Source organism: Fibrella aquatilis (genome assembly GCF_017353255.1).
GTDB classification, from domain to species: domain Bacteria; phylum Bacteroidota; class Bacteroidia; order Cytophagales; family Spirosomataceae; genus Fibrella; species Fibrella aquatilis.
Map to the genome: position 1 here is coordinate 1 of NZ_JAFMYU010000023.1, position 115,343 is coordinate 115,343.

79 protein-coding genes and 1 pseudogene (1 of these 80 running past the window's edge) are annotated in these 115,343 nt (G+C 56.5%); 47 read left to right on the forward strand and 33 right to left on the reverse strand.

The window, feature by feature from the left end; genetic code table 11:
• Positions 1–99 precede the first annotated feature (99 nt).
• From J2I48_RS22525 to J2I48_RS22560, 8 genes are all read right to left on the reverse strand, one after another.
• Positions 100–519, reverse strand: coding sequence for a c-type cytochrome (locus J2I48_RS22525; RefSeq protein WP_310587301.1), 420 nt, complete (start codon positions 517–519; stop codon positions 100–102).
• 154 nt (positions 520–673) lie between these two features.
• The gene (locus J2I48_RS22530) at positions 674–1,363 is read right to left on the reverse strand and encodes an SCO family protein (RefSeq protein WP_207337768.1); all 690 of its coding nucleotides are present in this window, start codon (positions 1,361–1,363) and stop codon (positions 674–676) included.
• Positions 1,305–1,766 (reverse strand): viral A-type inclusion protein, encoded by a 462-nt coding sequence (locus J2I48_RS22535; RefSeq protein WP_207337769.1) that lies wholly within the window; start codon positions 1,764–1,766, stop codon positions 1,305–1,307. The genes J2I48_RS22530 and J2I48_RS22535 overlap by 59 nt, the downstream gene beginning before the upstream one ends.
• A gap of 67 nt (positions 1,767–1,833) precedes the next feature.
• Complete coding sequence (gene recN / locus J2I48_RS22540; RefSeq protein WP_207337770.1) at positions 1,834–3,498, reverse strand: DNA repair protein RecN; 1,665 nt, start codon at positions 3,496–3,498, stop codon at positions 1,834–1,836.
• Positions 3,499–3,636: 138 nt separating this feature from the next.
• Entirely contained in the window at positions 3,637–4,548 is a 912-nt protein-coding gene (gene porD, locus J2I48_RS22545) for a type IX secretion system protein PorD (protein WP_207337771.1), read from the reverse strand.
• A 4-nt stretch (positions 4,549–4,552) separates the two neighbouring features.
• A complete protein-coding gene (coaBC, locus tag J2I48_RS22550) occupies positions 4,553–5,770 on the reverse strand; it encodes a bifunctional phosphopantothenoylcysteine decarboxylase/phosphopantothenate--cysteine ligase CoaBC (RefSeq protein ID WP_207337772.1) in 1,218 nt (405 codons plus the stop codon).
• Positions 5,771–5,851: 81 nt separating this feature from the next.
• On the reverse strand, positions 5,852–6,169 hold the full coding sequence (locus J2I48_RS22555; protein WP_207337773.1) for a DNA-directed RNA polymerase subunit omega: 318 nt from the start codon (positions 6,167–6,169) through the stop codon (positions 5,852–5,854).
• A 15-nt stretch (positions 6,170–6,184) separates the two neighbouring features.
• A complete protein-coding gene (locus tag J2I48_RS22560) occupies positions 6,185–7,084 on the reverse strand; it encodes an outer membrane protein assembly factor BamD (RefSeq protein ID WP_207337774.1) in 900 nt (299 codons plus the stop codon).
• A gap of 260 nt (positions 7,085–7,344) precedes the next feature.
• On the opposite strand from J2I48_RS22560, the gene J2I48_RS22565 reads away from it, so the two are divergent.
• The 3 genes from J2I48_RS22565 to dinB all read left to right on the forward strand — a co-directional run bounded on the left by J2I48_RS22565 (position 7,345) and on the right by dinB (position 11,854).
• Complete coding sequence (locus J2I48_RS22565) at positions 7,345–9,042, forward strand: DUF1800 domain-containing protein (protein WP_207337775.1); 1,698 nt, start codon at positions 7,345–7,347, stop codon at positions 9,040–9,042.
• 153 nt (positions 9,043–9,195) lie between these two features.
• Positions 9,196–10,722: a DUF1501 domain-containing protein gene (locus J2I48_RS22570; protein ID WP_207337776.1), complete on the forward strand. Its 1,527-nt coding sequence runs from the start codon at positions 9,196–9,198 to the stop codon at positions 10,720–10,722.
• A 37-nt stretch (positions 10,723–10,759) separates the two neighbouring features.
• Complete coding sequence (gene dinB, locus J2I48_RS22575) at positions 10,760–11,854, forward strand: DNA polymerase IV (RefSeq protein WP_207337844.1); 1,095 nt, start codon at positions 10,760–10,762, stop codon at positions 11,852–11,854.
• Here dinB and J2I48_RS22580 read toward each other — a convergent pair whose 3' ends face one another.
• The 4 genes from J2I48_RS22580 to J2I48_RS22595 all read right to left on the reverse strand — a co-directional run bounded on the left by J2I48_RS22580 (position 11,855) and on the right by J2I48_RS22595 (position 14,961).
• A complete protein-coding gene (locus J2I48_RS22580) occupies positions 11,855–12,283 on the reverse strand; it encodes a DUF3244 domain-containing protein (protein WP_207337777.1) in 429 nt (142 codons plus the stop codon). It abuts the gene before it with no gap.
• Between the two features lie 154 nt (positions 12,284–12,437).
• Positions 12,438–13,112, reverse strand: coding sequence for a DUF4405 domain-containing protein (locus tag J2I48_RS22585; protein WP_207337778.1), 675 nt, complete (start codon positions 13,110–13,112; stop codon positions 12,438–12,440).
• A gap of 182 nt (positions 13,113–13,294) precedes the next feature.
• The gene (locus J2I48_RS22590) at positions 13,295–14,119 is read right to left on the reverse strand and encodes a hypothetical protein (RefSeq protein ID WP_207337779.1); all 825 of its coding nucleotides are present in this window, start codon (positions 14,117–14,119) and stop codon (positions 13,295–13,297) included.
• A 35-nt stretch (positions 14,120–14,154) separates the two neighbouring features.
• Positions 14,155–14,961, reverse strand: coding sequence for a hypothetical protein (locus tag J2I48_RS22595; RefSeq protein WP_207337780.1), 807 nt, complete (start codon positions 14,959–14,961; stop codon positions 14,155–14,157).
• 342 nt (positions 14,962–15,303) lie between these two features.
• Here J2I48_RS22595 and J2I48_RS22600 point away from each other — a divergent pair, with 342 nt between their 5' ends.
• The 3 genes from J2I48_RS22600 (at position 15,304) to J2I48_RS22610 (ending at position 19,070) form a co-directional block, all read left to right on the forward strand.
• Positions 15,304–15,456: a hypothetical protein gene (locus tag J2I48_RS22600; RefSeq protein WP_207337781.1), complete on the forward strand. Its 153-nt coding sequence runs from the start codon at positions 15,304–15,306 to the stop codon at positions 15,454–15,456.
• Between the two features lie 110 nt (positions 15,457–15,566).
• Positions 15,567–18,611: a T9SS type A sorting domain-containing protein gene (locus J2I48_RS22605; protein WP_207337782.1), complete on the forward strand. Its 3,045-nt coding sequence runs from the start codon at positions 15,567–15,569 to the stop codon at positions 18,609–18,611.
• Positions 18,612–18,632: 21 nt separating this feature from the next.
• Positions 18,633–19,070: a hypothetical protein gene (locus tag J2I48_RS22610; RefSeq protein WP_207337783.1), complete on the forward strand. Its 438-nt coding sequence runs from the start codon at positions 18,633–18,635 to the stop codon at positions 19,068–19,070.
• A 53-nt stretch (positions 19,071–19,123) separates the two neighbouring features.
• On the opposite strand, the gene J2I48_RS22615 is transcribed toward J2I48_RS22610, so the two are convergent.
• Positions 19,124–20,005 (reverse strand): caspase family protein, encoded by an 882-nt coding sequence (locus J2I48_RS22615; protein WP_207337784.1) that lies wholly within the window; start codon positions 20,003–20,005, stop codon positions 19,124–19,126.
• A 12-nt stretch (positions 20,006–20,017) separates the two neighbouring features.
• Complete coding sequence (locus J2I48_RS28375) at positions 20,018–21,187, reverse strand: CHAT domain-containing protein (RefSeq protein WP_310587302.1); 1,170 nt, start codon at positions 21,185–21,187, stop codon at positions 20,018–20,020.
• A 41-nt stretch (positions 21,188–21,228) separates the two neighbouring features.
• On the opposite strand from J2I48_RS28375, the gene J2I48_RS28380 reads away from it, so the two are divergent.
• On the forward strand, positions 21,229–21,501 hold the full coding sequence (locus J2I48_RS28380) for a hypothetical protein (protein WP_229376698.1): 273 nt from the start codon (positions 21,229–21,231) through the stop codon (positions 21,499–21,501).
• Between the two features lie 250 nt (positions 21,502–21,751).
• On the opposite strand, the pseudogene J2I48_RS28690 reads toward J2I48_RS28380, so the two are convergent.
• From J2I48_RS28690 to J2I48_RS22630, 3 genes and pseudogenes are all read right to left on the reverse strand, one after another.
• Positions 21,752–22,900: pseudogene (locus tag J2I48_RS28690) on the reverse strand (tetratricopeptide repeat protein); the annotation flags it as partial.
• 26 nt (positions 22,901–22,926) lie between these two features.
• Positions 22,927–23,718, reverse strand: coding sequence for a tetratricopeptide repeat protein (locus J2I48_RS22625; RefSeq protein WP_207337786.1), 792 nt, complete (start codon positions 23,716–23,718; stop codon positions 22,927–22,929).
• The gene (locus J2I48_RS22630) at positions 23,715–24,299 is read right to left on the reverse strand and encodes an RNA polymerase sigma factor (protein ID WP_207337787.1); all 585 of its coding nucleotides are present in this window, start codon (positions 24,297–24,299) and stop codon (positions 23,715–23,717) included. Before J2I48_RS22630 ends, J2I48_RS22625 begins: the two co-directional genes overlap by 4 nt.
• Before the next feature lie 252 nt (positions 24,300–24,551).
• Between J2I48_RS22630 and J2I48_RS22635 the strand changes: the two genes are divergently transcribed.
• A complete protein-coding gene (locus J2I48_RS22635) occupies positions 24,552–25,244 on the forward strand; it encodes a hypothetical protein (RefSeq protein ID WP_207337788.1) in 693 nt (230 codons plus the stop codon).
• Here the strand turns inward: J2I48_RS22635 and J2I48_RS22640 are convergent.
• Positions 25,187–26,035: a hypothetical protein gene (locus tag J2I48_RS22640; protein WP_207337789.1), complete on the reverse strand. Its 849-nt coding sequence runs from the start codon at positions 26,033–26,035 to the stop codon at positions 25,187–25,189. The genes J2I48_RS22635 and J2I48_RS22640 overlap by 58 nt on opposite strands.
• 134 nt (positions 26,036–26,169) lie before the next feature.
• On the opposite strand from J2I48_RS22640, the gene J2I48_RS22645 reads away from it, so the two are divergent.
• The 13 genes from J2I48_RS22645 to J2I48_RS22705 all read left to right on the forward strand — a co-directional run bounded on the left by J2I48_RS22645 (position 26,170) and on the right by J2I48_RS22705 (position 39,614).
• Positions 26,170–26,562, forward strand: coding sequence for a LytR/AlgR family response regulator transcription factor (locus tag J2I48_RS22645; RefSeq protein WP_207337790.1), 393 nt, complete (start codon positions 26,170–26,172; stop codon positions 26,560–26,562).
• A 35-nt stretch (positions 26,563–26,597) separates the two neighbouring features.
• Positions 26,598–27,947, forward strand: coding sequence for a hypothetical protein (locus J2I48_RS22650; RefSeq protein WP_207337791.1), 1,350 nt, complete (start codon positions 26,598–26,600; stop codon positions 27,945–27,947).
• A gap of 151 nt (positions 27,948–28,098) precedes the next feature.
• On the forward strand, positions 28,099–28,572 hold the full coding sequence (locus J2I48_RS22655) for a hypothetical protein (RefSeq protein WP_207337792.1): 474 nt from the start codon (positions 28,099–28,101) through the stop codon (positions 28,570–28,572).
• A 146-nt stretch (positions 28,573–28,718) separates the two neighbouring features.
• Complete coding sequence (locus J2I48_RS22660) at positions 28,719–29,171, forward strand: hypothetical protein (protein ID WP_207337793.1); 453 nt, start codon at positions 28,719–28,721, stop codon at positions 29,169–29,171.
• A gap of 11 nt (positions 29,172–29,182) precedes the next feature.
• Positions 29,183–29,725 (forward strand): hypothetical protein, encoded by a 543-nt coding sequence (locus tag J2I48_RS22665; RefSeq protein ID WP_207337794.1) that lies wholly within the window; start codon positions 29,183–29,185, stop codon positions 29,723–29,725.
• Between the two features lie 25 nt (positions 29,726–29,750).
• Complete coding sequence (locus J2I48_RS22670; RefSeq protein WP_207337795.1) at positions 29,751–33,047, forward strand: T9SS type A sorting domain-containing protein; 3,297 nt, start codon at positions 29,751–29,753, stop codon at positions 33,045–33,047.
• Between the two features lie 21 nt (positions 33,048–33,068).
• Positions 33,069–33,509: a hypothetical protein gene (locus J2I48_RS22675; protein WP_229376696.1), complete on the forward strand. Its 441-nt coding sequence runs from the start codon at positions 33,069–33,071 to the stop codon at positions 33,507–33,509.
• Positions 33,510–33,619: 110 nt separating this feature from the next.
• On the forward strand, positions 33,620–34,630 hold the full coding sequence (locus J2I48_RS22680) for a hypothetical protein (RefSeq protein WP_207337796.1): 1,011 nt from the start codon (positions 33,620–33,622) through the stop codon (positions 34,628–34,630).
• A 12-nt stretch (positions 34,631–34,642) separates the two neighbouring features.
• Positions 34,643–35,296 (forward strand): hypothetical protein, encoded by a 654-nt coding sequence (locus J2I48_RS22685; protein WP_207337797.1) that lies wholly within the window; start codon positions 34,643–34,645, stop codon positions 35,294–35,296.
• Positions 35,277–36,749: a M48 family metalloprotease gene (locus J2I48_RS22690; protein WP_207337798.1), complete on the forward strand. Its 1,473-nt coding sequence runs from the start codon at positions 35,277–35,279 to the stop codon at positions 36,747–36,749. Before J2I48_RS22685 ends, J2I48_RS22690 begins: the two co-directional genes overlap by 20 nt.
• Positions 36,750–36,751: 2 nt before the next feature.
• Entirely contained in the window at positions 36,752–38,191 is a 1,440-nt protein-coding gene (locus J2I48_RS22695; RefSeq protein ID WP_207337799.1) for a matrixin family metalloprotease, read from the forward strand.
• Between the two features lie 63 nt (positions 38,192–38,254).
• A complete protein-coding gene (locus tag J2I48_RS22700) occupies positions 38,255–38,857 on the forward strand; it encodes a hypothetical protein (RefSeq protein ID WP_207337800.1) in 603 nt (200 codons plus the stop codon).
• 100 nt (positions 38,858–38,957) lie between these two features.
• Positions 38,958–39,614: a response regulator gene (locus J2I48_RS22705; RefSeq protein WP_207337801.1), complete on the forward strand. Its 657-nt coding sequence runs from the start codon at positions 38,958–38,960 to the stop codon at positions 39,612–39,614.
• On the opposite strand, the gene J2I48_RS22710 is transcribed toward J2I48_RS22705, so the two are convergent.
• Positions 39,592–41,463 (reverse strand): sensor histidine kinase, encoded by a 1,872-nt coding sequence (locus tag J2I48_RS22710; protein ID WP_207337802.1) that lies wholly within the window; start codon positions 41,461–41,463, stop codon positions 39,592–39,594. The genes J2I48_RS22705 and J2I48_RS22710 overlap by 23 nt on opposite strands.
• 266 nt (positions 41,464–41,729) lie before the next feature.
• Between J2I48_RS22710 and J2I48_RS22715 the strand changes: the two genes are divergently transcribed.
• The 6 genes from J2I48_RS22715 to J2I48_RS22740 all read left to right on the forward strand — a co-directional run bounded on the left by J2I48_RS22715 (position 41,730) and on the right by J2I48_RS22740 (position 47,857).
• A complete protein-coding gene (locus J2I48_RS22715) occupies positions 41,730–42,641 on the forward strand; it encodes a hypothetical protein (RefSeq protein WP_207337803.1) in 912 nt (303 codons plus the stop codon).
• 46 nt (positions 42,642–42,687) lie between these two features.
• On the forward strand, positions 42,688–43,437 hold the full coding sequence (locus J2I48_RS22720) for a hypothetical protein (RefSeq protein ID WP_207337804.1): 750 nt from the start codon (positions 42,688–42,690) through the stop codon (positions 43,435–43,437).
• Positions 43,438–43,505: 68 nt separating this feature from the next.
• Positions 43,506–45,167 carry a C1 family peptidase gene (locus J2I48_RS22725; RefSeq protein WP_207337805.1) on the forward strand — a complete coding sequence of 554 codons (1,662 nt, stop codon included), beginning with the start codon at positions 43,506–43,508 and terminating at the stop codon, positions 45,165–45,167.
• On the forward strand, positions 45,142–46,089 hold the full coding sequence (locus J2I48_RS22730) for a pentapeptide repeat-containing protein (RefSeq protein WP_207337806.1): 948 nt from the start codon (positions 45,142–45,144) through the stop codon (positions 46,087–46,089). Before J2I48_RS22725 ends, J2I48_RS22730 begins: the two co-directional genes overlap by 26 nt.
• A gap of 56 nt (positions 46,090–46,145) precedes the next feature.
• A complete protein-coding gene (locus J2I48_RS22735) occupies positions 46,146–47,135 on the forward strand; it encodes a M48 family metallopeptidase (RefSeq protein WP_310587303.1) in 990 nt (329 codons plus the stop codon).
• A gap of 47 nt (positions 47,136–47,182) precedes the next feature.
• Positions 47,183–47,857 (forward strand): tetratricopeptide repeat protein, encoded by a 675-nt coding sequence (locus tag J2I48_RS22740; protein WP_207337808.1) that lies wholly within the window; start codon positions 47,183–47,185, stop codon positions 47,855–47,857.
• 58 nt (positions 47,858–47,915) lie between these two features.
• Here the strand turns inward: J2I48_RS22740 and J2I48_RS22745 are convergent, their stop codons facing one another.
• From J2I48_RS22745 to J2I48_RS22755, 3 genes are all read right to left on the reverse strand, one after another.
• A complete protein-coding gene (locus J2I48_RS22745; protein WP_207337809.1) occupies positions 47,916–48,755 on the reverse strand; it encodes a TIGR01459 family HAD-type hydrolase in 840 nt (279 codons plus the stop codon).
• A 139-nt stretch (positions 48,756–48,894) separates the two neighbouring features.
• On the reverse strand, positions 48,895–51,720 hold the full coding sequence (locus J2I48_RS22750) for a M16 family metallopeptidase (protein WP_207337810.1): 2,826 nt from the start codon (positions 51,718–51,720) through the stop codon (positions 48,895–48,897).
• Between the two features lie 79 nt (positions 51,721–51,799).
• Positions 51,800–53,134 (reverse strand): Gfo/Idh/MocA family protein, encoded by a 1,335-nt coding sequence (locus J2I48_RS22755; RefSeq protein WP_207337811.1) that lies wholly within the window; start codon positions 53,132–53,134, stop codon positions 51,800–51,802.
• Between the two features lie 214 nt (positions 53,135–53,348).
• Between J2I48_RS22755 and J2I48_RS22760 the strand changes: the two genes are divergently transcribed.
• The 11 genes from J2I48_RS22760 to J2I48_RS22810 all read left to right on the forward strand — a co-directional run bounded on the left by J2I48_RS22760 (position 53,349) and on the right by J2I48_RS22810 (position 69,855).
• A complete protein-coding gene (locus tag J2I48_RS22760; RefSeq protein ID WP_207337812.1) occupies positions 53,349–54,788 on the forward strand; it encodes a leucyl aminopeptidase family protein in 1,440 nt (479 codons plus the stop codon).
• Positions 54,789–54,887: 99 nt separating this feature from the next.
• A complete protein-coding gene (locus tag J2I48_RS22765) occupies positions 54,888–55,472 on the forward strand; it encodes an RNA polymerase sigma-70 factor (RefSeq protein ID WP_207337813.1) in 585 nt (194 codons plus the stop codon).
• A gap of 75 nt (positions 55,473–55,547) precedes the next feature.
• Positions 55,548–56,609 (forward strand): FecR family protein, encoded by a 1,062-nt coding sequence (locus J2I48_RS22770; protein WP_207337814.1) that lies wholly within the window; start codon positions 55,548–55,550, stop codon positions 56,607–56,609.
• A 122-nt stretch (positions 56,610–56,731) separates the two neighbouring features.
• Positions 56,732–60,124, forward strand: coding sequence for a SusC/RagA family TonB-linked outer membrane protein (locus tag J2I48_RS22775; protein ID WP_207337815.1), 3,393 nt, complete (start codon positions 56,732–56,734; stop codon positions 60,122–60,124).
• Between the two features lie 14 nt (positions 60,125–60,138).
• Positions 60,139–61,698 carry a RagB/SusD family nutrient uptake outer membrane protein gene (locus tag J2I48_RS22780; RefSeq protein ID WP_207337816.1) on the forward strand — a complete coding sequence of 520 codons (1,560 nt, stop codon included), beginning with the start codon at positions 60,139–60,141 and terminating at the stop codon, positions 61,696–61,698.
• A gap of 11 nt (positions 61,699–61,709) precedes the next feature.
• Complete coding sequence (locus J2I48_RS22785; RefSeq protein WP_207337817.1) at positions 61,710–65,366, forward strand: VCBS repeat-containing protein; 3,657 nt, start codon at positions 61,710–61,712, stop codon at positions 65,364–65,366.
• Positions 65,367–65,373: 7 nt separating this feature from the next.
• Positions 65,374–66,813, forward strand: a complete 1,440-nt coding sequence (locus J2I48_RS22790; protein WP_207337818.1) for an alpha-L-fucosidase — start codon at positions 65,374–65,376, stop codon at positions 66,811–66,813.
• 175 nt (positions 66,814–66,988) lie between these two features.
• Positions 66,989–67,891 (forward strand): alpha/beta fold hydrolase, encoded by a 903-nt coding sequence (locus J2I48_RS22795; RefSeq protein WP_207337819.1) that lies wholly within the window; start codon positions 66,989–66,991, stop codon positions 67,889–67,891.
• Between the two features lie 83 nt (positions 67,892–67,974).
• Positions 67,975–68,865, forward strand: coding sequence for an NmrA family NAD(P)-binding protein (locus tag J2I48_RS22800; RefSeq protein ID WP_207337820.1), 891 nt, complete (start codon positions 67,975–67,977; stop codon positions 68,863–68,865).
• A gap of 16 nt (positions 68,866–68,881) precedes the next feature.
• Complete coding sequence (locus J2I48_RS22805) at positions 68,882–69,295, forward strand: hypothetical protein (protein WP_207337821.1); 414 nt, start codon at positions 68,882–68,884, stop codon at positions 69,293–69,295.
• A 194-nt stretch (positions 69,296–69,489) separates the two neighbouring features.
• Entirely contained in the window at positions 69,490–69,855 is a 366-nt protein-coding gene (locus tag J2I48_RS22810) for a helix-turn-helix transcriptional regulator (RefSeq protein ID WP_207337822.1), read from the forward strand.
• A gap of 224 nt (positions 69,856–70,079) precedes the next feature.
• Here J2I48_RS22810 and J2I48_RS22815 read toward each other — a convergent pair whose 3' ends face one another.
• The 5 genes from J2I48_RS22815 to J2I48_RS22835 form a co-directional block, all read right to left on the reverse strand.
• Positions 70,080–71,471 (reverse strand): DUF1501 domain-containing protein, encoded by a 1,392-nt coding sequence (locus J2I48_RS22815; RefSeq protein ID WP_207337823.1) that lies wholly within the window; start codon positions 71,469–71,471, stop codon positions 70,080–70,082.
• 7 nt (positions 71,472–71,478) lie between these two features.
• The gene (locus J2I48_RS22820) at positions 71,479–73,494 is read right to left on the reverse strand and encodes a DUF1800 family protein (RefSeq protein ID WP_207337824.1); all 2,016 of its coding nucleotides are present in this window, start codon (positions 73,492–73,494) and stop codon (positions 71,479–71,481) included.
• A gap of 30 nt (positions 73,495–73,524) precedes the next feature.
• Entirely contained in the window at positions 73,525–76,599 is a 3,075-nt protein-coding gene (locus J2I48_RS22825; protein WP_207337825.1) for an NIDO-like domain-containing protein, read from the reverse strand.
• 424 nt (positions 76,600–77,023) lie between these two features.
• On the reverse strand, positions 77,024–77,932 hold the full coding sequence (locus J2I48_RS22830; RefSeq protein WP_207337826.1) for a hydroxypyruvate isomerase family protein: 909 nt from the start codon (positions 77,930–77,932) through the stop codon (positions 77,024–77,026).
• Between the two features lie 85 nt (positions 77,933–78,017).
• The gene (locus tag J2I48_RS22835) at positions 78,018–81,164 is read right to left on the reverse strand and encodes a PVC-type heme-binding CxxCH protein (protein WP_207337827.1); all 3,147 of its coding nucleotides are present in this window, start codon (positions 81,162–81,164) and stop codon (positions 78,018–78,020) included.
• 134 nt (positions 81,165–81,298) lie between these two features.
• Between J2I48_RS22835 and J2I48_RS22840 the strand changes: the two genes are divergently transcribed.
• Together J2I48_RS22840 and J2I48_RS22845 are read left to right on the forward strand one after the other, a co-directional pair.
• Positions 81,299–82,744: a glycoside hydrolase gene (locus tag J2I48_RS22840; protein ID WP_207337828.1), complete on the forward strand. Its 1,446-nt coding sequence runs from the start codon at positions 81,299–81,301 to the stop codon at positions 82,742–82,744.
• A gap of 61 nt (positions 82,745–82,805) precedes the next feature.
• The gene (locus tag J2I48_RS22845) at positions 82,806–86,777 is read left to right on the forward strand and encodes a PVC-type heme-binding CxxCH protein (protein ID WP_207337829.1); all 3,972 of its coding nucleotides are present in this window, start codon (positions 82,806–82,808) and stop codon (positions 86,775–86,777) included.
• A 6-nt stretch (positions 86,778–86,783) separates the two neighbouring features.
• On the opposite strand, the gene J2I48_RS22850 is transcribed toward J2I48_RS22845, so the two are convergent.
• The 4 genes from J2I48_RS22850 to J2I48_RS22865 form a co-directional block, all read right to left on the reverse strand.
• The gene (locus J2I48_RS22850) at positions 86,784–87,296 is read right to left on the reverse strand and encodes a hypothetical protein (RefSeq protein ID WP_207337830.1); all 513 of its coding nucleotides are present in this window, start codon (positions 87,294–87,296) and stop codon (positions 86,784–86,786) included.
• Positions 87,274–87,450 carry a hypothetical protein gene (locus J2I48_RS22855; RefSeq protein WP_207337831.1) on the reverse strand — a complete coding sequence of 59 codons (177 nt, stop codon included), beginning with the start codon at positions 87,448–87,450 and terminating at the stop codon, positions 87,274–87,276. The genes J2I48_RS22850 and J2I48_RS22855 overlap by 23 nt, the downstream gene beginning before the upstream one ends.
• Positions 87,451–87,621: 171 nt before the next feature.
• The gene (locus J2I48_RS22860; RefSeq protein WP_207337832.1) at positions 87,622–89,202 is read right to left on the reverse strand and encodes a glycoside hydrolase family 28 protein; all 1,581 of its coding nucleotides are present in this window, start codon (positions 89,200–89,202) and stop codon (positions 87,622–87,624) included.
• A 32-nt stretch (positions 89,203–89,234) separates the two neighbouring features.
• Positions 89,235–91,673, reverse strand: coding sequence for an ankyrin repeat domain-containing protein (locus J2I48_RS22865; protein WP_207337833.1), 2,439 nt, complete (start codon positions 91,671–91,673; stop codon positions 89,235–89,237).
• Positions 91,674–91,782: 109 nt separating this feature from the next.
• Here J2I48_RS22865 and J2I48_RS22870 point away from each other — a divergent pair, with 109 nt between their 5' ends.
• From J2I48_RS22870 to J2I48_RS22890, 5 genes are all read left to right on the forward strand, one after another.
• Positions 91,783–94,980 (forward strand): SusC/RagA family TonB-linked outer membrane protein, encoded by a 3,198-nt coding sequence (locus J2I48_RS22870; protein WP_207337834.1) that lies wholly within the window; start codon positions 91,783–91,785, stop codon positions 94,978–94,980.
• 24 nt (positions 94,981–95,004) lie between these two features.
• The gene (locus tag J2I48_RS22875; RefSeq protein ID WP_207337835.1) at positions 95,005–96,612 is read left to right on the forward strand and encodes a RagB/SusD family nutrient uptake outer membrane protein; all 1,608 of its coding nucleotides are present in this window, start codon (positions 95,005–95,007) and stop codon (positions 96,610–96,612) included.
• 306 nt (positions 96,613–96,918) lie between these two features.
• The gene (locus J2I48_RS22880) at positions 96,919–97,944 is read left to right on the forward strand and encodes a GntR family transcriptional regulator (RefSeq protein ID WP_207337836.1); all 1,026 of its coding nucleotides are present in this window, start codon (positions 96,919–96,921) and stop codon (positions 97,942–97,944) included.
• 134 nt (positions 97,945–98,078) lie between these two features.
• On the forward strand, positions 98,079–101,519 hold the full coding sequence (locus J2I48_RS22885) for a VCBS repeat-containing protein (RefSeq protein ID WP_207337837.1): 3,441 nt from the start codon (positions 98,079–98,081) through the stop codon (positions 101,517–101,519).
• Positions 101,516–102,955 (forward strand): glycosyl hydrolase family 28 protein, encoded by a 1,440-nt coding sequence (locus J2I48_RS22890; RefSeq protein WP_207337838.1) that lies wholly within the window; start codon positions 101,516–101,518, stop codon positions 102,953–102,955. The genes J2I48_RS22885 and J2I48_RS22890 overlap by 4 nt, the downstream gene beginning before the upstream one ends.
• A 93-nt stretch (positions 102,956–103,048) precedes the next feature.
• Here the strand turns inward: J2I48_RS22890 and J2I48_RS22895 are convergent, their stop codons facing one another.
• A complete protein-coding gene (locus J2I48_RS22895; protein ID WP_207337839.1) occupies positions 103,049–107,185 on the reverse strand; it encodes a hybrid sensor histidine kinase/response regulator transcription factor in 4,137 nt (1,378 codons plus the stop codon).
• Between the two features lie 62 nt (positions 107,186–107,247).
• Positions 107,248–108,219 (reverse strand): glycosyltransferase family 2 protein, encoded by a 972-nt coding sequence (locus tag J2I48_RS22900; RefSeq protein ID WP_207337840.1) that lies wholly within the window; start codon positions 108,217–108,219, stop codon positions 107,248–107,250.
• Between the two features lie 293 nt (positions 108,220–108,512).
• Between J2I48_RS22900 and J2I48_RS22905 the strand changes: the two genes are divergently transcribed.
• The gene (locus J2I48_RS22905) at positions 108,513–109,742 is read left to right on the forward strand and encodes an ATP-grasp domain-containing protein (RefSeq protein ID WP_207337841.1); all 1,230 of its coding nucleotides are present in this window, start codon (positions 108,513–108,515) and stop codon (positions 109,740–109,742) included.
• 235 nt (positions 109,743–109,977) lie between these two features.
• Positions 109,978–115,343, forward strand: partial view of an Ig-like domain-containing protein gene (locus tag J2I48_RS22910; RefSeq protein ID WP_207337842.1) — the 5' portion only. It continues 2,287 nt past the right edge of the window; the window shows 5,366 of its 7,653 coding nt (coding positions 1–5,366); it begins with the start codon at positions 109,978–109,980; its stop codon lies off the right edge, out of view.

A 115,343-nucleotide genomic window follows, 5' to 3' on the forward strand; every position in this document is an offset into this window, starting at 1 on the left:
GTCACCCTGAGCCTGTCGGGGACGCCTAGTCGAAGGGCCAGGCCGCACCGGCGGACCGGTCAGCAATACGCTCACTCAATCTATATGCTCCCCGTTAATCTACTGTGTTTTTTGCTCATTGCTCCCTGCTCCCTGCTTTTCGCACTCATCCAAAATAGGCTGTACTTCTTTGGCGGTGATCATGCCATCTTCGTTGCCCCATTTGTGGTAGATATAAGTCGTGATCTCGGCCACTTCCAGGGTGCTTAGGCCTAGTTGGGCGGGCATCACGCGGTTGTAATGCTTGCCATTGACCACAATCGGTCCCTGCTGCCCGTACTTGATCGAGCAGATCACGGCGTTTTTGTTGGCCTTCAAATAATCAGATCCGGCCAGGGGAGGATACAGACCCGCCAGCCCGGCGCCGTCGGCCTGATGGCAGTTGGCGCAGTTATTTTTATACAGCGCAATCCCCTCCGAAATATATTTTTGCCGATCCGTTTCTTCTTTCGATTGGCAGGAAAAAAAAGAAATGTACAATGTACAATGTATAATGAACAATGCGTATCCAGTACGTTTAAGTACAAAGTTTCTGTTAGTCAATTTTCTACGTAAACAATTCTTATTTTCAATAGCCAGCATCGCATTATTAATTTATTCAGAGCCAAGACCAAACTTACGTCTCATTGTACATTCATTTTTCTTCCCCTAGCAATTTCGTCAGATCGACCATGAGTTTATCCACGGCGTCGGGTTGGGTGCCATCGTAGATGCCGCGAATGTGGCGGTTGGTATCGACCAGGATAAACGCGCCGCTGTGGACAACGCCGCCGGGTGCTGAGGCATCCTGAGCCGCCGTGACCATGTAGCTGTTCTGGCCAATGTCGTAGATCTTGTCGCGGTCGCCGGTTACGAAGAGCCAGTTGCGGCCCGTCACGCCTAGTTGGTCGGCAAAGGCCTTCAGCACGGGCACGGTGTCGTGGCTGGGGTCTATCGTGTGCGAGAGCAGCATCACCCGATTGTCCTTGCCGAATTTTTCATAAACGCGCTTCAACTGCGTCTTCATCTTCGGGCAGATGGTGGGGCACGACGTGAAGAAAAAGTCGGCCACATACACTTTGCCCGCCAGCGTCTTGGCCGTAACCGTATCGCCATACTGACTCACAAACGCAAAGTCGGGAATAGTGTGGTAGACCGAATCGGTCACGATTTTGCCATCTACCTGCTTTGTCACGGCCTCGCGCTGACCCAAAATGGGTAGCTTGTCGTTGCCCCCACCGGCGCAGCCAGCCAGGAGCAATAAGGCAAAGGCAACAAACCAACCGCTACTGATTAAGGTAGGCTTTGGCTTGTTGAATACTCTGATTGATTTTCGATTTAACATCGTCTACTTTTTTCTGTTGCCCGTCGAGGTAGCGAAGTGCTTCGGCTTCGGGCAGTTTTTTTAACGTATCGCCATTATAGCCATTCATCCAGGCAAACATCAGGCTGTCGGCTTCGGTGAGGCGACGCACAATAAGCCGTCCCTGCGCTTGTTCTTCGTCGGCCCGCACCCGCTCAGTAGGGGTGGCCTCGAGGCTGTCGAGTTTGGCTATGCGGGTGCTTATCTGCTTCTTCAGCTTCATCATATCGTCCACACGCGGCATCACTTCGTCGTGAACGGCCATCACCGCCATTTCGGCTTTATCGAGGGGGCTACCCGGCGTTTTTGTTTCGTCGGTTTTAGGGGCCGGACCACAGGCAAAAACCGAAAATGCCACCGCAGCGGCGTAGAGTGTGTTTTTCATGGAGGGGGGGAGGGGGTTTGTAGTTGGTGGTTGCTTCGCGACAGCAACCACCAACTACAAACCTCATTTATGCCACTGCGTTTTGTTCTAAGATTTCGCGGGCGCTGCTGATAGCGCTCGGCGTGGGGTTCTTGCCGCCAATCATCTGGGCAATTTCCTGCACCCGCTCGTCGACGGTTAGTTTCTTCACCCGGCTTACGGTTTTGGCCGCAGAATGATCTTTGTACACAAAATAATGGGCCGTACCCTGCGCAGCAATCTGCGGCAGGTGGGTGATGGCAATAAGTTGGTGACTCCCCGCCATGTCGCGCATCATATGGCCCATCTTGATCGCAATCTCGCCCGAAACCCCCGTATCGATCTCATCGAAAATGATGGTGGGCAACGACCGCCGACTGGCCAGGATGTATTTGATGGCCATCATCAGGCGGGAGAATTCGCCGCCAGAGGCCACGTTTTTCAGTTGCTGTGGCTTAATGCCTTTGTTGGCGCTAAACAAAAACGTCACCGTGTCGATGCCCGTTGGGGTGGGTTTGCCATGTTCGGCCTGAATCTGCAACGAGGCGTTGGGCATACCCAGATCGTTGAGCAAACCGCCAATTTCTTTCTCGATGGGTTTGAGCACCGCCCGCCGCGCCTTGGAGAGGGCTTCGGCGCTGGCCATCATCTTTTTGTGGGCAGCCTCGGCTTTGGTCTTCGCCTTCGCTAGCTCATCGTCGAGGTTCAGTACCTTGCTTACCTTCGTTTCCAGGTCATTGCGAATGGCAATGAGCGTGGCCACGTCGGTAGTCTGGTGCTTGGTCTGTAGCTGGTAGATCAGGTTCAGCCGCTGACGGATGGTATCGGCACGGCCCCCGTCAATATCCACGTTTTCTTCCTCCGTGCTGATTTCGCCCGCCAGATCGCGGAGTTCAATCAGGGCGCTCTGGGCGCGTTCCTGCATGGGCTTGTATTGGTCGGCCACTTTGGCTACCTGGTTCAGGCAACCCACCGCGCTTTTCAGCAACGCCACCACCGACTGCTCCGGGTTGTCGATGTACTCATACGCCATCAGCAGCCGCTCTTTGATCTCACCCGCGTTATCGAGCACGTTCAGTTCCTGCTCCAGGCTCTCCTGTTCGTCGGCAACCAAGTTGGCTTTGGCCAGTTCTTCATACAGAAAATTGTTAAAATCAAACTCGCGGCGCATGGCCCCGGCTTCGTTCAGCAGGTTATCATATACCGACTGTCGGTGGCGATAGACTTGGTAATCAGCACGGTACGTACGCAATCGGTCATCGTCCTGGGCGTAGGTGTCTACCAGTTGAAGCTGGTATTCGTTAGAACCCAGCAGCACCGAGTCGTGCTGCGAGTGGATGTCCATCAATTGACTCGTGACACGGCGGAGGGTGTCCAGGTTAACGGGGGTATCATTGACAAACGCCCGCGACTTGCCGCTGGCACTGATCTCGCGCCGCACAATGCAGGTAGGGGCGTAGTCGAGTTCTTCCTCCTCAAAAATGGTTTCAATCACATAGCCCGCCACTTCATACGAGCCTTCAATGACGCACTTAACGGTTGGATCGTACAAAACGCGGGTGTCGGCGCGGTTGCCTAGTAGCAGGCCAATGGCCCCCAGCATGATCGATTTACCCGCTCCCGTCTCACCCGTGATGATATTCAGGGCTTTGTCGGGTACCATTTCCAACTGCTCAATCAGCGCGTAGTTTTTTATCAACAGGTGCGATAGCATACGTAAAAAGAACAATCAAGGAGGGGGAAAGAGTTTTAATGTACAATGAATAATCGGTCCGCCGATGCGGTACAATGAACAATGGCTCCGCACTGAAGCATTCGGAACGCGGAGCCATTATACATTGTACATCATTCACTAATTTAATAACCTTCTATAACTCTCAGTTTTGGTGGGGTCGAGGAAGGAGAGCAGGTCGTAGGCGCGTTTGCGTTCGTCGCGGGTGCCCTCGGCCAGAATGTTCAGCAGTTCGTCAGATTTGGCGTCGAAAAAGGCGTTGAGCAGCACGGCACCGGGTTTTTGGAGGGTGATCTGCCGCATATTGGTGAGCAAATCCATAGTATATTTTCGGGCCTGGATGGGGTTCTGCGCAAAGGCATCCAGCCCCAGCCGGTGGTAGGTATAGAACCCGTCGCGGAAGGTGAGCACCTGCTGACTTTGCAGGTTTTCGATAAGCCAGTACCGGTTGCGGCGGTCGCCCTGCGCGGTCCAGGCGGGATTTCCCGAGGCGGGGGGCTGGGCCAAATTCATGATCTGATAGGCCCGCTGAATGTAGGGGTTGCCACCCTGCTTGCCAAACGAGTCGTAATCGACGGCCAGGGCAATATTGGCATAAAAAGCCAGTGTCTGCGTAAGATCGTCGGCGAACTGATTTTCGCGATAGAACACGGGCGTGGTTGGCAACCACGAAAAGTTAAACGCCTTGTCGACGTAGCTAAGCGTGGTGGTCTGGTAGTTGCTGCCATACACCGGCCGCGTCACGATCAGTTGCGCCGTACCTTCAAATACGCCCTGCGTCACCGACTTCAACAGGTTGATATTCAGCGTACAATTGATCTTTTCGGCAGGAGCAAACTGGTCATTCGTCCAGCGGCGGGTGTTCATAAACTCCGTAATCAGGCCTTTCAGCTGACTGAAATACGAAAAGTCGGTTTTCTGCTGGGCAAAAAGCTGGTCGGTATTCAGGTTTACGGTGCAGTTCAGTTCCTGCGCCAGCGCCGCCACCGACAGGCCCAGGAACACAAGCAGCGTACTGAGTAATTGTTTCATAGGTTTACTGGTCAATGTTTCCCCACTTCTCTGCCACGAGCGCCAGCAAATCAGCGGCCACGTCGGCTTTGGTTTTCAGGTCGAACACCTGCGCGGTGCCACCCTTACTCATAACGGTTATCTTGTTGGTATCGTGTCCGAAACCAGCCCCGGCGTCGCGGAGGGAGTTGAGCACGATCCAGTCCAAATGCTTGCGTTCCAGCTTGTCAAGGGCATTTTGCTGTTCATTATCGGTCTCCAGCGCGAAGCCCATGAGCAGTTGGCCGGGCTTTTTTTGTGCCCCCAGCGTGGCGGCAATATCGACGGTTTTACCCAGTTCAATGGTGAACTGCGCCTCTTTTTTCTTGATCTTTTTGTCGGCGGGGTGTAGCGGTGTGTAGTCGGCCACGGCGGCGTTCAAAATCACCAGATCGGCAGTGGGAAACGCCCCGGCGGCGGCTTCATACATCTGCTGCGCCGACCGCACGTCGATGCGCCGGATGCTGGCGTCGGACGTGGGCAGGTGCGTAGGGCCGCACACGAGCGTGACCTCGGCCCCGGCCTGGGCAAAGGCGTTCGCAATGGCGAGGCCCATCTTGCCCGTGGAGTGGTTGCTGATGTAGCGCACCGGGTCGATGGGTTCCTGCGTAGGACCGGCCGTGATGAGTACGCGCTTACCGGCCACGGCCGGATTTTTGGCAAAATGCCGCACCAACGCCTGCACGATGGTTTCGGGTTCAGCTAGCCGCCCCTCGCCTACCAGACCACTGGCCAGCTCTCCATACTCAGCATCAATAAGCTGATTACCAAACGATTGTAGCCGGGCCAGGTTGTCTCGATTAGCGGGGTGACGATACATGTCGAGGTCCATGGCGGGCGCAAAAAACACCGGACACTTCGCCGACAGGTACACCGCCGACAGCAGGTCGTCGCAGAGCGCGGTGGCGCAGCGGGCCAGGGTCCGGGCGGTGGCGGGAGCAATCACAAGAGCATCGGCCCACAGGCCAAGTTCCACGTGGTTGGTCCATTCGCCAGTGGTGGGGTTGCTTACGAAGGCAGATAAAGCCGGGCGTTTCGAGAGCGTGGCCAGGGTGAGCGGCGTAATGAAGGCCTTGGCTCCCTCGGTCATCACCACCTGCACCTCGGCCCCGGCTTTCACCAGCAGCCGCACCAGCAACGCCGATTTGTAGGCCGCAATGCTGCCCGATACCCCCACCAAAATGCGTTTTCCCTGAAGTGTCATGGGCAACTTCACAAAAAAACATCTCACGCCCCAGTATGAAAACAGGACGTGAGATGCGTTGAGGTTCGTTAAACGAAAGGACTATTTCTCGGCTTCGCCTTCTTCCGGGTAGCGGAAGTACACTTTTCCTGCCAGAAATTCGTCGGTAGCCAGCGTGGTTGGCTTGGGCATGCGCTCGTAGAACTTCGAGATTTCGATTTGCTCGCGGTTCTCGAACACCTCTTCCAGGTTATCAACCGCCGACACAAACTCCGACAGTTTGTTGCTTAGCTCTTCTTTGTTCTTGGTCGAAATCTGACGGGCGCGTTTCGAGATGATCGAAACCGACTCGTACATATTGCCCGTAAAGGCCGCGATCTTGTCTGTGTCGCGCGTGATAATCGATGGATTGGAAGCCATAAGTTTGGTTTACTATTAATTAGCTGATGTCACCTTTGCCGGGGCGTTGGGGTTGGTCTGCTGTTGTTTTTTAAGGTCTTCGCGGGCCTTTTCTTCTTTGGCAATGCGCTCGAGTTGTTTCTGACTACCCTCCTGCATTTTCTCCGCCTGCTTCAGAAACTTGCTGTTCGGGTATTTTTCAGCAAAGGCTTTGTAATAAGCTACTGCTTCCTGAAAACGTTCCTTCTGCTTCTCTTCCAGCGAATTGAGTGCCAGATTATACTCAGCATCTACCTTCAGGTACGACAGTTCTTCGTTGTATTCCGAGTCGGGAAATTCGCGCTGAAAATTATTGATCGCCACCACCGACGATTTGTAGTTGGCAATGCTAAAACCGCTGACCTTATAGTATTGCTTGGCGCGTTCGTAGGCTTTGCGTTCCAGGCGGCGGCGCAGCGTGGCAATCATGTCGGTGCATTCCTGCACGTGCTCATTGTCAGGATTCGAGTTCACGAAATCCTGCATGGCGGCCATTGCCCCAATAGTACCCGATTGATCGAGGTTAAAGTTGGGCGTGCTTTTAAACAGCGACAGCGCGTACATGTACATCGCCTCGGGGGCCGATTCGCTCCGGGCGAAGGTTTCGTAGAAGCGCTTGAACGAAGCCGCGCTGGTCTCGTATAGTTTCTGGTTGTATTGGGTGTGAGCAAAGTAGAGTTGCGATAACTCCTGCTCCGAACCACCTTTCAGGCGGGGGATGACCTCTTCAAACAGGACGCCGGCCCGGTACCAGTCTTTGTTTTTATAGTACTTCAGGGCCGCCTGGTATTTCACGTCGGCCGAGGTGCTTTTCATCACCTTGTTGAAGTCGGTACACGCACTAAGCCCCAGCACCAACAGGCCAACCAACACAACAACTCTCTGGAGGTTTCGCATAAGCTGCAAAGATACAAATTTTTGGGCGTTCATGCCCGTAAAACGCCAACATAGCCCGTCTCGTGCGTCGTCTTAACAGAGTTTAAGAAAGAGGGGAGGAAAGGTGTAGGGAGAATGGAGGAGGAAGAATGGAGTAAGCGGATTGCTGGCATAGCGAGGCAAAACGGCAGACATGGATTAACTTGCCGTAATTACTACTCATACAGATTGAGTAGTAACCCTTACGCTCACCGTCGACGACCCACTAGCAAGGTCTGTTTATGCCTTATCTGGACCCCTACACCCCCACCCTAACGGCCCGGACGGCGGCGCACCTGCTACGGCGGGCCACGTTCGGCCCCACGCCGCCCGAAATTGCCGCCTTTACCGGGCGCACCGCAGCGCAGGCCGTGCAGACGCTACTCGCCAACGTTAATCTCAGCCCGCCGCAACCCGTTGACCTGGACGATGCACAGGCCACGGTGGGGCAGCCTTTTCTGCAAAACGCCACCACCCCCGCCGGTGATTACATTGCCTATGTGGGCCTCAGAAACAGTGATTTTGGCAATTATATCAAGTACTGGTGGCTGAACCTGATGATTCAGCCGGGGCCTGTAAACCTGCTCGACAAGCTGACGCTCTTTTGGCAGAATCATTTCGTCACCACCCGCGAAATCACCAACGACTACCGCTTTGTGTGGAGCTACCTTACCCTGCTGCGTACCAATGCGCTGGGTAACTTCCGCGACCTGGTGACGAAGATGACCAAAGAACCCGCCATGCTCCGCTACCTCAACGGCGACATGAACGAGGTGGGCACGGGCAAAGCCAACGAAAACTACGCCCGCGAGTTGCAGGAACTGTTTACGGTAGGCACCGTGGATGCGGCAGGCAACGCCAATTACACCGAAGACGACGTTCGGAACGCCGCCCGCGTGCTAACCGGCTGGAAGTACACCAACTACACCAAGGAGGCCTCGACCAACTTTGCCACCACCTTCACCAGCACCAAGCACGACAGCACAGCCAAGACGTTTTCGGGCAAGTACAATAACACAGTCATTGCGGGCCGCACAGGGGCTACGGCAGGCGATCTGGAACTGACCGACCTGGTGACCATGCTGCTGAATCACCCCCAGACGGCCCGGTTCATTTGCCGGAAACTCTACCGCTGGTACGTGAACGACACCGTCACGGCCGACATTGAAACCAACGTCATTGTGCCTTTGGCCCAGTTTTTTGTAGCGGGCAACTACCAGATTCAGCCCATCGTGCAAAAGCTACTGACGAGCCAGATCTTCTACGATGAGGCTAACATCGGGGCCATGATCAAGTCGCCGACGGAGTTTGTGGTGGGCACGGTGCGCTTTTTTCAGCTGCCCATTGCCCCCCTCACCGCGCCCTATGCCCCGTTCAGAAAAACGATGGAGTACCTCTACGGCAAAATCCGCGACCTGCAACTCGACCTGCTCGATCAGCCGACCGTCTTTGGCTACGACCCGTATTACCAGACGGGCTACTCGAAACTCTGGAGCAACACTAACACCATGGCCGTGCGCAGCGACATCAGCGACCGCCTCACCAACGGGCAGCTGATCTACCTCACTACCTACCTCGATATTGCCCCGTTGACCCGCGCTGTGGCCCTGCAGCCCAATTTCGGCGACATTTCGGTGAGTAATTCGGTCCCGCCCGGCACGGCGCCCATCACCTGCGTACAGGTACTCGACAGCTTCCTGACTAACCTGCTGGCTACCGACCTGGTGCAGGTGCAGAAAGATTTTTTAATCGACACGATCATGATGCAGGCAATTCCGCGCTCCACCTGGGAGTTCGAGTGGAACACCTACCGCCGCACCGTCACCTACCCCGGCAGCTACACCACGTCGGCCATTGCCAACGCCAAAACGGCTGTCAACAACCGCCTCAAGAACCTTCTGAAATTCCTCCTCCGCCTGGCGGAGTACCATGTTTTTTAATGGTGAAAGAGTGAATGGCGAAAGAGTGAAAGGGTGGTCGTCGTCACTCAATATGAGCCGGGGGCGCCCAGCCAAGAGACAACGACCACTCTTTCACTCTTTCGCCATTCACTCTTTCACCATCTACTCTTTCAGGCTTTCACTCTTTCACTCATGAATCGCCGTAACTTCCTCAAATCCACGTCGTCGCTGGCGTTGCCGATTGCTTTGAATGGGTACAGCCTGAATGCGCTGGCCCGAAACTCGACGCTGGTGCAGTCGCTGCTAATGACCAATGCAGCCGTGGCCGACCGGATTTTGGTGGTTATCAACGTCAGCGGGGGCAACGATGGACTGAACATGGTCATTCCGCTCGACCAGTACTCGGCCTATAACAGCCTGCGGAGCAACATTGCCATTCCGCAAAACAAGGTGCTGGCCCTGACCGGAAACGACGCCACCGGCCTGCACCCCGCCATGACGGGCCTGCAAAGCCTGTATAACGACGGCAAGCTGACCGTGATTCACTCCGTAGGCTACCCCAACCCCGATCAGTCGCACCAACGGTCGTCGGATATCTGGATGACGGGGGTTTCGTCGAACCAATACGCCGACACGGGCTGGGCGGGGCGCTACCTGGACGACCGCTATCCCGGTTACCCCGACGCCTATCCGACTGCCGCCATGGAAGACCCGCTGGCGCTGCAAATTGGCTACCTCACCTCTACCACCCTGCTCGGCCCGGTGCAGTCGATGGGCATTGCCATCAACGACCCCAACAGCTTTTACACCCTGGTGGGCAGTGCCACCGCCACCCCACCCGACTACCTGCCCTGCTGCGATGCGGGCGACAAAATTGCCCATATCAGGCAGCAGCAGGCGCTTTCGGTGGGCTATGCAGCGCAGATCAAGGCGGCGTTCGACGCGGGCACCACGCGGGCAACCTACCCCACCGCCGGGCAAAACTCCCTGGCCGATCAGCTTAAGATTGTGGCCCGGCTCATTCACGGGGGCCTGAAAACAAAGATCTATTTTGTCTCGCTTGGCGGGTTCGACACCCATTCGGCGCAGGTCGATACGGCCGATAACTCGCTGGGGGCACATGCGTCGTTGCTGGGCAAACTGGCGGGCGGGATCAAGGTGTTTCAGGACGATCTGGCCCTGCAAGGCACCGCCGACAAAGTGATTGGCATGACGTTTTCGGAGTTTGGGCGGCGGGCCACCTCCAACGTCTCGAAGGGCACCGACCACGGTATTGCCGCGCCTATGTTTGTGTTTGGTCAGAACGTGCAGCACCCCACCATCGGCCTCAACCCCGACCTGAGCAACCTAACTGTCAATAGCGACGGCACCAAAAACATCCCGATGCAGATCGACTTCCGCCGCGTCTACACCGACCTGCTCAACGACTGGTTTGGGGTAGACGTGGCCAAGGCTAATACGCTGCTGTTCAAGACGTCGACCACGGCACTCGAATTCCCCACGGTGTCGTTGTTTTCTAAGGTGGTCGAGACGGTTAAGACCGGCAACTGGGCCGACAAAACGGTGTGGTCGGTGGGGCGCAAGCCGTTTGCTACCGAATTTGTACGGGTCAACGCCGGCCACACGCTTACCGTAGATACCCCGCTGGTGGTGCGCAACATCAGCCTGCTGGGCAAGATTCGTTATACCGGCCCGTTCAGCATCCGGGTAACGGGGTAGCGCGTTTTCCGCCTTTCGCCTATATTCGTGTTGTATTATACGCGACCCGGTGCAGCGAAAAATTATCCATATCGACATGGACGCCTTCTATGCGTCGGTAGAGCAGCGCGACGACCCAACCTTGCGTGGAAAGCCCGTGGCCGTGGGGGGTTCGCGGGAGCGGGGTGTGGTGGCGGCGGCGAGTTATGAAGCCCGCGTATTTGGCGTACGGTCGGCCATGCCATCGAGCACGGCGCGGCGGCTCTGCCCCGATCTGGTGTTCGTAAAACCCCGTTTCGAGGTCTATAAGGCCGTTTCGGGCCAGATCAGGGCCGTTTTTGCCGAATATACGCCGCTGATTGAACCCCTCTCGCTCGACGAAGCCTACCTCGACGTGACGGAGAATATTCCGGGCATCTCGTCGGCCACGCAGATTGCGCAGGAGATCAAGCTCAAGATCCGCGAAGCCACCGGGCTGACGGCCTCGGCGGGGGTGTCGTACAATAAATTCCTGGCCAAGCTCGCCTCTGACTACGACAAGCCCGACGGCCTGTATGTGATTAAACCCCAACATGGGCTGGCCTTTGTAGAGCCGCTCACGGTGGGGCAGTTTCACGGAATTGGCAAGGTGACGGCGGCAAAAATGAACAGCCTGGGTATCTTCACCGGCCTCGATTTACGGCAGCAGACGGAGGCTTTTCTGGTACAAAAGTTCGGCAAGGCGGGCCGGTTCTACCACGCCATTGCCAACGCCGTTGACGACCGCCCCGTGCAGCCCGACCGCATCCGCAAATCGACCGGCTCCGAAACCACCTTTGCTACCGACCTCACCGACTGGGACGACCTGATCGACGGTCTCACCGGCCCCATCAACGACCTCTGGCACGACTGCGAACGCATTCGCAGCACCGGCCGCACGTTGACATTGAAGGTAAAATACGCTGATTTTCAAATAATTACCCGCAGCCGCAGTTTTGGCTCACCCATTGCCAGCCACGCCCAGCTCACCCAATGCACCCACGATATGCTGCAAACGCTGATGCCCCTGCCCAAAGGCGTCCGGCTGCTGGGCGTGTCGCTCTCCAACCTCGAATCGACCGACGGAGCGACGGACCGAAACGAGGTTGGGAAGCAGCTGGCACTTGGGTTTTAGTCATTGGTTGACAATGGCAACGGTGCCCTGCCGAGTTGGCAGTTCGGGCGTGGTGAGCGAAACAAGCTTGGTAACCTTTTCCTGACTACCAATGACCTCTACGCGGTAGTCGCCGTTGGGTAAATCGTGTAGGCTAAACCGGATTGCGTGCGACTGCGGTTTGCTATAGAGTGGATGATTAACTACCTCCTTTCCCTCCTGATCGACAATACGGATCGAGAGGCGTTGGGGTTTGTTGTTACTCACCCAGACCGTGAGGTTGTCTTCCTGGCTGTACATCGTTTTCACAATAAATGATTTACAGGCAGACGGTATCCAGCCGGTGCGCGTGGTAGTTTTCTTTTCATTGTCGTTGCCGAGCGCAGGTATGGCAGTGGCAAAGAGACCCAGGAGGCAAAGACTAGCGGCAAAAATCTGAAGCGTTTTCATGACAGATGGTCGTTTATGATTGATGAGCCAAAGGTCTATGAGCCAGATTGGAGCGCAATTAGTGTGTTATTAAAAAACCGTTAGAGCGTATGTACCCCAGCTTACCCGCCCCCCGCCACCACATCCTGTAATCGCCAATATCACCATTCACCCATCATAGCGGTGCTGTTTGCTTAGCGGCTACTTTCCATTGGTGGTCGGCGAGGGTTATGACCTGGGTGAAGCGGAATTTGGCGCTGCCGGGTTTGGCGGGGGTGGCTGTTCCCTGCGCCAGGATCACGTTGTGGCCAAGGGCGGCGGTGGTATCGAACCGGATGGTCTGGGCATTGGCAGCCAAGTGTTGCGCTACCATCTGCCGGGCAATGGAATCGATGGCCGTTTTGGTCAGTACAGCTTGCTCAGCACCCATGCCGCGTTCACCGTCGGGACCCTCAGGACCTTCGCCCCGTTGACCATTGGGTGGACCGGGCCGACCTTCAGGGCCACCAGGACCGCGTTTTTTACCAAAAAGAGCCTTCCCACCATTGGGAAGAGCTTTGAAACCAGGTAAATCGGCGGCGATACCGCCCAAAAACAACAGCGCCACCACCGAGGCTACGATCAGTTCGCGTCGGATGCCACCCGTTTTTTTGTCAGTCGAATACCCTTTTATAGAAGCCCAGTTATTGACAATGTGGAAAATAGCCGCCGCCACAAACAGCACCCCAAACCAGGCGTGGGTGTGTTCGACAAGGTGGCTTCCCTGACCAAAATAGATGAGCAGACCCGTGATAGACAGCACGGCAAATACGGTGGCAACCGACAGGCTGACCAGATTCTTCGATTTCATAATTCCGATTGTTAAGGAGGTACGGCACAAAGTAAAACCACAATCGGTTCCGTCGCCGCCGTGTGTAGACGTAGGTGGCGTCATGTGTCGATGTATACGCACTTTACGCCGCTGTCTGGGCTTCAATAGTGGCCGTACAACCGATTCGTGAGTCTACGTCTTCGAGGGCGACCAGCTACTGCTCATTGTTGATTGCCCCGAACCACAGTAATGGGTTCGGTTGCACACTCGGCCTTTTCAGGCCACGAATCGTATTCGTATCGTCCTTCTTCCCATTGCGTTTTGTATAAACCACTAATACGGACAAAAGCCCGTATGTCGAAACGAACGCCATCAGACCGATGGTCGAGGGCACCCACAAGGACGTGCCCTTCCCAGGTACCATCCGCTTTGACGGGAATTGGGTCCTGTAAGTAATATGGCTCATCGACTTTGCCCGGATGGATGACCACCCACACGGTATCGGCATTGCTAACCCGACCCGCCACGTGGAGTAGGCGGGGTACGATCTTTCCAGTAGGTGGGTCCTGTATAACCAGTCCACTCGCTTTATTCCCTGTGAACCAATGCCTGCCCCAAACAAACCCCAGCGCAACAAGCCCGGTTATACCTACTATCAACGCTGGAAATTGTCTTCGGCTACCGCTACTGTTGGCTACCCTAACTACCTCACTGGTAGCAAGCGGCGGGTTTTCGAACAGTGCGTACGAGCGGCACGTGTTTACGATCTTCCGGCTCGGCAGGTACTCGTCGTTGGTGAAAAGTTGAACCAGCGTATTCAGGCTGGGTATGTGTAGGTGATTGTTAATCCGGTCAATCTGCCGCCGTTCAAAGAACTCTTCTTCAAACGAGTCTTTAAGCGGCTGATAGTTAATCCGATTGGAATTGAAGTCAAACTTGGGGTATTTGTCCCGGTTGGCAGCATGGTATTGCGCGTAGCGGCGTTTGATTCCTTTCCGCAGCGTACTTATATCGGCGTTATTGGTCGACTTGTCTACGTGTTCCATACAGTCGAATGCTGAAAATAGTGAGTTGCTTAGGTTCAGTAGAGGTTTTTTGTCCTTACTACGTCAACAACATTGGTAGCCAGTTCAGCTTGGGGCCAGGTAGTGAGCTTATCCCCCCAGTGTAATTCGTCTTTTGGATTAACGAACGCCCGAATTTGGTACCCATACCCTTGGTCTGTTTCTGAGTTGCTGCCCACATATACTACTCCGACCCATCCACCAGTGTCATTTACCTGAATAGGCTTCTGCACCCAACACAGATTGTTAACCTTGGATCGAACAACGATCCATACCGTTTTTGCGTGATCTACTTTGCCTTCAATAATCAAATTACGCGGCACACTGCTCCCTGCGGTTGGACGCTTAATGACTAATCCACCAGGGGTAGGCTTAACCCGTTGCCATACAACGAATAGTATAACGCCAACAACAAGTACGCCCAACATACCCCCTCCTATCCACACGCTGGTTGCTTTCACTGCTGGCACTTGAGTGCGCTCCGTATTTGGCGCGGTAGTAGCCTGTGCGTACCCTTCAGCATAGGAATAGCAGGTATTTAACATCTTTTTTCCCGGCAGATAGCTATTATCGGTGAAGAGCTGAGCCAGTGTATTGGTGCTGGGTATGTTAATGGTAGGGGTCTTTTTGTCGTACCCTCTTACGCGGTAAAACTCTTCTTCAAACGAGTCACGGAGCGGGATATAATTGGCTCGATTGGTATTGAACTCAAGTATAGGGAACCGATCAGGATCGGCTTGGTGGTAGGTGCGGTACCGGGAACGAATGCCCTCGCGCAGGGCCTGCATATCGTTTTTAGTAGTCGAAGGAACGGGTGTATCCATACGGCTGAAAAACGGGAAAGAAACAGAATGATTTGTGGACAGATTCAGAAACAGTCAGAAAGATAAACGCAGAGATTGAGAAAGGTCTCCTACCTGAGGAGAAATACTTTTGTGTTGTTAGACTACCCAGCCAAGTGGTACTGTCAGCAACTTGGAAGAACTCGACCGGGTCAATCCGCTGAGCGAGGATATGGCTTTCGAAAAGTGCCTCTGATTACCCCAAACCGCCTTTTATATCCACACCATAATCAATCTTACCCATGACTTACCCAATCATGTCGAGCCAACAGTGGCGTTCACTTAGTAAGCGACCTGTTTGCCACTAACACCTAGTCCCGGTATATGGCTGTGACCGGCATTGAGTTGACATTGCGCAATGGGTTGGCCACGGCCAGTAACGTGGGCTATTTCACCGTGCGGTTGAGTGGCAACACCCTGAACTGGACCATGCCGTTCGCAGCACCACCGATTCAAACGGGTTCTCATCAGCCCTGAACGGGGGCACCGTCGATTTCGATAGACTTCAGGAATTAACCATGACTATCACTTTCACTATACTGTAGAGGTATGGTCTATCCCATTCACAACTACTTTTATTTAAGTCAATGAAAACGTCCCAACCAATCATTTTTTGCTGGTTTATTACCTTTTATCTTTATCAGTCTTTTACATATGGGCAGGTGATACCTGCTCAATCACTTGTAAAAGATATTAATCCGGGAATAAAGTCTAGCGTACTTTCAGGCAATAAATTTGAGTCATCTCAATATAAATTCTTAAATAATATATTGTATTTTTCAGCTAACGACGGAGTGAATGGTGAACAGCTCTGGCGGAGCGATGGCACAACAAATGGAACGTATTTAGTTAAAAAGATTACCACAAATTTAACAAAACCTAACAGTGAAATAAGTTATTATTTTACGGATCTAAAGAATCAACAGCTGTACTTCATAGCTGACGATAATGGCGATGGCAGTTCTGACCTATGGCGTACTGATGGCACCACAGTAGGCACTATATTAGTGGCGAGACTAAATAAGTATGATGGTAAAGACATAATACGCAGAAGCGTACGTAAAGTTGGTTTTATAAATGGACAATTGCAATTCATCGTTGAGAGAACATCAGATTTCAAATTTGAAATTTGGCAAACAGATGGTACTGATATGGGTACAGTAAGGATATATGAGCTAAAGGATTTCAATTTGGCAGGTATTGGAGCCAACATCAATCTGGTGAATAATGTCTGGTGTTTCACTGCGACTGATAAACTGGGTCTGTGGCGAACTGACGGCACAACGGCTGGGACGTTTTTAATTAACGATTCAGGTGCAGAAAATGCACAGTATGTTATGAATGGGTATTCATACTACTGGGGATACAAAGGTTTATGGCGTACAGACGGCACAAAGGCTGGCACAGGATTATTTGTACCTTTTGCAGAGCAGTATGATGTCAATGGAACTCCTTTTGTCCAAACGTTTAGGAACAGTGACTACGGCAGCAACGTATTTACAATGAATAATGCGCTACTTTTCTTTGGTGCCAACGCACTCTATTCGCTTGATGAAAAGGGAAAGAAAATAAATTCAGTTAGTGATTTTAGAGATATGGATAAATTAATTGTTTATCCTGCAAATACAACTAAAGCGTTTCGAAGTGACGTAAAGGGATATAACGTGGGTAACTACATATATATCGAAGCTTATTATACATTTTTAAATTCGGCAAATCAGAAGATAGGGGAGAAAAATTACCTTTTCAGAACAAACGAGAGCGGCAGAATAGAAAAGATAGTTGTTCCACCATATACAAGTTATGGCTATTATGCACGGATAACCAACCAGGCGTATCCAGATATTATGCCTAACTATACGTTTGTTCATCAAGGTAATCTTTATTTTTTCACAACAACTCAACTAGATATTTTAGATTATTCATATTCAGGGGACATCCTGAATGCTTGCAAAATAAGTAACAACCAAACAAGCGCAACCAGTTTAGGTTATTATGATTTTACTTATTTTAAATTTTACAAAAATGACAGGCCTATTATAAACAATAAGAAAATGTATTTTTTCTTCGATGCGCTTACATATCCAGACCAAAACGGTAGCGAATTATACGCATTCAACATCTGTGGTTTCAGTTCCACTATTCAATCAACAGCACTCAGTTGTACTGACAGTAAAGTTACATTACGGGCTGAACTCAAGGACACGCAGGGGGCATATCGCTACGAATGGTTTTACAGAGATTTGACACCTAAATATCCTGAAGATGTCTCCATTTCTACCCTCGATAGTGCAAGCGTAACTAAAACAGGAACGTATGCGGTTAGAGTAACGGACAACAGTGGTTGTATCAATACTAATGTCACCTCGGTTACCAGCTTAACAAAGAAAATAGCCATCGATGTAGTTGGCTCAGCGTCTTTTTGCCAAGGCACCAGTAGCGTGCTTTCAGCTACCATAACTGACTCTACCCCTCAATACATATATAGATGGTTCAAGGATGGCCTGCCCATAAGCGGCGTGGCTTCCTCGTCACTGGTAGCTAGTGTGTCAGGAAATTATAGTCTGTCGGTAACTGACAGTAAAGGTTGCACGGGTACATCGCAGAGCTTGTTTGTCACCCAAAAACCCGGTCCGTCGGCCATTGTCAGTACTACCGGGCTAACTACCGTTCCTACCGGAACGAGCCTGTCGGTAGTGATGAGCACATCGGCCATAGTAGGCCAGACCTACCAGTGGTTTCGTGACGGCACGGCCATTGCCGGGGCTACCAACAACACGTACCTAGCAACGGTGGCGGGGGGATATACAGTCATGGTTAGTCGGGATGGCTGCACGGCTACGTCGTCGGTGACGCGCCTGGCTGTGGGAAGCCTGGTGCTGAGTGCAGCGGGCAACACCACGTTTTGTGCGGGCAGTAGCTCCACGGTCGTTACAACCGTTAGCGGTGGCACGGCCCCGTTCACTTTCCGCACCCAGCTTGCCAACTCGTCACCGCTAACCACCACTGCCGCCACAGGCAGGCACACGGTTATTTCATCAGCGCCGGGTTTATATAGCCTGACGGCCACAGATGGACAGGGGCTTACGGGAACAATCTCATTTATCTTCACCAGCCAGCCTATTCCAACGGCCACCATTATCCCCACCGGGCCACTGCCGCTGCAACCGGGTACATCTGTGGTGCTGAGCACCCCCACGGCTACGGGACAAACGTACCAGTGGTTACGTGATGGTACGGTCATTACCGGGGCAACAACCAGCACTTACACCGCCACACAGGCAGGTAGCTATGTCGTCGTGGTGACGGGCGGTGGGTGCGTGGCCACTTCTACAGCCACGGTCGTGAGCATCATCCTGGCTACCGAGCCTACTCTGGCGGGCCTGACGCTAGAAGCTTCGCCCAACCCAACAAGTCACCTGCTGCGCGTCCGGCTCATGCTGGACGAACCCGCCCCGGCCATGCTTCGGCTGTTCAATACGATGGGGCGGCAGATTCAGACGCACAGCTTCGGCCAGCCGCAAAAAACGCACGAGCATCAGTTCGACGTGAGCAACCTACCCGCTGGCATGCTCCTTTTGCGGGCAGAAGTGGGCCATAAGCATTTGACACGCAAGCTGTTGAAGGAATAAATACCCCAAACTACAATCACCATGAAAACGAACTTCCTGTTTCTGTTCCTCATAGCCCTGCTCACGGCCTGCGGCGGGGGCACCAAAGTGGTCCCCGTGGCCGAGCGTATCCAGAAAAGCTGGTCGGCGCAGTCGGTGAAGGAGGGTACAACGCCCGTCTTCACCAAAGGCGGCAGCAGCACCAAGCCGGGCTACGGCAGCTTCCGGCTCGAACTCGCCAGCGGCGGCGTGGCCCGCTTCACCGACTTCGATGGCATCACCTGCATAGGTACATGGGCTATTTCGTCCGACGAAAAAACGTTGACCCTGACCGGTCTCACCCCGCCGCCTACCGGTACCAACGGCACTATCTCGTTCACCATCAGCAGCCTGACCGATAATTCGCTGACGATCACCCGCACCACGGCGAGCCTAAAAACGGGCGGCACCATCAACGAATACCAGTTGGTCAACCCATAGTATATAGAACACCTTTGGCCATAGTACCGCGCTAGCCCCCCGCCCCGGCGGTGTCAGTAACCCAGAAAAGGGGCGTCGGCGTTGCCTTCCAGGGTGGGAAGCTGGTAGGGCGCCAAGCGGCTCATTTGCTGCTGAACAGCCCCGAAAAAAGCCCGGTACGACCCCGGATTGGGCATCGCCGACCAGGCCTGGCATGCCGCCAGCGTCAGCGGACCATAGGCTTTTCCGCCCGCGTCGGTGCATTCAAAACTCGACTGCCCGTCGGTGGTGGCGGCCAGCAGGACGTAACGGCCCAGCTTGGTTTCGGCACTGGGGCTGGTGGCTGTTTCAAACCAGCCCGATGTGCCCGCCGGGGCTTCTACGGCACTTCTGGACAACTGCATGGCCACGCCCCGACCCACCTGCTGGCCCGGCTTGTTGCGCAGAATACTGCCCGAATGGCACGAATCGAACAGCAGCAGCAGGTGCCCCGCTGGGCCAAGGCGCAGCCGGAGTCGGCCGAGCCAGCGACCCAGTTCATCGTCGCGGATGAGGGTGGCGGGCTGGTTCGCCTGACCGTCGTAGGGCAGGATGGCTTCGTCGAGGCCGTCGGCTTCGTCGTGGTTATCGTCGGCTAGCTGAAGGCCATGCCCGCTAAAATGAATCACCACCCGACTGCCCACGGGCAGGCACCGGGCCAGCGAGTCGAATGCCTGCACAATGCCCCGCCTCGTGGCCTGTGCATCGGCCAGCACGCGGCTGTTTTTGATGTCAAATCCCTGTTTAACAAGAAGTTGACTCATTAGCCGACTGTCATTAGTGGCATGAATTGGTTCGGCACCACTGCGGGCGGGGTAGTTGCCAATGGCAATCAGCAGCGCAAAGCGGTTGGCTGGTGGTGCTGATTGAAAGCCAGCTAAACACAGCAACACGAAACAGGACAGGGGTCGGAGCATAGCACACATGAGTTATTCAACCAGCACAAACGCGGCCCAAACGGCGGGTGGGTACCGCTGCCGGAACGCTCGCTGCGTGTTGGCAAACGCCTGGGCCAGGGTGGTGTTGGGTATTTTCCAGTTTCGGTAAAAGGCAATCATAAACTGACTGGTTGGCTCGTCGGGTACGGGCCAGAGGCTCATGAGCAGGTTTTTGGCCCCCGCCATTTTCACCGCCCGCTGCAACCCAAACACCCCCTCGCTACCCCGAATGTCGCCCAGCCCCGTCTCGCAACCCGACAGCACCACCAACTCAGTATTGGTCAGGTTGAGGTTGGCCAGTTCCAGCCCCGACAAGATGCCGTTGTCGGGGTTGAGTGAATCGGTGCCGGGTACGTTGGCCCTGGCCATCACTACGCCCGAACGCAGCAAAACGGGGTCAGAGGCGGGCCGGATAAAATCGGTGCGCTGTTCGGTTAGTGCCCGGAAGAAGCTGTGTGTGGCCAGATGCAGTACATCGGGCGAGGTGGTGGCCAGGGCTTGCTGAAGCTGCGTTTTGGTGGCCCGTTGGCCCGTCACGACCGTTGCCGACGCCCCCCACAAGGCCGCAATTGTGTTTACTTCCTGCTGCGTACCAGGCAGAGCGGGCCACGCCTCAGCTGCGGGTTTAGCCGAATCGACCCCGTAGTAGGCGCCGCCAATCAGTAGGGCCGTTCGGGGTGATTTGGCGGTTCGGCTCGCTGAGGTAGCCACGATGCGGGTGCTGCCCACCACCCGGACGCTGTACCTGTCGGCCAGGAAGCCGGGTACCTTACCAGATAGGGGCAGGGCAGCAAACGCCACCTTGTGTAATAACCCCGACGGCGACACCCACACCTGTTTCACCCCCTTCAAGAGGCTATCGAGAGGTTGCCAGATGGTCCGGTAAAGCGCTTCTCCCTGCGCAAGTTGCCCCGTATTGGTTACGGTTTGCGTACGTGCCCGCAACAAACCCAACTGCGAGGTAGTGAGCAGGCTGGGGCCATCTTTCAGCAGGGAGGCAAGTGCTTTTTCATGCGTGAGCGGCACCAGCTTTGGGGCCAGCCAGCCAGGCCGAAGCACCAGGGCAATATACAGTACTGAATCGGTCAGCTTATAGCCATCGTGAAAGCGAAAATGAGCATAGTCAATTGTTGCCTCGGCGGGTTTTAGTGCTTTTTGCACATCTCGCCAGCCAAGTTGAGCAACCTGTTTCGCTGCCCTAAATGATGCAGACTGCCGGGATAGCTCGCGCGCTACCTGTTCCATTTGTGTCTGTAGCGAATCGAGCGCAGTGCGTTTCGAAATGGGTAAGCTATATTGTTTTTCAATGGCAATACGAAGCGACTTCAGCGTTTTATAAACTTCACTTGTATACCCTAAAAGAAATTTTTCGTGAAACCGATATTCATCAAGCAAAAAGTTCTTTAAGTATAAACTTACTCGCTGTGCCAGAACAGGGCTATCAGTATACTGCTTGTTTTGCTGGGCTAACCTGAGATAATTACTATATTCGTTATTCCAAGTGAGCAGAAAAGATTCTTTCTGCTGGGAAGACCAGTACAGAAAATTTCGGTTAATAAATTGTTCTAATACTTGCTCAGATTTTGACATATAGCTGAATGAATCAACTATATTTCCCTGAAGCATTAGACTTTGCCCATATTTATACAAATAACTGGCATAGCGTGACGTTTTATCACCGAAGTTTTTAGCAATTAATGAGCTTGATAGGACAAATAACGAGTCGGCCATTTTATAATCACCGATATAACGGTAGCCTTCCCCAAGATTGTTGCAATATGAAGCGTATTCAAAACTATCTGCTGCAACCCGGGCTGTTATCTGCACGGCACGCCGGTAAAGCTGAATCGCCTCCTGATACCGTCCTGCCTGTATGTTGAACAAGGCAAAATTGTTTAACGTACCTGCGTAGTCGAGGTGTTCCTGACCCACTTTCGATTCAATAATAGCCAGTGCCTTTTTGAATAAGGTATCGACCGGCTGTTGAGAATAGCGGCCTGAAAAACGATACGATTCGGCTAAATTGCCCAAAGCAACCGCATGAGGTATCGAATTTGGTGCCGTAAGCTCTCGGATACGGACAACTTCCCGACAAAGTGATATAGCTTTATCAAACTCGCCTGTTACCAAGTAAAGCGTAGATAGATTACCAATACTATTTCCGTAGGATGGGTGGTCAGGACCAAGTACTTCCCGGCGAATTTTTACTACGTCAGTCAGAATAGACTCAGCCTGTGCGTAATCCTCCATTTGTCGATACAGAAATCCCAGATTATTGAGAACCGACAAATAACGTGTGTCTGTTTTTTTTAGATTTTTTTTATTCAATTCAGCTGCTTTAACCAGTAATTGTTCTGCTTTTTCATAATCTCCTTTCATCATATGCAAATTACCTAGACTATTTAGCACATCTGCGTACTCTGGCGTGTCAGGACCGGCTACTTTTTCGACTACTGCGACCGCCTCCTGCAAAACAGCAAAACCGTTGACAAACTTATTTTGAAGCCGATAAACCGTCCCCAGGCTTTTCAGCGTCATTAGGTTCTCCTCAGTATATCGTTCCGATAAGGCAGTCCACCGTTCACGGGCCTGTAGCAGCCACCGTTCAGCCTCTGTGTAATTACCTAAAGCAGAGGTAACTACGCCAGTTTGCAACAGCGAGTAGGCGTAGGCATGGTGAAGATTTCCACTGTCTTGTTCTGCCAGTTGCAACGCCTGCATGGATGCAGCCAGTGCGGCGGCATAATTACCCCGATAATAGAGTGAGTCAACACGGTCGGTGAGGGCGTTGAGCGATTGAGCCGTTGCCGACAAGCTCATAAATAATCCTGCTAGTCCAGCCATTAGCCAGGTTAGGAACATACGAATTAGCATATCGGTAACTGATGAGTGACCACTTTTTAGTTGCTCAATTGCCCTAACACCTGCCCGGCTACTGGCCCGAACGGATGACCCGACTGGTCTAGAATCTGCTTTAGCTCGTGTTGGGCGTGGGGGGCATCGTTAGCCTGGAGGTAGGCCAGAGCCAGGTACCACTCGGCACGCTGCCGGAGCGTGCCGTTGCGCTGTTGTTTAGCTGCCTGCAATGCTACAGTGGCTTTTTTCGGCTCATCGAGCGCTAGTAGGCAAAGGCCCTGGTAGTAAAAACTACAGGCATCGGCGGCGGGCACACGGGGCAGTAGGTCCAACGCGGCCTGATAGTGACCCTGCCGGTACTGCGCCAACACGGCTGCGTGGGTAATGGCGCAATCGTCGTGGCCGCGCATGGCGGTTTCGGGGCGATAGAAAGTAGTATAGAGGGATCGGGTATTGGCCCCCAATTCTTTTTGGCTATACCATAGGTAGCCCAGCACCAGGCCAGCTAATCCTGCTGCTGCCAGCCAGGCCCAGCGTTTGCCCCCACCCTGCCAGCGCGGGCGGGTCGTGGGCAAGGTTGCCTGTTGAGATTGCCCGTTAGCCTCCGCAGGCTGCACCAGCACACCCGCAGTGTCGAGCCGGTCGTGGATAGCGTTGAGCCGCTGTTTGATGTTGACCGCTTCAATACTATGGCGAAAGCGTTGGTAGTCGGTGTGGGCAGCGCGAAGAGCCGGGTCGGTTTGGCGTTGCTGCTCAAACTGCCGCCGCTCGTCGGGCTGGAGGCGATCTTCTTCGTAGGCTTCGATGGCTTCCAGAAATTCGGCGGGGTCGATCATAGCTGTGGGGGGAGTTTGGCGCGTAATTTTTTCAGGCAAAGGCTCTTTTCTTTCCGGGCCACGGCCTCGTTGGCCCAGCCCAGCAACAGGGCGATCTCCTGCATCGGGCGTTTTTGCCAGTAATAGAGTTCTATGGCCCGGCGGCACTTTTCGCCCAGTTGGGCCAGCCCCTGTTCAACGGCCTCGCGCCGACTGGCAAACGACACCTCGTCGGCATCGGGCGGGTCATCCGTGTCAGGCAGGGTGTCGGGCGGCGTGTTAAACAGGGTAAGCAGGCGTTGCCGTTTGCGCTGCTGCTCGCGCCAGAGGTTGCGACCAATCCCGATGGCATAGGTGGTAAGCTGCGCATCGTTGTGCCACTGATACTGCCCCGTTTTTAACGCAAACAAAAAAGCGATGACCGTTTCTTGAACCAGATCGCGGATGTCGTGGGTGAGTTCGGGGCCGGATGCGTAGCCAGTCCACTCTCTGACGTAGCCGGTGAGTGGGTTATAGAGCAGCCGGTAGAGGTGTTCAAAGGCCGCTTCGTCATAGCGAAGCAGGGCTTCGTACAGGGTGCGTTGCGAACTAAAGCTGGCCATCCTGGGCGTGTTGGAGTGGATTGGTTAAAGCTACTCGCCACGGCCCTGTGTGTCAAGTAGGAGGCTATTTTAATTCGCTGGTTATCAAACTCAGTTAACCGAATTGACAACGTTCGTTTAGTCAAAGTCCTTATTCGTTGGTTAAAAAAGCAGCTTCGTCGGCTGAACAGGGAGAAACGTATCGGCCAAAAAAAAATAACCTGGTAACGTATGGCTGACTAAGTCATCAACGCCTGAACCAAAACAGGAACGATGATGACTTGGCCTCTCTACCTACTCTGCCGCCTGACCCACCAGGCCTACGTACCCTTTCGGAAGGTACTGATCGACCCCAGCGACGAAGCTGCTCTGCTCAGCTACCAGCAAGCCTATAAACTCAGGGCTGGCATGGAGGTCTCGCTCGACTACCTGCGCCATGCCCGCGTCACGCTTTGCTATGCGGGCAATAAGTGCGTGGCAGGCTACGTGCTGAACGTACCTGAATGGACCACCCTGCGCTACCTTTCTATTTTTCCGCCCGATTTGGCCCACCATCTACTGGCTGAGCGCGATATGCCCGAACAGAGCCTGATTGAGCTAACCTGCCTCTGGAAACACAGCAAACTCTCGCCAATGCTGTCGGCGGTATATTTTCTGTCGTCGATCTGGGATGCCTGGCAGGTGGGCCGCCGGTTGGGCAAACGCTACCTGCTGGGTGGGGCAGTAGAAGCCAGTGTACGGCAGTTTCAGCGTCGCCTGCTTAGCACCGATCTGTTTATCGGTTTCTTGCCCGGCCAACAGGTCATTACGAAGGCCAACCAGTTGGTGGCGGTCTATGCGGGTCGGGTAAGCCAGATCCCAACGCGGGGTACGTGGGTGGTACTCAACCGGTTTATCTGGCGGTTTGGCTATGCGCTGCCGGGCAAAAGAAGGCCTGTTTTGAGCAGAAACATGGCCACATCATAGGCCGTCGTTACGGGCAGGTCGTCGCCAAACAGGCCCTTTGCTTTCACCAGCACCGACTTGTTGTATTCCTTCACCATCAACTCGCTGATGCCCATTTTTTTGGCGAGTTGCCGGGCCGAAGGGCGTTGGGGACCGGCCAGACTCAGGTACGTTCTGAGCAACACCAATTCGCGCGGGGTGAAGGGATTTTTTTTAGCCGACAGGCTAGCAAACAACCTATAAACGGCTTCATAGAACCGCTCGCGAACGGCTTCGGGGACATCGTAGAAACGGGGAGAAAGCGGTTCGCCTTCGTAGGGTTTGATGATATGGAACTCCGACAGGTAAGCGGTGATTTGCCCGGTCGTGGTGAGTTGCCAAGGCGATAGGATACGCTTCACCAGCAACACCTCGCCATTGGCGTGGCGCAGGGGCAGGTTCACCATAAACCGGGGCCGCAGGAAATAGATCGCCGGGAGTGCGTCGACAACGATGCGGAACAACTCTTTCGAGAGCAGGATACTGTTGCGCATCACGCCCGGATTAGGCATGCAGCGCAGGTATTGCCGGAACGAAAACGTATTGTCGGCGTAGCCAAGCTCACTCATACCGATGGCGTGTTCGACAGATAGATCAAGCAGGTTGGTAATGATAGCAAATTGTTCGGGGCGGCGACCAAGGCGTAGCCGTTCTAACTCGGCGACCTGCTGATCACCCGGCACCACCAGTTCGAGCTGGTCGGAATGAGGGAAAAGCTGTTGCACAAACTGACGGATACCCTGATACTCTTCTTCGTAGACAGTCAAGCTCATAAGCGTTGGAAAAATTCGCACACACCCCTATGGTAGGGTTGAATGAAGGCCATCTGGACAACCAATATTGCACCACACCCAAAAGTAAGCGATTGATGAACCAATGAAGCCGGTAAGCATCCACTAATCTACGCATGAAGCCACTAGCCACCCCCCTGAATTCGCTTCCGTTTACCCTCACCGATTGTATCCTGATTCCCATCAGGGCGCACCACTACGAACGGATTGTGAAGCGTGACATCCGGTATTTCCAGGCCGAAGGCAATTGGGTCGATCTGTTCACCACCACGCACATGTACCGGCTTTCGACCAACATTGGGCAGATTCAGGCGCAACTGGATAAGCAACAATTTGTGCGGATTTCGCGGCGGCATTTAGTCAACATCGACCGCACATGCGGCCTGCGTGGTAGCGAGTTACTGATCGATGATGAACCATTACCCATTGGCAGGCAGTACCGCACTGCACTCCTGAGCGTACTGCCGATTCTGCGGATGAAAGCAGAGCCGGAAACTGAAGCTATATAACTGACACACAATCGTCCACACCATTTTTAACACACATGAATACACCTTTATCGCTCAAAATTTTCGGTATCTCGTTGCTACTGATTGGGTCCTTTTCACTCAATAACTGCACAGTGTATAGACCCCAGGCCAACACCCTTCAACAAACACACTCCGGGGCATCAGTGGTGACGCCCAGTTGGAACGGGCGGGTGACGTTCTGGGGAAAAGCGTGGCCTTTGATTGTGGGGCCACTAGTGGCTAGTGCCGCCGGGGTCATTTATTACCAGCGGTCGCCAACGGCCTTTGCCAACCAGACTACCGGAGAAAGACCTTCGCTGGGTACAACGGCTATCACCATGGCACTGGCAGGGATAATTGTTCCGGGCATGGTGCCACTGTCTTACCTTCGGAAAAAGTCGGCAACCGTTAGGCGGTATGACCCCTCGCAGGCCGACAACTGGACGCGCAAGCTGGACGGCCGCTGGGACGTGTATAAAACACTGCCCAACAACGCCCTGCTGATTGGCCCACGCGGCGGGCTGGCCACCTACCTTGCCGAAGAAAAAGCCATTGCCGACCGCGCCGAAAAGGAACGCCTCGCGGCTATAGAGCGCGTTCGGCAGGCCGAGATAGCGCGGGAACTAGCTGCCTATGAGGCGTTTAGAAAACTGGGCAAATGGGCCGACTATCTTGACGCCTACCCGTCGGGGCTACACAGCGAGGAAGTCCGGCGCGAGGGCGAACGGTTGGCTTATGAGGAGGTTAAGAGAGCCGAGCGCCGCGCTGGCACCACATATATCAAGTACTTCTATCCCGGCGGCGAACATAGCGCGCTGGTGCGGGAGGTAAGCGACGAGTTTCAGGAGAAAGAAATCCTCTGGGACGACTACTATAAGACCGATTCGTACGACGGCTATAAGCAACTGCTGGACCGAATTGCCACCTACCGCGAGCTGATGAGTAAGCGCCGCGCCGATATACCCGCCGAAAAACGGGAGCTACAGCAACTATACGGCGGCCTGATCGAGTCGGCCGACCTGCTCACCAAACGGACAGAGCGGTATTTCAAGGGAAAAGCAAGCGACCGGGCCGCCCGCCAGGAAGCGGCAGCCACCTGGGTAGTGGGCGACAACCTGTGCTGGAAACCAGGCAGCCATTCGCTCGACGAGGAGGGCAAAAAAATACCCGGCACCGATGCAGAAACGGCCATCCGCGTCACCATCGAAGAGATCAACCCCGACCGTACCCGCTTCAAGATCCGGGTAAAAGAGCTTTTCAATACCAGAAAGAACCGCAACGCCTCGTCGTTCCGCATGTCAGACTCAAACCGCATCTGGGAGTTGGAAGAGCTTGACTGGATCGATCCGCTCAGCGAAGACATGAACTTCAAAAAGTGCCTCTGATTACCCTAAACCGCCTTTTCATATCCACACCATAATCAATCTTACTCATGACATTCCCAATCACGTCCAGCCAACTGCGCAGTTCACTTTTTGAAGGTATACAGCGCGACTTGCTGTAGTTAATCTCTCCACACGTTCACCAAAACATACGATGCAACCACAACTCCGACTAATTGCTGTAGGGCTCTCCCTGAGCATCTTGTTCTTTACTGGATGTACAAACAAAGACGTTGTACCTGATTTTGACACGACCCAGGTGGCTGGGAGATGGCGGCTTACAACGGCAAGAACCTCAACCAAGATTACCGCTAATGGTAATCTTGAAGTTACCAACGAGACCCGAACTGGTAAAGCGACTGATATCATCGAGTTTAAAACGAATGGCACAATGACTGACCCCGCTGGCCTTTTTGACGACAACGCGGGCACCTGGAACTACAGCGTAAAAGGCAGTGAAATAACCTTGAATAGGGTGTATAAAGGGTATTATACCATTGCCCTCAACAACGGAACATTAACCTTCACCCAGAATAAAGACCAGGCAACGCGTACTGTAAAAGACTCTGGTTTTAAAAACATAGAAGTCATTGAGGCAGATGTAAAAATTGATTTCGTCAAACTCTGATTGGCTCAGTTGGCAAGGTAACATTCCAGTTTTCAGGGTGGTGTAGAAAGGTCAGACATCTTGAGGATATAGTTACCGTTACACCAAACAGAGGTAACCGACATTCAAACGTACCTGTACTATCAACGAACCTAATCCCCACACACATGCATACTCCCCTCAGACTGGCGTTGCTGGCTTTATGCCTGTTCGCCCTCAAGGTAGCCGCTTCAGCGCAGGTATCTACTAAACGCGTTCGGGAACTGATTGACCTCGTTACGGACAAAGTGGAAGAAGGCGAAACTGATCAGGTGCTGCTGATTACTATCGACTATGTGCGCCGCGAGGGATCTTCAACGCAAACCTATTACCTCTCGGCGGGCGACCGTTACCGAGCTGTGGCGGTGGGCGATAACAATCGCATTAAAGACATCGACCTGTATGTGCTGACCGAAGGCGGCACCGAACTCACTAAAGACTCTGACGAGAAGAACATTGCCGCCTGCTCGTTCCGGGCCAACAGTTCGGGTCCGTATCGCTTCAAGGTAAAGCCTTACAAAATGGCAGAGGACATAAAAGACGGCTTTTTTGGACTGGTTATCAGCCGGATACGAGATTAATGAGCCAGACCATGACACAGACACGCAGGCGGTGGCTCTGGTTCCTGATGGGGCTTGCTTACTCAGCGGCGACCTCGGCGCAGGTGCCACCAATGGGCCGCTGGCAACGCGAAGGCACCAACGCGTTTGGCACCCGAACCACGTATGTCTACGAATTCAGACCTGACAATCAGTTTGTTTTCGAGCGGAAGGTACGCTCCGACAAACGGAAATTCACAACGCACGTGGTGGTGGCAGGTACGTGGCAGGCTACGGCGTTTTCGGACAGTCAATGGCAAGCCTTAGCCAATGAACACCCTGCATTGATGCCCTATTACAACGATGACCGGCTGGCTTCGGCCCGAAAAATCACGGTGCACCTGAACCGGGTCTTGTCGTCGGTAGCTCGCCACGACGATGGACGTGTAGAAACAGGCGAAGCCGAATCCTTAGCTCAGGTATGGGGTACAGCCCGATTCGATGAGTTACTCACCAAACCAGACAACAACCAACACCTGACCATTTTCAGCCGCGACGATGACAAGTTGCTCTCGCTTGTCTTCCACCGGGAATAACACACCGCATAAACCAATCCTGATTATGAAACTACAATATCTACTCGTTTGGCTCTTGCTGCTATTCAGCGCGGAGCGGGCATTAGCGCAGGCTACGCTGGTGAAAGAAATTTACCCGTTGGCAACGGGTTCCATAGACGCTTCTATTAAGGGCGTTCCTATTGGCAATAAGTTTTTGTTTGCTGCCGATAATAGTGTCAATGGCAAAGAACTCTGGATTAGCGACGGTACCGATGCAGGCACCGTTATGCTGAAAGATATTAAACCTGGCACCCGCACTACCTCATCCAACCCACAGTCTTTTTTTACCTTTCAGGGCATCGCCTATTTCTACATCAACCTCGGCGGCTTTTATACTCCTTATGAACTTTGGCGTTCTGACGGAACGGCTGACGGAACCTACAAAATAGGGGACGAAGAAACAGTGAGCAATGAACTTGAAATAGCCGACAACACACTCTATTTTATTTCAGACAATGGCCTGATCCAGAAAGACTTAACTAAAGCAGGATACAAGACCATTATTGACCGAAGTTATAACAGTGACCTGAATAACTTTCCCGCCAAAGCGGCCAACATTACCCGCCAGAATGGCAACTGGCTGTTTATGGCCCAATCGGTGCAGAACAAGTATAAGCAGGCTCTTTTTCAGAGCGACGGTACGAAAGCAGGCACCAGGAAAGTGGCTAACCTGGGCGACAACGATGGTAAAATCACGGCCACTAAGTCGGGTAAGCTGGCTTTCTTTGGTAACGACGATGGCACCTACGGAGCTGAATTATGGGTGACAGATGGCACAGCAGGTGGCACTAAAATGGTGAAGAACATTGCACCAGGTGGCTTGTCTTCATTTATATCTCTCGCTTATTACAGCCTCAATTTTTACCAGATTCAGCCATTGCAAGACAAGGTGTTGTTCGTAGCCGACGATGGTACCACGGGCAATGAACTCTGGATCAGCGACGGCACCGAAGCGGGCACGAAGCTGTTTAAAGAATTTACAGCGGGCAAAAACGGTACTACGTTTTATTTCTACAACCCCAGCGACGTAGGTACCGACCTCATCTATTTCGCGGTTAACAACAAGGAATTATGGCGCAGTGATGGCACCGAAGCCGGTACGTATATGCTGGCAACCGACCCCAACGGTGAATTTAATTATGTACGCAAACTAGGCGACTATATTTATTATCGGGATGGCGATGGCCGAAAAGTATACCGACTGGATGGTCGCCCCGCAAGCAGTCAGGTGGTGGGCACACTCACGAATAGCCTGTATGGGTACTATTCAGGACCTGGTGATTTCCTGATTGCAGGCAACAATATGTTTTATAGTGGCAATCAGGACGCAACAGGCTGGGAACTCTGGAAACTGCCTTTTTGCGACCATCAGGCCACGATTTCGGCACCGGTGGGGGCCAGTTTCTGCACCGGTGCCTCTATTGATTTGCAGGCAGGCGGGTCAGGTGGCGCTGGGCCTTTTACCTACAAGTGGACCAGCGGCACCGATAACCTCGGTACCAACGCCAAGCTCACCGTCAACAAAACGGCTACCTATACCGTGGATGTAACAGACTCGAGAGGGTGTACTATCTCCACGTCTGTTCAGGCCACCGAAACTAAAAATCTGCCTATAGGCATCAGTGGCTCAACAGCCTACTGCGCAGGCGATGCCGTGCCGTTATCGGGCACGGCGGCAGGCGGCACAGCCCCCTATGTCTACCAATGGTTTCAGAACAGCAGCCGCATCACGGGCCAAACCGCTACCACGCTGACAGTCAACACCACCGGCACGTATAGCCTGTCAGTGTCGGATAGCAAAGGTTGCACGGGTACCTCGACGGGGCTGTTTGTCTCGCAGAAACCTAGCCCGTCGGCCACCATCAGCACCAACGGCACCACCGTTGTGCAGCCGGGTAGCAGCTTATCGGTGGTGATGACCACGCCCGCTGCATCGGGGCAAACCTACCAGTGGTTCCGCGATGGCGTGGCCATACCGGGCGCTACCAACAACAACTACCTAGCCACGCAGGCAGGGGGGTACACCGTGCAGGTGAACCGCGATGGCTGCACGGCCACTTCGTCGCTAACACGGCTGGCCGTGGGATTGGCCGTGAACCTAGTGGGTTCGCCGACTTTTTGCGTAGGCGGCAGCACCTCGCTCACCGTTACGCCCACTACCGGCGACGCGCCCTACACCTACCAGTGGCGGCTAGGCAACACCACCGTTGGTACCAGCAGCACCATCACCGTCAGCACGGCGGGCAGCTACAGCGTCACCATCACCGACAGCAAGGGCGTGACGGGTACGCTCCCGGCCATCGACGTAACGCAGCGGCCCGTACCCACCGCCACCATATCGGCAGGTGGCCCTTTGGTGCTGCAACCAGGGGCTTCGGTGGTGCTCAGTGCGCCAGTCTTGGCCGGGCAAACCTACGTGTGGCTCCGCAACGGCACCGCCATCGCCGGGGCTACGGGGGCTACCTACACGGCCAACCTCGCCGGCGACTACACCGTGACCGTTACGCGAGATGCCTGTTCGGCCACGTCAGTGCCTACGCGGGTGTCGCTGGCGTTGCAGGCGGCCATCACGGGAGCTACCCAGCTTTGCTCGGGCCAAAGCGTGACCTTAGTGGCGGGTAACACCAATGGCGAAGGGCCGTTCACGTACCAATGGCGGCAAAACGGCACCGTACTGAACGTTCTCGGTAACACGCTGATAGTCAACACAGGGGGCGATTACGCCGTCACGATTACCGACAGCAAAGGCCTGATTGGCGTATCGCCGGTGTTTTCGGTTAGTCAAAAACCTTCGCCCAACGCCACCATCGCCGCTACGGGGCAACTACCGCTGCAACCGGGTACGTCGGCCATCCTGAGCGTAGTTGCCGTGCCAACCCAAACCTACCAGTGGTTTCTGGACGGGCAGGCCATCACGGGTGCTACCGGCAGCAGCTACACGGTTACGCAGGGGGGGAGCTATGCCGTGCTGGTTACGCGGGACGGCTGCGCCACCAACTCCGGCGGCTATGTTGTAGGCCTCATCCTGGCTACTGAACCCATTGTGGCGGGCCTGACGCTGGAAGCGTCGCCCAATCCAACAAGTCACCTGCTGCGCGTCCGGCTCATGCTAGACGAACCCGCCCCGGCTACGCTTCGGCTGTTCAATACGATGGGGCGGCAAATTCAGACGCACAGCTTCAGCCAGCCACAGCAAACGCACGAGCATCAGTTCGACGTGGGCAACGTACCCGCTGGCATGCTCCTTTTGCGGGCAGAAGTGGGCCATAAGCAGTTGACACGCAAACTGTTGAAGGAGTAAATACCCAAAAACACAATCACCATGAAAACGATATTCCTGTTTCTGGCTCTCATCGCACTGCTCACCGCCTGCGGGGGCGGGGGCACAAAAGTGGCTCCAGTAGCCGAACGCATTCAGAAAAGCTGGTCGGCCCAGTCGGTGAAGGAAGGTACAACGCCCGTCTTCACCAAAGGCGGCAGCAGCACCAAGCCGGGCTACAGCAATTTCCGGCTCGAACTTGCCAGCGGCGGCGTGGCCCGCTTCACCGACATCGATGGCATCACCTGCACGGGTACATGGGCTATTTCGTCCGACGAAAAAACGTTGGCCCTGACCGGTCTCACCCCGCCACCTACCGGTACCAACGGCACTATCTCGTTCACTATCAGCAGCCTGACCGATAATTCGCTGACGATCACCCGCACCACGGCGAGCCTCAAAACGGGCGGCACCATCAACGAGTACCAGCTGGTTAACCCATAGCGTAGCTTACCTCCCACTGGTAGCTGACATAGCTGGCCTGGCAACAGCTTGCTATTTGTGGCGGTGTGGGTATCTTCCCTCGTTGAAGCTATCCACACGGCTACATTACCATGCGTCCTACTGCAATTCCGCCTGAGCTACAGCCCGAGCCGGCTATCATTCATCGTATTCAGTCGGGGGCAGCGGCTGAGCGAAGCGTCACGCGCAGACTGACTGAATGGGCCACCTCACTGGCCCGCGTCGAGTGTGCCATTCCCGACAAAGTAGCCGCCGATCTGGCCAACCGGGCGCTGGAGGCCACCATCGCGGCGGTTCGAAATGCCGTGGAGTGGAAGCCGGGTTTGGTCAGGCAGATGGTGCAGGACCAGGCTTTCGTGTACAATCTGCAACATCGGGTGGCGGGTCAGGACCTCACCGCACGGCTCAGTCAATGTGCAGTCCGCTATGTGCGCCGCCACGTGGGCCGGTGGCTACCCGGCAGGCAACTGACCAGCCAGCAAGAGTCGATCTACCAGCAAGCCGTCGACACGTTCTATGACAAGCTGCTAGACCCCAACTTTAAGCTGACCTCCTCACTTACCACCTACCTGATTGGCATTGTCAAGGTCCGAATCAGCGAAGCTGCCCGCCTCAATGAGGCAACAGGCGGCAATCCGTTTTTAAGTAGACGCACTAACAATCAGCCTATTACGGACCAAGTGACGATTATACCGGCTGAGACGGTTTATTTTTACCAGGAAATCCACAACCGGATTACCACTGCATTGGGGGCGCTTTCCGAGACTTGCCAGACAATCATCCGGGCGCATTATGGCCTCAATCCCGAACGACTTCAGCCCCTGGCCAACCTGCCCGAAGAGGTCCTGTCGGCAGCTGAGTTTCAGGCGCGCTTCGACATTGCCATGTCGCCTACGGGCCAGGCCTCTTCGCTCAAAGAACTGGCCGACGAACTACAGATCAGCCCCAAAAAGATCAGCGATCGCCACCTGAGCTGCATTGACCGGGTGGTGCGGCTGGTGGTGCCCGATTTGCTGGGTACCGACGCACTGGCTATCCCCACCAACGTGGAACAGGCCCTGCAACACCGGCTGGAAATTGCCCGCCGCCGCGCTAACCGCTAGCCCCACCCCACCATGCAACCCAACAACACCCCCGAACAGACCTGGCTCATTGACCAGTATCTGGCGGGCAACCTCACCGACGACCAGCAGCAGCGCGTTGACCAGCGCCGGCAAGACGATGCCGAATTTAACCGGCAGGTGCTGGCCCACTGGCTGGTGCAGCAATACCTGGAGCAGGCGCAGGATGCGGCTACATTTAACCGGGAAATGACCGAACTAGGTACGGAACTGGCCCAACAGAAGCAGCGGTACAACACGACGAAACGACCCCGGTTTCTTATTCAGGTGCTGGTGCCGAGCCTGGCAGCAGCGGCGGTTGCGCTGGTGGTCTGGCTCAGTTGGCCGCCCACCACCAAAACCGGGCGACTTACCCTGAACGACCCCGAAGGGTACGGCATTGGAAAAAGCCCCCTCTGGATAGCACAAACCCCCTACGCACCGGGGCTGTTGGGCAGGCTACGTACCGCCGACCAATACCGGTGGCCGGGCGATACGCTGTTTGTATATGGCAGTACGCTGGGCCAACTGCTGACTAGTAGTTGGCAACTGGACAAACTCCCGGAGAGAGGGCTATACCGGCTGCGAACGGACAAACGTACCTATACCGTGCGGCGAGGACAACGCGAACAAACACCCCTACTTCCTGATGAAAACGAGACTCCTTAACTGGCCCTGGCTACTGGCAATGGTGGCATGGGCCACAGTTGACCCCGCACAGGCCCAGGAACCCTGCGAATGCGATCTGGTGAAACCAATGCCTAAAGGCTACGGTATTGCGCCCGAAACCATTGCCTTTGAGGAACGCGACGCCCGCGAGATGATTCAAACTTTGGTTAAGCCTTTTGCCCGACAACCCAATATCATCGCCCGCCCGTTTTCCTGCGCTAACGTGTCGGCAGTGGCTAAACTGTGCGATACCAGCGGGCGTAGTTTTATTTTCTACAACAAAGGGTTCTTCACAAATTTGCGCGACAAAACCCGGCGGGGCGATCAGTTTGTGCTGGCCCACGAGGTGGCTCACCATCTGCTCGGCCATACCACCCGCGCCTACTACATGGCTTGGGAAGAAGGGCAGCAGGAGGCGCTGAAGGCATCCGCTGGTACCATCACGATTCCCCAACGTCACCTCCACGAACTGGAAGCCGATGCGTTGGGGCTTTGGATGGTAATTAAACAAGGAGCCACCCGTGCCAACATAGAGGCCATCTTCAGGGTGTTGCCGAAGCTACTCCACATCTACGACATAAACGACAACAAAGACCCGCTGCACCCCAGTTTTGCCATGCGTGAGCTGTACATGAAACGCCAGTTCGATAAGCTCACCAACCCAACCTACCTAAGACGCTATCTGGCTACTAACCAACGCGCCATGGATCACCCGCCCGGCCTGGATGATGACGATCCCAATCCGATCCGACGGGATACCGAATCGTTCTACGCCTTTCATCTGATGACGGCCAAACGGGAATTACTTCAGAAACTAACCAACTCCGAACGGGTTATGCGCGACTCGCTCACGCGCCGGGCGCGGCTATCGGTTGAGATCGTGGGAGGTATTCGATATATCCAGCCAAGCTTGTCGGTCGATAATGAGCCGGTGGCGACATCGCCATTTATGAGCCTGGTAGGCGGCGGGCGCGTGGGGGTAGGCGCGTGGTACAAGCCACACCGGTTCGAGGCCGACCTGCTCTTAGGGCCACAGGCGTTCACGACACAGGCCCGCTTTGGCGACCGATTGCTCACCACCGAACGCTTCCTGTCGTGGTATCTGCACGTTCGGCCTCGCTATGTGCTTAACGCGCTCACCCGCGAGGCTCCCAACCGATACGCTACGCAACTTTGGATGCTCACTGCCGGACCATCGCTGACAGTTCCTCTGGCGTTCAAATATGACAACTACGGCCTGATACCCGCCCAAACGCCCACGCAGCAAGCAAGTTTGGGGTTAGTAGCCGGGGCGGGCTATGGGGTCTCGAACTGGCGCAGCCAGGCCGGTCACTATCGGCTCTGGCTACTTTATCAGCTACAGCCCCTTCGGTTTGCCCCCCTCACTACCAGCCAAACAAGCCAGTCTATCCTGCACACAATCAGCCTTGAAGCCTCTTTCCGGTTTTGGTAACGATGAAAACAACCGTCATATGGGCCTACTTTGCCCTGCTCACTGTTGGATCCTGCCTTTCCGACGAGCCACCGACAGCCACGCCTATCTATCAAATCAGCGACTACGAGCGGGCCAATGCCGCCCGGCAGTTCGAGGGTTGTACCGTCCGCTATGCGTTTCGGAACCAATCGAAACGGGTCAAGCTCAGTACCTTGCAGAAAGAACTTGAAGTACCCTTCGACCGCTGGGGCAATGCCAATGGGTTTCTGGTGTTTGTGCCGGTGCCTGCCGAGGCCGAAGCCGAGATCAGCATTATTTTCGCCGATACACTCCGGGCAAAGCCGGGTAGCACCATCTACGGCCTCATCCGGCAACCGACCGGCCCACTGTCGGTGCTGGAGCGGGCACCAAACAAAACCTGCACCATCTACCTGCTCGATACGCACCCCTGGGATGCGGCCAGCCTGCAACGGGTGCTGCTGTTTCAGATTGGGGCCGCGCTGGGGCTGGCTACATCAAGCCGCCCTTCGTCGGCCATGAATGGGCAGCAACTGACTTCAGTGGCCGCGCTCGACACGGGCGATGTCAGTGCGGTTCGACGGGTCTATGATAAGCCCTGCGATCAATGGCGAAAACTGAGAAATAAGAGGTTTCAGTTTGCCATTCCGTTTGTGGTGCAGAGCAGGGCATTTGTGATGGCCCCCGAAGGGCTATGGGAGTACCTGCCCGCCACCGATAGCTGGGAGGTCCGCCGAACGTACCCACAAGCAGTTTTCTCGAGCGGGACATGGCCACAGGCCATTGAACTGGCCGATAGGGCTTTGGTGGGGACCACCTACGAAACGAGCCCCGGCAAGGTAGGGCAACCTGGCCTGTTCTGGGCTTATCTGCCCGCCACCAACGACTGGAAACCGATAGCCCCACTACCCCAAAAGGGTTTTACACGAAGCATGGGGGCGACGCTGGGCCAAGATGGATACGTGCTAACGACCCTCAACACCCAAACTATATCTCCGCTGGTGGTTTGGAAATATGATCCACAGGCCGACCAGTGGAGCCAGCCCGCTGCCTGGCGATACGCACCCTGGGTGAACTTCGGCGCGTCGGTAGATGTGGTGGCCGTTGCTTTGAAAAATCAACTTTACGTATGGCTGCAAAAGACCAGCCAGCGTAGCCTACGCTTCGACCCGGCGTTGCCTACGCCCTGGGTAGAAATCGACTCGCCGCCGGAAGTGGGTACGGCTTCGTCATTGCCCGGAGCGTTTGCCGTTCGTGATTATGCCTACTGCCTCTTGGGAAACGGGTTCCCGACCACGAATGTGCTGCGCTACAGCCCCAGTTTGGGCTGGAAACAATTGGCCGATTTCCCAAGCAAGGGTAACGCCAGCTACAGCTTTGTACTCAACAACCGGGCTTATGTAGGTACCACTGGCGGCGAACTGTGGGAATACACGCCATAGGCCGGCGCAGGGGGGTGTTTTTTTGACGGCAAACATAACCAGTCGAACCAAATCGACTGGGTTATGCTTGCGAAACGATTGCTTCGTCCGGCGGAAATAAGCCGCTATATCGCTTTCAACCAAACAAATAGTGGTGCCACTGCCGCAGTGGATTACCTGACGGGTGCCAGTATCTGGATTTTCTACCGCCCCGCCACCCCCGACCAGTGGGTGGCGGCCTATGCCATCAACACCCGCGCCCCGTTTCGGTGCCTGTCGCTCATCAGCCCGGAACAGCGAACCAAGGCACTCAGCCAGCATGGCTTGGCCGAAAATCGGCTGGTCGAGATCACCCTCCTGAGCCGCGACCGGAGTCAGGGCTGGCTACCGGGCGAACGCGACTATTACTACCGAATGAGCATTGTAGACGCGCTGAAAACGGGGAGACGTCACCTCCTTGGCGGCACGACAGATGCCGACCTGCTCCGGTTTCAGCAGCAGGTGCTCAGCCGGGTGTTGTTCGACGGTGAGCTAAACGTGTTTGGCCAGCCCCATCATGGCTGGCTCATCTACGCGTCGTGGCTGGGGGCCGTGGGCAATGCACTCTGGTACATTACCCGGCAGGTTGGCGCGGCGTTACTGCCACGACGTCGCCAGTCGGGTCGCCGACCGGTGGCCAATGGCTGACTATGTTTCGTCTTGGTCGGGCTGAAAAAATAAGGGGCGGGTCGGTCTTTAATCTTTCCTTTAGGTAAGTTTGCAGACCGACCTTTCCGATGAGCCACACATGCCTGCTACTGTTCTCCTCCTCGACGACCACCCGTTGATTGTTAACGGATTAGCTCACTTTCTAACCAACACCACTGACCTCGACGTAGTAGGCAAGGCCCATGCTCCCGCCGAGGCGCTTGCCCTGCTCAACACTACCCCCACCGACGTGCTGGTGAGTGATATGCGCTTCGAGGGCGACAGCCTGAACGGCACCACCCTGATGCTGCGGGCCAGAGAAAAACAGCCCGGCCTGCGCGTGGTTTTTTACACCATGATTGAAAAAAGCACCGACGTGCGCGAAGCCGTGCTGGCGGGAGCCAACGGCTACGTGCTCAAAAAATACGACGCCGACGAAATAGGCCGGGCCATTCGGGCGGTGCTGCGTCCCAACGGGCAGTATTTCAGCCCCGAGCTGGTCTCTATTCTGGCCCAACTGTCTCCGTCGGCCCTGCACCACGATGAACAGCCCGATCCGCTCAGGGCCATTACGGCCCGCGAGAAAGAGATTATGCTGCTGATTGCCAGGGAGTTTACCGTCGGTCAAATTGCTAGGCAACTGTCGTTATCCGAATCAACCGTGCATTCGCACCGGACCAACCTCATGACAAAGCTTGGCGTTACGTCGAGCGTGGGGGTGGCTCATTTTGCTTTCAAATACGGCCTGCTGAACTAACCGGCACCCGGACCGTGATGCGCGTACCCTGCTCGGCCTGGGGTTCCACCTCTACCGCAGCGTTGAGGTCGCGCAGCCGTTGCCGAATATTGGCCCAACCCCGCCCCGCCGACTGCGTAGGTACCTGGGTTAGCCCCCGTCCGTTGTCGCGCACCAACACCAGGAGGCATTCGGTGGTAGTGATAAACCGGATGCTGGCCTCCGTGGCGTGGGCATGCTTGATAATGTTATTCACCAACTCCACAATAATCAGTAGCAACTGGTACTGATCGCCCACTTTCAGCGGTAGCTCGTGGGGGGGCAGCAGCAAATAAAACTCCGTTTGGTGGGCCAGGTTTAGCGTGTCGATCAACTCCTGGAGCGTGGCCTGAAGGCCTTTTTTGGCAAATTCGGTGGGCATCAGGTTATTAACCACCTTCCGCACTTCGTCGTAGGCATTCTGCACCAACTGTTCAATCTGGCTCAGGCTGTTAGCATGATCCGGGCTTGCCTGCGCACCCCGGATCAACTGGCGAAGCGTGAGCAGCGAACTACCGATGCCATCGTGCATTTCAGAGGCCACCCGTTCGCGCTCAGTGGCCAGACCGCGCCACTCGGCAGCCTCAATAGCGGCGGCCTGCTCCTGTTCAAACCGTTTTTGCTGCCTGCGCTCCTCCCGAATGGTGTCGGCCATACCGAAGGTGAGAAACACAAACTCGAATACCGAACCAATATTGAGGGCGTATTGCACAAAAAACGACGGACTAACCAGCGCACCGGCCCGGTTGAATGAATGGATGAGAACGCCCAGAAACAGGGCTAGCGCCGCCAGAAAATAATACCGGGCGGGCTGGTTGCCCTGGTACCAGCTATAACCACCCAGAAAAATCACAAACGTGCCGCAGAGGGTACCCATGGCCGTGATGACCAGGTTTGGCGACACACCGGGGGGACGAACCACGCTCACCAGCCAGCTGAAGGCGGTCAGGCCAAGCAGCCCGTAGAGCAATTGCTGCTGACGGGGGGCCACCAGCCTGAGGTTGAGCACCGCATTGTAGAGTAGCAAAAAGCTGGCCGTGGCCACGGCAAAGGTGGTGCTGAGGGCGTAGTTGATAAGCCAGATGTTGCCCGGCCACAGGTAACGTACCCCCAAAAAATACCCCCGGTTCAGTTCATAAAGCAGGTAAGCGCCAATGTAGGTCGTCAGCAGCAGGTAATGCCGCCGGGGCGTAAACAGCAGCAACGTGAGGTGATACAAAAACACCGCCACCATAAACCCATAATATAGCCCCCAAAACAACCCCGACAGCTGTGTAGACCGCATAAACGCATCCTGTTGCCAGATGTTGAGCGGAATGATGACCTGCCCATGCGTAGAAACCAGCCGCAGATAAACCGTGTAGGATTCGCCCGGCGAAACCGGCAGGTGAAACACATACGTTGGCGCGTCTATTTCGCGCCCCGGACGCCCCAGCCAGTCGCCCCCGCGTTTGTGCATGACTTGCCCCGTTCGTTTCGAGCACACGTACAGGTCAACGGTGGCATAATTGCCAAAGGCCACGTCGAGCAGCCAGGGCTGTTTGCTGGCGCTGCGGTTGTTGAGGTCGAAACGCACCCAGTAGGCTGCCGTGGTAAATCCCCGGTTGATGATTCGCTGCTGACTGACCACAAACCGCCGCTGCATAGAGTCGGGCAGGATATCTTGCAGCGTCTGGAGCCGCTGGGCAGCATCTTCCAGCACGGCCACCTGTTGCCCAATCGGATAATGGTCTACCGATTCAATGAGCGTTACCTGGGCATAAGTGGCCTGTAGACACCCAAACAAGGCCCAGAAAAGCAGCAGCAGGTGGGTCAATCGGTTTGGGGTCATGGGGGGCACCGGCTGGTAAGAAACGAAAACGCAAGTATCGCCGCTACACGCATACCAGACAACCGTTTAAGCTACGATTCACCTCGCTGCTTTTGCCAGAAGCGCACTAGCAAAACACCCGGTTCGGACCGGCGGCTACTGCTACAAAAACCATAGCGGCTACTATTTCAGGCCCATTGGCCTTGCCGGAAATTTGTTTCACTCAGGCACAGAACAGCACGAGTTTCCCTGTCGGATTCAGGTACGTTCACACTGACAACCTCACCATGAAAACTTATCTTCTGTGGCTCACGATTTGGCTCGGTGCTGGCCTCTGCTTTGGGCAGAGCAGTAAGCTCGACGTGATTGTGAAAACCGATGGTAGCCGAATCGCCTGTCGGGTGCTTCGTGTCGGCAAAACGGCTATTCAATATCAACCGCTGAATAGTACCAAGCCCCTGTTTATCAGCAAAAATCGTGTTAGCAAACTACTGTATGGCCAGGTAACGACAGTCCCTGTGGCGGAGCCTGTTGTAAAGAAACCACCGTCAAGCCTGCCCAAAATAGACCAATCGCCCACGAAAAAGTCGGCTGAAGCACCACCTCCGTCTCGCCCACCCACACCCTCATTGTCAAAACAGGCTTCTACAGCACAGAGGTTTACGCTTCAGCTCAACGCCATGCCTGTTTACATGTTTGGCACGACCGAGTGGACCTCTGTCAAGGATGGTCTGGGTCATGCCATCGGGGTTGGTAGTACGGCTCAGTTCGATTATTTGCTGGCAAAAGACATCAGCATCGGTGCTGAACTAGGCTATGTGGCCTGGAACACGCAGATCAGCGCGGTGGCGAACAAGGGTGAGGAACCATTCTACACCTATCACAGCAAAGCAACTCAACTGCTTGGTATGGCGCACGTTCGGTTTATGCTGGACAAACGGTTTTACATCATGCCACAGGGGGGCATGAGCCTGCTCGACGTGCGGTTGAGTAACGACGAAGGTAGCGATGGATTCAGGGGTACACAAACGTGCTATGGCGGGGCGGTCGGTGGCTTGTTCAGGCTGAGCCGTGCCGTCAATCTGGATGCAAGCCTATTTTATCGGCACGCAACCGCCTCGAAAACCTTGCAGGACGAACGTTCTGTCACGCCTATGAAGTATGCCGGCCTTCGGCTTGGGCTGGGTTTTTCCTGGTAACTACCCAGCTAGTCCTTATTAATAACTTACAAACCAAACCATCCCGATGAACTTATCGACATACACTTTTTCACAGAAAGTGGCTGGGGCCGTTGTTCTGCTGCTGCTGTTATGGCACGTTCAGGTTGCCACCTCATCGAAAACCCGCCTGTCTGGGCCGTTTATGGCGAAACCCGGCCAACCCGGCTACGTCTGGGCCGATCTGAACAACGCCGACTCGCGGTTTTTCTGGGATCTGGCCGACCTCCGCTGGAAGGCCGGTATACCCCACCCCAACTTCCGGGCCGAGTCGGCAGAACAACTGGGCGAGTGGGTGCCGCAGCCGGGCTATACGTTTGTCAATAAAGCCCGCGACCTGACCGCAGTCTGGGTAGCGGGCCTGACGCACCCGCGCTATAAAGGCGTTTCTGACAAAACGGAAGGCACCTGGAAGCCCGAACCGGGGTATAAGTTTGTCTACAAAGACGGCGAGATTCTGGATGCCGTCTGGATGCCCAATGTCCGCGTCGATGAGTATAAGCTACTGACGCTCAGCCCACAGGGAAAGTACAAACCCTATCCGGGGTATCGGTTTTTGCAACCCGGTCAATCATTACAGTTGGTTTGGGTGCCGGGCATGGTTAACTACGACAACACGCGGCTCACGGCGGGCAATACGGAAGGCTCCTGGATCGAGGTACGTCGGGCGGTGGCGGTAGCAACCAGAGAAGTTGACTATGGCGGGAAAACATACGTTGAACGGGTCTTCCGCAACAAAACGCCCAAACTCGTCGACAAGCTCATTGACAAACTGTAGACACCTCATTACAGCGTACTAACTATCCACACCATTATCTACTGTCTATCCACACCATTTCTACTGTGATGAACGCTTCCCGACTCATTACGCTTGGGTTAACCATGTTGCTGGCGACCTGTACGTTCAAACGAGAACTGGTCGAGCCTGCCGAGGGTGACAATACCGTTAGCACGGGCTGGCTGGGCAACGAAAACCTAAGCAGCGTACCGGTAACGACCAACTTTGGGTTTTCGGCATCGGGCAACCTGCCCGCCTCTGTTGATCTGAGCCAGTACCTGCCGCCAATTGGCGATCAGGGCCAGTATGGCACCTGCGTGGCATGGGCCACGGCGTATTACGCTAAAACCATGATCGAGGGGCTGGCTTACAACTACACCAGTACGCAACTCGCTAATCGTTCATACCAGATTAGCCCCCGCGACTTGTTTACGTCGTTGCCAGATAGCAAAAAAGGAAAAAAGTGTGGCGGCACACTTTTCGATGATGCGATGAGCCTACTACAACAGCGAGGGGCCGCCACCCTCGCTACCGTCCCTTACACTAACCTTGGCGATTGCAGCGCGGCTACGGCCTCGGCCAGTTGGGCTACGGAGGCCGCCAAACACAAAATCAAAAGCTACCGCACCATCGACCCCAGCATCGCTACCATTAAACAGCAATTAGCCAACAAAGTCCCCGTTGTGCTCGGCGCGAAATTGTCTGACAACTTCATGACCTGGAACAGCGACAATGTACTATCGAGCAATACAACCTATACGCGGGTTGGTCAGCACGCCTATCACGCGCTGACTATTGTGGGTTACGACGACCGTAAGGGAGCCAACGGGGCCTTCAAAGTGGTGAACTCATGGAATACCAACTGGGGCAGCAAGGGCATTATCTGGATCGACTATAACTTCCTGCTCAACACGTTTGCCCAAAACGATGGTACAGGCAAGAAGGTACTGATGGTGATGACCGAAAACACAACCAAGCCAGACCCGCAGCCTACCCCGCAGCCCAACAAACCAACGGGCATCGACCTTGTTGCCTGGGTCTATGACGACTTCTCGACCTACACCCAAACGGGCAACCCCACAAGCCGGGGGTTAAGCATGAATATCTACAACGTGGGCAGCGGCGATGCTACACCCAGAGCACCCTGGAAGCTGTACTATATGTACTACAACGCCTACAACGCCAACGACTACGGCTTGCTGTTCTACAACACCCACACAACGCAGGGGCTGGGGGTCAACAAATACCAGTGCGTGGGCAACAATTGTAGCTACAACATCACCATACCGGCCTACAGCAACCTGTCGAAGGTGCTGTTCAACCACAACAATGGGGTTCAGGTCAATTACAACGTACCCGCCGCCCTGAATGGCTCGTACTACCTCGTACTGCTGGTTGACCCCGAAAACGCGCTCAACGACACTGACCCGGAAGACAACTATTTCTACACCACCAGCGATCCGATCCGTTTCAAAAATGGGTACGGTGCCCGGAAGGATGCTGAAAATGTGGCGTTTTCGTTTAAAAATTTGGTATCACCAATGGTAGGTAAAACCCAACGCAGGCAGTTTACTACGGCCGTTACGCCCACTAATCTGAACGCCTACTCACCCGAAGAGATCGCCGATTTTCTACGACAGGAGCAGAAAAACGGGGGGCTTAGCCGCAAGCTGGCTCAATCCGCTCAACAAACAAACCTGACCAATGCCCGCCCTTCGTCGCCCCACTAACCAGTTTGCACTACTGCTGCTGGTAATGGTGTCCATGGCCTGCTCGACAGCCAGCCTAACCGCGCCGACTAACCCGGCCCAACGGGTATTGACACAAGTGGCAAATAAGCAGGCGGTTCGAGTTGAGAACGTCACCTTCGACGACGATCTTGATTTCACAGCACTGACAGCTTACCCGGAGACTAAATCTGTTGCGCGGGTGTGGATCGAGGTGCCGCTATTTTTTAGCAATTGCACCTTCAACGGGCGGGTTGTGGCATTCCGGCAGCAGGGCGACACGACCATCCTGTGCCACTTTGGCCGCAACCTTACGTTTGTCAATTGCCGCTTCAACAACGACACCCGGTTTCAGTCGGTAAACGTAGTGGGCATCACGAGTTTCTCACAGTCGCACTTCAACCGTTCGGTGTCGTTTGAGGGGGCGCAGTTTGGGGCTGAGGCTTACTTCGACAACGCGCTGTTTGCCGCTGAAGCCCGCTTTCAGCAAGCCACTTTCGGGCAGATGGCCTCGTTCTGGAAATCAGTCTGGGCGGGCGTTGGGTACATGCAGGGGGCTACGTTTCGGGGTGATGCCCAGTTCAATCTCACCGATTTTCGGTCGAATCTGGATTTCTCGCTTTGCACCACCGACGGGCTGCTCAATTTCAACTACGCGCAGCTACAAGGCCGGGGCCGGTTTGACAATACCCGCTTTCGCCGCGCAGTCGACTTTAGCAAGGCTACGTTGGGTGAAGCTTATTTTGAGGAGGCTTATTTCGCCGACAAAGCTCTTTTTGTAGGGACAAGCTGTCAGATATTATCTTTTGAAAGGTTTTTTTTTCTGACGCAACATCCTGTCTTAGAACTAGATAAGACCAAACAGCCCACTATCCTAAGCCTCGCCGGAGCGAGGGTAGCTTCGGGCCATACCCCGATGCCCTGACCTGTCCGGTTCAGTCACTTTTTATACTGACGACTATGAAAAGATCTCTGTTTCTAATGCTCACCATTGGGCTGGCCATTGCCTGTCAGCGAGTGCCGCTGACGGGCCGGAAGCAATTTATTATGGTTGATAATGGTCAGTTGCTCTCTCTGAGTGCGGGCCAGTATAGAGACGTACTAAACAAAAGTCAGGTGATTCGCAGCGGTTCCGATTACCAAATGATTCAGCGAGTGGGCAATCGGCTGCGGATGGCAATGGAAACGTATCTCAAGAGCAACGGCTATGGTGATCGAATCAACGGGTTTCGATGGGAGTTCAACCTGATTCAAAACGACAAAGTGGTGAATGCCACCTGTTTGCCAGGCGGTAAGGTGGTGTTCTACACGGGAATCTTGCCTTATACGCAGACCGAATCGGGCGTGGCAACGGTGATGGGCCACGAAATTTCCCATGCCATTGCCGCTCACGGGGCCGAACGTCTAAGCGAATCGCTGCTTGCCAATGGGCTTTTAGAAAGCGGTCAGGCGCTCATCAATGATTTATCGCCCCCACAGAAGCGACAGGCTAACCTGTTGTTGTTACAGGCTGTTGGACTGGGTTATCAGTTAGGGCTGGCACTGCCTCACAGTCGGACGCATGAGTCGGAGGCCGACCACCTCGGCCTGATTTTCATGGCATTGGCGGGCTACGACCCCCAGCAAGCTGTTGTCTTCTGGCAGCGTATGGCTGATAGTGGTGGCTCAAAAGACCCCGAATTTTTGTCTACGCACCCATCTGACGAACGTCGGGTTCGGGATTTACAAAGAGAGATGCCCCAAGCCATGAAGTACTACACTGTGCCGAAAAATTTTGAAGAAGATTCAGCTATTGAAGCTGTAGATACACTTGACCTACCAGAGCCAGAAGAAGAGCTAGTAATCAACAAGGAAAAGAAATTAAAAAGGCCTACAACTTCGGCATCCTATAAAAACCGAATTAGAAAGGTTTCAACTCAAAGCACGCCTGGAAAACACAAACAAAAATCAACAGCAAAAAAGCGAGAGTAAGGCTAGTATGGGTAATTTTTTGAGGCTATAAAAAGAGGCAGAAACCGATGAGCGAACTTACTATACCAACTACCATTACGCATAAGTGGTATGACCGGACCTGGCTGATGATTATGCTCAGCTTATTTGTTTTTCCGTTTGGGCTATATGGTCTTTGGAAGAATAGGCGGCTGCACAAAGCCTGGAAGATTGTCGTGTCGGTGTTGTCTCCGGTCACTACTATAGTTACATTGTCTATCGGCGCATACCTGTACGGTCTGGCCCTTAGCACTATCTACGAGGCAGAGATTCAGTATGTTGAAGCAAGTTATAAATATAATCGGAAAGACTATAGAGGCGCCATTGCGGCCTACGATACACTCATTCTAAAACACCCAACCTACTCGGATGCGTATCTTATGCGGGGAAATTCGTATGACAGACTGGGCAATAAACGAAAGGCAATAATCGAGTACACACTAGCCATCCAATTCGATTCGAGTAATACATCTGCCTATTTCAACAGAGGCCTGCTGAACATTGAGTTAACAAGTTTTAAGGATGCCATTGGTGATTTCGACAAAGTGATTCAGTTTGATTCACTCGAAGCCAAAGCATTTTACTTCAGGGGATTATCAAACCGCGCCATCAACAACGTGACCGCAGCTTGCAACGACTTTAATACCGCCCAAAAACTAAAATATCCCGAAGCGGCTGATGCCTTGAAACAGTATTGCCATTAAGGCCTTCATCCTGATTCAATATGCCAATGTGGGGCATTAGCTATGCCGCGCCATAGATTTACACCGCTGCCGAGACGCAGACGTAGGTTGGGATGATGCCCGTGGCCTGAATGCGCAGGTCTACGTCCTGGGCGGGGGTGTTGCCGGTGAGGACAAGGGCCGTGTCGAACCCGAATTTGTTGCCACCCAGGATATCGCTTTTCAGGGTATCTCCCACCATCAGGATATCGCTTTTGGTAATGGGCATTCGGTCGCGCAATAGATCATACGCAAACATAAACAGCTGAGCGTCAGGCTTACCAAAGCGAATAAATTGCTTACCTACAATGCGCTCCAGCATATCGGCCACGGCCCCAATGGCCACCGCCACCTGACTACCCGCCACGGGATACGTAGCGTCGGTGTTGGCCACGATGACGGGAATATTGCGCCGACGGAGCAGGTTTACGGTCTTGTTGAGGTCGGTGTTCCAGTCGAAGCCTTCATCGTCGAGGAGTACAAGCGCGGTGATGTCGTCGGCGTGGTCGAGGTCTACGTCGGCAATGGGCAGGGCGTGGAGGTCAGCGTTTTCGATGTAATGCGCCGAGGTGTCGGTGCCCAGGTAGGCCACAGTGCCGTGGTTTACTTTCAACTGCAGATACTCCCGCGCCAGCATCCCCGACGACACGATGCAGTCGGCGGTGATTTGGGGCAGACCCAGCCGGGCGTAGGATTCAGCCAGTTGGTCGGGGCTACGCGAGGCGTCGTTGGTGAGGACGTAGAACGGTTTTTGCGCCGCCACCAGTTGCCCGATGGTCCGGTCTACGCCGGGGATGAGGCCGTGTGCATTTTTCAACACCCCGTAGGCATCGAAGAAAATGGCTTTGTACTGATCGAGAAGGTTGGCGAAGGGGGTCACGTTCTGTTTTGTGTTTACTGTCTTCCGTTTACTGTTGGCTGTCGCGCGAAGCTACGCCTGTATGGTACAGGGCGCAAAAAAAGCCCCCTATCCAACGGTGTTTACCATTGAACAGGGGGCTTTTTCTGCGCTCCTTTGGTTACTGTTTTTTGCCGGTACCTACTGCTGCGGGTGCGGGGGGCGTGGGCTTGTCGGCGAGGGCTTTTTTGGCTTTGGCGAAATCACCCGCCTTGATGAGAATCAGCTTGGCGGGGTCGATGTGTTTTTTCACCGCCGCGTTGATCTGGGCCGGGGTCAGCGCCTCGAATTTCTTGTCCAGGTCGGCGTCGAAAGCCATGGTCCGGTTCAGGTAGAGGTAGTTGTTGAGCGTGCCCGCCAGCGAGGGGTCCTGCGCCCGCGTCACCTGCCGCGACTGCAAAAAGCCCGATTTGGCCGCCGCTACCTCTTCGGCCGTGAAGCCGTCGGTGCGCACCTTGTCCAGCTCCTCGCGGAACGCTTTTTCCAGCCGGTCGGTGTTTTCCGGGTTGTACATAGCGTAGGTGGTAAAGTTGGCCGACTTGTCGAGCGAGCTGGCACTCAACTGCGACCCCACGCCGTAGCTGATACCTTCTTTCTGCCGAATGCGCGTGGCCAGCCGCGAGTTGAGGAAGCCGCCGCCCAGCATGTAGTTGCCCAGCACCAGGGCCGCGTAGTCGGGGTCGTCGTCGCGGAGGGGGAACATGTAGCCCGCCAGCAGCATGGCGTTGGCTTTATCGGGCGTTTCCAAAGCTATCGTCTCTGATTTCAAGGGCTTTACCTCGCTCACGATACGGCTGAAGGGCATCTTGGCCTTCCACGAGCCAAACTCGTCCATAATCACCTTACGCATGACGGGTTCGTCGAAATCACCCACAACGGAAACGGTGGCGTTTTGGGCACCGTAGAACTGCTGATGAAAGGTTTTCAGGTCTTCCAGTTTCGCTGCTTTCAACGCCGCCACCTGCTCATCGAAGGTCTGCGTGTAGCGCACGTCTTCTTTGTCGTACGGATTAATGGCGCGGCTGTAGGCGTTGCTGGCCTGCGCCATCGGCTCGGACCGCTGCGATTCGATACCCGCCAGTTGCTCCTGCCGCAGTTTGTCGAATTCGTCGGCACTGAAGACGGGGTTTTTAAGCACATCGGCCACCAGCCGCACCACGGCGGGCAGGTTTGCCTTGTCGGTTTTGATGATCACGTTGACGTTGTTACCACCACCGAAAAAGTCCACCTGCGCCTTCAATTTGTCGAGTTCGTCTTTGATCTGTTGGCGCGTGCGGGTGCTGGTGCCCTTGTTAAGCATATTGGCCGTGAGTTCGCTGACGGTGCCTTTGTTCATCAGGCTCTTGATGTCGCCGTAGCGGATGGTCATGCGGGCATTTACTTCGTTGCCTTTGGTGAGCTTGGGCAGCAGGGCCAGTTCAACGGTGTTGGGTTGCTCGATGCGCTTGGTCCGCCCGTCGATGTTGGCCGGTGAAGCGTCGAAGGCTTCACCCTGTGCCACCAGCGCCCGGCCCTTGTAGCCGCTCACCAGTGCCGCCACGTCGGGGGCTTCGGGTACCTCCGTGCGGTCGGGGGTGGCGTCGGGCATAAACAGGCCCACGGTGCGGTTGCTGGGTTTAAAGTATTGCTTGGCCACGCGCTGCACATCGGCGGGGGTCACTTTCTCCAGTTGGTCTCGGTAAATGAAGCCCAGCCGCCAGTCGCCGGTGGCGATGAACTCGCTCATGGCCAGGCCCACGCGGTCGGTGTTGCGAAACTGAAGCTCTACGTCTTTGAGCAGCTTGGCGCGGGCGCGGCCCACTTCTTCGGCAGAGGCCAGCGTGATCGAGGCCGAGTCGAGGGTGTTGAGCATGGCCGCTTTCGCCTCGTCGATAGACTTGTCTTTCAGCAGTTCGGTGGCGAAATACACGAAGCCCGGCTCTTTCAGGCTAAAGGTGTAGCCGTACTGGCTCGACGCTTTTTTGGTCTCGACCAGGTTCTTATACAGCCGCCCGGCGGGTTCGCTCGTGAGCAGTTCCACCAGCACGTCCATGGCGGCATAGTCGGGGTGCGAACCGGGCATAATGTGGTAGCCGGCGGCCACCACTTTGGTGTCGCCTACGCGGCGCAGCACCACGTTGCGCTCACCGTCCTGAATGGGTTCGATGGTGTGCGAATCGGTCAAGATACGCGCCGGACGGGGTATCGCGCCAAAATAATCGTTGACCAGGGCCAGCGTTTTGGCTTCATCTATCTTACCGGCCACCACCAGCACGGCGTTGTCGGGCTGGTAGTAGCGCTTGTAGAACGCCTGCAAGTTTTCGATGGGCACCCGCTCAATATCAGACCGGTTGCCGATGGTGCTTTTGCCGTAGTTGTGCCACAAGAACGCTGTGGCTACCACGCGCTCATTCAGCACGTTCTGCGGCGAGTTTTCGCCAATCTCAAACTCGTTGCGCACCACCGAAAACTCGGTTTCGAGGTCCGATTTCTTGATGAACGAGTTCACCATCCGGTCGCTTTCCAGGTCAAGCGCCCATTTCAGGTTCTCGTCGGTGGCGGCAAAAGTCTCGAAATAGTTGGTACGGTCTAGCCAGGTGGTGCCGTTGGGGCGGGCACCGTGGGCGGTAAGTTCCTGGGGCACGTTGGGGTGCTTGGTTGAGCCTTTGAAGACCATGTGCTCCAGCAGGTGGGCCATACCTGCCTCGCCCAACCCCTCATGCCGTGACCCCACCAGGTAGGTGATGTTGACGGTGACGGTAGGCTTCGATACGTCGGGATAGAGCAGCACTTTCAGGCCGTTTTTCAGCTGGTATTCCGTGATGCCTTCCACAGAAGCCCCTTTGGTGACGCCCGCCGGTAAAGCCGCTGGGGCAGCGGGTGTTTGGGCCAGGGCCAGCAGTGGCCCGCCCAGGGTGAGTGCCGCTGCAACGCTCCAGCGACAAAGTAGGTTGGGGTAGATGTTCATGAATACGATTTGGTTTTGCAGCAAAATACGCCAAATGGTTGCAAGTCTACCTTGCTATTTATCAACAGGCAGTACGTTATTACACCGTCGGTAATTTCCAGTCGTCGGCATAACGCGCCTTCACCATTTCAGTAGCTTTGGCATCGTCTACAACGGTTTGGGTAGCCTCGTTCCAGACCAGTTTCCGGCCCAGGCGGTAGGCCATATTGCCCAAATGCGCGTGCAGGGCCACATTTCGGCCCACCTCGGCGGGGGCGTTGGGTTGCTGCCGGTTGCGGATGCACTCCACAAAATTGCGGGTGTGGCGGTCCAGGTCGTTGCCATACATGCGCCGGGGTGGTTGGGCGGGCATGAGGTAGTTGCCATTATCGGCTTCGGGCAGCAGTTCCCAGCCGTCGCGGTCAACCACCAGCGTGCCCAGGTTGCCCACAAACGCCACGCCATGTTCCCGATTATACGGACCGCGCCCAATGCCAATGGCCTGTTCCCAGAGCAACGTAAAGTGGCCATAATCATAGACCGCCTGCATGGTGTCGGGGGTTTCACCGGCATGGTCGGGGAAGCCAAACCGCCCGCCCGACGCCATCACCGATTTGGGTGCGGTGACATTCATACCCCACAGCGCCATGTCGATCATGTGGGCACCCCAGTCGGTCATGAGGCCCCCGGCATAGTCCCAGAAATAGCGGAAACTGCCGTGAAACCGGTTGCGGTTGAAGGGTCGTTTGGGGGCCGGACCCAGCCACATGGCATAGTCAACGCCCGCGGGCACGGGTTCGTCGGGCAGCACGGGGAAGGTTTTTCCGTAGGGCATGTAAGCCCAGGTTTTCACCAGCCGCACGGTGCCCAGCTTCCCCGACCGGACCATATCGATGGCGGCTTTCCAGTGGTCGCCGCTGCGTTGCCATTGGCCCACCTGCACAATGCGATTATGCTTGCGGGCAGCGGCCACCATCAGGTTGCACTCTTCGATGGTGGTGGCCATGGGTTTTTCCACGTACACGTCTTTCCCCGCCTGGCAGGCCATAATGGTGGGCAGGCAGTGCCAATGGTCAGGCGTGCCGATCACTACAGCATCGATAGCCTTGTTTTCCAGCAGTTTACGAAAGTCATTATACAGCGTGGGCTTGCTGGCTATGGTGGTCTGAGCGGGTAGCTTTTCCAGTTCGGCGGCCCGTTTGGTTAGCACGTTCTGGTCTACGTCGCAAAGGGCCACGCAGCGCACACCGGGATTTTTCAGCATAGATGTGAGGTCGGCCCAACCCATGCTATTACCCCCAATGAGGCCCACAGAAATGGTATCGGCGGGGGCAACGGGCCGGGCTGAGGCACCAGCCAAACTGGCGGGTAAGAAGGCACCAGCGGCGGCTACCTGCGTAGACTGGCGAAGAAAACGACGACGGGATGAACGCATAAATGGTCGAGGGCTGGTACAAAGTGTAAAAGGTATCGCTTTTTGCCCACTACTCGTTGAGCGGTTTGTGCAAACCCCGCCCCGCGCAACTCAACGAAACTTGGTTTGGCGCTCGTGTAACAAATTGCGCAGCTTTACGGGCTAAAAATCAGTTATACCTGTACCGCCGCTCGATACCAGTTTGCGTTGCCGGTGGCCACTGACCAGTATTCCTATGACGATCCAATTTCACACCAGCCCCTACCCTGCCGAAACCACCATTTGGCCCGTGCTGAAAGGCCAACCCCTACCCGACGTAGCCGCCCCCGCTCAGGCCGATTTCAAGGCCGATCTGGCCGAAACGTGCCTGCTCTACGGCCCCGACGGGCGTAAGCACCTGCTGCTGGGGCTGGGCGAAAAACCGGGACAGCAGGACTTGCTAAAGGCCTTTCGGAAAGCGTTCTACACCTACAAAGCGAAGCTCAACAGTCAGGTGAGCCTGAGCCTGTCGGGCTTCGATGCCACGCAGGCCGAGGCTATTATGCTGGGCATCTACGGCGGGGGGTACAATCTAAAACTATACCAGACCACCCAGCCCGAAACAGCCCTGTTCTATACCGACACGGGCGTCTTGCATTTACAGCATACTGAAAGTGAACAGTTTACTCTTCAGCAAGCTACTCTACAGGCCCGTATCATCTGGGATGCGCAGCGCGACATGCTCGATCTGATGAATGCCCCGTCGAACTACAAAACGCCGCAAACCCTGGCCGACTGGGCCGTGGCGTCGGGGCGGCAGCATGACTATGGCGTCACGATTCTGGACCACGACGAGCTGGCCCGGCAGGGGTACAACGCGCTGCTGAGCGTGGGGCAGGGCAGCGAGAATCCGCCCCTGCTCATCATCTGCGACTACAACCCGGCCGACCGTACTGGCCCAACGGTGGGGCTGGTGGGCAAGGGCGTCACCTTCGATACGGGCGGGGTCTCGATTAAGCCGTCGGCGAACATGCATCTGATGAAAAGCGACATGGGCGGGGCGGCGGCGGTGTTGGGTACGGTGGAAGTGGCCGCCCGCCTGAAACTGCCTCTGCGCGTGGTGGGCATCGTGCCCGCCACCGAAAACGTCGTCGACGGTATGGCTACTAAACCCGGCGACGTCATTACGTCGTACCTGGGCAAGACCATCGAGATCATCGACACCGACGCCGAAGGTCGGGTGATCCTGGCCGACGGCCTGGGCCACATGGTGCGCCACATTCAGCCCGACGTCATGATTGACCTGGCGACCCTTACCGGCAACGTCATTGCGGCGCTGGGTTATCAGGCGGGGGGGCTGTTTACGGCCAACGACGACCTGGCGGCGCAACTGCTGGCGGCGGGCACCCAAACCGGCGAACGTCTCTGGCAGCTACCCCTCTGGGATGCTTACAAAGACGACATCACCTCAGACGTGGCCGACGTGAAAAACTACAGCGGCAAGCCCATCAACGGGGCCATTGCCGCCGCCAAATTCCTCGAAGCCTTCACCGACAACCACCCCGCCTGGGCGCACCTCGACATTGCCGGCATGGCCTTCGCCGACACCGAGTTTGGTCAGCAAAAAAACGCTACTGCCTTCGGAATCAGGCTGTTGATAGACTACCTGAAACTAGTTGGTGCTCGCGAAATATAGTGCGGAACAAGCACCTAGCAGGAACACAGTACATTAAGCTAGGTAGTGCCTTTAAGAAAAAAGTAGGCAAGAGCATACTTGCCCGGAAATGACCTGCCAATGTCAGCCTCATACAACGTGCATTCAGATTCAGACCTGGTCAGGCGGTTGGCGCTGGATGACCAGGCGGCGTTTGATGCATTGTATGAGCGTTATTTCGCGGCGCTGTTTAGCTATTCCGACGCCAAAACTGGCGACCATTATGCCGCGCAGGAAATTGTACAGGAACTGTTTATCAACCTCTGGCAGCACCGCCACCGATTGGCACTGACCGGGTCCATAAAAGCCTACCTCTTTACCTCAGCCAAGCACCTGGTGATCGACCAGTATCGGCGTACGGCCACCCGCAACCGTCATCAGGCGGCTTTCTCCGACCATCAGCTGCTGGCCGCCAACCTCATTGACGAACAGCTTGAAGCCGACGAACTGCAACAGACGTACGAACGGCTGCTGGCGCAACTGCCCGACAAGTGCCGCCGCGTATTCAGCCTGAGTCGGCAGGGCTATACCAACGCAGAAATCGCTAACCGGGAAGGCATTGCCGAAAAAACGGTAGAACAGCACATTACAAAAGCCCTGCGGATGCTGCGGCAGTATTTAACCAAGTCGGCCCTGGCAATGTTGCTTTTTTCATTATTCCACTAAAAATTTTCACTATACGCTAAGGGTTGCGTTAGGGGCGGTGCGTCTTATCAGCACTACCATCCCCCCGTATGCTGCATGAAACCCCTGCCTTTTCCACCCGACCTGCTCGACCGATACCGCACCAATACGGCCACCGACGACGAACGGCTGACTGTCGACGCCTGGTATGACACCCTGCCCGAAGACTCCGATTACCTGCGTTTACTGGACGCTGCCAGCCGTCGGCAACTTCAGGAACAAACGCTGGGAGCCATTCATACATCGCTGGGCCTGACCGGGGCCGGTCCGCAGCTTATCTCATTCCAGCCAAGGCCGAGCCGTTGGTATCGCCACCCCTGGTTTGTGGCGGCGGCTCTGGTAGTGCTCGTGGGCGGCTGGTGGGTTATCCAGCTAGCCAGAACAGGCAACCAGGCAACATCCGGGTCGGCTACGGCAGTAGTCACACCGGGCCACGACATAACGCCAAAACAGATTCGGTTCGTGAACCAGCAGTCGCGCATGGTGGCTCGGCACCTACCCGACGGAACGGTGGTCTGGCTGCACCCACAGGCCGACCTGAGCTATCCGGCGGTGTTCGCCGATGACCGGCGCAACGTGACGTTTTCGGGAGAAGGGTTCTTTGACGTGGCCAAAAATCCGCATCGTCCGTTTCTGATTCAGAGCGGCCCGATGCAGATCAAAGTGCTGGGCACGAGTTTCAACGTGCGGGCCACCCCGCACCAGGCCATCTTTGAGGTGGCCGTGGTCACGGGCCGTGTACTGGTACGGACAACGCCGTCGGCGGGCCGAAAAAAGACCGACCCCGTGCTGCTGCTACCCCGGCAAGAAGTTCTTTACAACCTCAGCAGTAACCAGTTAACCCGCTACAGCCTGCCCGCCAACAGCCGCCGCCCTATCTACGAACCGGTCTCGGTGGCGTTCGCCAATGCGCCCATGAACGCGGTGGTAGACCAACTGGAGGCCCGGTTCAACGTCCGTATTCAGGTGGCCAACGCCGCCATCAACGCCTGTAAGCTCACGGCTGATTTTACCAACCAGTCGCTGCCGGCCATTCTGGAACTGCTCTGCACCTCGCTCGATGCCACCTACACCATGGCCGGCGATACCGTCATCATCACCGGCGAAGGTTGCCAGTGATGTAAAAAAGGGGGCCGACCGTGTACCACCACGACCGGCCCCGGCAACGTACCCCGCTGGCCGCGTACCACCGCACCAATGGGCATTTGGGTTTCATGTGCTACCATAAAACGAGTAAAACTATGTCTTTTCTACCAAACACGACACCGGCGTTCCGGCGAATCATCATGCGGGTGGGTCTGCTTCAATGGTTGTTTGTTGTGCTGATGTCGGGCGCGGGCATGGCCCGCAACGGGCTGGCCCAACCGGTGCTGGACAGACCCGTGTCGGTGCGGCTTAGTAATATGCCGCTCCAGGACGCCATCAGCCAATTACAAACTCAGGCGCAAGTTCGATTTGTGTATACGTCGCGCATTCCGCTAACGGAGCGTGTCACACTCGTGGCCCAGGGTGAACTGCTGGTATCGGTGCTAAACCGGCTGCTGAATCCGTTGCGTATCAATTACAAAGTCATCAACGAGCAGATCGTGCTGTCGCGGCAGGTTGTCGGCCTGTCTGCTATCAACCCCACCTTGCTAAAGACATTATCGGCGGGTACGTTACCGGTAGCTGACGTGCTCGTTAAAGGGCGGGTGACGGACAGCGAAAAAGGCGAGGGACTGCCCGGCGTGAGTGTGGTCGTCAAAGGCTCATCACGCGGCACCACCACCGACAGCGATGGCAATTACCAGCTCAGCGTGGCCAACGACAGGACGGTACTGGCGTTCAGTTTTGTGGGCTACGAAGGGCAGGAGGTCACAGTCGGCAACCGAACCGTGCTGAACGTTGAGCTGAAACCGGACAACAAATCGCTGAAGGAGCTGGTGGTAGTGGGCTACGGCACCCAACAGCGGGCCAACGTGACGGGTGCCATTGGCTCCATCAAAACGGCTGACATCAACAACATCACCACCGCCAACTCGTCGGCGCTGATTCAGGGCAAGGTGGCGGGGGTGCGGGTAGAGAATGCGGGCGGTGCGCCGGGGGCCGGGGTCAACGTGATTGTGCGCGGCACCGGCACCTTTGGCAACGACCAGCCGCTGTACGTGATTGATGGCAACATTACCACGTCTATGGATTTTCTGAACCCGAACGACATTGCCGGGATAGAAATCCTGAAAGATGCGTCAGCAGCGGCCATCTATGGCAACCGGGCGGCCAACGGCGTGGTGCTGGTGACCACCAAACAAGGCAGTACGGGCGCCACCAAAATCAATTTCAGCGCCAAAGGCGGCATTCAGGGGCCAACCAACCGGCTCAAGTTTATGAACGCCCGACAGTATGCCGACTACATCAATCAGGCCGCCGACAACGACGGGCAACCCCGCGCCCCGGCCAACACAACCGCCTTTGACCCCACCATCGACACCGACTGGCAGAAGCTGTCTATCGGCAGCGCCGCCCCGGTGCAGGATTATAGCCTGAACCTCTCTGGTGGCAACGAAAACGCGAAATTCTACATCTCCGGGCAGTATTTCGACCAACAGGGCATTGTGGTTAACTCTGGTTTCAAGCGGTATAATCTCCGGGCCAACTCCACCTTCACCAAGGGCCGGTTCCGGCTCACGGAGGCTCTGTCGCTGTCGCGGGCAATCAACACGCCCAACGTATGGTGGGGCCGAGAACGGGGCGAGATTCCGACGATTCCGGTGTATAACCCCAAAAACGACGGCGGTTTTGCTGGCATCGACCCCGTTTTCAACGGCTTGCCGCGGGGTATCAACTGGTATGGCCTGTCGTTTCTGAACGAAAACCGGCAGACCAACGACCAGATGCTCGGCAGTATCGGGGCCGAATATGAGCTGATCGACGGGCTGCGGTACAAACTCAACCTCGGCCTCGACTACACGGTGGGCAACGCGTTCAGCTACCTCCCCACGTTCTTTTTCAGCACCTCGCAGGAAGCCTTCAACAATGTCTCGCGCCTGGATGAGGTCAACATCCGGGGCCTGGGTACGCTGATCGAACACACGCTGAGCTACGGCAAAACGTTCGGTAAACATACGATTGATGCCCTGGCCGGTTATACGCAGCAGGTCAACGAATTTCGGTCACTGGGCGCTACCGGGGCCGATTTTCCCACAAATTCGCTGCGCGTGATCGACGCCTCGACGGTGCGGGTCAATGCCACCGGCGACATTCAGCGGAACGTGTTGCAGTCTATCCTGGGGCGAATCAACTACAACTACGCCGGCAAATACCTGCTTTCGGCCACCATCCGGCGCGATGGTTCGTCGCGGTTTGCGCCGCAGAACCGGTTTGGCACCTTTCCGTCGGTGTCGGCAGGCTGGCGCCTCAGCGAAGAATCGTTCTTCCCCAAGAACAGCATCCTTAACGATGCCAAACTGCGGGCCAGCTACGGCGTGCTGGGGTCGCAGAACATCGGCAACTACGTCACCACCAGCGTATTGAACATCAACGCCAGCTACTTCTTTGCCGGGGGTGTACAGCCCGGCACCGCCCTAACCAATTTCGCCAACCCGAACGTGGTATGGGAAACCAGCAAAACCACCGACATCGGCACCGACCTGAGTTTCCTCAACGGCATGTTTACGGTGGTGATGGATTACTACGACCGCCGCTCGGAAGGTATCCTGACCAACTTACCCATCCCCACGTCGGGGGGCGTAGGGGCCAGCATTGTCAAGAATGCCGCCACGATCCGCAACCAGGGGTTTGAGTTTGCCGGAACCTACAACCACCGCCCGGGCGATAACGGCCTGAAATACAGCATCACGGCCAATTTCAGCACCATCCGAAACCGCGTTTTGGCGCTCGGCGAAGGCGTCAGCCCCATCAACGGCGGCAACTTTACGCAGGAAACCTTGCAGGCCACCCGCACCGACGTGGGGCAGCCGGTAGGTAGCTTCTACGGCTTTGTGGTTGATGGGATCTACAACACCCAGGACCAGATTACCGCCGACGGACGGACCAACGTGCGTCCCGGCGATTTTCGCTACAAAGACCTCTCAGGCGACGGCAAGCTCAATAACGATGACCGTACGTACCTCGGCAGCCCAATCCCCAAGTTCGAGTACGGGGCCATTTTCAATGCCTCCTGGCGCGGTTTCGACCTCAGTATGTTTGTGCAGGGCGTACAGGGCAACAAGATCTGGAACGCCAATAAATTCAAGCACCTGCTGGACTTTGGCGGAGACAAACTGCTGATCGGCACCGCGGCATGGACACCCACCAACACCAACACCGACATTCCGCGCGCCACCTTGTCCGACCCGGCCAACAACCGGCGGGCCTCGTCTTTCTACGTAGAAAACGGCTCGTACCTGCGGCTGAAAAGTATGCAGATCGGCTACACCCTACCCGCCACTTTCGTCAAAAAAATGCAGCTGTCGGGGGCGCGGGTGTACCTACAGGGCCAGAATCTGCTGACGGCCACAGCCTATACGGGCTACGACCCGGAGATTGGTCGCGGGGGCAGTCCAACGCAGGCAGCGGGCCTGTTTGGCGCGGGCGTCGACGTGGGCATCTACCCCCAGGCGCGGAGTTTCTTTGCCGGTATTGACATCACTTTCTAACAACCGATACGATCATGCTTTCGATAAAACCAACCAAGGCAACCCGGTTTGTCAGCCGGGCAATCACCCTGTCGGCTCTGTTGCTGACATCTACCGTGCTAACCGATTGCAGCGAGAAAGCCCTCGACGTGCCCAATCCCAATCAGCTTAGCCCCAGCATATTCTGGCGCAATGCCACCGACGCCGAGAAAGGCCTGGTGGCTACCTACGGTCCGCTGACCACCATTCAGGGTTGGGGCCGGATGTTGGGCGCTATCCTGACCACCCTGCGGGGCGACGACGTGAACCCCTACCCGGCGCAGGAGGTCAATGACGTGGGCACGTTTGCCGTAGCGGCTACCGACGGTCGGGTGGCCGAGGGCTGGGGTGAACTGAACGCGGTGGTAGCACGCGCCAATCAGGTGCTGGCCAACGTGCCGGCTATTCAGATGGACGAAACCCGCAAAAAGCAGATTCTGGGCGAGGCCTATTTCCTGCGTGCCCTGGCGCACTTCTACCTGCTCAACATGTGGGGCAACATTCCGCTGATTACCAAGCCCGTCAATACGCTGGACGATATTCTGGTGCCGCAGGCCGCCCCTGCCCAGGTGTGGGAAAGCATTAAATCAGACCTGAAACTGGCGCAAACCAACCTGCCCGCCCAGGCCAAAGACGTGGGCCGGGCCACGTCGGGGGCAGCCACAGCCCTGTTGGGCAAGGCGTATCTGTACACCAAAGACTGGGCCGCCGCCACCGCCGAGTTTAAGAAGATCGTGGATGGCAATACCTATAAACTCGTGCCCAATTACCAGGACAACTTTTTGGCCACGACCAACAACAACGCCGAGTCTATTTTCGAACTCCAGTACCAGAACTCGACCACCGGCAACTGGGGTCCCAGTGGTACGCCAAACCCCTGGCGGGGGCAAGCTTGGGAACCCGATATTGCCCCCAAAGGCTACACCAGTCAGGCGGGCACCACCATCAATCGCTGGGTGTATGACCTGTTTTTGAAGGAGAAAACGACCACCGGTGCCATTGACCCCCGCGCTTTTGCTACCATGGTCTGGAACTATCCCGGTGCCAAGGTGTATCAGGACGATTTCACGAAGGCGTTTAACGGCACCGACCAAAACAACGTCTGGGTGCGGAAATACCTCAACTTCGACCGGACCAGTTCGCTTACGCCCGGTAGCTGGGCCTACGCCACCAACAACCGTCGGCTGATTCGCCTGGGCGACGTGCTGCTGATGTATGCCGAAGCCGAAAACGAAGCCAACGGCCCTACACCAGCCGCCTATGCCGCCCTTAACCGGGTGCGGGCACGGGCCACCATGCCCCTTATCGCAACGGGTCTGAGCAAAGAGGCTTTTCGGGAGGCGGTACGGACCGAACGGGTGCTGGAACTGACCGCCGAGGGCGACCGGTTTCTGGACTTGCTGCGCTGGGGTACGGTGGCCGACGTGTTCACCAAAAACCGGGCCTTGCGCTCGAATAGCGGCGGGCAGTTTCAGGCCAACAAAAACGAGTACCTGCCCATCCCGCAGAACGACATCAACACCAACCTCAAACTCAAACAGAATCCGGGTTATTGATCGCGCCACCCATGAAGCCAACGCCGTTGCTCAACCGCCTGTGGATGGCCCTGCAAAAATGCCTGTGGCTGAAGCAGTTGTGCACAGGTGGCGTAGTGCTGCTGTTGGTTGACACGTGCCAGACAGGCCCCAGACAAGCCCCGCTTTTTGCCATGCTCGATGCGGGGCATACCGGGCTGACCTTTGCCAACACCATTACCGAAAGCGACTCGGTAAATGTGCTCAACTACTACTATTGCTACAATGGCGGGGGCGTGGCCGTGGGCGATTTCAACAACGACGGGCGGCCCGACTTGTTTTTTGGTGGCAACATGGTCTCTTCAACGCTCTACCTGAACGAGGGCAACCTGCGCTTCCGCGACGTGACCCAGACGGCCCGGCTCACCACCACCGACTGGGTCATGGGCGTGTCGGTAGTAGACGTCAATAACGACGGCTGGCTCGACGTCTACCTGAACGTGGCCGGGCCGGAGCGGGCCATTCGGGGACACAACCGGCTGTTTATCAATGGCGGGCTGGGCAAAACGGGCGTTCCGGTGTTTACGGAACAAGCCGCCGCGTATGGCCTAGCGGCGGAGTCGTTCAACGTACAGTCGGCATTTTTCGACTACGACCGCGACGGCGATCTGGACATGTATTTGATGACGAACCAGGTCAACGGCGTGGACAAAAACATGGTTGTCCCGCCCGGTTATCCCGTCACGCGGGGAGCCACCACCGACCGGCTGTATGAAAATCTGGGCGTGTCTGACTCGCTGGGGCATCCGGTTTTTGTGGACGTGTCGGCCCGCGTCGGCATCAGGCACGAGGGCTACGGCCTGGGGCTGAGCATTGCCGACCTGAACGCCGATGGCTGGCCGGATATCTACGTGGCCAATGATTTCATGACCAACGACCACCTGTATATCAACCAGCCTGACAAAGCGGGCAAACGGGTGTTTACGGACCAATGCCAGACGGGGCAGCGGCACCAGAGTTACAACGGCATGGGCGTCGACGTGGCCGACATCAACAACGATGCTTGGCCCGACGTGCTGGTTGTCGATATGCTGCCGCAGACCAACCAACGGCGCAAAACCACTATTGCGGGCATGAACTACGAGAAATTTCTGCTCGAATCGCAGGCGGGTTACGTGCCGCAGTTTATGCGAAACACGCTGCAACTCAACCGGGGTAACGGCCCGGCAGGGGTGCAGTTTTCCGACATCGGGCAGTTGGCGGGTGTGCACGCCACCGACTGGAGCTGGGGACCCCTGCTGGCCGATTTCGACAACGACGGGCTGCGGGATTTGTACATTACCAACGGGTTTGTCAAGAACATCACCGACCTAGATTTTGCCAACTACCAGGCTGCCGAAACTATGTTTGGCTCCCAACAGGTCCGCAATGATCAGCAGCAGGCACTAACCAAACGACTCACCGGCGTCAGCGTCTCGAACTACGTATTCCGCAACACCGGCCAACTGACGTTTACGGACGAAACCGAAAACTGGGGCATCAACAGGCCATCCTATTCAAACGGAGCCGTGTACGCCGACCTGGATAGCGATGGCGACCTGGACCTGGTGACCAGCAATATCAATGAACCGGCCTATCTCTACGAAAACCGGGCAAACAAACGCCCCGACGCCGCTACGTTTCTGACCATCAAGCTGTTGGGCAGCCCGCAGAATCGGCAGGGAATTGGCAGCACCGTCACCGTCTATGCTGGCAACCGGAGCCAAACCGTCTACGCCTCACCCGTGCGGGGGTATTTGTCGAGCATCGACACACCGCTACACATAGGCATGGGCCGGGCACGCCGGGCCGATTCGGTGGCGGTGGTTTGGCCCGATGGTTGGCGACAAGTGCTGAAAAACGTCAAAACCAACCAGCAGCTCACGCTCAGTTACAGGAACCGGTCGGCGAAAACCGCCCCTGTCCCGTCAGAAACGCCGCTATTTGTGGTGGCCAACAACGCGCTGGGTATTCACTGTAAACACGTAGAAAACCGGCATAACGACTTCGTTGAAAACCCGCTGCTGCTTCGACAATACGACCGTGGCGGCCCGGCCCTGGCCGTGGGGGATGTGGATGGCCGACAGGGTGACGACTTTTTTGTGGGCGGCTCGGCGGGGCAACCGGGCCTGTTGTTTCGGCAGCAGGCCAACGGCCGGTTTATCGGCGCGGCCATTAACCAGCCCGAAGCCCGGTGCGAAGATGCCGGGGCCTTGTTTTTCGATGCCGACAACGACGGAGACACCGACTTGTATGTGGCCAGTGGCGGCAGCGAATTCAAACCCGAATCGGCTGATTACCAGGACCGGCTGTACCTGAACAACGCCGCCCGCCAACCCGGCAACGCATCGTTCACCCTGGCGCCCAACGCCCTGCCGGCTATGCGCACCAGCAAAAGTTGCGTGGTCGGGGCCGACTATGACCACGACGGCGACATCGACCTGTTTGTGGGGGGACGTTACCAACCAGGGGCGTATCCGGACGCTCCCCGCAGCTATCTCCTGCAAAACAACGGCGGCACCTTCCAGGATGTCACGGCGCAAACCGCCCCCGATTTGGTACGCCCAGGCATGGTGAGCGGGGCCGTCTGGACTGACGTTGACAACGATGGCTGGACCGACCTGATCTGCGTGGGCGAATGGATGCCGATTACGTTCTTCCAGAATCGGCACGGGCGGCTGGTGAACGTAACCGGGCAGACCGGCCTGGGCGACAGTCGGGGCTGGTGGAACAGTATTCTGCCCGTTGATATTGACCGCGACGGCGACATGGATTACGTAGTTGGCAATGCCGGCACCAACCTGGACTACGCCCCCAAACCCGGCCAGCCCCTGGCACTCCTAGCCGGTGATTTCGACCACAACAAACGCACCAAACCCATTGTCTTTCAGTATGTTCTGACGGCAAACGGCACCCGCGAACAGGCGCCGTTTGCCGGGCGCGACGACCTGCTGAAACAGTGGGTGGGCCTGCGGGGCCGCTTCCTGGACTATGCCAGCTATGGCGAAACAACGCTGGCTCAACTGCTGACGAACACTAAGCCGACAGAACATACCAACCTCACGGCCAGCACCTTCGAGACGTCAATTATAGAAAATCTGGGCGGGGGGCGGTTTAAGCGCCGGGCCTTGCCAGCGGAAGCGCAATTCTCAGCCACATTTGGCATCCTGGCCGACGACTTCACCGGCGACGGGTTGCCCGACCTATTGCTGACGGGCAACAACCACGCTGGCGAAGTGCTCTATGGCTGGGCCGATGCCTCGTTAGGGGTGTTGCTGGCGGGCGACGGACGGGGCCATTTCCGGGCCGTATCGCCCCCCCATAGCGGCTTGTTCCTGGCCAACGACCACCGGAGTCTGGCGCAGCTACGCACTAACCGGGGCCGGGCGGTGGTGCTGGCCGCGGCCAACGCCGACAGCCTGGTGGCACTGGTGCAGACCCAGCCTACCGGTGGTCGGGTGCTGACGGCCCGCCCACTAGATGCCTACGCCCTGCTGCAACACACCGACGGACGCACCAGTCGCCACGAGTTTTCGTACGGGGTCGGTTACCTGACCCAGTCGGCGCGGTCGCTGACGGTGCCGGACAAGGTGCGCACCATAACCATTGCTGATACCCGGGGCAACCGGCGCGTTGTTCCGACTACTGATTTACCACGAATTAATCCTTAGAAGACCGATGAAATCAACCCGCTTAATAGCCGTGCTCCTGCTGTTTTCTGTTGGCCTGTGCGCGGCTCAAACCCCGGCTGTTCGCTACGACACCACGCAGGCTTCCATTGACAAACACCCCGTGCCGACCTGGTTTAACGATGCCAAGCTGGGCATCTTCATCCACTGGGGGTTGTATTCGGTGCCGGGTTGGGCCAAAGGCACCAAAAAACCCTTGCAGGAGATTCTGGCCAAGACCGCCGGCGAAGAATGGTTTGCCAACAACCCCTACGCCGAATGGTACCTTAACTCGCTTAAAATTGACGGCAGCAGCACCCAGCAACACCACAAGGCAACCTATGGCGACACGTTCAGCTATGATGATTTCGTGCCGGTGTTCAACCGCGAGATCAAGCAGTGGAACCCCGACCAGTGGGCCAAACTCTTCAAAGACATTGGGGCTAAGTACGTGGTGCTGACCACTAAACACCACGACGGCTTTTTGCTCTGGCCCAGCCGCACCCCCAACCCATCGAAGAAAAACTACCAGGCGAGCCGCGACATTGTGGGCGAACTGTCAGCCGCAGTAACCGGGCAGGGTCTGAAAATGGGTCTGTACTACTCCAGCGGATTAGACTGGACGTTTAACCCTAAAACGATCAAAAATTTCCCCGACCTGTTCCAGGCTACGCCCCAGCAATCCGACTACGTGGCGTACCTGGGCAACCACTGGCGCGAACTCACCGAACGCTACAACCCAGCCGTACTATGGGCTGACATTGGCAGCCCGAAAGCGTATAACCCGGTGCCGGTGATTGCCGAGTTTTACAACAAAAACCCGGAGGGCGTAGTCAACAACAGGCATACGTTTGAGTTTGCCGCGCCCAAAGCCAAACCAGCCGTTCATTACGATTTCACCACGCCCGAATACCAGGTGCTCGACACGATTAACACCAAGAAGTGGGAAACGTGTCGGGGTATCGGGCTGTCGTTTGGCTACAACCAAACCGAGGATGCCGCCACGTTTCTGTCGGTCGATGCCCTGGTGGACTCCTTCGTGGATATTGTGAGCAAAAACGGCAACCTGCTGCTCAACGTCGGTCCCGAAGCCAACGGCACTATTCCGGAGGGGCAGCTAAGTCGGCTGAGGGGTTTGGGTGCGTGGCTGAAAGCCAACGGAGAGGCCATCTACGCCACCCGACCCTGGACGCAGGCCGCCGCCAAAACGACCGATGGTGGGCGCGTCAGGTTCACTACCAAAGCCGGTAAGTTGTACATGGTGTTGCTCGACGAGCCGGTGGGCAAACGCGTCACCATTGCCGACTTGCCGCTGGGTGCGGTTAAAACCGTAACCGAACTGAGTAGCGGAAAACCCGTGAAACACACGCTAACCAACCGAACGCTGACACTTATCCTACCTGCCAGCCAACCCAAAGCCGTTGCTTATGCATTCTCATTGGTCGAGTGAAGCCCGATCTCTTAACTCTATTGCCGACGCGGTTACCACGTTTTGAATGACCACACGAATGATATATAGGACTATTAACTAGCTTTTTGCGGCTATTTTAGCCAAATATATTGACAGACATTTGTGGTGTGCTAAACGTAAACGCGCTCATAGCTTTTGCTTGAGCCACCAACAAATGACCAATGTCTCGTCAACAGCAACTAATACAGGGCACCATAACGGATCTGAGGCACCGTCGCTCTTGCCAGCGGGTTTCACAGAGGCCACTGTGGCCGTCAATGGTATACGGATCCATTACGTACTGGGTGGTCAGGGTGAGCCGCTGGTGCTTGTACACGGCTGGCCCCAGACCTGGTACGCGTGGCACCGGCTAATGCCCGCGCTGGCAGCGCACTATACGGTTATTGTGCCCGACCTGCGGGGGGCGGGCCTCTCCGATAAACCCGCCCCCGCCATGGGCTACGACGCCTATACCCTGGCCGACGACCTACACCAACTCGTGCAGCAGCTGGGCTTCTCAAGCATTCGGCTGGTGGGTCATGATATTGGGGCCATGGTGGCCTACGCCTACGCCGCTACCCATCCCACCGAGGTATACCGGCTGGGTCTTTTCGACGGCCCGCTGCTGGGCGTTGGCCCGCAGTTGCCCCCACGGCCCGGCATTTGGCACCCTGGCTTTCACATGACGCCAGCACTGCCCGAACTACTCACGGCAGGCCGGGAGCGCGACTACCTAACCTATTTCTTTACTCACTTTGCCTACGACAAAACCGCTTTCTCGACGGCCGAAGTAGATGAGTTCGTGCGGGCCTACTCGGCTCCGGGTGCTATGAGCGCAGGTTTCGAGTGGTACCGGGCCTTTCCCGCAACCGCAGCCCGCAACCAGGTGAGCGCTCAAACTAAATTGGCTATGCCCGTTTTAGCCCTGGGCGGGCAGCATTCGGCCGGTCCAACCATTGTAGCCACGGTACAGGCAGTGGCCGATGATGTGCGCGGGGGTAGCGTACCCAATGCCGGGCACTGGCTGGCGGAAGAAAATCCGGCTTACCTGCTAGACCAACTCATTGCATTTCTGTAAATGGGTGGGCAAACAAGCCTATCTACCTTCATAACGTATCACCCAATTAAAGGGCTGCTGACTAGTCAGTTGCTCCTTCAAGCATGAAAAATATCATTTTAGTGGCCGGTGCTACCGGAAACTTAGGCGGCCGAATTGTTCGTCAACTTCTTAACCGGGGCGCCGTTGTACGCGCTATCGTTCGGTCTAGTGCCAACGCATCAACCGTACATGAGCTACGGCAACTTGGTGTAGACATCGTTGTGACCGAGTTGACAGATCTCCAGGGGCTTACTCAGGCTTGCCAAGATGTTGCCTGTGTGGTATCGGCCGTGCAGGGGCTACATGATGTAATCATTGATGCACAAGGCCTGCTACTCCAGGCGGCTATAGCGGCTAACGTGCCCCGGTTTATTCCGTCCGACTTTTGTAGTGACTTCGTACCGCTGCCGGCGGGTGAGAATCGCAATTTTGACCTCCGTCGTGACTTTAAAAAAATTATCGATGCGGCCCCCATCCAGGCAACGTCCATTTTCAACGGTGCTTTTGCCGAGGTGCTCACCTACAACGTTCCGCTGCTAAACCAAAAAGACAAAACGGTGGGGTATTGGGGCCGTGCCGACTGGGCTATCGACTTCACCACTATGGCCAGCACGGCGGCTTTTACGGCAATGGCGGCATTAGATACGGCCACACCCCGGCTCCTGAAGATTGCCGATTTTCAGATCAGTCCAGTTCAATTAGCAACCCTAACGGGCCAAGTGCTGGGTACGCCCTACCAACTGGTTAACAGAGGCAGTCTGGAAGCATTATCCAATTACAACAAGAAAGAGCGGGCCGCCCATCCCGAAGGCGAACAACAACAGTATCCTGCCTGGCAACAGAGTCAGTATCTGCATAGTATGTTTAGCGTTCAATTCGACCAAGTAGACAACGCACGCTATCCGGCTCTTACCTGGACGAGCGCCGCTGACCTACTGGCCACGCTTAGATAACGTTGGTTGTCAGCTTATGCTTTTTGAATTCCTACCCGATGAGCTTGATTTTATGAACCGCTTTGCGGCCAGGCTCAACACACCCGTTATTGATAATACCCTGACCATTCCCGAGTCGGTAGGGAGTGGTCAGGTAAAATACGTTAACCTATACCCCGACTTTAACCTAATTATTCATGCCTACACCTTAAACGAAGAATTGATAATCAAACGGTTAGCACCCGAAAAGCCGGAAGACACAATCAATTTTTTATTTAACATCAATCAGGACCTGTCGACACTAAAAGACCCGAAAGCGTCGTCGATAAATAATGAGCTGGCGATCCGGATTATCTCACATGACCTGGCATCTGACATTCGTTTTCCCCACACTCGTCGATTAATTACGTGGTCATTAGTACCAAGCGGCAAACGCTTGAGGCACTTCTGAACATCACACAACCCAACACGGTTGTACAGACTATACTGACAAAGAACAGCAGTTTTCTCTTTTACGAAAACCTGAGTCTAAGCTTCCAGAAAATACTAAAGCAATTAACTGACGGTCAGGAAGATAACCCACTAATCAGCCTGCATTATAGAATTAAAATTCAGGAGTTAATCTACCTGGTTTTTAACCAATTAATGAAACGACAAACCAGCCAGCATAGCACTATCAACAAAGCCGACATCGACAAAATTTTCTTGGTGCGACAGTTGATAGTGTCCGATTTAAGTAGCCCCCCTTCGCTGAAAAACCTCTCTACAGTATGCGGATTGAGTGTGACCAAGATGGCCGGTTTATTTAGTCAAATATTTGGCGATACGATTTACAATTACTACCAAACCATTCGGATGGAAAAAGCGGCCAGTTTATTAAAAATGGGTGCACACTCGGTGTCAGAAACGGGTTATCAGTTGGGCTTCGTTAATTTGAGTCATTTCACCAGGGTTTTCGAAAAACACTACGGCGTAAAGCCAAAAAAATATTCGTTCGGTGAGTCAGCTTAATACCTAGTTATTTAACTCATACTTCTATCTGGTCAGCAGTGTATTTTTCGTGGACAATACGCACTTTGCCGGTATCATGCTTTTCATACTTGTTGAAAAAAAGTTAATGCTAACCAAACCATGGAGTCTACTCCACGATTTTCCTAGAAATACAACACCCGGTTCTACCGTCAGGTAGAATCTGGTGTTATACGTGACGTGTTCATAGGGCACTATATAGATCCTTATGCCATGAACCCCAGCGGATTGGCCGAGCCGCTGATATTGTAGAACCGCGAGATATTAGGCAGCACCAGGGGCAGATCGGACTTTGACACGCCCATCCAGATGGCCAGTTCCGCCGCCATCTGATCCACCGACGTAGTTGGAATCAGGCGACCCCGGCCCGTATCAAGCGAGTTGTTCTGAAACAAGTCTGGGTAGGTACCGTAGATTTTCTGGCCGTTGACGGCCCCACCCACCATAAACTGGTTGCCCCCCCAGGCGTGGTCCGAGCCTTTGGCATTGGAGGTCAGGCTGCGACCAAACTCCGAGGCTGAAAACAGGGTCACGTTGTTCTGCACGCCCATGGCTACGGTGAGGTCATAAAAAGCCTTCACGGCGTCGCTCACTACGGGGATCATAGCCGCCATATTGTCAACCACGTTGTCGTGGAAATCCCAGCCGCCCCACTGCACGTAGAAAATCTGGCGCTTCACCCCCAGCGTGTTGCGCCCGGCAATGATCTTGGCCACCTGCCGCAGCTGACTGCCCAACGGCCCGTTGCCCAGGTTGTCGGCCGGCAGCGGGTTGGCGGTGGCCTCGGTGAACTGCTGATACGCATCCAGCGAGTTGCGCTTCATGCGGGCATACGTTTTGTCGAGCATATTTTTGTATTCCTGCGCCAGCTGATTGTCGATGGCGCTGTGCCGGATGGGGTCGTAGCCGCCCGTGCCTGCGTAACCGTTCAGGGCCGAGGCCCCGCTAGCGTTGACCGTGTAAGGCACGATCTGGTTGCCCACCTGGAAGAGGTTGTTGCCCGAAATCGAGATGTTCATCGACACGTTGGAACTGATGTTGGCGCTCTCCAGCAAATCGGCGGCACGACCGGCCCAGCCTACCCCACTGCGCACGTCGGGGATCGACGACTGCCATTGCTCCTGCTGGTCGGAATGGGAGAAAATACCGTAGGGCAGGCTGTTGCCCGTGTTAAAATCGCCCAGCGTAGTGGGGCGTACTAAACTACCCACATTGGCCAGAAACGCCAGTTTCTGCTGAGTAAACAGCGTTTGCAGGCCCGTAGCTCCGGGGTGCAGCGCCAGCGGGCGGCTAGCCGTGTTGAGCGGGCTGATAGGTAGCAGCGAGGCCTGTGGCAGGGCCAGATCGGCCCGTACCTGGGCATATTCGCTATAGGCTGCCCCGGTGGGCACCAGCAGGTTGAAGGAGTCGTTGCCACCAGGCAGAAACAGGCAGATCATAGCCCGATAGTCGGTAAAGCCGGCCGCGTTCTGGGCCACCGCCGAGTTGGTCAGCAGCATATTGGTGAGTGTGCTCAGCAGGGAGGTGGTACCCACGGCAGCGCAGGAGGCCTGCCCCAGAAACTGCCGACGATTGATTGAATTGTGAGAAGCTTTCATGGGGATATTACTTTTGAATGTTGAACTCCGAACTGGCCCCGATCAGGTAAGCCGTCATTTTCACGCGGTCGATTTGCCAGGTGGCATTGCTGGTGGGAATTTTGAGCACGGCCTCGCGGATATTCTGGAAACTACGGGGGCGCAACGTACCACCCGTCATGCGGATAGCCAGTCGGCGGATGAGCGCGTCGGGGTCGTTGGCCAGGGGGATTTCCTGCGAAAAATCGAGCTTCATCTGGTTGGCTGGCGAGGACCCCCAGCGCGAAATTTCGTTTTCGACCGAGTTGAGTAAATTATTCTGAGTCTCGATGGCCGTTACCGCCGTCAGAATCTGAAACTCCGGCGCAAAGAGACCCAACGCTGTCAATTCACCAAAAGGCCGGTAGTTTGGCGAATAGAAATTAAATACGCTCGGCGACTGGAAAGGCTCCTGCAAATAGAACTCGTACATATAGGTAGCACTTTCGTAATCACCACTTTGCGGTTGTGCATTAAACGTTTTGGCCATGTTCATGAGCGTCATATACGGCTCACGCATTTTGCCAAACGTAGGCTCCAGCGTCTTATCGAACGAGCGGGCTTCAGGATCCAGCAGAATGGCTTTAATCACCGCACCCATATCGCCCCGCACCCCCGATCCATTGTTGGCAAACACCGCCGACACCCGCCCGATGTAAGCCGGACTGGGGTTCGACGTCACCAGCCGCTGAATTAGTAGCCGCCCAATGAAAGGCCCTACGTTAGGGTGATTGAACAGGTTGTCGATGGCCGCATTTATATCAAGCATACCCAGGGTCTGGGTGTTGGCACCGTTGTAAGTGCGGGCGGGCAATACAGTACCATTCAGCAGTGTCTTGGCGTCCATGTCATGCTCCTGATCCCATACTTTCATGGGGTAGAGGAAGTTTTCCCCTGAGTAATCGAACTGTGTGTTACCGGGGCCACCATACTGAATACCCGTGAATACCCGCGCAAACTGCGTGATGTTCTGGTTGGTATAGGTGGGAATGGGCTTGCCGTTGCCATCGAGTTTGCGGGTGCCGTCCTGATTCAGTTCCCAGAGGCCGATGCTGAAGAGCTGCATGATCTCGCGGGCGTAGTTTTCGTCGGGATACCGGTTGATGCTGAGGTCGGGTTTGCGGTTGCCTACGTGGCTCAGGTACACGCCCATGCAGGGGTGCAGGGTCACGTCGAAAAGCAGTTGGCGGAAGTTGCCGAATGCTCCATCCATCAGCCGGTCATAGTAGTTGGTGACGCCTTCCGAATTGAGCGAAAGGGCATCTACGTTCTGCGAGATCACAAAGATCTGAAGCAGCGAATAGGCCACTCGCTGGCGCAGCACGTCGGTCTGCACGGTGCCCCCGCCGGGTGGATTGCGCCGCCGCATGGCCTGCGTCCAGAGCGCAATTTTGGTAGCCGGGTGAAAGATATCTTTACCTGCCGCCCGCCGTGCCTGAATCACTGGCTGAAGATAGCCCTTGGGCCGGGTCAACTGCTGGTTGATCCAGCCCTCGAATCCCAGCAATTTCACCTCGGCCAGTTCATCAGGGTCAGCACCAAAACCGGCCTGGATCAAAAAGCGGGTAGCTTCTTCATCGTTAGCTAAGCCACTGTTATCCAGTAGATTGATAGATACAGAACTGCTCCCCGACAGCGTAAAGCCGGGCGCTGCCTGCACCTGTACCTGCACCGTTTCGGTTGGTTCGGTGAGAGCGTCGGTTAGGGGGCGTACCTGCACCCACACCTCGCGGGCACCCAGCGGGATGGTCACGCTGGACCCCGCCGACGAGGCATAGTCGACGGCTTTGGTGGCCGTGCCGCCAAAACTAATGGGCACGGTAACGGCCTTCACGCCCCCGCTCCGGCGGATGACGACAGTGGCGGGCTGCGGCCAACGTTCGCTCATGTCGGTGTTGAGCGTCGAGATGGAAATAACATCCTGGGCCAGTCCGTCGGACATGCCCACCAAGAGGGTGCCAAGCAGGCACAACCTGCTGATTTTCAGAATATATTGATACGTCATGATCGGACAAAGTTGACGAGTTGTTAGGGGCTACTGCTTGATAATTTTCTGGATGACCACGCCCTGCACCGGGTTGACCACGCGGATCAGGTAGAGACCCGTTTGCAGTTCGCCCGTGCCAATGCGGCTCTGATTTTCCACCTGCTCGTGACGCTGCATCATCCGCCCATCCGGGCTAACCACGTCGACGGTAGAAGGCTGCGCCAGCCCCGAAATGATGAACGACTCGCCCACGGGGTTGGGGTAAATGCGAATCGAATGTTCCGCTTCTGATACCGCCAGCCTCGGCGCACCGCTCACGACATAGGGCGCAATGTTGGCCCCGCCAATAACGGTAATGGCCGATATACCTGGCCCTGTCCAGCCCACGGCCAGGTTGTCGCCCCCACCGCCTTCTTTGTGCAAAATCTCCACGTAGTATTTCTGCCCGGCCACCAGGTTGATGGTGGCCGATTTCTGGTTGGTCTCTTTGGTCCACTGCCGCGAATCGGTCCAGTTGCTCACGTAGGCGATGCGGGTCTTGTTGGCCGGGTTGTCATTGCTGCTCAGGAACAGATCCACGTTGTCGTCGCCAGCGGCATACAGCGTATAACTGCCTGTGGTAGAAGGAATCACGTAGCCCCGGATGCGGGTGCCGTAATTATCGGACCAGTTGGTGGGACCTTCCAGGGAGGTTAGCTCGGCGGTGCCGCTCACGGGCTGGGTGAGGGGTATCAGGCTGGTTCCGTTGCCAGGAATGTTGCTCCAGTACTCGCGGATGATCTTGCCCGTGGCCACTGCTGGTGGCGTGGTAGCGGCGGCGGATGTGCCAATAATGGCCAGGTCATACGCTCTGGCAGCCCCGTTGCGGTTACCTATTCCCGCCGACTCATACACATCAGTTCCGCCGTACACATACACCCGGAATTCGACCGTGGCCGTCAGGCTGGCGTGGTTGCTGACCGTAACCGATTGCAGGCTGCCGCCCTGATCGTTTGTGCCCGTAAATGTGGCGAGCTGTTGCCCCGAAGCAAACCCACCCACGCTGGAGAAGACAGCGAACGAACGGGTTCTGTTCTGGCTAACAGGGCGGATATCAACTTTGGTCAACGTCAGGTTCTTGCCCGCTACGGGGCTGACAGTGAATGAAATATAATCATTACCCAACAGCGCACCGGCCAGATTAGTGGCGGTTTGTTCCGTGCCGGTCAGGCCATTACTCAGATAATTGATTACCGACAATCCTGGTCCCAGTTTGGCCACTGCGCTACTGATATCAGCGGCTTTAGTGCTGGCACTCAGGTTGTTCTGTCCGCCTTTTCCGGCAAAGTCCCAGGTGGCCAGGGCCATTGTCGAGGTACCCGTACCGGTGATTGGGGCCGTGACGGTGATGGTGCTGCTGGCCGTTTTGTTGCCGTCGGTGGTCGTGACCGTGATCACGGCATTGCCCGCTGCGATAGCCGTCACTTTACCCGTGCCGTCGACGGTGGCCACGGCCGTATTGCCCGATATCCAAGAGACGTTTTTGTTGGTGGCATTGTTTGGGGCTACTGTGGCCGTGAGCTGGGTGGTCTCGCCCACTAGCAAGCTGGCGCTGGCGGGACTGACCGACACGCTCGTGACGGCCACCACAGGGCTGGAATCGACCGTAATGGAGAGGTCGTCCAGTGTCAGCAGGCCATTATTGACGGCTGATTTGCACAAAAAACCAACGTAATAAGTATCTGTGGCGGGGGCCACAAACGAGGCCGAATTTTGCTGGTAGGCCGTTCCTGTAATGGCCGGTACGTTGAGCAGCAGGTTAGTCATGGCGGCAGACCCAACGCCGGTACCCCAACGCAGTTCCAGCCCCTGCATACCTGCCGTGCTAGCGTATTTCAGGCTTACTTTATAGGTCGTGCCACCCACCAGACTCAGGCCGGGGGTGTAAAGCCAGCTTTGGCCCGCCACAAACGGAGCTGCTACCACCGCTGCTTTGCTACCCGTGGCGGCGGTCACCAGATCGGTGGTTTGCCAGTAGCTGTCGCCGAAGGTGTTGCTCAGGTTCTCGCGCCGCATAGCCCTTGGCAGGGCGTTGTCAAGCGCCGCCTCGAAGCCTTCACTGTAGGGAACCGTAGCCGCCGATGTGGTTTTGAAGCTAACTACCCGCCAGGCCGACCCGCACTGGCTGCGGACGTACACGTAGTAATTCTGGTTGGGACTCAGGCCCGTAAATGCAGATGTTGTACCACTGGTAGTCAGCCGGTTAGCGGGCGGAACCTCAATGTTATTGATACCATATTCGTAGCTGCCGGTGCCAGCGCGGGCCGTCCACTGTACGCTGGCCGAGGTTAGGCCGTAGGTGGTGAACACCAGGCCCGCCGGGGGCGCACAGGTGGCAGGTATGAAGCGGTACACCTGACCCGTGGCGGGGCGGTCGGCAATGGTTTCGGTTTCCACCAGTGTGCTGCTGGTGGGGGTGCCGCCCGCGCTATTCAGCGAGAGGAAGTTACCCGCCTCATCGTCGATGAGCTGCGCTCCGGCCTGGGCCGTGATGCCAATAGATGCCGATTTGGCTCCCACGCCGGTGCTGCCCTCCTGCCGATACACAAACTCAATTATGTTGGTGGTTTCGTAGAGTTTAAGCTGGAACGACAACGCGGCTGTGCCCGACTGCCAGGCCATGTTTTGCCACTGGGCTGTGAACACGCGGTTGGGGGCGCTGCCCTCCGTTTTGTAGGTCAGATCAGTGGCGTTGGTGAAGACCAGATTATCCCAGAAAGGAGCCAGCACCGGCCGGGCTGCACCCCGGTAGCCGGTGGCGGCGCGCAGTTCGTTGGCATCGTAGGTAGGGTCGGTAGGGCTGGGCAGAAAAGGCGCACCCAGTGAGGCAAACCCGTTGGCATTGAGGTGAATAATGCTACAGTTGAGGCCGTTGTACTGAAAACCGAAGCCAATGGGAATGTTGTTGGCGAAGGCTTCGTCGAGCAGGGATCGGCCGCCGGGGTTGGCTGCCGTGAGCGTAGCCGTGGCCGCTCCCGAAAGGGGGGCGTAGGTGCCCATACTCGTCCCAAACGAATAGTCGACCTGCGCATAGACCATACAGCTTTGTATGATCAGGAAGAAGAGCAATAGTGGTCTTTTCATGAACATGTTGGATTACAGAAAAGGGAGTTTGACAGATATTCTGATCTGGTCACTCGCAGGAAAGCAATTGTTGCAGGGGCCTGGCTGCACCACGAGTTCGGCACCCCCAACGCCAGCTAGCTATGCCAGGCATTGGGTCAATACGCACCAGCCCAGCAGAACTGCCTGCTACGGCACATACTGATGGGGTAAATAGTCTTAGTGGAGAGAACGTACCGTCATAGACGGCCTGAGAAGTGGCCCTATTGTTTTCATACGTCTTGTGCAAAACTAGTCTGCGCAGGATAATGCGTGTGTTACTAAATTAGTCGGGCTGTAATCTTCGGGTAAGGTAAAGTGATGAACCGGCACCGCTGGGTGGGTCTGGGTGGGTACCCCTGCTCTATATACGTCTGGGGCATGAACTGGCTCGAGCACTCCGCCCTCACCGCACGTCGATGCTGCGGTAGGCTTTCAGGGCAGCTTCGGCCCCTTCACGGCCCGGTTTGCTCAGGCCGTGTTCCAGGCCCACAAAGCCACGATAGCCTTTGTTATAGAGGTGAGCCAGCACGTTGGGGTAGTTGATTTCGCCGCTGGTAGGCTCCTTGCGGCCCGGCGTGTCGCCAATTTGAATATAGGCAATTTCGTCCCAGGCGTAGTCGAGGGTGGCCAGCAGATGCCCCTCCTGCACCTGCACGTGATAAAAGTCGAACAGCACCTTCACGCTGGGTCGGCCCACGGCTTTAGCCAGCGCATAGGCCTGCGGAATGGTGTGCAAAAACATGTTAGGATGGTCTACCCGGTGATTCATCGACTCCATCACCATCACCAGCCCGTGGGGCTCGTAGATATCGGCAATACGCTTGAGCAGATCAATGGCATTGGCCAGCTGAAAATCCCAGGGCAGCTTCGGGTCCGACACGCCCAGCACGTTGTGTATTAACCTGGTATTCATTCGCTTGGCAATCTCGACCGAGGCCCGCACGTCGGCCAGGACTTTCTCGCGGAGGCTGGCATCGCGCCCGGCGAAGGTAACGTCGGCGAAGGTCAGCGTACCCACAAACTGCCCGAACTCCATGCCCAGTTGCTGCATCGTTTTGCTGATGCGCTCCTGCTCAGCCACGGTGCGATTTTTGAGAAACGTGTTCTCCCACGCACGGAACCCCTGGTCGAACCCCCACCTCACTTCGTCGGCGGGGTCAGCGGGGACCAAGCCTTTGAAGATGCCAAACTCCGGCGAGAATTTGGTCTTAAACGGCACCGCTTTGTCAGCAATGCCTGCATTGGCCCACGCGCTACTCGTCAGGGCAGCCCCAACCGATAAACTATTCCTGACAAACTGACGACGGTGCATAAGGGGTTGGTTTTTAGTGGGTATGTGGTATGTGGTTGGCTGACGCCGGAGCTACCTCACCCCCGACCCCACCCCACAAACCCGCTCACCGCAATATAGCCTGATCGGTGGTGGGGTCCTGGTCCTGACCGAGCAAAAATGCCATCAGATCGGCCATGTCCTGCGGGGTCATCAGCTGGTCGAGTCCCTGCGGCATCATGGACGTAGGTTGCAGCGTCATCGAGGTGATATCGGCCCTGGGTATGCGGACGGATGTGGTTTGCGACGTGCCCAGCACAAGGGCCGTAGGGGTTTGCTCCTGAATGATGCCTGTATGGTCGCCCATTTTGGTGCTCACGCGGTAGGTCTCGTATTCGCGTACGAAGCTCACGCTGGGATACACGATGGCTTCCAGCAGGTCATGCGACGACCGGTCGCGCTGAATCGACGTCAGATCGGGACCTAGTTTGCCACCTTCGCCCTGAATCTTATGGCACGTCGAGCAGATGGCTTTGCCGTAGAAGAGTGCCCGGCCCCGTTCCAGGTCGCCGCTCGCAATCATACCCTCCATGGCCTGAAGCCGCTGCCGCCGCCCGCCCTGAAGATCCCGCAGTTTAGTCATCAGTTGGGCCACGTCGGGTTTCACGTCGGCGGGATAGTCGGCGAAGATGGCGGTAAGGGTTTCTTCCGAAAAGCTATCCAACCCCGGCGATTGAGCTAGAGTGTTGGCCAACGACGTGCCAATGGCCGCCACATGTGCCCCTTTGAAGACGGGCAGCAGCCGGGGCAAACTAAACGCATCAGCTTTGGGTAAATAATCCTGCGCCAGCGTAAGCAGCTGATCATCCGTTAGTTTTCCCTGCGCCAGCACCGCCGCCGCCTGTTGCCGCAAAGGCGCATTGGCCCCCACCGTCAGCTGACCATACAGGTACGTAAACTGCGCGGGCGTAAATGCCGGGCTTGTTTTGAGCAACGTACCCAAGGCCGTCAGCCGCAGAGCGGCGTGCGTGGCGGCATCGTTGGCTACCTGCGTGAGTTGCCCAGACAGGACCGTCAGGCTGCGCAGTCCCACCAGTTCCAGGGCGCGGGTTTTCACCCGTGAATCACCCACCGACACGAGTTGCTGACCGATCTGCTCGACCCAGGAGGCCGGTAGTTTCTCGGCGGGGTAGCGGGCCATCGTGTTCAGCAACAGCAGTTTACGCTCGGTGTTGGCAGTTGCCAGCTGGTCGGCCATGAAGCGCTGCATGGCGGCATTGCTGCTGAAGGCCACCAGCATATCGCCAAAGAGGGTTTCTTCGTCGGCGGTGAGGGGTGGTCCGGCAAATCGGCCTTGCAGAAAACTCGCCATTTCGCCCGCCCAGGCTGGGTGATGGGTAGCTACCCAGAGGGCGGTACGCTGCATCCGCTGGTCGGCTTTGGTCAGAAACGGCGTCACCTGCCCCGCCTGCAAGTGAGCGGCGGACATCTGATCGAGGGCAATGAGCGCCGCCTCCTGCACCAACGGCGACGAATTTTTCAGGGCTACTTCCACCGCCTTAGGCTGGTTGAGCGTAATCAGCGCATGAATCAGCGCGTGCCGTACAAAGCGGTCGTCGGTGGTGCCCGTGGCGGCAATCAACGCCGGTATAGTCTGACCGTCAGCCAGTTGACCCAGTGCCGTAGCCGCCTGCCGCCGTACGGCCGCGTCGCCACGACCCACCATTGTGGTCAGTTTAGCCAGGGCACCCGCATCCCGCGCCAGCCCCACCGCCCGGGCCGCGGCGACCCGTACGGGTACGGTGGTATCGCTCAGGCCGGTGCGCAGGGCAGCCAGGGCCGGGGGTGTTCCAATGCGGTAGAGGGCAAAAACGGCCTTCGTCCGCACGTCGGCCACCGACGACCGGCGGAGCAAGTTGGCCAGTATGGGCACGGCGGCACTGCCCAGATCGACCAGCCGCTCAACGGCCCGGTCGCGGACGGTGGGGCGGGGGTCGGCCAGGTAGGTGGCTGCTTTGGCAGCCGTCATGGTGGTCCAGGCCAGTTGGTTACCGTAGGGGTCCGTTTCTTGGAGTGCATCGGTGCGACGAACGCGGTAGATGGCTCCTTCCAGTTCAGGTTTCGACACCTGCGAGAGCGGGCAACCTTCAATAAACCAGCCGCCCGTTTCCACCACCAACAGGCTGCCGTCACCCCCTTCCAGCACGTCGGTAGGGTGAAAATCTTCATCTTTTGAGGCAAAAAACACCTGATCTTCCGTGCGAAACGAGGCCCCCTCGCGGATGAGCTTGTGGCGCAGTACGCGGTGCGTGTTGAATTGGGCACTGAAGAGATTATCCTTGAAGTCGGCTCCCAGAGCCGTATGACGGTAGCGACCAATCCCCGACGGGGCCACCCGCGAATACTTCGACACCACGGGCATCAGTTCACCCGTGCGCACCAGGCTGTCGCGGGCAATGTTGTTGTTGGGTTTGGGGTATACGCCGCCTTCGGTCCAGTAAACGAGGGCGTCGCGCTGGCCTGCCTGCGGTTCGGTAAAATACGTTTCGGTACCAATGGGTTCGGCCGCTTCGGTAAAGGTCAGTTCCACGGGGTTGTTCATGCCCCCCGCCGCAATCCACTCCAGCCCCGAGCCGTCGGGCCGTACGCGCCAGATGCGGGCGGTGCCCCCTTTCAGGCGTTTGCCTTCCTGGGTCATGACGTTGAAGCCCATGATGGCGCTGGTCATGTAGAACCAGCCATCAGGCCCCATAAATGGCCCTACCAGGCTGTTGGCATTCACGTTGAGGGTCCAGCCGGTAAGGATGACCTCACGTTTGTCGGCCACGCCGTCGCCGTTGGTGTCGGTAAATTTGAGCAAATCGGGGGCTGAGGTAGCGTAGAGGCTGCCTTTGTAGAACACCCCTCCCTGCGGAAAACCAACCTTATCGGCGTAGATGGTGCTTTTGTCATAGCGGCCATCGCCGTTTATATCTTCCAACAGCCGGATGCGGAACTGCGGGTTGTCGAGAGCATCTTTTGTTTTCTTATAGACGTGCCCCACCGACTCAAACACAAACAGCCGCCCGGTTTCGTCGAGGGTAGAAAACATGGGATAATCGACCAGGTCCGGTCCGGCAGCCACCTCAACGGTGTAGCCATCGGGCACCTGAATCCCGGCGAGTTTATCGGATGTGGTTTGCCCTAAACGGCGTGACCCGGTACTGACCATGAGCAAGGCGAGGCCCGCCAACGACACCCGGCAAAAGGTAGCAATCATCGATCTGGAAAGCATGGTTCGTTTGTTTGGTAGCACTAACTCTGTTCCTCTTAGTATAAAGGGCAATATCTCTCCTCGCCTACCATTCTCTGGGTGGGTCTGGGTGGGTACATCTGGTAACGAATTGTACAGATCACGTCTTTAGCGTCATGAAAAACAAACTCTTTTTTGCCGCCATCGGCCTTGCTGCCGTGGCTGGTGGCATAGCCGCCTGCAAGCAGCCTACGCCAGGCAACACCCCGACCCCGCCGAGTATTACGGCCACAACAGTCACGCTCGATCTCACCCGCACGTACCAGACTATCGCCGGGTTTGGGGGCTTCGGTGCCCAGGACGTGTACTGGAGTAGCGGCCCCTTCACCAGCCAGCGGTTTGTCGACGACGTGGTGACGGACCTGGGCTGCACCATCATCCGCGACGAGCTACCCACCTCGTTCGAGTTTGAGAATGACAACGCCGACCCCAACCTCACCGACCTCTCGAAGTATAACCTGAGCCAGCCGGTGGCGGGGCATCACGTGCCCTTTGCCAGCCGGGTGCCGCACCTGAAAGCCCTGTATCAGGCTGGCGTTCAGACGTTCATAACCAGCGTATGGAGTCCGGCACCGTGGATGAAATGGAACAACCGCATCGACAACGGCACGTCGGCGAACTCGGCTCCTGCCTACAGCACAACCCCCACGGGAGCCACCAACCAGCTAAAAACGGCCAACTACGGCGAGTTTGCCGAGCTGTGCGTAGCTTATTGCCGCCTATTCAAACGCGAAATCGGTATAGACCTCTACGGGCTGAGCGTGCAGAATGAACCGCGCTTTTCGCAGTCGTACCAGTCGTGCGTGTACGATGGCGAGGCCCTGCGCGACCTCATCAAGGTGGTGGGTCAGCGGTTTAAAAAAGAGGGCCTCACTACCAAACTGTTCCTGCCCGAAGATGTGGGCTGGCTCGACGGGGTTGCAACCATGACCCTGCCTACGCTAAACGACCCCGAAGCCCGGCAGTATGTGGGCATGGTGGCCACCCACGGCTATGCCCTCGACGGCGTTGCGCCCGCCTCGACCGATGCCGCCACCTGGCAAACCATGGCGGGCTGGGGCCAACCCTATAACCTGCCCCTGTGGATGACCGAAACGTCGGGCTACAAAAACAACAACGAGGGGGCCATGGCCCTGGCCAAAGCCATGTACACGGCCCTGCGCTATGGCAACGCTTCGGCCTGGGTGTTCTGGACGCTGAGCACCGCCACCCTTGATGAGTATTCGCTGATGAGCAGCAAGGGCGAAAAAAGCAAACGCTACTACGTCTCGAAGCAGTACTACCGGTATGTCCGCCCCGGTGCCGTGCGGGTAGATGCCGCCAGTGCCGACCCCGACCTGCTGCCGCTGGCCTTTGTGAAAGACAACCTGCCCACCCTGGTTATCACCAACATCGGTACCACCGACAAAACCATCCTGACAACGGGCGATGGCGCTTCGACGCCATACAAAGTCTTTGTGACGTCGGCATCGGAGAATTGCACCGAACGCACCGCCCTAAAGGCGGGCGAGTCCGTCACGATACCGGCGCAAAGCGTGATGACGCTGGTTGGCGTGAAGTAAAACCTGTCGACTGTGTGGCTTTCAAGTGAACGCATTCTACCCGTTTTACCAGAATTTCTGTATGAAAACGTTCGCTGCTATCGTGCTCCTGCTCGGAATGGTGGGTATGGCGGCTCAGGGCCAATCGGTTATGCCGCCGTTCACCCCAAAAGCAGGTAACCGGATCGTGTTGCTGGGCAACACCTTTGCCGACCGAATGCGGCACTACGGATACCTGGAAACGCTCCTGCAACAGACATTCCCGAATCGGCAACTCTCCCTGCGCAATATGGGGTGGAGTGCCGACGAGGTGGACCTGCAACCCCGCCCGCTCAACTTTCCGGGCTTCGGCGAGCAGGCGACCCGACCAGTTGCCAACGAGACAAACGAAGTGGTCTTCAACGGGTTCACGCGGCAGAGTGACCCCATCACGATGCCCGTAGCCCTGAACTTCGCCGGACTGAATCAAGATCTCACCGACCAGAAAGCCGACATACTTTTTTTGTGTTTCGGCATGAACGAAGCCTTCGGGGGCGCGGCGGGCCTTCGGCAGTTCGAGCAGAACCTCGGCGCGTTTGTTGCCAATCTACAACGCAACCGCTACAACGGACGAACGGCCCCCGTACTGGTGTTGGTGTCGCCCATTGCCCACGAAGAGGTCGGGCCGCGTCCGGTCGGGCCGTTGCTCCGGCGCACCGGTTCGGTCGGGGCCACCGTATCCCAGTTCGCCGAACACAACCAGAATCTGGCTCTTTACACCAACGCGATGCGGCAACTGGCAACGGCTAAGGGGCTGTATTTCATTGATCTGTTCACACCCTCGCTGGCCCATATGCAGCAAACCGGTACGCCCATCACCATCAACGGCATCCACCTGACCGACGAGGGCTACCGGCTGGCAGCGGGCTGGATGGGGCAAGCCCTGGGCCTGAGCAACGCCATTGATTTGCGTTCCGATTTTAGCCGGGTAATTCGGCGGGTGATCAAACACAAAGACGACCATTTTTTCTATCGCTGGCGGGCTGTGAACGGCGAGTACATCTACGGGCGACGACGCGAACCGTTTGGCGTTATTGCGTTTCCACCTGAACTGCGGAAACTGGCCCAGATGGTGGCCGCGCTCGATTCCGTCATCTGGGACATGGGCAGTAGCCGCGATACGACCCTGCTTCGCCGGGCAACGGCCATTGTTGACCGTCGGGGTAAACCCGTTGACCCGGCCCTGCTGCTTACCGTGCCAATGCTGGGCCGACAGGGGAAGGCGGCCAGAGAAGCGGCTCATCAGCACCAACACGGCAACGGCAATGCCCACGAATGGCCCGCCACCACCGACTCGTTCAAACTGCCCGACGGATACGCCATCAACCTGTTTGCTTCGGAGAAAGATTTCCCCGTGCAAAAGCCTGTGGCCCTGAACTTCGATGCCCGTGGGCGGCTTTGGGTAGCCACCATGCCCACCTACCCGCAGTATTTTCCCGGCATTCCGGTTCACGACAAAATCGTTATTCTGGAAGATACCGACCACGATGGCAAAGCCGATAAGCACACGGTTTTTGCCGATGACCTGTACCTGCCGCTGGGGTTTGAGTTTGGCGCTGGGGGCATCTACGTCTCGCAGGAGCCGGATTTGTTGTTTCTGAAAGACACCGACGGCGACGACAAAGCCGACGTGCGGGAGATGGTGCTGTCGGGGTTTGGTTCGGAAGACAGCCATCACGCCATTCACGCCTTCACGTATGGGCCAGACGGTGCGCTGTACCTCAACGAAGGCACGTTTCTGAACTCACAGATCGAAACACCCTACGGCCCGGTGCGTTCGTATGCCGGCACCACCTACCGCTTTGAACCGCGCACGGCCAAGCTGTCGGCCTATGTATCGTATCCGTACTACAACCCCTGGGGCAACGTATTTACCCCTTGGGGAACGCACCTGATTGGCGATGCCTCAGACGGGTCCAACTACTTCGCGCCCCCCATGACGGGCCGGGTCGAGTACCCCGCCAAGCACCCCCGCATCAACACCTTCACCGAAACGCGGGTACGGCCCACGGCGGGCATCGAACTCATTTCGAGCCGACAGTTTCCGGCAGGCGTGCAGGGCAATTTTCTGGTGAACAACAACATCGGTTTTCAGGGCATCAAACAGCACCGGATCGTGCCGAACGGGTCGGGCATCGGGAGCCGCGAGGTGGAGCCCTTACTGCAATCGACCGACCTGAACTTCCGACCCATCGACCTCAAATTCGGGCCGGATGGTGCCCTGTACGTCGTTGACTGGTATAACCCGCTGATTTCGCACGGCGAAAATCCCCCCCGCGATTCGGCCCGCGACACAGCACATGGCCGCATCTGGCGCATTACGTATACCAAGCAGCCGCTGTTGCCGGTGGTCGATTTATCGCGGCAAAGCGTTCCCCAACTGCTCGACCACCTGAAAGCGCACGAGAGTCGGCTGCGCTACCGGGCGCGGGCGCAGCTTAGGGCGCAGGACCCGGCAGCGGTACTGCCCCAGCTGACCACGTGGCTGGCGGGATTGGATAAAACTGATTCATTGTATGAACAACACCTGCTGGAAGGGCTTTGGCTGCATCAGGATTTCGACGTACCTAACGAACCGTTGTTGAAAACCCTGCTGACGGCCCGCGCCGAACAGGCCCGTGCCGCTGCCACCACCGTACTGCTGCACTGGCGGAACCGGGTTCCGGATGCGTTGTCGCTGTTGCACCAATCAGTCAACGACCCCTCGCCGAGGGTACGGTTGGAAGCCGTAGTGGCCTTAAGCTTCTATGCCTCCAGGCAGGCGGTTCAACTCGCAACGGAGGTGCTCAACCACCCTACCGACTACTACCTTGATTATGCCCTTGGCGAAACGTTCAGCGCATTGAAACCGGTTTGGCTGGCCGATTTACGCCTGGGGCAGCCACCACCGTCGGCGGTGGCTCACGCCTACTTACTCCGGCTGACCACTACCCCCGAATTGGGTCAACTGCCACCCGCCCCGCCAGTCTGGACCGAACAGATCATTCGCGCTGACATCGGCACAGTTCAGCGCCGGGAAACGATCCGATTGCTGGCGAAAACCCAAAATATCGCCGAAGCTGCTGTTCTGCTGGGGGCCATCAAACAGGCTGACGTACAACGAACGGGTCCTGTGCGTCCATCCGCCCAACCCGATCTAATTCGGTTGTTATTGGCTACAAAACCTGCTGAACTCAGGCCGCTGATTCCCGAATGTCTGACGCTGATTCGGCAGGATACGGCCCAACGGGTACGGGCCACCGCCATGGCCACGATTATTACCGCCGAGCAATCGGACAAAACGGTATGGCCGGTTGCGAAAGCAGGTGCACCAGGCCTGAGTGATTACCTGACGGCACTATCGCTGCTTCCCGCCGGGCCACTGAAAGCCTCGTTTTATGGCAGGGTGAAACCAGTTGCTCCGCAGGTTCCCGGCTTAGCTTACCCCCTATTGATGGCCATGAAGCCAACAACGTCGGCGAAGCTCAACACCCTGAACGAGTATATTGGCACACTGAGCCGAACGCCCGACGAAGAGCAACGGTCGCCCACTTTTGCCAGGTTAGTAGAACAGGCAAAAAGCCTGGTTGCCGTCGTACCCAAACCGGCCCGCCCAGCCCTACGTGCCCGGCTCGACCGAATTGGCCGACTCGAATTGACGATTCGGGCGGTAGAAGCCAAGATGGCTTTCGACAAAACGAGCCTTGTTGTACCCGCTGGTAAGCCAGTTTCGCTGGTGTTTGAGAATCCCGACCTGATGCCTCACAACCTGGTGTTTGTGAAGCCGGGAAGCGCCGAGCGGGTGGGCACTGCCGCCGACGCGATGGCCACACTGCCCGATGGATTCGAGAAAAATTTTGTTCCAGTCAGCCCAGACGTATTGTTTGCTACGCCACTGGTTAATCCGGGCAAATCATTCCGGCTAACGTTTACCGCCCCCGCCGAACCCGGCGAGTACCCCTTTTTGTGTTCGTTTCCCGGCCATTGGCGCGTGATGCAGGGCATACTGGTCGTGAAACCCGCCACAGCGCGCTGATTGGGTTCACTTCATCAAGATATCACCGACCTGACTATCAGGCAGGTACGTTGAAGCTGCCGGTATAGTTAGGGAAAGATTTTTGCCGGAACGCAGGTGAAGGGTGCGCGGCCCGCCGTCTTTGGTGTGGAGCAGCAACAGCCCGTTGTTGGCATACGTGAAATCGTTATTGGTCAGGGCATACACGTTCATGAACACCACGGCCCGGTACGGCGCAAAATCAATCCGGCTCAGATCGAAATCATAGCTATACGTTCCCGACGTACCTGCCCGCAGGGCCTGCTCGGCGGAGTGATCGAGTACGTTCATCGAGATGGGCAACCAGCCTGATTTCAGGTAATAAAACGCATCCTGACTCCAGCCGACCTGCTGTTGTGCCGTGAAATAATCAATCACGCGCCGGTCCTGCGCCGGGTCTTTGAACGCGCCGTATATTCGGTGCTTTGGTCGGGGTGGGCTTCGTTCCACCAAAATGGCGCGTTCACGTGCAGCCGAATCACTCCCGATGCCTGCGAACACTAGAACACTGATCCAGCACCCCGCGCACCTGCCGCCGTACTTTTGCCATATCGAGTAAATCGCGGTCTTTGAGCCAGATGTCTTCGAGGTATACATCCACCTGAAACAGCCGCACCCCGGCCCGGGTAAAGTTGCTCAGGTTGCGCGAAGCCACTTCCTCCCAAGACCACCGCCCGCCCTAGGTATGGGTGAGGGCGTAGAACAACGGTGCCTGCGGCTGACCGCGTTGGTTCGCCCAGATGGGGCTTCACCTCGGTGGTTGGCTGGACGGTCAGCGCCAGGGGAAGCAATACCAGTGAGAAGGCAGGTACCAGAACACACTGTTTCATTTGCTGAGGGGCATATAAATAACCTGGCCTTTGGGAACAGATTTGGTTAGCAGCAATGCCGTATCATCCGCGTTTCGGAGGTAGTTGGTGTGCATCATCAGGTCACGGGTGTTGGCTCCATCTATGACCATAAACCGGCCCGTTCCCGGTTGGGCCGTGCATTCGGAAATAATTCCCCGTTGGCAATCGGTGAGCAGCATAGCCGGTTCAACCGAGCCTTTCTGAGCCTGCCTTGCCGATACGGCACGAAGCCGGAAATTGCTCACCTTTGTCAGCACCAAACCGCTTTGCCAGCCGGGTTCGGGGGTTTTATCGTGCCAGTGCACCGACACGTTATCGAGCGTCAGCCCGTTCACTCCTTCAAACCGCATGGCGTGGGTGGTGCGTTTGTCGGGCGTAACTTCGGGTTCCATAAACACCTGCACGTTGGTCAGGCGAATATTTTCCAGCGGTTTATCTACGGTGGTAATCATCCGGCTTGTTCCTTCGGCGTGGGCAGTCACATTGTCGATAGTGATGTTTTTTATGGTGCCGACAAGGGAATTGGGGTTACGTTTTTTCAGCACGAAGTAGAACACCTCCGCATCGCCCCACCAGTTCCAGTGCCGTCGGTGCAGGTCGATGGTCAGGTTCACGTATTTAATGTCGCTAACGGTGGCCCCGTCCTGCACATTGATACCAATGCCTTTGTTGGCATGCCGAATGACGCAATTACTAAACAGCACATGCCTGATGGGCGACAGCGTTTCGGTGCCAATCATCAGGGCCGTTGACGAGCTGGTCAGGATGCAGTTATCGACAATAATATTCTCCGTCGGGTACGATTTGCCGCTGTCCTTGTAATCCCAGGACCCGGATTTAAGGCAGATAGCATCGTCGCCGGTCGAGACGGTACAACCCGAAATATGGGCATTGCTGGTGCCGTCGAGGTCGATCCCGTCAGAATTCACGCCCATTTTGAGGTCCGACAAAATAGTTACTCCCCGAATGGCCACGCGATTGCACCCCCAGATGCGCATACACCACAGCGAGGTGTTTTCAAACGTGACATCGGTGACGGTCACGTTTTCGCATTCTTTCAACAACACGCCAAACAAACCTTTCCCCGCCCGGTAACTCCGCTTCATTTCGACACCAGCTTTTTTAGCGATCTCAACCTCCTTTACGATTTCCACATCGCCGTAGTTATAATCGGCCCATTTGTATTTGGCCTGCCCGTCAATTTTTCCCCGCCCGGTAATGGCGATGTTGTTGGCATTTTCGGCATAGACAAAGCTCCGGTCGTCAACAACAGCCGGGTTCTCCAGGTCTGCATAAAGAACTGCCCCGGCATCGAGTTGCAAGGTGATGTTGCTAAAAAGGGCGATATGGAGGCACGTGTAATCGCCGGGCGGCACCTGTACCACGCCCCCGCCAGCCAGCCGGGCTACATCAATGGCTTTGGCAATGGCCGAGGTAGCATCGTCGGTTTTCTGGCCGGTCGCGCCGTAGTTGCGCACATTGTAAACGGTAGTCTGGGCTATCGAGGGAAGGCTTAGACTACACAACAACCAGGTAAATAAACGATTAAGAGGCATGAAATTGATTGGTTTCAGGTGTTTCGACGGACTTATTTTTTCGCCTTTTCGGCTTTCTGCAATAGCGTCACGATGGCACGGTGGCCGTTGTCGCGGGCGCGGTCGATGGCGCGAAACCCGTCGCTATCCCGGTAATCTAGATCAGCCCCCTGTTCGAGCAAAGACTGTACGGTCTGCTCATTACCCGTCCAGGCCGCCTGCAACAACTCCTTCCCCAGCTTGCCGGTGCTTGCTGATACGGGTTGGCGTTGCCGGGCCGAAACCGCCACTTGCCCGGTTTGTAAAACCGCCACTGTACCTCTCAGCTGACGGTTTTCGGCAAGCTGGGCGGGCGTTTTTCCTGCTTTGTCACGGATGGTCTTGCCAGCACCAGCCTGCACCAGGGCGGCCACAATGGAGTTGTAACCCATCTCGGCGGCATAATGCAACGGCGTTCGCCCGGTATTATCCACTGCATTTAGGTTTGCCTTTTCGTCGATCAACGCCTGCACCACTGCGTCAGACACGTTCAGGGCGTCGGTAAACCGCGAATAGCCTTGCCACGCGGCCCAGTGCAGGGGCGTTCGTCCGTTTTGGTCAATGGCTTCCAGGTTGCTCCCCGCCCGAACCAGATCACGGATGCGATCGAGGGACTGGCTTTCGGCCTGCCGCCAGGCAGTGTGGGCGTTGGCTACGGCGGCGTGGAGCGGGGTCCAACCGTCGTGGGTGCGGGCATTCACGTCCGGTTTTTGGGCCATAATCAGGCGGAACAAGTCATATTTGGTGCGGGCACCGCCCTTGCTATCGTCATGTTCGGCGCGACCCACAAACGTACCGGCGGCCATGTGCAGTGGTGTCCAGCCATCATTGGCGGGGCGATTCACGTCGGCACCTGCCGCCAGCAGGACTTCTACGGCCTCATAATTACCACCGAGCAGGGCCGAGTGCAGGGCCGTCCATCCGTTGGCCAGGGTTTTGTTCAGGTTGCCCTTACCAATTTCGGCCCGGAGCGCAGGCATGTTGTAGCGTTCGGAGACCACGCTGATACCGAAGCCGTCACCCAGATCAGGTGGGGCGAACGTCCCGATTTGGGTAGCACTAACTGATTTCCAGGCTTCTGGCCACTCACTTTTTCGGGCCGAAGCGTCTGGTTTCCCCTGTCCCACCAGCGTCACGATGCTTTGGGGCGGCAGCGTGAGCGTTGGCTGGCTAAGCGCGAACATACCCACCGGCTTACAACCTTCCGTTTCCGTAGAGCGAAAGACCTGGTATATGGTGGGGTTGTGCTGCCCGTCGATGGTCAGTTGGGCGGTCTGTTCAGTATCGCTGCGGTTAATCAGCACCATCGTAAGCGTACCGTTGGTGGCGTGTCTGAAAGCAGAAGCCAGCACATCTGGGTTTGTAGACTTACTGCCAACCCGCACCGCACCGGGCCGGACGTAGCGGTAGAACTGCTTGGCGGCAAAGTACTTAGGCGAGGTGCGGGTGCTGTCCATGAGGGCAAAAACGCTGTGGGGTTCGGCAATTTGCCAGTAGAGCCATGCGCTCATGTTGCCACCCACGAGGTAATCGTGCATGTCGTTCGCCATTTTCAGCGCACCGGGCCAGGTTTGGTCATGGCCCGAGGTTTCGGTCATCCACGTTTGGCGGTTGTACTGTTTGGTGGCTTCGTGCCACTTCCGCACACCGGCAAATTCCTCCTGCCGATGCGTGGCAAAATGGCCGGGGAAAGTTCGGGTTTCGGGGTCGGCCATGGTAGGCAAAATGCTGTTGAGCATCCTGCCGGGGAATAGCATGTCTTCGGGCAGGTGAATTTGGGTGGTAATCCCCTCGCGCCTGAATTTTCGCATCAGGGCTCGCACGGCCTCGCGCACTTGTTGGGGATTGTAGATGCACGATTTGTAGGGTTCAATAAAGAGCAGTTCATTTTGGATGCTGATGGAACCAATGTCGATGCCCCAATTCTGTTTGGCGGCAATGATAAACGCGGCCATGTTCTCGGCGTATTCGGCATACATGTCGGCCCGCAAATGCCCCCCCTGCACAGTGGCGTGGTGCGTTTTGGTAAATTCCGGGGGCGACCAGGTGGCGGCAATGAACCGGGTGACGCCCCGTTTTTTCAGCGCCTGCGCAAAGCGCATCCGCCGTTCCATAAAGTGCATGTTGAAATTTTTCCACTCGAAATGGTTCGGGTCGTCGTCGTCGTTGATCGCTTCTAACTCCTGCGGGATCGACATACGGAGCATCGTCAGGCCCAGGTCGTCCACGACACGGTCATACATCGTGGAATCGGCGTAAAAGGCGGGCGGGTTGGTGAAGTCGATGATGCACGAGCCGAAGCCTTCGATGGTCTGATGCGTTTGGGCGGGGCTGATATGTACCTGAACCGACGGGCGCGGGGCGGGCATAGGAGCGATCAGGTACGTGGTGGTGACGAACAGGTAAAGGGCGGCTTTTTTCAGCATCGTGTCGAGCAGCTTGACGACCCGCAAATTGCGGAAATTGGCTTGGGTTTTGCGCCCGGACCCACCCAGACCCACCCAGATGTGCTAAACAGGTTACTGTTCTTTATGGGTAAAATACCATAAACCAGTACGCTCTATGACTCTGATTCGCTACTTATCACGCCTCATGCCGGTTATCCTATCTGCTTTTTTGGGCCTGGCAGGCACTGTACACGCACAAAATCGAATCCTGACGGGCCGCGTTACCGATGCCGGCGATAACAAAGGACTGCCCGGTGTGAACGTGTTGATAAAAGGGAGTGCGGTTGGTACCACCACCAATACTGAGGGCAATTTTCAACTGAACCTGCCTAATGGGGCCACCACGCTTGTCTTCTCATCGGTGGGCTATACCGCCCAGGAAACCGCTATCGGCAACAGCAGCGTACTCAACATAACCCTTCAGGCCGATACCCGCTCGTTGAACGAAGTGGTGGTGGTAGGCTATGGCCAAAAAAACAGCCGCAAACTGACCGAATCCATCGGTACGGTGCAGGCCAAAGACATCACGCGCCTGCCCGTGGCCTCGCCCGAAGCCGCCATCCAGGGGCGCGTTTCCGGGGTGCAGATCACCAACGTAGACGGTACGCCCGGCGGTCCGGTGGCCATCCGAATCCGGGGTGTGAGCACGGTGGGCAATAACCAGCCCCTGTTTGTGGTGGATGGCGTGCCCATTGGCGATGGTACCGGCAACCAGATTAACCCGGCCGACATTGAAAATATTTCAGTACTGAAAGATGCGTCGTCGGCCTCTATTTATGGTTTGCGGGCTTCCAACGGGGTCATTCTGATTACCACCAAGCGCGGCAAATCGGGCAAACCCCGCGTGAACTTCGATGTGTATTCGGGCGTGCAGAACTTCCCGAAATTTTACGAGATGAACAGCACCGCCCAGTACGTGGCCCTGGCGCAGGAGAGTTTCGACAATGCCAACAACCAAAGCGGAGCCAAACCCGGCACGTCAGATTTTCTACAGTTACCTACTGATTTGCGGCCCGGTGGCAAACTGCTCGGCATCGACAACCGCGAGGTTTGGCGCGATGCTGTAGTACAACGTAACGCCCCCATCACCAACTACAACCTCTCGCTGTCGGGGGGCAATGAAAACTCCAACTACTTTGTGTCGGCGGGGTTGTTTCAGCAGAAGTCGATGGTAAAAAAGTGGGATTTGACCCGCTATTCGTTCCGTATCAACAGCGATCACCGGGTGGGTAAACGCCTGAAAATAGGGCAAGCCCTGACTATTGCCTATGCTCAAACCGAACGCGGCAGCAACGCGGGTGGTGACGGTTTTTTGTATTCGGCCTCGGCCACGATGCCCCCGTTTTTTAGCTATCGCGACGAGAACAATTCCATACCCGGCAATCGCTACGGCTATTCGGGCAATGCGAGCGTGGCGGGCTTGATCATTCTCAACACGCCAGGCATCAATCAGGTAGTAACCAGCACCGACCGCTCGTTGCGGTTACTGGGCAATCTCTACGGCGAACTCGAACTCATCAAAGGGCTAAAGCTCCGGTCGGTGGCGGCGTTGGATTTTGGCACCTCGCGCAATACGAGCTGGCAACCCGGCTACACCCTCGCCGAACTTGGTCAGGAGCGCAATACCAACGGCTACAACGATTCGCGGGGCGAAGGTGTGCAACAAGTGTTTACCAACACGCTGAATTATGACGGCGTGTTTGGGAGCCATACCATCAATGCTGTGGCCGGGATGGAATACCAGCAAATTCAGGGTAACAACCTGAGCTATAGCGGGGCCAATTACAGCAGCACCGATCCCAATTTTTACCAGAGCATCCGCAACCAGCAGGGCAATTCCGATGGTAAGGGTGGGTTTGTGTTCAACAATGCGGGTTCGGGGCTGTATCAACGGGCTTATTTCGCCTACTTCGGGCGGGTCAGCTACGATTATAAAGACAAATACCTCGTTACGGCTACGGCCCGCTACGACATGTCGTCGAACTTCGCGCCTGAAAACCGCGCCCGTCTGTTTCCGGCCATATCGGCCGCCTGGCGCATCTCGAACGAAGACTTTTTCAAGAACAAGCTGCCTTTCATCACCGACCTGAAACTGCGCGGTAGCTGGGGGCAGTTGGGCAACGACCGCATCGGCCTCGATTTCCCCTACGTGGCCCGCGTGTCGCAATATCCGTGGTACACCATCGGGGCGGCCCAAACCACGCTGAAAGGGTCCGGGGTGCCCGCCCTGATCAACCGTGCGCTGCGCTGGGAGGTAAACGAAAGCATCGACGCGGGCTTCGACGTGACGTTTTTTGGCAAGCTGAACGTGCTGGCCACCTATTATAACCGGGATACCAAAGACTTTTTGTACAGTCTGCCGGTGAATCTTACGTCGGGCTTCGAGAATATTCCGGTAAACCTGGGGCAGGTGAATAACCGGGGTATCGAACTGGAAACCAGCTACCGGACCACCCTCGGCAAGGGCGCCACCATTGAACTCTTTGGCAACATCACCACCATTAGAAACCGGCTGGTAGCCCTGGCGCCGGGCGTGCAGGAGTTTATCAACAGCGATTACCGCACGGCAGTGGGCTTTCCCATCGGCTATTTCTATGGCTACAGAACGCTCGGGATTTACCAGAATAGCGCCGCTACCGACAAAGCCATTCCCGACAAACGGGCCAACGATAAAAAACCCGTGCCGGGCGACGTGATTTTTGAGGACAACAACGGCCCCGGCAAAGATGGGGAGTTGTTCAGCGGTGCTCCCGATGGCAAAATCGATGTGGAAGACCGCACGTTTCTGGGTAAAACGATCCCCGATTTCTTTTATGGCTTTGGGGTTAACGCGGGCTGGAAAGGGTTCGATCTGAGCTTGCTGTTTCAGGGCGTAGCGGGTGCCAGCGTCTATAATCAGTTTCGGCAGGGGGGCGAAAACCTGGGCGGTGTTGGCCGTAATCAGCTGGCCTCAACGGCCAACCGCTGGCGGGGCGAAGGCACGAGCAGCGAGATGCCCCGCGCCACAGCCAACGACCAGAATAACAACGGGCGGTTTTCAGACCGCTGGGTAGAAGACGCCAGTTTCCTGCGGTTCAAAAACGTGCAGCTTGGCTACAGCCTGCCCCGCGTATTGCTCGACAAGATAAAAGTGTTTCAGGGCGCACGCGTGTATATGGCCGCGACCAACTTGTTTCGTATCACCAAATACCAAGGGCTTGACCCTGAAGTGGTTAGCTTCGGAAATCCGGCTTCCCAACTGTTTGCCGGCACCGATCCTGGCAATATTCCGCAGCCCGTTACGGTACAGCTTGGCGCTAACCTGACCTTCTAAGGACATAATCACCTGAAAAAAATCATGAAAAAACGACTTATATCGCTGTCACTCACCCTGTTGTTGTTTGGGAGCCTGTTCACGCAGTGCGAACAGAAACTAAACCTCTCTCCGCTGGGTACGCTCGATGAGCAAACGTTTTACCAATCGGAAAACGACTTCAAAGGGGCCGTGCTACTGGCTTATTCAGCCCTGCTCAACTACACCTATGAGCAATTTGACGGAGGTGGCTGGTTTCAGGGCGTACTCCTCCCCGACGACGACACCACGGCCCCTAACAACTCGACCAATCCGCTGGAATTTTTCAACTGGACATCCACCGACGGGCAATGGCGGGCGTTGTGGCAAACAACGTACAAAGGCGTTCAGCGGTCGAATATCATTTTGGAAAAGCTGCCACAGGCCAAGTCCATGTCCGATTCGCTGAAGAAATCGTATGAGGGCGAAGCACGGTTTTTGCGTGCCTACTACAATTTTTTCCTGGCTATTCATTTCGGCCCGGCCCCGCTAATCGACAAAACACCCCGCGCCCTGGAAGAAACCCGCGCCGCCAGCTCCACGCCGGGCCAGTTGTGGGATGCTGTCATTGCCGATTTGCGCGTAGCGAAGTCCAACCTGCCCGCCAAACGCGACGATGCCAACCTGGGCCGGGCCACGAGCGGTGCCGCGCAGGCGTTGCTGGGCAAGGCCCTGCTGTTTCGCGCACAGTGGGAAAACAAACCTGAATTCTATACCCAGGCCGCTGCTGAGTTTCAGGGGTTGGTGGGCCGCTACACGCTCATGAAGGCTTACCAGGACAACTTCGTGGTGAGGTCGGAAAACAACGCCGAGTCCATTTTTGAAATTCAGATGGGCATCGGCGGCTTCAACCCCTGGGTAGCTCCCGATGCCGACTTCGTGTCGGGTGGCGGCGATTGGGCGGCTGGTACGGGTAGGCTTATTTACTTCCGGGCAGCATGCGGCTTGAACCCGGATGATTGCGCGCCCGGAGCCAATGGCAAAGGCTACGGGCAGGTTCAGATTACAACCTCCATGCAACGCGAATTCGAGAAGGGTGACCCCCGCCGGGCGGCTACTATCTTCATTGATGGCGATGCCTTTAACACCGGCGACAATATCGACGGCTCTCAGAAATGGGTATTCAAAGGGGCGTACTCGGCAACGGGTTCATCGCCCGCCAAGTACGTGCTGGGCGACAACAACATTGATTTCCGTTCGAATCTGAGCGTGAACAACGAGCGTGTAATTCGGTACGCCGACGTGTTGCTGATGCTGGCCGAGTGCAAAATTCTGGGTCCTGCCAAAGATTTTGCCGGAGCCGCCGCCCTTATTAATCAGGTACGCAGGCGGGCCGACGCCACGGCTAAAATCCTGCCCGACGTGAAAGTGGGCACCGAAGCCGAGTTGTTTACGGCGTTGCGCCATGAACGCCGGGTGGAACTGGCCCTGGAGAGCCATCGCTACAACGACCTCGTGCGCTGGCACCGGGCGGGCAAAATCGACATCAAGAAAGACGTGGATTTTGGGCGGGCACTGGCCAACACGAACTGGTCGCCCAAGAATCTGCTAAAACCCATTCCGCAAAGCGAACGCGATCTGAACCCAGCCTTGGTGCAAAACGCCGGGTATTAAGAAACTACACATTATGGGTTAGATTATGTACCAAATGACCAGATTTCTGGTCATTTGGTCTTTTGGGGCAGCCAGTAGACGGATTTGTACTGGTTTTTGCTGAATCCGTCCAGCGCCTGTTTCAGCACTGAGATTGACATTTGTATCACTTTACCAGGAAAAATTAAAACACAATGAATGGTAAAGGACAAGCCTGGCTACGGTGGATGGAAGTGCTGGCGTTGCTGCTACTCTTTGCCCTGTTGCTGTTTGGCTTATGGCTGGCCCTGTCGGGCTGACCGCATCAATCACAAAGCTCAAATCGCTATGAAATCAGACGCTACGCTACTCGACCAGAATCGGTCGCCCAAGTATTTGCAGGTGGTCAATGCCATTGTTCGTGATATTGAGAAAGGTGTCCTCTCCCTGGGCGATCAGCTGCCCTCCATAAACGAAGCCTGCGCCGCCTGGTACCTGTCGAAAGATTCGGTGAAGCGGGCCTATGAAACGCTCTACCAACAGGGTTTTATTACCTCCATCAACCGCAAAGGATTTTTCATTGCCGGGCAATCCAAACGCCACGCCCTGCGGGTGCTGATGGTGGCCGGTCAGCTTACCGACAGCGTGAAGCAACTCCACGACGCCATTACCACCAACCTCAACCGCGACGTGATCCTGGACATTTGCAGCTACAACTACCAGCGGCAACTCCTCTGCCAGCTGCTGGGCAAGCACCTGGGCGACTACCATTACTTTGTACTGATGCCCCACCTCGTTGGGCAGGACCCTGCCACCCTGCAATGCCTGCGGAATGTACCCGGTCAGCAACTGATCCTGATTGGCAACCAGTGGCAGGATGTCCTACAGCACGGCCACCAGTTGCGGTTTGGTGGTGAAACAGCCCTCTACGAAGCCCTGCAAAGCAAGCTGAGCACCCTGCGTAAATACAGCCGCCTGAACCTGATACTGCCCGAACACGACTGCTTCGACGCCGAATCGATCCGGGCATTTCAGCGGTTTTGTATAACGTATCAATTTGATTTTCAGCTGATTGACGAACTTTTGGAAGCCGACATGCAGAGCCACGAGGCCTACTTCGTGGCCGACAGCCGCCACCTGATCGCCCTGGTCGACTATAGTCAGCGCAGTGGGCTACAGTTGGGGCAGGACCTGGGCATCGTGAGCTTTGTGGAAAACGAATATACCCGCCTGCTGGCAGGCGGCGTATCGGTCATTGCGCACCCGTCGGCCGCCATGGGGCGGCTGGTGGCGCAAATTCTGAGTGGCCAGCCCAGTGCCTGTACCACTCCCCACTCCCTCCCCCTGCAACTCCAGTTTCGGGCCTCCTGCTAACGGGGGTTTGAAGGGTTTGTGGTTAGTCGTTTGTGGGTTGGTCGTTGTCACTCGGCTGGAGCCGGGGGCGCCCAGCCAAGCGACAACGACCAACCCACAAACGACTAACCACAAACTACCCCTTCCCCCTTGCCATGAAAACGTACCTGTTTATGAGTTTGGGCGCGGCGCTGATTGGTCTGACGGGCTGGCTGGCTAGCCGGGGCCATAGCGACACGCTCTTTGCGCGGGTACCCTCCGCACAGACGGGCATCACGTTTGCCAACGTGCTCACCGAAACCGATTCGCTCAACGCGCTTACCTTCGAGTACATGTATAACGGGGCGGGTGTGGGGGTGGGCGACTTCAATCGCGACGGCCTCGCCGACCTGTATTTTGCTGGTAATCAGGTGACGAGCCGACTGTATCTGAACCAGACAAAGCCCGGCGGGGTGCTGCGCTTTTCTGACATTACTGCTCCCTCGAAAACCAGCACCGACAGTTGGTGTACGGGTGTTTCCGTGGCCGACGTGAATCAGGATGGCTGGCCCGATATCTACGTTTGCGTGGCGGGCAAGACCCCAAAAACACCCCACCGCGCCAACAAACTCTTTATCAACAATGGCCTCAAAACGGGCGGCGGTATACCCACGTTTACGGAACAAGCCGAAGCGTATGGCCTGAATGATACAGGCTACAGCACACAAGCCGTCTTCTTCGATTATGACCGCGACGGTGACCTCGACTGCTACCTGCTCACCAACGCCCTCGAACCCAGTAGCCACGCCACCGTACGCCCCAAACGCCTCAACGGCGAAGCCCCCGATACGGATCGGTTGTATGAGAATAGAGGAGGTCATTTCATAAACGTTTCGCGGGCGGCGGGTATCCTGGCCGAGGGCTATGGGCTGGGGGTGTGCCTCAGCGATCTGGACAGCAACGGCTGGCCCGATCTGTACTGCGCCAACGACTTCATTTCCAATGATTTGGTATGGATGAATAACGGCAATCATGCTGACAATCAGACTGTTATTCCCATTTTTCATAATCAGGCGGGGGCCATGCTGAAGCATCAGACGCACAACGCCATGGGCGTAGATATTGCCGATATCAACAACGACGCCCTGCCCGATATTGTGGTGCTCGACATGCTACCCGCCAATAATTACCGGCAGAAAATGATGCTGCCCGGGTCGAATTTCAACCGGTTTCAACTGGAAAAAGAGTTGGATTATCAGCCGCAATTCATGCGAAATACCCTGCAACTCAATCGCGGCACGGCAGCCGGGGGCGTGGCCACGTTTTCGGAAATCGGGCAGCTGGCGGGCATCGAGAAAACAGACTGGAGCTGGGCACCACTGCTGGCCGATTTCGACAACGACGGCTGGAAAGACCTTTATATCACCAACGGCTACCGCCGCGACGTCACCAACCTCGATTTTATTGTCTTCAATCGCGAACAGGCCTCCTTTGGCACCCTCGAAGCGCAGACCCGGCAGGCCCTGAACGAGCTGCGACGCCTGCCCGACGTAGCCATTCCGAAGTACGCCTACCGCAACCGGGGGGCTGATCCAGCAACAGCGCTGACGTTTGAGGACGTGTCGGTGGTCTGGGGTCTCGACCAAACGGGTTTTGCCAACGGGGCCGCCTACGCCGACCTCGACAACGACGGCGACCTGGACCTGATAACCAACAACATCGACGCTGAAGCAATGGTGCTGGAAAACCGCCTCAACCAACGTACCCCTACGGCCACCCAGCCCGCACCCCACTGGCTCCGGCTCACTATAAACCCCGCGCAGGGCCTGCCCATCACCATTGGCACCAAAGTGTGGCTGTATGCCCAGGGGCAGCAACAAATGCTCGAACTGGCCCCCGTGCGGGGGTTCGTGTCGACGGTAGAGAACAGGCTGCATTTCGGAATGGGCAGTTGTGCTCGCTACGATTCGCTAGTGATCCGGTATCCGAACGGCAAAAAGCAGGTACTCGGTCCGGGCAAGGCCAACCGGATGCTGACCGTTCCGTACAACCCCGCTGGCGACTGGTCGGCCCCGCTACCAACCACAACCCCGCTGTTTACCCAACTTTCGGACGCCGAAAGCGGACTGTCCCTAACGCACCAGGAAACCCCCGTGGTCGACTTCAACCGTACGCCGCTGCTACCCCATCAGTTCTCGCGCAATGGCCCCTACCTGGCCGTGGGCGACGTCAATGGCGATCAGCTTGACGACTTTTTCATGGGTGCCGATTTTGGCCACCCAGCCAATGTATACGTACAGCAACTAACTGATAAACAGAGAACTAATGGAAAATTTAGCCAGAAAATCCTGCCCGGTAGTGAATCCTATGAAGCCATGGGAGCCGTGTTTTTCGATGCCGACGGCGACGGCGACCAGGATCTGTATGTGGTGAGTGGGGGGAGCCGCGTGGAGGGACTATCGGATACGTATCAGGACCGGCTCTACCTGAACGATGGGCGGGGCAATTTCCAGCCCGCGCTGCAGGCCTTGCCCAACATCCAGTCGAGCGGGGCCACAGTAACAGTGGCTGATATGGACGGCGATGGCGACCTCGACCTGTTCAGGGGCGGGCGCGTGGTGCCGGGCCAATACCCCAAACCCGCACCGAGCTACCTACTCCGAAACGACAGCAAGAGTGGCCGCGCAACTTTCGCCGACGTCACCGACGGGCTGGCCCCTGGACTGCGCCACATCGGCATGGTCACCGCCGCGCTCTGGACCGACGCCGACAACGACCACCACCCCGACCTGATGCTGGTAGGTGAATGGATGGCTCCGACCCTGTTTCGCAACACAAAAGGGCGACTCAACCGGCGGACAGTCAACGGCTTATCGAACGAAACGGGCTGGTGGTGTTCGCTGTTGGGGGCTGATATGGACGGCGACGGTGATCAGGATTATGTGGCGGGCAACCTGGGTTTGAACAGCAAATTCCGGGCATCGGCTACCGAACCCGTGCGCGTCTTCGCTGATGATTTCGACCAGAATGGGCGGCTCGACCCTATCCTAACCCATTACCTTCAACACCAACACGTGCCCGTGCCCCAGCGCGACGTGCTGATGGCCCAGATTCCCGCTATCAAAAAACGATTTCCCACCTACCATGACTACGCAAGCCACCTGTTTGAAGACCTATTTTCGGACGAAGAACGTACCCATGCCTACCAGCGCGACGCCCGCCAGCTGGCCAGTTGTTACATCGAAAACCAGGGCCATTTCCGGTTTGTGGTTCGGCCGCTACCCATCGAGGCGCAAATGGCCCCCATCAATGGCCTGGCCGCGCATGATTTCACCGGCGACGGTATTCTCGACCTACTTGTGGCGGGCAACTTCTACGGCACCGAAACCATTGGCGGTCAGCAAGATGCGGGCAAAGGCCTGTTGTTGGCTGGCACCAAAAAAGGAGTAACGCAAAGAGCTTTTCGCCCGGTCATGCACAGCGGCCTGAACATGGACGGCGACGTAAAATCGCTGGCCCCCCTGCGCCGCCCCAACGGAACCACCTGGTGGCTAACCGCCAGCAACGATGGCCCCCTGCACGTGTGGCAATCTATTACCAAATCAACACCATTATGAACATACCCCTCCTCTCCTTTTTTCTCCTCACTACTTCACAACTCCTTGCCAATCAGCTTATTACTTACCCGGCACCGGATTCGGCCCGGCAGGCGACGGATTTCAGCGTAACGGTAAACGGCAAGCCCGTCTTTGTGTATGACAACGCCGTGTCGGCCATGACCACGTTTAGTTTTGCCGGTAGTGTGCTGATCGAAATTACGTCGACGCATGATCTGCGGTGGGTCGATATCCGCCCGAAAAGCCTGGCCATTCCGGTGTCGGTGACGCCCACCAAACTAACGTTTCGGCTTACCAAACCGGGGCAACTGTCTATTGAGCGCAACGGCGAACACACGCGGGCGCTATACGTGTTTGCCGCTCCACCTGAACAGGACGTACCCAAGCCTACCGACCCCGGAGTGCGGTATTTTGCACCGGGGAAAATCTACGACGTGGGCACGTTGACGCTTAACAGCAACGAGACCATCTACATTGCCGGCGGGGCCATTGTGCGCGGCAACATCCAGGCAACCGACGCCAAGAACATTCGTATCCGGGGTCGGGGCATCCTGGATGCCAGCCAGTTAAAAGGCGGGCGGCTGGTACGGCTGTGGCGCTGCCAACAAATTGACATTGAAGGCATTACGATTACAGACAGCCCCGGCTGGACGCTCGTTCTGCTCGACTGTGACCACGTCACCATCCACGACCTGAAAGAAGTATGCTGGCGAAACGGCTCCGACGGCATTGACCTTGTGGGTACGTCGCATGTGCAGATTCGGGATTGTTTTCTGCGGAATAACGACGACAACATCGTGATCAAAAGCTTTAGCGTCAACCCCAGCACGTTCTATAGTCAACCGGGGCTGGGCCGCGACGTGACCGACATTTTGGTGGAGCGGTGCGTAATCTGGAACATGCCCTGGGGTAACGCCCTCGAAATTGGGTTTGAACTCCGCTGCCAGACCATTAACACCATCACCTTCCGCAACTGCGACCTGATCCACGTAGACCGGGGGGCGGCGCTGAGCATCCATAACGGTGATCAGGCCACGGTCGAGCGCATCACCTACGATAACATCCGGGTAGAAGATGCCCCCCACAAGCTGGTCGACCTGGCCGTCTTCTGGTCGCAATACAGCACTGATATGCCCACCACCGAAGCCGAACGCGCCCGCCAATACCTGCACGGAGCCTGGGATGGGGTGCTTCGCGTAGCTGCCGGTGAGGTCGCAGCCCACGCCCGCAGCCGGGGACAGATCCGCGATATCCTGTTTCGAAACATTGCCGTCACTGACGGGCAGTTTCCGTACTCTATTCTCTGCGGTTATGACGCGCGACACCGAATCGAAAACGTGCGATTTAAGGGGCTTACTATTCACGGCAAACCTATCCGATCAGCGCAGGCGGGGCATTTCTCCCTGGAGAACGCAACGCGGGTCTACTGGAAGTAAAGAGGTTCTCGCGGCCCCCGCTAACGGTGGCAGCACCCTGGCTTGTGGGGACACAGACCAGGGTGAAGGTCACAAACTACTACCCAGCATCTCCTACACCCCTATCGTCTTCTTGCCCCATTCGCCCGGCGAAACGCCAAACTCTTTTCGAAAAGCCCGGATGAAATAGTTAGGATCATTGAAACCTACGGCATAGGCCACTTCGGCCACCTGCCGCCCGCCCGCCTGAAGCAGTTGCGCAGCGCGTTGCAGACGGATGTTGCGGATAAGGTCGTTGCCGCCTTTGCCCGTCAGAGCCTTAAGTTTTCGGTACAACTGGGTGTTGCTCAGGGCCAGTTCCCGTTCCAGCCAGAGCACGTCCAGGTCTGGGTTAGCGAGGTGTGTGTCAATGATGGCCAGCACCTTGCGAAGAAACACGTCGTCGGCCGATTCGAGCACTATGTCGGTGGGTTTCAGCAACAACAACTGGCTGTATTTAGCCCGCAGCAACTGGCGGCCCTGGATCAGGTTTCTGGCCCGGCTCAGCAGCACGTCTACGTTGAAGGGCTTGGTCACGTAGTCGTCGGCACCCGCGCCAAGGCCTTCCACTTTACTCTCCGTGCTTGACCGCGACGTGAGCAAAATCAGCGGAACGTGGCTGGTGCGCTCATCGGCTTTCAGGGTTTGGCACAGGTGCAGGCCGTCCATATCGGGCATAAGCCAGTCGCTCACGATCAGGTCGGGAATTTCGGTCCGGGCCTGAGCCAACGCGTCGTGGCCGTTGATGGCCGTAAGCACCCGGTAGCGCGGCCGAAAACAACTGGCAACGTAGTCGCGCAGCTCGTCCTGGTCTTCTACCACCAGCACCAGGGGCCAGTTGCTGTCATTAACCGGGTTGAGCAACGCAGACTCACTATCGCCCTGTGGCTGATGAGCGGTTTCCAAAACGGGCGAAACAGTGGCCACATCGGCTGGGTAGTTAGAGAGCCACGCGGGTGGAAACGCCGAGGCCGATACGGGTAGCATTACCCGCATGGTGGTGCCCGCACCGGGGCTGCTATCTACCCGAATCTGCCCCCGGTGCAGTTCTACCAGTTCACGGGTGAGGGCCAGCCCAATGCCCGTTCCGGCCTTTTTGGCCCTGCTTTGACCGTTTACCTGGTAAAACCGCTCGAAGATATGAGCGGTATGTTCCGCCGAAATGCCTACGCCCGTATCGGTCACTTCCAGCCACAGTTCAGCCGATTCGGGCGTCGATTCGGAGGTGTCGAGCACTTGGCACCGCACCAGAATAGAGCCGCCACCGGGCGTGAATTTAAACGCATTGGCAATCAGGTTATACAGCACTTTCTCCACGATATCCGGGTCGAACCAGGCCGAAGCCATGTTGGGCATGGTCTCGATGGTGAGTGTAATCTGCTGCTTTTCGGCCTGCGCCGTAAATGATTCGGCCACCTGCCGCACAAACCCGGCCACATCCTGCCGACTGATTTCGGGCCGGAGCGAGTCGGATTCCAGCTTCGAGAGGTCGAGGAGTTGGTTGATGAGCCGCAGCAGCCGGTTGGCATTTTGGTGCATCGTTTTCAGCTGCGGGCGGCGGCTGTCGGGCGTGCTGTCGGCCAGGAATTGCTCCAGCGGGGTGAGAATCAGGGTGAGTGGTGTGCGGAACTCGTGGGAGATATTGGTAAAAAAGCCAGACCGCAGGCGGTCGAGTTCGCGGGCTTTTTCGGTTTCCAGGTGCTCGGCCCGCAGTTCTGTTTTAAAGCCTTCGCGAATTTGGATAAGTCGACGCATCAGCAGCAGCAACCCCGATACCAGGGCAGCATAGAGGCAATAGGCCCAGCCGGTGCGGTACCAGGGGGGCAAAATGGTGATGCTCAGCACGGTTTCAGTGGCCTTGCCAAAGTCGTCGGTGAGCGAGGCCTTCACCCGAAACAGGTACGTACCCGGGTTTTGGTTGGTATACGTGGCCGACTGTTTGGTGCCCACGTAGTTCCAGTCGGTCTCGAAGCCATCCAGCCGGTATGCATACCGAACGTGCCGATGTGTTCTGAACAGCACGGCGGCATAATCGACCGTGATGACCGACTGATTATAGTGGAGCGTAATGGCCTTCGTTTCGTTAAATGCCTTGGTCAGTGGCGAGTCGGCATCGCCGGGCAGGACTGTCCGGTTAAAGAGTTTAAGCTCTGACAGATAGACAGGTACGTTTGGTTCAACGTCCTCAGCCTGGTTCGGCCTGAACACTGTCAGGCCATGCTTGCCCCCCCAAAACAGGGTCCCATCGGTGCTCTGCGAGGCGGCCCGCTCCGTGAAGTCATTGCCGGCAAGGCCATCGCCCCGGCCATAGGTACGTACTACGTGCCCACCCTCATCGAGCTGACATAGCCCGTCGTTGGTAGCTACCCAGATGTTCCCTTGCTTATCCTGGCTGATGCTCATGATGGCATCATTCGGCAGGCCATTGTCGGTGGCCAGCAGGGTAAATTGCCCCGTAGGACCGTCATACCGGTGCAGTCCATTCATAGTGCCCACCCAGAGCTGTTTGCGCCGGTCTTCAAACAGGCAGGTGACATGGTTATCGTAGAGGCTGCCGGGTTGCTGGATGCCCTTAAAATGGTGATATGCCCCACTTTTAGGGTTCCAGGCGGTCAGTCCATCCCCAAAAATGCCGCTCCACAACGTGCCATCGTAGGTTTCGAGCAGGTCGGTATAGGACACTGAGGCCAACTTTACAGGCCGCTCAACAGCCGTTAACTGCCCGGTAAAGCGATCTATGAGCCAGAGTTCACCTGACTGCATAGCAAGCCAAGCCTGTTGACGTGCGCCCACTGCGGGTGTCGCCACGCTGACCCGGCCTATGCCCAGAACGTCTAGCCGCTGCCGAACAAGGCCGGTTTGGGGGTCTATAATCACCGTGCCTCTGTTCCAGCTGCTCACCAGTAGCGCCCTGCCCGATAGTAGGTACGCGTAGGTTACATCGTTGCCCGGCAGCGAACGGGGGTTCCCCGGCTGCTGCCAGACGTGCCGGTACGTATTGGTTTTTCGGTCTACGTAGGTGAGGCCCAGCATACTACCCACCCAAACGTTACTCAGCGAATCGGCAGCTACCGTGGTTACCTTAGAGGAGAGCAAACTATTGAGTTGCCCCGGCTGATGGGTATATAGTTCAAATGGGTCGGCATGGGCAAACAGCACGTTCAGGCCACCCTCCCAGGTACCAATCCAGATGTTGCCCTCGCGGTCGCCCCGAACGCACACGGTAGCGTGGGTACTTAGGTTACCCGTCAGGGCAGGATCATGTTTAAAATGCCTGAGTTTCTGAAAATCTGAGTCTTCAGCCAGCACAATACCGTCATCGGTACCAAGCCAGAACCGCCCCTGTTTGTCTTCATACAGGCTACGGGCAATGTTTATGCCTTCAACAACGCCTTTTTGAAAGAAAACACACCCAAACCCCCGCCCAATGCTGTCGCATCGAAACAGGCCACGCCCCTGTGTGCCCACCCATAGGCGGCCCCGGCTGTCGCATTCAATGAGCATCGTAGCTACTGGTGCCGACAGAGCCGGTTCGGGCAGGGTCACGCGGGTTAGCTGGTGATCACTCAGGCGCATTCGGATCAGGCCTCCTTTCAAATAGGCTAGCCATAGGTTCCCGGCTTTGTCAGGGCAGATTTGCTGGATATAATTCGACGGCAAGCCGTTTTTCTCGGCGGTCAGCTGGCTAACCTGGCCCGTTTGCAGATCTATCTCCAGCAGCCCGGTACCGTAAGTGGCGGCCCATACATGCCCGCGCCCATCCTGCGCCAGATCGGTGATGGTGGCCGTGGCAATATCTTGTCCGGAGGTAGTGCGGAGGTAGCGCATAAACCGCACTCCTGTTGAATCCATGCGGTTAAGCCCCCCCGAATTGGTGCCTACCCACAACCCATGCTGCCGGTCTTCAAAAAGGCATTTTATTTCGTTGCTGCTCAGGCTATGCCGGTCCCGCGCCGACCGCCTGAATACCTGAAAGTGCTCACCATCGTAGCGGTTCAGGCCGTCGGCCGTGCCGAGCCACAAAAAACCGTTCCGGTCCTGAAGCAAATCCATGACCACGTTGTGCGATAGCCCATCGCTGGTGGTAAGGTGGTGGAAGGTGGCCTGGGCATAACAGCGGATGCCCAGGCAGGCCATCAGAACCAATGGCAAGTACGTGTAGTGTGTGCCCTGAAGGCGCCTGCTAATCGCTTTCCATGAGGCAGTACGCATTGAGCCGTGTAGTTGGTAGCTTGACACTGGTACTTCTGTAGCCAAAGGTCAGCTTTTTCCGGCTAAAAATACAGCACCCTGTATTTTACCGCGCCATAGAGCCGCCAGTAGACAGACAGAAACGGCGAAGCTACGGAAGTAGCCCCGGCTTGCTTGGCATTGGTGAGCAAATCGGCCTGACCAGACCACTCTTCCATCAGCGATAAACCAGTGAATGCCAGCCAGATAGCCATACCCAGCAGGGCTACAGACCAATAGCTCACAGCGGCTGCCAGCAAGGCCATAACCAGGCCTGCCACAGTTAGGTATTGCCGCGCCACGAGGGCCTCCGACCGGTGTATGCGCTGGCGAAACAGTTCGGGGTGACGTTTGTAGAGCAGGGCATCGTAGCGCTTTTTGCGCTCGTTGTTCAGGCTCGTATACCAGCCCGTTGGGTGCATGGGCTGCATCACCGCCGCCTCCGGGCACCGCAAAATGGGAATACCGATTTCAAGGAATTTGAATTGCAGGTCTAGGTCTTCGCGCCAGGCCAGATCAAACGTTTCTTCAAAGCCACCCGCCCGTTCCAGAGCCACCTTCTGACAGAAACAGTTGGCCGTCGACAGCTCGGTTATGTCGGGTACGGGTTGGCTGCGCGCCTGTCCGGCCACGCGGGGCGCCACCGCCCGCACCGAACCAGTCACCACCATGGCCCCCCTCCGAAACATGCCCTGCGCCGAGGCCAGCCAGGTGGGCTGGGGCTGACAGTCGGCATCGGTGAAGGCAATAAATTGACCCCGTGCGGCCCGCCAGCCCCGGTTGCGGGCCGCAGCCAGCCCCCGCCGGTCGCGCTGGGCGAGGTAGCGCACTTCAATGCGGGTCTCGGCCGAAAAATGCGCCACCACTACGGCGGTTTCGGGACGGTTGGCATCATCTACCACTACCACTTCAAACTGGTCGGGAGGCAGGGTTTGGGCCGTAAGGGCCTGGAGACAAAGCGTTAATCGGTCGGTGTCAGGTCCGGTTGGAATAACAACCGTAAAAAATGGGTCCATCGCGTTGATATAAGGCTGATTGGGGCATACCGACAGCCGTTAGAAAAGCGTATTGCTCAGAGTCTTCTCAAAGACCGGGCCACTATGCCTATAGATGAACGAACCGGCAAACAAAATAGCTGAACACCAGGCATTAATTGAGGGAAAGGATTTTTTGATTTACGATGTACGAATTACGAATTACGATTTTTGCTGACGCTAGCCTTCTCCTGCGTCAGCAAAAATCGTAATTCGTAATTCGTACATCGTAAATCAAATTCCCCCCTATATTGCTCTGCATTCAACGACACCCTATGACATCCTCCCCTTCCCATCCTCCCCTTGCGTTTTTGTGCATTGCCACCTTTGTAAAAGGCGAAGCGTTCATGCAGACCTGCAAAGCACTAGGCCACACGGTCTACCTGCTGACTGAACAGCGCCATAAAGACAAACCCTGGCCCCACGAAGCCATCGACGAAATCTTTTACCTGCCTTCGGAAAGCAACGACAGCCAGAACCTCGACACCATGCTTCTGGGCCTGGCCCACACCATGCGCACCCGCCGCATCGACCGGGTGATAGCCCTCGATGATTTCGACGTAGAAAAAGGTGCCCTCGTCCGCGAGACGTTCCGCATCCCAGGCATGGGCCAAACCACGTCCCGGTTCTTCCGCGACAAACTGGCCATGCGCAAACGGGCGCAGAAAGCGGGCATTCGCGTACCCCGGTTCAGCAGCCTGTTCAATAACGACGAGTTAACCCTGTTCCTGCAAAACAGCGAAGCCCCCTGGCTCATTAAGCCCCGCTCTGAGGCTTCGACCACCGGCATCCGCAAGGTGCATACCCTGGATGAAGCCTGGACCGTGGTGAACGAACTCGGCGACAACCGGCACACCTACCTGATCGAAGAATTTAAGCCGGGCAGTGTGTATCACGTTGATTCACTGTCGTTTGCCTCGAAAGCCGTGTTCAGCCGGGTAAGCGAATACCTGGCCACGCCCATGGAAGTAGCCCACGGCGGGGGCATTTTCCGCACCCGCACCCTGGCCCCCACCGACGCCGAAACGCCTGATTTTCTGGCTATTAACGATGCCGTTATGGCCGCGTTTGGCATGCGCCACTCGGCCTCGCACTCCGAGTTTATCCGCTGCAACCACGACGGCGAACTGTATTTTCTGGAAACGGCCTGCCGGGTAGGCGGGGCCAACATTGCCGAGATGGTCGAGGCGGCTTCGGGCGTGAACCTCTGGGCCGAATGGGCCAAGCTGGAGATCGCCGCCGCTCACAACGAACCTTACAGCCCCCCCGCCGACACGGGCCACTACGCCGGATTGATTGCCTCGCTCGCCAATGAATTGCGCCCCGATATGGCCGGTTTTACCGACCCCGAAATTGTGTGGCGGATGCACCGCGACCACCACATTGGTTTTATCGTGAAAGCCGAGGAGCCTGAGCGGGTGCGCACGTTGCTGGACAACTATATGCACCGCATCCGCGAAAGTGTACACGCGTCGATGCCTGTAGCCGCCAAACCTACTAACTGAGTAGTGTCGTAAACTACTTACAGACAAACACTTAAGCAACTTTTTAGCATTTTAAATTTACTAATAAAAGGCATTACTATTCTAAGTTCATAGATTTATAGTCTGCTTTTTGCAGCAAGTAGCGTAGTAACCCCTTCAGCGGGTACTACGCTTTTTTTATGTACCAACATAAGTGAAGTGTAGTGAAAAAAAGCGACCAACTGAAGATCTGATTGTCAACGCTTTACATCAACTTATGAAATTACGTCTACACACCTGCGCTACTCTTTTGCCCTGGCTGTTGAGCTTAGCCCTACTTTTTGGGCGCACAGAAGAGGCATTTGCCCAATTATCTGGCACGGTTTTTAGAGACTTCAGCGCCAACGGAACCCGCGAGGCACCCGGCGAGATTGGCGTAGGCGGCATTACCGTGACCGCTACCAGCATCAACGGTGTGGTCACCACAACCACCACCAGTTCAGCCGTAGCCAGTCTGGGCAACTATAGCTTCACACCGGGCGGAACAGGGCCATTCCGCGTTGAGTTTTCGGGGCTACCTGCCGGTTACTTCCCCGGTCCGAAAGGCACAGGCAGCGGCACGTCGGTGCAGTTTGTTGCAGCTGGCTCTACCAACGTCAATCTGGGCATCAATTACCCAACCGATTACAGCCAGGCCAACCCGTTCTACCTCGTTCCGTGCTATGTGAACGGTGATCCGCTCAGCGCCACCGGCAATGCCGGGTCGCAGGGATCACTGGTGACCCTTCCCTACAGTAGCACAGGCAATAACCCCAGCGAATTTGCCATAGCCACTGGCGCGCAGATTGGGGCTGTTTTTGGCGTAGCCTACCAGCGGACAGCCCGCCAGGCTTTTACCGCAGCCTTCGTAAAACGCCATTCGGGACTTGGGCCGAGCGGCGCGGGAGCTATCTACCTCACCAAAGCCACCGACGCTACCTTCACCAATTTTACTTCGAGCCTGTTTACCACGCTGCCTATTGCCATACCTGTGGCTACCAACACCGCGCGGAGCCTTCCGGGGAGCACCACAGTGGTAAACCAGGACGCCACCGTATTCGACCAGGTAGGTAAAACCGGTCTGGGCGACATTGAACTGTCGGAAGACGGTACCACGCTGTATGCCGTTAACCTGTCGGACCAGAAGCTGTATCGCATTCCGATCAACAACGCTGGCACCAACAACCCCACGGCCAACACGGCGGGCATCACCAGTTTTAGCATTGGCACCGGCACGGGTTGCCGCACGGGCAGCGTATACCGACCATTTGCCCTAAAGACCTATCGGGGTAAGGTCTACGTGGGCGGTGTGTGCACCAACGAAAACGTACCCACCACAACGACAACCAATTTCGGGCCGGGCGTGAACAACACAGCCAACCTGATCACCCGCGACACCACGGGCATGAAGGCCATTGTGTATGAGTTTAACCCGGCCAATAACACGTTTGCCTCGGCCATTGCCTTTCCGCTCACATATCGAAAAGGCAACACCAACAATGATCAGGCGGGCGTAGAACGAGCCAACTATTGGCTTCCATGGACCAGCGTGGTGCCCGGCAGTACGGCCGTGCCCAGCCGCTTTGCCCGGGGTGATTTACCCAACATCAGCTACCCCCAGCCGTGGCTGACAGGCATTGAATTCGACGTAGACGGGTCGATGATTCTGAGCATCCGCGACCGCACCGGCGACCAGTTTGGCAACAACAACCTGGGGCCAAACAACACGACCACGCTCTACCGCGCCATTGCTCCGGGCGATATTCTGCGCGCCAGCAAGTGTACTCCTAACGCCCCGCTCTGGACGCTGGAAAGCAATGCGTCTGTTTGCAGCAGCACAGCCACGGCAGGGGTAGGCAACGGACAGGGGCCGGGCGGCGGCGAATTTTATTATGGCGATGCTGTGGCCGTGCCCAATACTATTACGCCTTTCCACCTGGAAATGGCTCAGGGTGGGTTGGCCTTGCTGCCAGGTAGTGGCTATGTGTCGTCGATTGTGATGGACCCCACCGACCAGATCGAAGCGGGGGGGATTCGGCGGTTCCGGAACAGCGATGGTTTTTCCGATGCGTCCACCAGCGTCCAGATCTACTACAGCGGCACTGGCGTGACCACCTACGGCAAAGCCAACGGCTTAGGTGACATTGAGTTAAGCAGCGACAATCCACCCATTGAAATTGGCAACCGTGTCTGGAACGATGGCGATGCCCAAAGCGCCGACGGTCTTCAGGGCGCTACTAATACGTATATCAGCGGTGTCACGGTGACGCTCTACCTGAACGGGTCGCCGGTGGTGAGCACTACTACCAACGCAGCGGGCGAATACTATTTTAATAGCACCAACGTACCGGGCGGCCTGCTACCCAATACGGCCTACGAGATCAGAATTCCGATGAACCAGTCGGGCCTGACCAATTTCATTCCCACCGTATATAATGCCGGCACCAGCGACGCCATCGACAATGATGGCGTGCTGGTAAACGGTTTCACGGTCATTACGCTCACCACCGGTAATTACGGCGAAAACAACCACTCCTACGATTTCGGCTTTGTTACTTGCCCCACCATTACCAACCCGTCGGGAGGGGTGTCGGTCTGTTCGGGCACGTCGGTCAATTCGCTGAGTGTAGCGACCAATGCCACGGGTACCAACACCATTCAGTTCGTGTATTTCACGACACCCCAGAGTGGTACGGCCATGTATAGCGGCGGCACGTCGCTGACCACAGCCACGCCCACGGGAGGTACGGCCGTTATCACCAACGTGGCGTTTCCGGCCAACACCACGGCTAGCCCAGTGGTCTATTATGTCTACGCCATCCTGACGCCCACCCCCGGCGCGGCAGACTGTCGGCCAGCGCAGCAGCTACTGGTTACGGTAAACCCAGCCGTTTCGGCCAGCATTGCAGCCAACCCCGGCCTGACCATCTGTAGCGGCAGCAGCACCACCCTCACGGCCACGGCCAGTGGCGGGGCAGGCTTTACCTACCGCTGGAGTACCGGTGCCACCACGGCCAGTATACCGGTAAGCCCCACCATTACAACTACTTACGCAGTCACGGTTGCCAACAATACCAGTTGCTCGGCCATTGCCACGGCTACGGTGACGGTCAACCCCGCCCTAACGGCGCTGACGGCCAGCGCCAGCCCGACCACTATTTGCAACGGTGCCAGCAGCACCCTCACGGCTACGGCGTCGGGCGGTACGGGCATCACCTACGCTTGGAGCAACGGCATCACAACCGCCACCCAGCCCGTTAGCCCTAGCGTGACCACGGTCTATACCGTTACGGCCACCAACAGCACCGGCTGCACCCGAACGGCATCGACCACGGTGACGGTGAACCCCGCCGTGACAGCGGTGGTTGCGGTTAGCCCCAGCGCCACTATTTGCGCTGGCACGAGCGCCACGCTGACGGCGTCGGGCGGTAACGCCTTCCGCTGGAGTACGGGAGCGACTTCGGCAGCCATTGTGGTCTCGCCCACCAGCACCACGGCCTACAGCGTGACGGTCGCCAACGCCAGCGGTTGTTCGGCTATTACCCAGGCTACCATCACGGTGAACCCAGCGGTAACGGCTACACTGAGCAACACCACCATCTGCAATGGCACAGCGGCCACCCTAACGGCCACTGGGGGCAGTTCGTATACCCTGAGTACGGGCGCCGTGAATACCACGGGTATTTTTAACGTAACACCTTCAACTACAACCGCATACACGGTTACTGTCGTCAACGCCAGCGGATGCTCAGGGGTGGCTTCCGGTACGGTGACGGTGAACCCCGCCGTGACGGTTACGGTAGGTAGTGCCACAATTTGTAACGGCACGTCGGCGATATTAACGGCCAATGCGAGTGGCGGTACGGGCTTCACCTATGCCTGGGCACCCGCCGGAACGGGCAGCACCCAGACGGTGACGGTATCGCCTGCGGCCAACACAACCTATTCGGTCACGGTAACGAATGGCAACGGCTGCTCGGCTATTGCCACGGCTACCGTGACGGTCAACCCCGCCGTGACGGCCACCATTACGGCCAGCCCCAGCAACACAATCTGTAACGGCACAACAGCCACGCTGACCGCCTCGGGCGGGACAGGTTTCCGCTGGTCGACGGGAGCGACTACGGCGGCTATTAACGTTAGTCCTACCAGCACCACGGCCTACTCAGTGACGGTGACCAACGGCAACGGCTGTTCGGCTATCGCCACTACCACGATCACGGTGAACCCCGCTGTAACCGTCACCGTGGGCAGCGCCACGATCTGCAACGGCACCAGCGCTACCCTCACGGCCATTGCCAGTGGTGGGTCGGGCTTTGCGTATGTGTGGGCACCAGCGGGTACGGGCAACACCCCAACCGTGACGGTTTCGCCCACGGCCACTACGACCTACTCTGTTACCGTGACCAACAGCAACGGTTGTTCGGCAGTGACCAGCGCCACGGTGACGGTGAACCCCGCTGCTACGGCAGTCATCACGGCTAACCCCAGCAACGGGGCCATCTGCAACGGCACCTCGGCGACGCTGACGGCCTCAGGCGGGACAGGTTTTCGTTGGAGTACAGGGGCGACATCGGCGGCTATTGTAGTAGCACCCACCAGCACCACCGCCTACTCGGTCACCGTCACCGATGCAAACGGTTGTTCGGCCACAACCCAGACTACCATCACAGTCAACCCCGCCGTGTCGGTAGCGGTGGGCAGCCAGACCATCTGCAACGGCACCACGGCCACGCTGTCGGCCACGGCGGGTGGCAGTACGGGCCTAACTTACAACTGGTTACCTGCCGGAACGGGCAACACCCAGACGGTGACGGTTTCGCCCACGGGCACCACCACGTATACGGCCGTAGTGACCAATAGCAATGGCTGTTCGGCCACCACAACGGCCACGGTGACGGTGAACCCAGCGGTAACGGCCACGGTGGCGGTGAGTCCGAGCAACACCATCTGCCAGGGCACGTCGGCGACCCTGACGGCGGCGGGAGGTACAACCTACCGCTGGAGTACAGGGGCTACTACGGCGGCTATCAGCGTCACGCCCGCCAACAGCGCCATCTACAGCGTCACGGTCACCAACGGATTTGGCTGTTCAGCGGTGGCCAACAGCACCATCACGGTCAACCCCGCCGTGAACGCCAGCCTGAGCAATGCGGTGATCTGCAACGGCACCACGGCCAGCCTGACCGCCACGGGAGGCAGTGCCTATACGCTGAGCAACGGGGCCACCAACGCCACGGGCATTTTTATCGTAAGCCCCACAACCACAACACCTTACACCGTAACCGTGACCAATGGTAACGGCTGTTCGGCCATCGCTACCGCTACGGTAACGGTGAACCCAGCGGTAACGGCGGTGGTGAGCGTTAGCCCCAGCAGCAGCATTTGTCTGGGCACGTCGGCCACGATTACGGCCACGGGTGGTTCGTTCTACCGCTTCAGCGATGGCACCACTATCACCAGCAACACGTCGGGTCAACTGGTAGTAACGCCCACCGCCGTGGGCAGCAACCCGTATGCTGTCACGGTTACGTCGGGGCAGAGTTGCAGCGCCACCGCCTCGGTCGTGATTACGGTCAATGCCCTGCCGCAGCCCAGCATTTT

Excerpts from the sequence above, each read along its gene's own strand:
- J2I48_RS22530 (WP_207337768.1), bottom strand. The coding sequence starts at position 1,363 with ATGTTAAATCGAAAATCAATCAGAGTATTCAACAAGCCAAAGCCTACC.
- J2I48_RS22535 (WP_207337769.1), bottom strand. The coding sequence starts at position 1,766 with ATGAAAAACACACTCTACGCCGCTGCGGTGGCATTTTCGGTTTTTGCC.
- recN (WP_207337770.1), bottom strand. The coding sequence starts at position 3,498 with ATGCTATCGCACCTGTTGATAAAAAACTACGCGCTGATTGAGCAGTTG.
- porD (WP_207337771.1), bottom strand. The coding sequence starts at position 4,548 with ATGAAACAATTACTCAGTACGCTGCTTGTGTTCCTGGGCCTGTCGGTG.
- coaBC (WP_207337772.1), bottom strand. The coding sequence starts at position 5,770 with ATGACACTTCAGGGAAAACGCATTTTGGTGGGGGTATCGGGCAGCATT.
- J2I48_RS22555 (WP_207337773.1), bottom strand. The coding sequence starts at position 6,169 with ATGGCTTCCAATCCATCGATTATCACGCGCGACACAGACAAGATCGCG.
- J2I48_RS22560 (WP_207337774.1), bottom strand. The coding sequence starts at position 7,084 with ATGCGAAACCTCCAGAGAGTTGTTGTGTTGGTTGGCCTGTTGGTGCTG.
- J2I48_RS22565 (WP_207337775.1), top strand. The coding sequence starts at position 7,345 with ATGCCTTATCTGGACCCCTACACCCCCACCCTAACGGCCCGGACGGCG.
- J2I48_RS22570 (WP_207337776.1), top strand. The coding sequence starts at position 9,196 with ATGAATCGCCGTAACTTCCTCAAATCCACGTCGTCGCTGGCGTTGCCG.
- J2I48_RS22580 (WP_207337777.1), bottom strand. The coding sequence starts at position 12,283 with ATGAAAACGCTTCAGATTTTTGCCGCTAGTCTTTGCCTCCTGGGTCTC.
- J2I48_RS22585 (WP_207337778.1), bottom strand. The coding sequence starts at position 13,112 with ATGAAATCGAAGAATCTGGTCAGCCTGTCGGTTGCCACCGTATTTGCC.
- J2I48_RS22590 (WP_207337779.1), bottom strand. The coding sequence starts at position 14,119 with ATGGAACACGTAGACAAGTCGACCAATAACGCCGATATAAGTACGCTG.
- J2I48_RS22595 (WP_207337780.1), bottom strand. The coding sequence starts at position 14,961 with ATGGATACACCCGTTCCTTCGACTACTAAAAACGATATGCAGGCCCTG.
- J2I48_RS22600 (WP_207337781.1), top strand. The coding sequence starts at position 15,304 with ATGGCTGTGACCGGCATTGAGTTGACATTGCGCAATGGGTTGGCCACG.
- J2I48_RS22605 (WP_207337782.1), top strand. The coding sequence starts at position 15,567 with ATGAAAACGTCCCAACCAATCATTTTTTGCTGGTTTATTACCTTTTAT.
- J2I48_RS22610 (WP_207337783.1), top strand. The coding sequence starts at position 18,633 with ATGAAAACGAACTTCCTGTTTCTGTTCCTCATAGCCCTGCTCACGGCC.
- J2I48_RS22615 (WP_207337784.1), bottom strand. The coding sequence starts at position 20,005 with ATGCTCCGACCCCTGTCCTGTTTCGTGTTGCTGTGTTTAGCTGGCTTT.
- J2I48_RS28380 (WP_229376698.1), top strand. The coding sequence starts at position 21,229 with ATGATGCAGACTGCCGGGATAGCTCGCGCGCTACCTGTTCCATTTGTG.
- J2I48_RS22625 (WP_207337786.1), bottom strand. The coding sequence starts at position 23,718 with ATGATCGACCCCGCCGAATTTCTGGAAGCCATCGAAGCCTACGAAGAA.
- J2I48_RS22630 (WP_207337787.1), bottom strand. The coding sequence starts at position 24,299 with ATGGCCAGCTTTAGTTCGCAACGCACCCTGTACGAAGCCCTGCTTCGC.
- J2I48_RS22635 (WP_207337788.1), top strand. The coding sequence starts at position 24,552 with ATGATGACTTGGCCTCTCTACCTACTCTGCCGCCTGACCCACCAGGCC.
- J2I48_RS22640 (WP_207337789.1), bottom strand. The coding sequence starts at position 26,035 with ATGAGCTTGACTGTCTACGAAGAAGAGTATCAGGGTATCCGTCAGTTT.
- J2I48_RS22645 (WP_207337790.1), top strand. The coding sequence starts at position 26,170 with ATGAAGCCACTAGCCACCCCCCTGAATTCGCTTCCGTTTACCCTCACC.
- J2I48_RS22650 (WP_207337791.1), top strand. The coding sequence starts at position 26,598 with ATGAATACACCTTTATCGCTCAAAATTTTCGGTATCTCGTTGCTACTG.
- J2I48_RS22655 (WP_207337792.1), top strand. The coding sequence starts at position 28,099 with ATGCAACCACAACTCCGACTAATTGCTGTAGGGCTCTCCCTGAGCATC.
- J2I48_RS22660 (WP_207337793.1), top strand. The coding sequence starts at position 28,719 with ATGCATACTCCCCTCAGACTGGCGTTGCTGGCTTTATGCCTGTTCGCC.
- J2I48_RS22665 (WP_207337794.1), top strand. The coding sequence starts at position 29,183 with ATGACACAGACACGCAGGCGGTGGCTCTGGTTCCTGATGGGGCTTGCT.
- J2I48_RS22670 (WP_207337795.1), top strand. The coding sequence starts at position 29,751 with ATGAAACTACAATATCTACTCGTTTGGCTCTTGCTGCTATTCAGCGCG.
- J2I48_RS22675 (WP_229376696.1), top strand. The coding sequence starts at position 33,069 with ATGAAAACGATATTCCTGTTTCTGGCTCTCATCGCACTGCTCACCGCC.
- J2I48_RS22680 (WP_207337796.1), top strand. The coding sequence starts at position 33,620 with ATGCGTCCTACTGCAATTCCGCCTGAGCTACAGCCCGAGCCGGCTATC.
- J2I48_RS22685 (WP_207337797.1), top strand. The coding sequence starts at position 34,643 with ATGCAACCCAACAACACCCCCGAACAGACCTGGCTCATTGACCAGTAT.
- J2I48_RS22690 (WP_207337798.1), top strand. The coding sequence starts at position 35,277 with ATGAAAACGAGACTCCTTAACTGGCCCTGGCTACTGGCAATGGTGGCA.
- J2I48_RS22695 (WP_207337799.1), top strand. The coding sequence starts at position 36,752 with ATGAAAACAACCGTCATATGGGCCTACTTTGCCCTGCTCACTGTTGGA.
- J2I48_RS22700 (WP_207337800.1), top strand. The coding sequence starts at position 38,255 with ATGCTTGCGAAACGATTGCTTCGTCCGGCGGAAATAAGCCGCTATATC.
- J2I48_RS22705 (WP_207337801.1), top strand. The coding sequence starts at position 38,958 with ATGCCTGCTACTGTTCTCCTCCTCGACGACCACCCGTTGATTGTTAAC.
- J2I48_RS22710 (WP_207337802.1), bottom strand. The coding sequence starts at position 41,463 with ATGACCCCAAACCGATTGACCCACCTGCTGCTGCTTTTCTGGGCCTTG.
- J2I48_RS22715 (WP_207337803.1), top strand. The coding sequence starts at position 41,730 with ATGAAAACTTATCTTCTGTGGCTCACGATTTGGCTCGGTGCTGGCCTC.
- J2I48_RS22720 (WP_207337804.1), top strand. The coding sequence starts at position 42,688 with ATGAACTTATCGACATACACTTTTTCACAGAAAGTGGCTGGGGCCGTT.
- J2I48_RS22725 (WP_207337805.1), top strand. The coding sequence starts at position 43,506 with ATGAACGCTTCCCGACTCATTACGCTTGGGTTAACCATGTTGCTGGCG.
- J2I48_RS22730 (WP_207337806.1), top strand. The coding sequence starts at position 45,142 with ATGCCCGCCCTTCGTCGCCCCACTAACCAGTTTGCACTACTGCTGCTG.
- J2I48_RS22735 (WP_310587303.1), top strand. The coding sequence starts at position 46,146 with ATGCTCACCATTGGGCTGGCCATTGCCTGTCAGCGAGTGCCGCTGACG.
- J2I48_RS22740 (WP_207337808.1), top strand. The coding sequence starts at position 47,183 with ATGAGCGAACTTACTATACCAACTACCATTACGCATAAGTGGTATGAC.
- J2I48_RS22750 (WP_207337810.1), bottom strand. The coding sequence starts at position 51,720 with ATGAACATCTACCCCAACCTACTTTGTCGCTGGAGCGTTGCAGCGGCA.
- J2I48_RS22755 (WP_207337811.1), bottom strand. The coding sequence starts at position 53,134 with ATGCGTTCATCCCGTCGTCGTTTTCTTCGCCAGTCTACGCAGGTAGCC.
- J2I48_RS22760 (WP_207337812.1), top strand. The coding sequence starts at position 53,349 with ATGACGATCCAATTTCACACCAGCCCCTACCCTGCCGAAACCACCATT.
- J2I48_RS22765 (WP_207337813.1), top strand. The coding sequence starts at position 54,888 with ATGTCAGCCTCATACAACGTGCATTCAGATTCAGACCTGGTCAGGCGG.
- J2I48_RS22770 (WP_207337814.1), top strand. The coding sequence starts at position 55,548 with ATGAAACCCCTGCCTTTTCCACCCGACCTGCTCGACCGATACCGCACC.
- J2I48_RS22775 (WP_207337815.1), top strand. The coding sequence starts at position 56,732 with ATGTCTTTTCTACCAAACACGACACCGGCGTTCCGGCGAATCATCATG.
- J2I48_RS22780 (WP_207337816.1), top strand. The coding sequence starts at position 60,139 with ATGCTTTCGATAAAACCAACCAAGGCAACCCGGTTTGTCAGCCGGGCA.
- J2I48_RS22785 (WP_207337817.1), top strand. The coding sequence starts at position 61,710 with ATGAAGCCAACGCCGTTGCTCAACCGCCTGTGGATGGCCCTGCAAAAA.
- J2I48_RS22790 (WP_207337818.1), top strand. The coding sequence starts at position 65,374 with ATGAAATCAACCCGCTTAATAGCCGTGCTCCTGCTGTTTTCTGTTGGC.
- J2I48_RS22795 (WP_207337819.1), top strand. The coding sequence starts at position 66,989 with ATGACCAATGTCTCGTCAACAGCAACTAATACAGGGCACCATAACGGA.
- J2I48_RS22800 (WP_207337820.1), top strand. The coding sequence starts at position 67,975 with ATGAAAAATATCATTTTAGTGGCCGGTGCTACCGGAAACTTAGGCGGC.
- J2I48_RS22805 (WP_207337821.1), top strand. The coding sequence starts at position 68,882 with ATGCTTTTTGAATTCCTACCCGATGAGCTTGATTTTATGAACCGCTTT.
- J2I48_RS22810 (WP_207337822.1), top strand. The coding sequence starts at position 69,490 with ATGAAACGACAAACCAGCCAGCATAGCACTATCAACAAAGCCGACATC.
- J2I48_RS22815 (WP_207337823.1), bottom strand. The coding sequence starts at position 71,471 with ATGAAAGCTTCTCACAATTCAATCAATCGTCGGCAGTTTCTGGGGCAG.
- J2I48_RS22820 (WP_207337824.1), bottom strand. The coding sequence starts at position 73,494 with ATGACGTATCAATATATTCTGAAAATCAGCAGGTTGTGCCTGCTTGGC.
- J2I48_RS22825 (WP_207337825.1), bottom strand. The coding sequence starts at position 76,599 with ATGAAAAGACCACTATTGCTCTTCTTCCTGATCATACAAAGCTGTATG.
- J2I48_RS22830 (WP_207337826.1), bottom strand. The coding sequence starts at position 77,932 with ATGCACCGTCGTCAGTTTGTCAGGAATAGTTTATCGGTTGGGGCTGCC.
- J2I48_RS22835 (WP_207337827.1), bottom strand. The coding sequence starts at position 81,164 with ATGCTTTCCAGATCGATGATTGCTACCTTTTGCCGGGTGTCGTTGGCG.
- J2I48_RS22840 (WP_207337828.1), top strand. The coding sequence starts at position 81,299 with ATGAAAAACAAACTCTTTTTTGCCGCCATCGGCCTTGCTGCCGTGGCT.
- J2I48_RS22845 (WP_207337829.1), top strand. The coding sequence starts at position 82,806 with ATGAAAACGTTCGCTGCTATCGTGCTCCTGCTCGGAATGGTGGGTATG.
- J2I48_RS22860 (WP_207337832.1), bottom strand. The coding sequence starts at position 89,202 with ATGCCTCTTAATCGTTTATTTACCTGGTTGTTGTGTAGTCTAAGCCTT.
- J2I48_RS22870 (WP_207337834.1), top strand. The coding sequence starts at position 91,783 with ATGACTCTGATTCGCTACTTATCACGCCTCATGCCGGTTATCCTATCT.
- J2I48_RS22875 (WP_207337835.1), top strand. The coding sequence starts at position 95,005 with ATGAAAAAACGACTTATATCGCTGTCACTCACCCTGTTGTTGTTTGGG.
- J2I48_RS22880 (WP_207337836.1), top strand. The coding sequence starts at position 96,919 with ATGAAATCAGACGCTACGCTACTCGACCAGAATCGGTCGCCCAAGTAT.
- J2I48_RS22885 (WP_207337837.1), top strand. The coding sequence starts at position 98,079 with ATGAAAACGTACCTGTTTATGAGTTTGGGCGCGGCGCTGATTGGTCTG.
- J2I48_RS22890 (WP_207337838.1), top strand. The coding sequence starts at position 101,516 with ATGAACATACCCCTCCTCTCCTTTTTTCTCCTCACTACTTCACAACTC.
- J2I48_RS22895 (WP_207337839.1), bottom strand. The coding sequence starts at position 107,185 with ATGCGTACTGCCTCATGGAAAGCGATTAGCAGGCGCCTTCAGGGCACA.
- J2I48_RS22900 (WP_207337840.1), bottom strand. The coding sequence starts at position 108,219 with ATGGACCCATTTTTTACGGTTGTTATTCCAACCGGACCTGACACCGAC.
- J2I48_RS22905 (WP_207337841.1), top strand. The coding sequence starts at position 108,513 with ATGACATCCTCCCCTTCCCATCCTCCCCTTGCGTTTTTGTGCATTGCC.